The sequence below is a fragment of the Bartonella eidoli genome (genome assembly GCF_036576145.1).
In the GTDB taxonomy this organism is placed as follows: Bacteria; Pseudomonadota; Alphaproteobacteria; order Rhizobiales; family Rhizobiaceae; genus Bartonella.
Genome location: NZ_JBAFWX010000004.1, coordinates 57672 through 145575 on the forward strand (window position 1 = coordinate 57672; position 87904 = coordinate 145575).

Here is an 87904-nt window from a genome sequence, read left to right on the forward strand (position 1 = left end):
AGGTTTTTGTTGGCTTTTGTGAGGAGCCCAACCAGAGAGCCAGATAAAAGAAAAGTGTGCACGAATACGTCCATCAGGGTCACTAAATTGTTTTGCATAAATTTCAGCAGCTCGAAGGAAAAAGCGTTTAGATACAGGACGTCGGGAGCGATTGATAAGAGCGTTTTGCATCCCCATAGATTTAAGGTCGTGCATGAGGTCAAACATTGTATCATAGCGTATAGTGATATTCTCAATATCTACAACAGGTAGAGAAAAACCAACGCGTTGTAAAAGAGCACCTGCATCACGAATATCGGCAAAGGGATAAACTCTAGGACTAGCTCCATCATAGAGTTCCATTTCAGCTTGTAGCAAGCATTCACGTAATTCAATTAGTGTGCCAGTTCCTGCCATAACAGCAAGAAATAAGCCATCTGGTTTTAGAATGTTTTTTATTTGACTAAGAACACCAGGGGTATCATTTGTTAATTGTAGTGAAAGAAGAGAAACGATGAGATCACAATAATGTTGAGGAAAGTCAAGAAATTCTCTATGACGTAGGTGGAATTTTTTATTATGATTTTGATAAAGTGTATCAGTTTCTACTCGTTCTATACGACAGACCTTGCCAGATTTGATTAAAGCTTGTGTAGCAAGGTCTGTGTGGCTGTGTAGATCCAGTCCCAATGTGAATAGACGATTGACAGTCTTTAAACGTTTATAGAGGTCTTCTGCCATGTGGGACAGTAAGAAATCATACCCTTTATTTGCTTTTTGGAAAGCTCGCTTGCGGTATTTTTCAATAAGATCATAATCAAAAATTAAAGAATGTGGCACGTTGTTGAGTACTTTTCATCGTGTGATATAGTATGGTGAAGAAAATTCATGTTTGTTTATGTTCTGTCAAGTCTATGATGAGAAAAAAAACGAGTTTATAAAAGACAAGCACAATTAAATTTTCTAATACTAAACTCTTTTATGTATAAATTTATAAAGGTTTGTATCTGTGATGCTATGCCTAAAACATAATTTTAAATGGGAAGGATAATTGAAGAAGTTAATTAAGATATTGATAGAAATTTTGTATCCACCGATTTGTATTGGATGTCAGAAAATGGTTTCTGCTTATGGGACTGTTTGTTCTGAATGTTGGAAAGATCTACAATTTATCACCAAACCTTACTGCCCCATTATGGGCATTCCTTTTGCTTGCGATATGGGGGATGGCTTTCTTAGTGGTGAAGCTATTCAAAATTCATTACCTTTTTCACGTGTTCGTTCAGTCGTTGTTCATAAAGGTATAGCTCAAGCTTTGGTAGCACAGTTGAAATATGGTGATTATGTAGAGTTAGCATCTTTTATGGCAAATTGGATGATGAATGCAGGGCGTGAGATTATTGAAGATTGTGATGTCATTATTCCTGTTCCGTTGCATTTTTATCGTTTTATAAGACGGCGTTATAATCAATCTGCTGAGCTTGCTCGTTACATTGCAGTAAAAAAGAAAAAAACTTTCAAGCCGAGTTGGCTTGTACGTTGTCAACATACACGCCCACAGGTCAATTTGTCTGCTAGGGAAAGAAAGTTTAATGTCCTAAATGCTTTTAAGGTCCCCCGTAAATTTCAAAAACATCTAGTGGGCTGCTCTATTTTATTAATTGATGATGTTTTTACAACAGGAGCCACAGTCGCCGCAGCTACTACAGCACTAAAACATGCAGGTGTACGGAAGGTTGATGTTTTAACATTTTCACGTGCTTTAGAAGAGGGGCCTATTTCTCCTAACTCTTGAGATATGCTGAAAATTGATTATATGCAGAAGATATAAGAGGAGAATAATATATGGAAAAAGTAATAATTTATACACGCCCTCATTGTCCTTATTGCGAGAAAGCACGCGATTTGTTTGATAAAAAAGGTGTACAATATACAGATATTGATGCCTCAACTTCTCTTCGCCAAGAAATGGTACAACGAGCAAATGGACGTAATACGTTTCCACAAATCTTTATTGGCAATTATCACGTTGGAGGGTGTGATGATCTTTATTCTTTAGAAGTTGAAGGCAAATTGGATCCCTTGCTGAAAACCATAGAGAAGTTATGAGGTATGATCTTATTATTAAGGTCGTTTAGCGAGAAGTATGTAATTAACATCCATATGTTTTGAACGATTCCAGCTGTCCGTTAATGGATTATAGGTAATACCTATTTCATCAGTGACAGCGAGGTCGTTTTCTGATAAGAGTTTTTTAAGTTCGTAGGGTTTTAAGAATTTTTTATAATCGTGAGTTCCTTTTGGAAGCCAACGTAGTATGTATTCAGCGCCTACAATAGCTAATCCCCATGCTTTCCATGTACGGTTAATTGTTGAGACAAACATCAGCCCTTGTGGTTTGAGCATTTTTGCTGTAGATTCAATCAGGAGGTTAACATTAGAAACATGTTCAACAACCTCCATATTGAGGATTATATCAAATTTTTCTTCTTCATTGGCAAGCTCTTCTGCAGTAGTGGTACGGTAATCAATTGAAAGATCATTTTGGATAGCATGGAGTTTTGCTACTTCAATATTCGTGCGTGCAGCATCGGCTCCTACTACCGTAGCGCCAAGACGTGCCATGGGTTCGCATAATAAACCACCCCCACAACCGATATCAAGAATTCGCAAATTTTCGAATGGTGTAAGTGAAATAGAATCACGATTAAATGCTAGACAGATTTTTTCTTTAATATAAGAGAGGCGTGTTGGATTAAATTTGTGGAGCGGTTGAAATTTTCCTTGCGGATCCCACCATTCAGAAGCAATACGCGAAAAGTGGTCAATTTCACTTTGATCAATTGTGGTACATGCCTCATCTTTCATATTATTCTCCTTTTTTTAGTAATTAAGTCAAGAGAGTTTTATCAAAAGTCAAGGAAAATCTAACACAAATATATTAGACTTGCACATATGATAGATATTAGATATGTCAAAAAGTAGCTTGCTGACACGGAAGTAAGGCCTTATTCTCGCTGTCACTTGCAATACGAAATAATCAAGATGAGAGTGTTATTGATGGCACGTATTGTTATGAAGTTTGGCGGAACGTCTGTAGCAAATATTGAATGTATCCATAATGTTGCGCGGCATGTCAAAAGAGAGGTAGATGCAGGCAATGAAGTTGCAGTTGTAGTATCTGCAATGGCAGGAAAAACCAATGAACTTGTTCAGTGGACGCGTGATGCTTCACCAACATATAAAGACGTTTATGAATATGATGTTATTGTTGCTTCTGGTGAGCAAGTAACGGCAGGTTTATTGGCTCTTACCCTCCAAGCAATAGGGGTGAATGCTCGTTCGTGGCTTGGTTGGCAAATTCCTATTTATACTGATAGCACACATAGCAATGCACGTATTACAGATATTGATGGGTCTTTTTTAATACAGCGTTTTCAGGAAGGTCAGGTAGCGGTTATTGCAGGTTTTCAGGGTTTAGCTTCAGATAATAGAATTTCTACTTTGGGACGCGGTGGATCAGATACAAGCGCTGTTGCAGTAGCAGCAGCTATAAAAGCTGATCGCTGTGATATTTATACAGATGTAGATGGTGTTTATACAACTGATCCTCGTACAGAACCTAAAGCACGTCGTTTGGCAAAAGTATCTTTTGAAGAAATGCTTGAAATGGCTTCTCTTGGTGCAAAAGTTTTACAGGTTCGTTCTGTCGAATTGGCTATGGTTCATAAGGTTCGTACTTTTGTGCGCTCAAGTTTTGAGAATCCCGATGTTTTAAGCATAGGTGATTCAATGAATTCTTCTGGAACACTTATTTGCGATGAGGATGAAATTGTGGAACAACGGAATGTTACTGGTATTGCTTTTGCTAAGGATGAAGCACAAATTTCTTTACGTCGACTTGCGGATCGTCCTGGAATTTCTGCGGCAATTTTTGGTCCATTAGCCGAGGAACGAATTAATGTTGATATGATTGTACAAAATATTTCTGAAGATGGTTCAAAGACTGATATGACCTTTACTGTTCCATCCTCAGATGTAGATAAGGCTGTTGCACTCCTTGAGAAAAATCGTAAAGAGATTGGATTTGATGTTCTCCAATTTGAAAGTGATCTTGCGAAAGTATCTGTTATCGGTATTGGAATGCGCAGCCATGCAGGTGTTGCTGCTACAGCATTTAGGGCTTTAGCTGAAAAAGGCATTAATATTCAGGCAATTACTACTTCAGAAATTAAGATTTCCGTTTTGATTGATAGTGCTTACACTGAACTTGCTGTGAGAACATTACATACCGTATATGGGCTTGATAAGGAATAAGTATTCTTACTTTAAGAGCTTTTAAAGTAATCACAGGGAATTCATATATGTGTTATGTTTGCAAGAGTATAAGAAGCTCTATAGAAGCTATATCTGAAGGGAAAAATTATATCTATAAGTTTAGGTGTAAAGGCTATAATTGATTATTTTTATTGAAGATGTATTTTGTTGATCTCATTTTACTTTTTATCAGCTAAAACAAGTGTTTTAGGGTAAGAGAATGTAGAATGATTGTTAAAAGATACTCTTTCTTAGGGCCGTATATAAAGATTTTTTGTTTTCTTGATACATTATCAGGGAGAGGATATTTTCATTTTGAAGATTATAGTTTGCATGTTTATTTTTAATCAGTATTTTAATGAAGCTATTGGTCAAATTAATAAAATATTCAAAATATCACTAAATTTATTCTGCATGCCTATTAGTAAAAAATGAAGCATGCAAAGATATTTTTTAAGTTATTTTATTTATGAATACAGCGTAATCGTAATATACTGATCAATTTAAATTGATTTTTAAAAGATAGTATAACAGAATACATTAGAATTTTGTTTATTAAGAACTTTGTGGCACTTTTTTACGACGTTTGATGTAGAGAATCCCATACCCAAGACCGGTGAGAGCAGATAAACCAGATCCACAAAGTACACCAATTTTAGCAGAATCAAGCAGAACAATATCTTTAAAAGCCAGCATTGAAACAAATATAGACATCGTAAAACCAATTCCTGCTAGAAATCCAATTAACAATATGCCTGACCATGTTGTATTGGGAGGCAATCGACATAGCCCTGATTTCACAGCAAGATAACTTGCAGTGATAATACCTAAAGGTTTTCCTACAAATAAACCAATGATAATACCGAGCCCAATCAAGAGTGACTTGTTAGAAGAAAGATCAAAATTTGCAAAACTGACACCAGCATTTGCAAAGGCAAAAATTGGCATTATGCCATAAGCAACCCATGGATGTAATGTTTTTTGAACACGTAATACTGGTGCGATCATATCGCGTTGTCCTTTACGCATTTTTTTTAATGCAGTTGAAATATGATGTAAGTCTGTCTTTATATTTTTTTCTTGAAGGATTTTCATTGCGTTACTCAATATCGTAAGTGGTGCTATAAGAGTACGAGTAGGTAAAACAGGTGTCATCATACCTAGAATGACGCCAGCTAGTGATGGATGAACGCCTGTTATCATTAACCCCCACCAGATTATTGCGCCGGGTATAATATAAAGCCATGCAGATGCGAGTCCAATCCATTGAAAAAACAACACTAAAGCGATACCTGATGCGGCAAGGGCTAAACCATTAAGATTGAGATCAGTTGAATAGAAGAACGCAATGATAAGAACAGCAATGATATCATCAATAATTGCTAAAGACAGGAGAATGATATGGAGGTTAGAAGGAATTTTTTTTCCAAGAAGAGCAAGAATGCCAAGAGCAAAGGCAATATCCGTGGCAGTTGGTACAGCCCAACCATAAGCATATCCACCATTTAAATTAAAGATAGAATAAATAATTGCAGGAAGGCAAACGCCACCTACAGCAGCAACAATTGGCAAAATTGCTTGTTTAATATCTGCGAGGGCACCTTCATGAATCTCACGTCGAATTTCCATTCCCGCTACGAGGAAGAAAATTGTCATGAGAACATCATTGACCCAGAAATGTAAGTCCCATGAGAGAGTAAAATGGCCAAAATGCAAACCAAAAGGAGTATGCCAAAAAGCTTCATAAACAGAAGAATATTGAGAATTAGCAAAAATAAGTGCTGCTGCTGCCGCTAATAAAAGAAAAACACCACTGAGTGCTTCTATATGAAGAAAACGCTCAATAGCAGAAAGCGCTTGATTTGTGACACGAGAAGCGCGGTTTGGTAAACGATTTGAAGGTAAATCAGACATAAAAAACTCCAAGTATCAACAATTTTTCTAATATATACCTTTTGACGTAAACTGTATGTATGAATTTTATTGTAATGTATAAAAATATAAATAAAACTTTTCATTTATGAATAAAATCGTCACTTTTAAAATTGAATGCACTTTTTAAGATGATGCTTCATTTGTGACCATTAAATTCACTTTATCCAGAGTGGTTGATAGATTACTCTGCAAGATATTTTTAAAATCAGCCATTGTAATTCCTTTATTATCTTTCGCTACTATCTTAATTATCAATGTATGAAAGTTTCTAGTTTGTAGGTTTTTAACAAAGTCACCCAAAGATTTTGAGATATTTTCAGCTTTTTCATGGTTTTTTAGCAAAACTTTAGGGCTTTGCGTCATGATTAAATAGAAATCATTGTAAAGTTCTTCTTTGAGGTTATGTTGATTATCGTTCAGATTTTTTGCAAGATAAGAAAAAAGCTTATCAATGAAACCAGTATCTGTGTAACGTACCCCAATTTCAGTAATGCCAAAGTCTTGAAAAGCAGCGATTATTTCATCTTTTTGACCAGAGAAGAGTCTTTTATCAATATCAATAATTTTAGCTGATACTTCTCCAGAGCCAATATTTCCTACATCAAGAGACATTGTGTTGAGGAAGAGAGCGCGCTTTTTTTCATCGTAAGAGACGTCAAGTTTTCCTGACAAATCAAAGCGTTCAAAATTCATCTCTTTAAGAAAATTAAAGTCTTGTTCTTTGATTTCTTTAGGTATGATTGAAAGGTTGCTAAGAGAAAGAAAAAGTTTTTTTGGTATAGATTGCTCCCATTGGTTTGGTTTAAATTGAAATGATTCAAGTGTGGCTTTTAGCTGCGGGACGTCAATAGAAACTTTATCAAGTTGAGCATCAATTGAAGTAATGGCTTGAAAAGTTTCAAGGAGTATAGCATCTCGTGCTGTTTTTTCGGTGGTCTGATGATTATTTTTTCTTGCATTGAGATAGGCTTTAATTAATTTTTCAGGTGCTTGTTCAAGCGGTTTCATTCTTAGCCCAGATGTCTTAAACTTTCCAATAGAAAAAGAGGCAGTTTTTTCTGCTCCTTCATAAACATCAATTATCATATCATCTAAAGAAATGGGGCCCGTAACAACTTTCCCTTCATTGATGCTGTTTGGGGCAGTTTTTTTTCCAAAAATAACAGAATAAGCGTAACGGATGTCAATATTATGCGCTGTTATTGCGTTACTTTTAGCGATTAGGTGCCTCAGCTTCGTACCACTGACAGTTGTTGTTGCAAGATTCATTTTCTGAAAGCTAACAGAATGAATATGGCTGTTTTTAAAATTGTAGAGATGAAAGTTTTGTATCTCAATCTTTTCAGTTAGTTCATTTTTATTTTTAAAGGAAAGCAGTATATTAGGTGCGGAAATTGATGAGAGCTCAATACGCGTAAGTGATTGTAAAAGGTGAGAAGTAAACGTGGCATCTTTTTCTTTTAAGGCTACGCTATTCAGAGAAATCTTAGGAATTTGTACATGAAGATTGTTATACTTTAAATCAACATTATAAAGTGTAAAAGTGCCTGGAATAAAAGAAATAGGGGGACGAGCGGAAATTGCACCAATTTTAAGAGATATACCAGTAGGAACCGGGACAGTCACATGTGTTAAATTTACTTTACCTAAAATACTGACTTCTGATGTTTCTGCCTTTATATATCTGCGGCTTATTTCTTTTTTCACAAAACTATCAAGGTGAGGTTTTACCATATAAAAACCACCGATAACGATGATTGAAAAAATAATGATAAATCCTATAGCACATACTAGCCAGAGTTTTAAGTTTCTTCTGTATTTGTCATTGAAATTGACCATCATTTTTTCTTTCACTTTTATCACTATATGTAAGTGTTAAGACAGTTTTTTAAAAGCAACGACAAAGGTTCAGATATGGCGTTCACTAATTTAAAAGTTATCTTATTTATATTCGCTTTGCATGTAGAGTAATTTAAACTTTTTTTTCAACATGCTTTTATTAACTGTCACCAATTTTCTTTTGTTTCAATACTTTATAATATGTGCAATCATTTTTGAAGTGTACCTGTACCTTTTTTATCTTGTTGCCTTTTATAAGAACAGTTTAAAAAAAAATAAAAGATGTGATATTTTGCATTGTAACCTAATGGGGAGAGGATGGGTATTATGACAGAAGATCAAATAATGGCTTTTTTAATTGTTGGTCTCATGATGGTTGTATTTATTTGGGATCGATTTCGTTATGATATTGTTGCCGTTTGTACATTATTGATTTCTTGTATTGTTGGTCTTGTCAACCCTAAGGAAGCATTTAGCGGTTTTAGTAATGATATTGTTGTTATTGTGGGCAGTGTGTTTGCTGTCAGCACCGCTGTATCACGTTCCGGTATAATGGAGTTTATCATTCAACGGATATGGCCAGATGTAAAATCAGTGCGTGTTCAATTGGCTGTTTTGGTTCTCTCTGTGGTATTTTTATCAATGTTTGTTAAAAACATTGGTGCTTTAGCTATTATGCTTCCGATTGCTTTTCAATTTGCTCGTCGTTCTCAGGTTTCACCTTCTGTTTTTTTGATGCCCATGGCATTTGGCTCTTTGTTAGGCGGTCTTATGACACAGATAGGGACTTCACCAAATGTTGTTATTTCAGCTATGCAAGAGCGTTTATCTGGCGTTCCTTTTACTATGTTTGATTTTACGCCTGTTGGTGTAGTAGTTGCTGCTGTTGGTGTCTTATATTTGATTTTTTTTTATTGGCTTTTACCTGTTCGCGTGCATTCAGGATCATCATTTGATGATGCCATTGATATTCGCAATTATATTTCAGAAGTGTGTATTCCAGCAAATTCACCGATTATCGGCAAAACAACTATTGATCTGGTAAAACCATCAGGCGGTGAAGTTATGGTGGTACAGATTATTAGAAATAAGGTGTCTATTTCGCCATTACCAGATTTTATTTTTTCTGAAAATGACATTATTTTGCTAGAAGGTTCGCATACAGGATTGGATAGGGTGATTAATTCTGCTCGTTTAGAATTTTCTATTGGTCGAACTATTCCAACGGGTGATAAAGACAGCCACATTGATATTATTGAAGCTGTTATTACACATAATTCTCCTCTTATTGGCGTTAATGCAAAAGAGTCTTCTTTGTTTGATCTTTATGATGTAAATTTGCTTGCGTTAAGTCGGCAACATGAAAGAGTTCGAAAACGAATTAGTGATATTGATTTTCACCTTGGGGATGTCATTATTTTGCAAGGACAGGACGTGGTTATTCCAAATTTATTACGGGAATTAAAATGTCTTCCTTTAGCAAAGCGCGATATCAGTTTTGGTAATTTACGGCATGGTCTTATATCTTTGGGTATTTTATTTATAGCTATTATTTTTACAGCTTTTCAGATTATTCCAGTCGCATTATCTTTTTTTGCAGCAGCAGCTGCGATGGTTATTTTTCGCGTTTTACCAGCACGTGATTTATACAAGGCATTGGATGGACAAATATTAATACTATTAGCAGCTCTCATTCCAGTAAGTGAAGCGTTAGAGAAGACAGGGTGCACAGACTTAATCGGTTATTGGTTTAGCCAATTAGCTACATTTATGCCGCCATCTGGTGCATTAGCACTTATGCTGATTACAGCAATGTTGGTGACTCCATTTTTGAATAATGCAGCAACAGTAATGATGGTAGCGCCAATTGCATCAAGTTTTGCTCATTCCCTTCATTACAAGCCAGAAGCTTTTTTGATGGCAGTTGCGATTGGTGCTGGATGTGAATTTCTTACGCCTATTGGACATCAGTGTAATATGCTTGTAATGGCGCCAGGGGGGTATCGTTTTAGTGACTATCCACGCTTAGGAGCTCCGTTAGCAGTATTGGTAGTTATTGTTGCGGTTCCAATGCTGATGTGGATTTGGCCGCTACAGTAGAATGATTTTGTAATTTTAAAATTATAAATTGCAGTAAAATTTCTAATCAAATAAAGGTAAATTTAAGAAGATATAGTTTTTCTAGGAGCTTGATTTTCTATTAAGCTCTTAGAATTTTTCAGTAGTTTTCTATCTTTCAAAGAGTTTGTTTATTTAGTTTTATGTTTTTCAAACTATCAAATGAGACTATATTTTTATCTTTTATTGATTTTTTTAGTATTAACTTTTTTTTAGTATTAACTATTGAATTTTATATCGATAGCTTTAATGTGCGGTACATATCGTTCTAAGATTCTAAAAAAGATTGTACTGATAATATATATTTTATGCTTTTAATGCTATTGAGACGTTAAATTTCATATTGAAACTTAACAGAGTAGCAATTTTTATTTTTTACAAATTAAAATATTATCATGTGAATAAAGAATCTGTTACGTTGTAACGGGTTCGGTTGCAAGAGTTTTAGGGCGTTAGATGTATATTGCTTTCTACGCTAATGAACTGACTATTAGAAGGTTTTAAGTTAATTGGGACTATCATCTTTGTTTATTTATGCGTAAAGTGCAGAAGTTGAATTTTTTCCAAGGTATAATACATGTCGTATGATAGTTTTATTGCTGAAGTTAATGCTGAGTTTCGTCAAGAAAAGGCTCTCGCTTTTTGGAGACGTTATGGTTTTTCGATAATTGTTGCAGTCATTGTTTTGGTATTAAGTGTTGCTGCTTATCAAATTTATCACCATGAGCAAATGAAAAGAGCTGAACATATTGGTGAAACATTTATAAAAGCGCTCGATTTTGCGGATGCGCATCATTTTGTTGAAGCAATGAAACAATTAGAGGATGTTAAAGAAACTCATTTTGGAGGGTATCCTTCTCTTGCTCGCTTGCGTGAAGCTTCTTTGCTTATGGAACAAGGTGATCCTACCAGATCTGTGGAGGTTTTTGATTCTGTTGCTGTTAATAATAAAACGCCACAAATTTTGCAAAAGGTTGCAAAAATCCGAGCGGCATATATTTTGATTGATACAGGGACATTGGATGATGTCAAAAAGCGTGTTGAAGATATGGCGAATGACATTGATCCTATGCGTATGTCAGCAAGAGAGGCCTTAGGTTTGGCGGCCTATAAGGCTGGTAATATGAATGATGCGGTTTATTATTTCCAAAAAATTATTGAAGAAGATGCGTTAGGATCAAAAATAGTAGATCGAGCACATATGATGCTTGAACTCATTCAATCCGAAGGTAAAGTAAATAAGGAATGAATTTATGAGCCTTACCATTGCTATAGTTGGTCGGCCTAATGTTGGGAAATCAACATTATTTAATCGTTTGGTTGGGCAAAAATTGGCTTTGGTTGATAATAAGCCAGGTGTAACACGTGATAGGCGTATTCATGAAGCAAAACTTCAGGATTTATGCTTTGATGTAATTGATACAGCTGGGCTGGAAGAGGCGGGTGATAACACCCTGGAAGGTCGCATGCGTTTTCATACAAAAGCTGCGATTGATGAAGCAGATATTATTTTTTTTATGTTTGATGCTAGGATTGGAATAACTCCGAGTGATTTGAATTTTTCTTCACTAGTGAGGAAGTCTGGAAAGCCGATTGTGCTTGTTGCTAATAAATCTGAGTCAAAAGCAGCTGTAGGGGGGGGATATGATGCTTGGTCGTTAGGTTTGGGGGCTCCCTGTCTGATATCTGCTGAACATGGTTTGGGTCTTACAGATATTCGTGATGCGATTATGGACATTATTAGTAAGGATAGAATTCTTAGAAGCAAAAGTGAAGAAAAACATGTGATTATGAAGTCTACATGTGTCGGTAATGATGTGGATGAGTATGAAGAAGATGAGGCTAGTTATGATGCAAATAAGCCCATTCGGATTGCGATTGCTGGTCGTCCTAATACAGGAAAATCAACTCTCATCAATAGTATGCTGAGACAAGACCGTTTATTAACAGGCCCTGAGGCAGGGCTTACACGTGATTCTATTGCGGTGGATTGGGAGTGGCGTGGTCGCCGTATTAAGCTTTTTGATACTGCGGGTTTGCGTCGAAAGTCAAAAGTTCAAGAAAAACTAGAAAAACTATCTGTTGCCGATACTCTACGTGCGATTCGTTTTGCTGAGGTCGTGGTGATTGTTTTTGATGCAGCTACACCTTTTGAAAAGCAGGATTTACAAATTGTTGATCTTGTGATTCGGGAAGGAAGGGTTCCTATTATTGCTTTCAATAAATGGGATATCGTGGAGAATCCTCAAACAAGATTGGTTGATTTGCATGAAAAGTGTGCTCGTCTTCTTCCTCAGGTTCGCGGTTTAAGAGCGGTTCCTTTATCGGGGCAATATGGCCAGGGGATTGATAAACTCATGGAAAATACCATAATGATGCACCGGGTTTGGAATCGTCGCATCTCTACAGGTAAATTGAATCGGTGGCTTGAGGTTGTTGTTGCACATCATCCAGCGCCTACAGTCTCTGGGCGTCGACTTAAAGTAAAATATATAACGCAGATTAAAACACGTCCTCCTGGGTTTGTGATTTCTTGTTCACGACCACAAGTTATGCCTCAATCATATCTAAGGTATCTTTCTAATGGATTGCGCGATACATTTGATATGCCGGGTATACCAATTCGTATATCGTTACGGGCTTCTGATAATCCTTTTTTAGTAAATTGCCAAAAAGGATAATTTTTTATCCTTCTTTTATAAATTATTGATTTAAAGATCAGAGCTTAACTTAGGGCGCAGATGAAGTGTTTCGTTAATAAAATAGAAAGAAGTCATTTCTTCATTACACATTTAAAAAGTAGTCTATGTTTTTTCTAAAAGTGCAGAGGAAAATGAAAGGATTGATTAGCAGCAGCATAATAGGTAGTTGTTGGTGTTAAAAATTCTTCCTATTTATACAGGAGCCATGTATGGAAGGATGAATGAGTCTAATTTGGATTGATTTTTTTTTATTTTAGTAGATTTATTTGTAAGTTGGTAAATTTATTATCTAAAATAGGTTAGAGCTTTGTCTAAAGTGGAGCGATAATTATTATCTTTTCAGTTACGGTATTTGGCTTAAGCACGTTGATGGTTATGGTTAGAAAATTAAATATGCGTTTTGATGAGATAAATTGTGATAGTTTCTTTTGCCGACTTGACGAATAAATTCAGTGACAATATGTTGTGTACGATTTCATAAGATACGTTTTGATTTTACTTTGGTATTAAGGAGCTAGCGATGGCAAAAAGTGGCAAATCAGTAATGCCACAAAAGGAAGCCGAAGAAAAAAGGAAAACAGGGTGTTTTAGTTCAGAGGACTTAGAATGTCGTAGTCAAAGTTTAGATTTAGCTTTAATGCGTAGGAAGGCGTTAGGAAAGCTGGAGTTTAAGCGCGAGAGAGGGATGCCACAAGGAAAAGTGGCGTGCGCAATTAAGCTTTCCAGTGAGTTTTTGGCAAGTATCATTGTGGGTATTGTATTGGGATTGGGGTTTGATAAACTAGCAGGTTCATTGCCGTGGGGATTGGTATTTTTTCTTTTTTTAGGATTTGCTGCTGGTGTATTAAATGTTCTCCGGTCTGTAGGCTACACTACCTCCAATCAATTAGAAAAAAAAGAAAGTGGTGCGTGGCGCCAAAATAAAGATGGGGCCAATAAGAGGTCCGATAAGTGAGGTTGAGATGACATCGCACGCTCCAGATCCTGTTCATCAGTTTGAAATATCGCGATTAGTTAATATTTCCGTAGGGAATATGGATTTGTCTTTTACAAATGTATCTTTTTTTATAGTAATGACGGTCGTTGTTACTTCAGTTTTTTTGTTTATTTCTTCGTCGGGTCGTGGGCTTGTTCCAACACGGATGCAGTCCATTTCAGAAATGGCGTATGAATTTGTAGCATCAACTTTAAGGGAATCATCAGGGGCGCAGGGGATGCAGTTTTTCCCTTTAGTTTTTTCATTGTTTACTTTCATTTTGGTAGCCAATTTTATTGGTCTTTTCCCTTATTTTTACACGATTACCTCTCAAATTATGATCACTTTTTCATTAGCGATGTTGGTAATTTTGACAGTGATTGGTTATGGTTTTTATAAGCATGGAATTAGTTTCTTAAAACTATTCGTTCCTAGAGGAGTTCCTGTCATCATTTTGCCTTTGGTTACAATGATTGAGGTTATTTCTTTTTTATCTCGTCCTATTAGTCTTTCGCTCCGTCTTTTCGCTAATATGCTTGCTGGCCATATCACCCTCAAGGTTTTTTCTGGTTTTGTTGTTTCTATGATGGGGATAGGAATTATAGGAATTGGCGGTTCAGTTTTGCCGCTTATCATGACCGTAGCGATTACTGCTCTTGAATTTTTGGTTGCATTTCTTCAAGCTTATGTCTTTACGGTTCTAACTTGTATGTATCTTAATGACGCGGTTCATCCGGGACATTAATCGCGATTTTCCATCAAGTAGTATAATTTTTAAAAAGGAGAATAATATGGAATTGGTGCTTGCAGCAAAATACATTGGTGCTGGTCTTGCTTGCTTTGGTATGGCTGGGACGGCGTTAGGCCTTGGCAATATTTTTGGTAATTATCTTTCTGGTGCATTAAGGAATCCATCGGCGGCAGATAGTCAGTTTGGTCGTTTGGTTTTTGGTTTTGCTGTAACAGAAGCTTTGGGTATCTTTTCATTACTTGTTGCTTTATTGCTTCTTTTTGCAGTTTAATTATTTTTAAAAGGGTGTGTCTGTTTTCTTCATGTAAAGCTGGTGTTCCCTTTATTTTTAAGAAAAAATATTAATAAGTTGTTTGAAGGATAAAGTAGGGTGTTTATTTCCAGCGCTTATGCACAGACTCCCGAGACACCGCTAGAACGTATCAGAGATGCGGCAGAGCATGCGGATCGTGTATTTCCACCTTTTGATTTGGCGCATTTTAGTTCGCATATTTTTTGGTTAGCGATTTCTTTTGGATTTTTTTATTTTTTCGTTTCTCGTGTAATTGTGCCGCGTATTGGTGGTGTTATTGAAATGCGGCGGGATCGAATTGCGTCTGATTTAGATCAGGCAGTGCGCATAAAGCAGGAAGCAGATTCGGTAGTTGAGGATTATGAAAGAAAATTAGCAGAGGCTCGTGTCAAAGCTCATGCCATAGCACATAAAGCTGGCGAAGAAATAAGAAAACAGGCTGAAATTGAGCAAAAAGAAGTTGAAGAAAATTTAGAAAAAAAGCTAACAGACGCAGAAAAACAAATAGAGAAAATTCGAAATGAAGCCATGAAAAATGTTGGCTCAATTGCAGAAGAAATGGCTTCTGAAATTGTTAAGAAGTTGATTGATGTTGATGTCAGTAAAGAAACTGTAACCTCAGCTGTTAGAAGTGCGGATTATCGAGGATTATAAAGAATGACAGATACCTTTTGGGCTTTTATTGGGTTGGTTCTTTTTTTAGCTGTTTTGATCTATTTCAAAGTTCCTGAAATGATTGTACATTATCTTGATGCAAGGGCGAAGCGTATCAAAGATGAGCTTGATGAGGCTCTTCGGCTTCGTGAGGAAGCGCAAGAAGTGTTGGCTGAGTATCAGCGTAAACATGCTGAGGCTGAGAAGGATGCGCAAGAAATTGTAGCTGCAGCCAAGCATGAAGTTGAAACTGTAATTGCTGAGGCTCGTAAAAAAGCGGAAGAATATGTGAAGAATCGCAATAAATTAGCAGAGCAAAAAATTGCTCAAGCAGAAGCTGATGCAATACGTGTAGTTTCTTCATCTGCTGTAGATTTGGCAATTTCTGCTGCACGCACCCTTATTGCAAAGGAGTTAAACTCTGATAAAGCTGATAAATTTATCAAGGAGTCTCTTACACAAGAGTCTTTAACTAAAATGAAAACATACCTTGATTCATAAGAAATTTTTTGTAAGGTTGCAGTAATAGGTATTTTTTCAAAAAATGTAATGATTTAATAGAGCTGATAGAAGTTTGGGAATATTTTTTATTTTAGTCGTTGTCTCTGATATATTTCAGTTTTAAAATTGATTATTGGAAGACATCATTTAGATTATAAATCCATAACTTATTTATGAGAAGAATGGAATTTATGCTCGTTCTTTTTTTCGAAAAAATGTTATATATTTTAGATTGTGAGTTTTGAAAAATCTGCAACTTCTTGTGTAAGAATATAAATACGCTTTAGAAGAGCAAGACGATTGGCGCGAATATTACAGTTTTTATCATTTACCAATATTTTTTCAAAAAATGTATCTATAAATTCCCCAAGAGGTACTAGAGAATCGAGTGCAAGCGAAAAGCTTTTTGCATTAAGGTGATCATAGAATCTTTTTTCAACCTCAATAGTTGCTTGATAAAGCTGTTTCTCCTCTACCTCGATAAAAAGGTCAGGATTAATTTCATTTGTTATTGTAGAATTTTTTTTGAATTCATTCTCAAGGATATTTGCAGTACGCTTTATTGCTGCCAAAAGACTGTTTCCATCATTTTTCTCGATAAAGATGACAAAAGATTTGATACGATTCATAATCAATAAAAAATCATCAGAATCCTTGTTTAAGATTGCTTCAATAATATCATAGCGAATTCCTTCTTCTTTTAAATAAACTTTCAGACGTTCATGAAAAAAGAGCAACATATCCGATAAAATATATGTTTCTTTTTCTAAAAGTGCATTCTGCGATTTTTCAGCTTTGATAAGAGATGCATCATAATCGCTTTTCTGTTGTGAAAAAAGATTTGCTGCTAAATTAAAGAGTGGCATAAGATTGATATTCCAGTTATGCCAAAGTATGAGCTTAATTATTCCTAATGCTGCTCGCCTTAATGCGTATGGATCTTTTGAACCAGTTGGTTTTTCATTAATAAGCCAAAAGCCGACGAGTGTATCAATTTTATCTGCTAATGCTATTGTTACAGCAATAGGTTCTTGAGGAATCTGATCTTTCGGCCCTTGAGGCTTATAGTGATCTTCTATTGCTTCAGCTACACGGGGATCTTCTCCTTGAAGGAGAGCATATTTTTTCCCCATTATTCCTTGTAGCTCAGGGAATTCTTTAACAACTTCTGTTTGTAAATCAGCTTTTGCAAGGGTTGCTGCACGTTTGACTAAAAGAGTATCTGCTTGTACTAAAGGTGCAATTTTTTGTGCTAAAGTAATAATTCGTTTTACTCTCGCACCTTGTGTTCCTAATTTGGCATGAAAAGTTACATTTAAATGATCAAGTTGTGCCATTCTTTGATCTAGAGGTTTATTCAAATTAAGGTCAAATTTTTGGGCAGAATCTTTTAAGTATTTGATATTAGGCAAATTATGCTGGTCTGTTTTCCAAAAGTAGAGTGCATCAGAAAGACGAGCACGTACAACTTTGCTATTTCCTTTAGAAATTTCTTTTCCTGTATCGTTTGCTAAAATATTAGAGACAAGAATAAAATGATTAAAAAGTTTTTTCTTTTCGCCTTGTTGGCGAGTTACAAAACATTTTTGATTGGTTTTAATAGTTAGACGAATAATTTCTTGAGGAATATTGAGGAAAGATTTATCAAAGTTTCCCATAAGTACAACGGGCCATTCAACCAATCCTGCAACTTCTTCTAGAAGAGAACTATCCTGAACGAGTTCCAAACCTCTGGCAAAACAAAGGTTTTGAGCATCTGCTAAAATAATATTTTTTCGTCTTTCTGCATCTAAAATAACTTTATGTTTTTCAAGTTGATTAATATAATCATCAAAACGACGGATATAAATGGGCTTCCCATCACTTAAAAAGCGATGACCATAAGTTATATTATTACTTTTTAGGGAGCCGATTGTAAAAGGAATGACGTGCGTTTCACCAATTTCTGGTCCGAATATGCAAAGAATATTCTGTAAGGGTCGAATCCATTTTAATGTACCGCTTTTTTCTGAATCTTTTCCCCAACGCATAGATTTTGGCCATGGAAAATTACGAATAATGTCTGGCATAATATCAGCAATAATCTCTTCTGCATTTCGGCCTCTTTTAGTGATTCTTGCAATATAAAAATCGCCATTTTTGCGATTGTGACCGATATTTGCTTCAGAAATATCATTCAGTCCTGTTGCACGCAAGAAACCGTTAATGACATGTTGTGGTGATTTTGTACTGGGTCCTTTGCGTTCTTCATGAACATCTTTTGAGCGTATAGGAATACCACGTATATCTAATGTTAGTCGACGGGGTGTCCAATATTCATGGGCGGCCTTATAGATTAGGCCTGCATTGACAAGTTTATCCGTAACATGTTTTTTGAGATCGGCAGCAGCTTTTTTCTGCATACGAGCAGGGATCTCTTCACTGAAAAGTTCAAGAAGAAGGTCAGACATTATGCTTTTCCATCAGTGTATATTTGTCCAGCTTCAGTAAGCAAAAAGGCTTCTCCACAACGGCGTGCAAGATCACGAACACGAAGAATATAACTCTGCCGCTCAGTAACGGAAATAACGCCGCGCGCTTGCAAAAGATTAAAAATATGACTTGCTTTAATACATTGATCATAAGCTGGGAAAACACACACATGTAAATTATTTTCACTATTTAGTTTTCCTGCATCAAGCAATGCAATGCATTCACCTTCAGCATCGATAAAGTGTCTATGTAGGGTTTGTGTATTAGCAAATTCGAAATTATAGTATGAATATTCTCGTTCTGCTTGTAAAAAAACATCTCCATAAGTTATTTTATTTTTTCCCTCTAATCCATTAAAGTTAAGATCATAGACGTTATCAACGCCTTGAATATACATTGCTAAACGTTCAAGTCCGTAGGTAAGTTCTCCTGAAACTGGAGCGCATTCAATACCACAAGCTTGTTGAAAGTAGGTAAACTGAGAGATTTCCATTCCATCACACCAGCACTCCCACCCAAGTCCCCAAGCTCCAAGTGTTGGGCTTTCCCAATCGTCTTCAACAAATCGAATATCGTGAATCTTTGTATCAAGACCTATGGTTTGCAGCGACTTTATATACAGGTCTTGTAAATTCAAAGGTGAAGGCTTGAGAAGAACTTGGAATTGATAATAGTGCTGTAAACGATTTGGATTTTTACCATATCGCCCATCTGTTGGGCGTCTTGAAGGTTGTACATAAGCCACTCTCCAAGGGCGTGGTCCTAATGATCGTAAGATTGTAGCTGGATGAAAAGTGCCTGCTCCTACTTCCATATCGTAAGGTTGTAAAATTGCGCATCCATAATGAGCCCAATAATTTTGCAAAGTTAAAATAAGCCCTTGAAAAGAACGCATGGGATTTAAATGTTCGGGCAGATTCACTTCTTATACTCTTTAATATTCAATCAATAAATGGCGGCTCAAGAAATCATATATTTCATTTCTGTTTATCGTTTTGTATGATTACGGTCAAGAACGGTTTCTTATTGTAAACCAAACTTCAATTTTTCTTTAATTTTTTCGACATTTTCTGGTTCTCCCTCAATTGCATGATTCCATTGAAATATTGCTTCACGTTTACGTCCAACTTGCCAATAAGCATCGCCTAAATGATCATTTAATGTTGGATCTTCAGGTTGTAGTTTAACTGCGGTCTCTAATATTTGAACAGCTTTATTATATCTTTTAAGTTTGTAATAAGCCCATCCTAAAGAATCTAAAACATGACTATCTTGAGATCGTAATGTGGAAGCTTTTTGCAGCATATGAAGCGATTCTTCAAGTTTCTGATCACGATCAACAAGTGAGTAGCCTAAATAGTTAAGCACTTGTGGCTGATCAGGAAAAAGTTCAAGCGCTTTTCGCAAGTCATTTTCGGCTTTGGTCCATTTTTGTAAACGCTCAAGAGCAATCCCGCGTTGATAAAAGAGCTTCCAATCTTCTTGTTGAAAGTTTTTTATTCGCACAATAGCACGATTCATAGTTTTCTCTGCGTCAGAAAATTTATTTTCTTGCATATATATAGCGGCTAACATTATTAAAATATGACGATCATTTGGAATTTTTTTATTTAATGATGTAAGTAACTTAATTGATTCATTGTAATTTTTTTGATTTGCAAGAATTAAAGCAAGTCGCAATTGTCCATCTTTATAATAAGGAGAGTTGGGTGATAAAGAACGGTAAAACTTGATTGCTTGATTAAGATCGTTCAACCTTACAGAGATGTTTGCTAATTGAAATAGTGTTGCATCATTTTGAGGAGATAAAACTAAAGATAGTTGCTGAAAAATACGTGCAACTTTTCCGGGGCTTTTGTGGTTAAGTGCTGTTCCAAAATTATATAATACTTCACCTGCTCCTTGTTGAGGTGTTTTTATCAATCTTGCTAAGGAAGCACCTTGTTCGATTTTTTTTCGGATGTTTGTAAGTATTTCTTGGCCGGCCAATATTTTTTCGCCATGCTTAAGGGTTTGAATAGCTTGGTTACGCATTTTATGACGCAATTGGAAAGAGGCATAGGCTATAATAATACGCTCATAGGTATTGGGAGCTATGCGAGCGCCCTGTTGGTTATTGATTGCTTGAATGAAATACTTTTTTGCATCCTGTTTGTGTCCAGCCAAATCGTTCATAAGCGCAAGATGATAGCACACAAAAAGTTTGTACCAATCAGGTCCTTGGATATTTTCAAGATCAGAAATTGCTTGAGATTTGTAACCATATCCAAATGTCGCCCAGGCACCAATCAATTCAGGAATCGGGTTATTAACAGTAGAAGGTACTTTTAATTTTAGAATATGTTTTACATTTTGATAGTCTTTTTTAAAAAGGTTGTTTACTGATAACGTTAAAGAAACAAAGGGAGTTATAACATTTTGTTTTTGCAGCTTTTGAGCTTGTTTCACAGCCTCTTGAAAGTGACCTACAGATAGCATTGCTTCAAGAATTTCTGTTTGTGTTTCAATGTTGTTAGGCTGATAAGCGAGGGCTTGTTTAAAATAATTTATAGCAAGGTATGCCTTATTTTCATGATTTGCGACTCTGCCAGCTAGATAAGCACCTGTAAATGAGTTTGTATTGATAGTAACATCGGTTTTGCTGTAGGTTGAGGATGGCATCAGCATAATACCCGCGATAAATAAAGCACAAAAGCGGCATATCACTATTACACTGTGCATACAGTCAGTCCTCCTTAAGATAATGGATCAATGATATGATCTATAAATCATATCCTGTTTTTTGTTAAAAAAAAATTATGATTTAAGCAAAAAATTAGTTTACGCGGCTAATACAAAATTTGACAGTTTCAATTAAAGCATTGCAAGCAGAGTTTGTATTTATGGGGGTCAGGACATTGATTGCGCGTTCTCCGTAGGTGCGAGCCTGTTCTATTGTATCTGTGAGACTATCATATTTTTCTATCAAATGTTGTGCATGCGCAAAGGATTCATCATCATTATTACCATTTTCAAGAGCTTGTTTCCAGAATGCTTTTTCCTCGGTATTTCCTCGTTCGTACGCAAGGATAACAGGCATTGTAATTTTACCTTCTCGGAAGTCATCACCTATATTTTTTCCTAAATGTTTAGCAGTTCCACCGTAGTCAAGTGCATCATCAATTAATTGGAAAGCCAATCCTAACAATGTCCCATATTCGCGCAATGTAAAACGCTCTTCATGTGAAAATCCAGCAATAATTGGCCCAACTTCAGCGGCAGCTGAAAAAAGTGCAGCTGTTTTCGCGTTGATGATTTTGAGATACTCTGAAGTACTTGTTTCTGTGTTTTGGGCGGCAGAAAGTTGCATAACCTCTCCTTCAGCAATAATTGCTGCGGCGTTTGCTAAAACAGAGAGCGCTTCTATAGAACCAACATTAACCATCATTTTAAATGCTTGGCCTAATAAAAAGTCACCAACAAGTATACTTGCTTGATTTCCCCAAATCATTCGTGCAGTAGATTTTCCTCGTCGTAGATTACTCTCATCGATCACGTCATCATGCAGCAAGGTTGCTGTATGCATAAATTCAACCGCCGTTGCGAGTTTTATATGCCCATCATTCTGATAACCAAACATGCGAGCTGAAGCTAACGTAATCATTGGACGTAATCTTTTTCCACCTGATAAAATGAGATGGTTAGAAATTTCAGGAATCATCTCAATATCTGATTTTGCCATAGAAAGGATGAATTGGTTTACACGTTCCATATCGCTCTTGGTAAGATCGATGAGGGGTTGAAGAGAGGTTGGGTTATTTTTTATTTGGTTTGATTGTGTGGCAGCACTCAATATGTTTACTCCTAGAGTATTGCATAGACATATACGAATTTTATCTTATCTTTATAACATAAAGGGGGTTTTGCTTTGACTCAAGCTTTGATAACACGTTTAAGTACAAGTCTTAGTATTTATGAGAAATTGTTTTTTATATTCTGATAATATTTTATTATAAAATGACTTGAAGATTTTGAAGTAACTTTGTTGGGACAGTGGTGAATAGGTATAAGTCCAGATTATGAGGACAAATATTGGGCTTTAAAGTGAATAAAATAACGAATCATAGTGATGAAACAGTTGATGGATTTCATCGGGGAAGATTTTATTTAATTCAGCCACGTTTATGTGGACATCGTTCTGGTGTGGATGCAATGTTATTAGCTGGTTTGGTTCCCAGTAATTTAAAGGGAGAGGTTGTTGATTTGGGCGCTGGCGCTGGTGCTGCAGGATTAGCGGTTGCTTCGCGTTGTTTAGGAGTTCGGGTTACATTGGTTGAACGGTCAGCTTTTATGGTATCTTATGCTCAAAAAACACTAATGTTAAAACAAAATGAAAGATTTGCAGGCCGCGTTTGCTTATTAAAAGCGGATATTACGTTTAGGGGTAAAGCCCGTTTGGAAGCAGGTTTGATGAATAATAGTTTTGATTTCGCAATTATGAATCCTCCTTTCAATAGTCCTGTAGATCGCAAAACACCTGATGAGCAAAAATTAGAAGCACATGTTATGCCTGAAGCAATGTTTGAAAGTTGGTTGCGAAGCGCAGCAGCAATTATTAAGCCAGGTGGATATTTGGGATTAATTGCACGTCCACAATCTCTGAATGATATATTACATGCTTTGGAGGGGCGCTTTGGGGATATCCGTATAATCCCTGTTCATGCGCGTGCTGCAGCAGCTGCAATTCGTGTTTTGTTTTATGCAAAGCGAGGAAGTAGAGCGGCTCTTTCGATATTGCCACCATTGATTTTGCATGAGGGAAATGATCAGGCTTTTTCACCGCGGGTTGATGCAATTAACAATGGGTGTATAAGCTTGTGGGAACTTTTCAAATGATACCTTGTGCTTTTCGGTTTATTGTTTAAATTTGAATCAAATCTTATAGTTTTGAAAAGGAGATTTAATTTTGGGTGAATTCAGACTTGATTGTTTGATTTGGACTTGTGTTGGCGCCTTTACGTGCAATTATATTATACCCATCGGCACTTTTATGTGTAATTATGTCATACCTTTTTGTTTTTCTTGTTTGTTTTGTAATTACTAATGTATAAGGAAGTCTCGTTTTGATTAAAGCTATCAAAAATTTTATTCCACGCCAGTTTTGTCCCAGGAAATTAGAAATTCCTGTTGTGCGCCTTCATGGGGCAATTATGGATTCAACTTCATTATTATCACGTACGCTTTCGTTAAGCAGATGTGCGAATCTTTTAGATAAAGCTTTTACGTATAAAAAAGCGCCGGCTATTGCTATTATTATTAATTCTCCTGGTGGTTCACCTGTGCAGTCACGTTTTATTTTTAAGCGTATTCGTGATTTGGCAGAGGAAAATAACAAACAGGTTCTTGTATTTATTGAAGATGTAGCAGCATCTGGTGGTTATATGATTGCTTGTGCTGGGGATGAAATTTTTGCTGATCCTTCTTCAATTGTGGGTTCTATTGGAGTTGTGTCAGCTTCTTTTGGTTTTCCTGAGCTGTTAAAAAAAGTTGGTGTGGAACGCCGCGTCTATACAGCAGGAAAAAACAAGATTGTATTAGATCCATTTCAGCCAGAAAAGAAGACGGGCATTGAGCATTTAAAGTCTCTACAACTTGAAGTTCATCAAACTTTTATTGATTTGGTGCAGGAGCGACGTGCAGCGAAACTATCAAATGATCCGGATATTTTTACAGGGATGTTTTGGAGTGGGAAGAAAAGTGTTGAGCTTGGCCTGATTGATGGGTTAAATGATTTGCGTTCTGTTATTAAAGAGCGATTTGGCCATGAGACCAAACTTCGATTAATTACTCATCCTAAGCATTTTTTTGGTTCTAAAATTCCTTCAGGAATTTCTGCTGATGCAGTTTGTACAGCAGTTGATAGTGCTGTGATGATAATGGAAGAACGGGCGCTTTGGCAGCGTTACGGTTTATGATTAGAATAGTGATTATGTTGGATTTTAGTTGATAATTTCTCTTTTAAATGGCTGTTATAAGGAATCAGATTTACCAATGAGAATAATTGTACTGAATTTGATTTGTATGGCTTTCTATACTTGTTACACCTTGAGAAAACAATTAAGGAATGCTCAGGGGGGCATGTTTATTATGCAAAAGATAAGCTCAATGTAGGTGTAATAGGTAAATTGGTGAAGAATTTTTGCACTGGCAAATATTACGTCAGATGATATCAGATGTATGCATCATTTAAAGAGAGTGCTTATATATCAACCCCGGTTAAGTTAAATTTAGCTTTGCATGTTGTGGGTCAATGTTCCGATGGTTATCATTTAATAGAAAGTCTGGTCTATTTTAGTCTCAGTGGTGATTATTTAAGTTATATGCCTTCTGAGAGCGATTGCTTTGTTTTAGAGGGCCCTTTTTCCAACGGACTTGTTTCGGATGCAAGCAATTTAGTTGTTCGTGCACATAATTTAATGTGCCGGACATTTCCTCAATATGCTAGACCTGCTTTTTTTAAGCTTGTGAAAACATTACCGGTTGCTTCAGGGATTGGTGGTGGTTCTGGTGATGCTGCTGGTGTTTTGAGTATGTTGAATAAGCAATGGAACCTTAATTGCTCGTGTGAAAAACTAGCAGAAATCGGTTTAGAGCTTGGGGCTGATGTACCAATGTGTCTTTTTGCGTTGGAATATCGGCAGCCGCTTTTTGTTAAGGGGATTGGACAAGAAATAGTACGGCTAAAAGAGGCTTGTTCTCTTGCAGTGGTATTGGTTAACCATGGTCAGCATATTGCAACGAAAAATGTTTTTCAGGATTTAGAAAAATGTAATCATTCTCCTTTAGTAATTGATCAAGCGGCTTTAAGAACGGTTTATTCATTGGTGGAAGCCTTACAAGATACGCGAAACGATCTTTTGATTCCTGCCTTAAAAATCGCGCCTCAATTATCTGAAGTTTTAGATGTTTTAGATGAAAGTGGCTCTCTTTTTTCTCGCATGTCTGGTACTGGCGCTACTTGTTTTGGTATCTTTAAAGATAAAAAAACAGCGCAACAAGCGGCTGTTTTTATCAAATCGATGCATCCAGATTGGTTTGTAAAGTCTATTGTCACATTATGAAAACTCTCTAAGTGAATGAATGATACAAAGGTAGTGAATTAAAGAAAGTCAATCTTAGGCTGTATTTAGAGATTGAGTAATTTAAAAGTTTTTGTTTTTTAGATTTTTATGATGACATTTAAGATGGTGTGAATAGTATTTAAGAAGATTAGCTGCTTATATCTTATGTATTTAATATTTTTATATTATTATAAGGGGGTAGAGGAAATATTTTTGGTGCAGAGCTACTTGCGAAAAGCGCGTGGTGATGCAAAAATAGATGCATGTCTTATTACGTCAATCATGCATTAAATATATCTGATCTACCTATCAAGCCAAATTTTTTATGCGAATTGAGTTTGCAGAAACAGGGGTTTATCCATGTAGCAGGTGTTGATGAAGTTGGGCGTGGTCCTCTTGCTGGACCTGTAGTAACTGCGGCAGTTATTTTGGATAAAGATCATGTTATAGATGGGTTGAATGATTCAAAAAAACTTTCGACTAAGCGGCGTAATGAACTTTATTATGAAATTTTAAAAAGTGCGTTAGCAGTTTCCATTGCAAGTATTTGCTCTCGTACTATTGATAAGTTTAATATTAGACAAGCAACTTTGGAAGCAATGCGTCGTTGTATTGCGGGACTAGCTGTGCCAGCCCATTATGCATTAATTGATGGATGCGATATTCCATTTCAATTGCCATGTCCAGCAGCTGCTTTGATCAAAGGTGATCAGCGGTCAGTTTCAATTGCGGCGGCATCTATTATTGCCAAAGTAACGCGTGATCGAATGATGGAATGTGTTGGGAAAGTTTATAAAGAATACGGTTTAGATAAACACGTAGGTTATGCAACATTAAAGCATCGTGCGGCTCTTGATAAATATGGACCAGTTTTGGGATTGCACCGTTATAGTTTCGCACCACTTAAAGAGCGTTACAGGAATAATAAGTCATGACAATTCTTCCTTTAAATAGTGACTCTATAAAAGAAGCAGTTACGCTTCTTGGGCAGGGGAGATTAGTAGCATTACCGACAGAAACCGTTTATGGATTGGCTGGTGATGCAACTAATGGAAAAGCAGTATCATCTATTTTTTTCACAAAGAAACGACCTAAATTTAATCCGCTTATTGTTCATGTTAGCAGCATCGTTATGGCAGAATGCTATGTTGAAATTGATTCCATTTCGCGTAGATTAATGGAAGCATTTTGGCCTGGGCCATTAACATTAGTTTTACCTTTAAAGTCACATCATAATATCCATCCTTTAACCACTGCTGGTCTGAATACATTGGCTATTCGTTTTCCAGATAGTAGTTTTGCAGACATTGTGCAATGTTTTGGTCGGCCTTTAGCTGCTCCTAGCGCAAATGAATCAGGACGCCTTAGCCCTACTTCAGCTGAAGCTGTTTTTGCATCTTTAGGGGAAACTGTTCCTTTAATTATTGATGGAGGCTCTTCAAAAATAGGGATTGAATCAACGATTATTAAGGTTTGTAATAAAAACATTTATCTTTTGCGTCCTGGGGGGCTTGCTGCTGAAGAAATTGAAACAGTTGCGGAAAAGTCGCTGAAACGATTGGATCAATGCGAGGTGATTGAGGCACCAGGAATGTTGAAGTCACATTATGCACCTAATGCTACAGTTCGTTTAAATGCGCAAAAAGTAGAGTGTGGTGAAGCGCTTTTAGCATTTGGGCCTAAACGCATTATGGGGGTTGAAAATGCCGTTTCTGTTTTAAATCTTAGCAAAAATGGGAAGTTAGAAGAAGCGGCAGCTCATTTGTTTCAATACATGAGAAAATTGGATTCACTTAAAGTAAAGTCTATAGCTGTAGAGCCTATTCCGTCGATCGGGCTTGGTGAGGCTATTAATGATCGTTTAATACGTGCTGCAGCTCCAAAGGAGAAATGGAAATGGAGCGGGATTTAATTGAAAGATTTAAAAAAATTGTTGGCACTGCACATGCTGTTACAGACCAGGCGTTAATTGCACCGTATCTGCTTGAAGAGCGTAGGCTTTTTCATGGAAAAACACCATTGCTTTTACGGCCATCTTCTACGATGGAGGTATCGTCAATTATGCAATTAGCTAGTCAAACTTGTACACCTATTGTGCCGCAGGGTGGAAATACAGGTCTCGTAGGGGGGCAACAGCCTGATGAAAATGGACGTAGCATAGTTTTGTCTATGGAACGATTGAACAAAATCAGGTGTATTAATATTGAAGGTAATTTTGCTGTGGTAGAGGCTGGTGTTATTTTACATAATTTTCAGAAAAAAGTGAGTGAATCTGGCCGTTTTTTCCCTCTTTCTTTGGCGTCAGAAGGTTCTTGCCAAATAGGGGGAAATCTTTCCTCTAATGCAGGAGGGACGAATGTTTTAGCTTATGGCAATATGCGTGAACTGTGTTTTGGTTTAGAAGTTGTTTTGCCAGATGGTCGTATTTTGAATGATTTTCGTTTTGTAAAAAAAGACAATAGCGGTTATGACTTGAAAAATCTTTTTATTGGCGCAGAGGGCACTTTGGGAGTTATAACTGCGGCAGTTTTAAAGATTTTTCCACAAATAAAAGGAAAAGCAGTTGCTTTTGTGGGATTAAACAGTCCAGCCAAGGCGCTTGAGTTTTTATCTCTTGCTCAATGCCATGGAGGACAGATGTTGACGAGCTTTGAACTCATGAGCAAACTTAGCTTGCAAATGGCTTTGAGCTATAATATGGGCAAGATGTCTCCTTTAAAATATGAGCATGAATGGTATGTGTTGATTAATATTTCATCATTGCAGAGTGATGGTGAAGCGTTGTCAATGTTAAATACTATTTTGGAAGAATCTTTAACGAAGATGCTGATAGAAGATGCGGTTATTGCACAATCATTAAAGCAGCAGGATTTTTTTTGGCAATTACGTGAAAGTATTTCATATGCACAAAAATTAGCGGGAGGATCTATTAAGCATGATATTGCTGTGCCTGTTGTCTTTATTCCTGATTTTATCAATGAAGCAGCTCTTATTGTTCAAGATATTTCGCCAGGTGCTCGGGTGGTTTGCTTTGGTCATATGGGTGATGGAAATTTGCATTATAATATTACACAGCCTGTTGAAGTTGATACTGAAGAATTCTTAAAATTGTGGCCACAAATGAATCGCTGTATTCATGATTTAACGATGCGCTATCAGGGAACGTTTTCTGCAGAGCATGGAATTGGTCAGCTTAAGCGCGAAGAATTGCGTGCTTTCAAATCATCTATTGCGTTAGATATTATGCAAAAAATTAAGGAAGTATTCGATCCTTTAGGGATTATGAATCCGGGAAAAATATTATAATTCAAGAACAATAAATTTTTTTTGTTTGGATTTTGATAACCAAAAAATAAACCAGTTGTTTTTTATTTAATCTTTTAATAATCCAGTGAGAAAGAGCTGTTATAGAGTATACATTATTAAGATAAATTGGGACACTGTTATGGCTAATCAATGCTTTAATCAGGCAAAAGCGGGGTTTGAATTTCGGTTGGATCCGTGCCATTTGCCACAAGCGACAACATATTTTTCATCAAAAACGGGCAATAAAATTATCTGTTCATTAAATGAGCGTGGCGTTTTTTTTAAAACGGATTCCTCTTCAGATTTATCGTATTTAGTGCCGGCTTATCATTTTAAAGGTGTTGCAGCACGTACAGTGAAAACTTTTGCAGGAGGAAAAGCTGTTGCATTAGAGTTGCTTCACCCTCAGGCAGAAGTTTGTATTCCTCTTTTAGTCTCTAGAGATTTAAATAATGTGCTTTTGGATTGGAGATTATGGGCAGATACTTATGATCTTCCTATGCTTATGATTAATGAAGATAATAGTATCATGATTGTGAAAGATCGTTCTAATTTACGCCACTTTTTTTACGCGACACCGACCTTGCGTTACAAACAAAAGCGTTTTTTACTTCGTTGTAGTGATTCGTTAGGTTTGCGCTTAATCGTTGATAATCGGGTTGAGATACAGTAATATTAATAACGTATCAATTTTAGCTTATTTACAAAAGTGGATATCTTAACTTTGGCTATGAAAAGTGTTTTTTGATAATTTACAATTTTCTACATATTCAAGCAATCACAATGGATGGGTGTTTGTCTCTAAGGTAGAAAAGAAGCAAAAAGTTGTCTGTGGACAATGGTTAAGAGAGTAAAACCAAAATAAGATTAATGGCAACAGATAGTCCGTATAGTAGCGATTTATAGTTTTATGTTTCAATGAATTATTTGTTGTTTGTTATGTGTCAGAGGAAGTTTATGTATCACTTTAGCATGTAAAACTATGCAAAGAGAAGTTAAAGAGTTTTAATTTTCTTGCGCAATAGCTCGCCATCCAATATCGCGTCGAACAAACCCTTCCGGCCAATCTATACAATCAACAGCTTCATAGGCACGTTTTTGCGCTTGTGTAACAGTGTTACCTGTTGCGGTTATATTTAAAACGCGTCCACCATTAGCAACGAGTGCTCCATTATGCAATGTTGTACCAGCTTGAAAAATTTCTACATCAGAAAAAGTATTTGCTTTATCAACATTGCGGATCACGGTGCCTTTTTGGGGAGAATCAGGATACCCTGTAGCAGCCATTACAACAGTTAGAGCAGCTTTTTCAGACCATTTAAAAGATTTTTTTTCAAGATTTCCTTTCGCGGCTGCAAGGAGAATAGGTAAAATATCCTCCTGTAGGCGCATCATTAAAACCTGACATTCAGGATCGCCGAATCGTACATTAAACTCAATTAATGCTGGTCCTTTTTGCGTTATCATTAATCCGGCGAAAAGAATACCTTTAAAAGGAGATCCCATTTCATTCATACTGTGTAAAGCTGGTTTAATAATTTCTTGGAGAGTACGGTTAATCATTTCCTCTGTCATGATAGGAGCTGGTGAATAAGCCCCCATCCCCCCAGTGTTAACCCCAGTGTCACCATCACCAACACGTTTATGATCTTGTGCGGATCCAAAGGGAATAGCGGTTTTGCCATCACAAAGACAAAAGAAACTTACTTCTTCACCTTCTAGAAAAGATTCTATAACAATTTTCCCCTCTATATCACTAGAGCTTATAGGAAGGTAAGTGTCGACAGCCTTATATGCTTCTTCGATTGTCGTAGCAACGACTACGCCTTTACCAGCAGCCAAACCATCTGCTTTAATGACAATAGGAACGCCTTGTTGATGAATGTAGGCTTTAGCTTTTAAAGCATTGTTAAAGCACCTGTAAGTTCCTGTAGGAATGTTATTTTTATGGCATAAATCTTTTGTAAAAGACTTTGATCCTTCTAACTGAGCAGCTTTTTTTGTAGGTCCAAATACACAGATACCTGCATCGTTTAGGGAGTCTGTTATACCAGCAACTAACGGTGCTTCTGGCCCAACAATTACGAGATCAATAGAATGTGTTTTACAAAAATCGATAACAAGGAGATGATCATCAGTGTTCAAATTAATATTTTCACCTAATTCCATTGTTGCAGGATTTCCAGGAGCACAATATAATTTCGTTAGCAGTGGTGATGCTGCTATTTTCCATGCTAAAGCATGTTCCCGTCCACCTGAACCAATAAGAAGAATGTTCATTATTTTTTCCTACCCTAAAAGAAGATAATAAACTAGTTTTCTTCTTATAAAAATAAAGTTTCTTTATTGCAAAACAAAAGGTAAAACCATTTTATGAAAAAAAGTAAAAATATTTCACATATTCAATCCTGTGAAAGTCCAGGGCGGGTTATGGATGCCTCTTCTAAACAGTGGGTCTACTATTTTTTACCGTGTTCCTTATGGTTTTATGCCCAATTGGCACGTTGGGATCGGCCTATTGGTTGGCTTTTGTTGATGTGGCCTTGCTTTTGGTCGCTCACTATGGCTTTCCTTTCTCATGAAATGCTTCAGTTCTCTTTTTTAGAAGCATTAGTACATTGGTTTTGGTATCTCTTTCTTTTTTTTATTGGATCTGTAGCTATGCGGGGTGCAGGATGTACTTGGAATGATCTTGTTGATCAGCAAATTGATTCTCAGGTAGAACGAACACGTTCTCGCCCGTTACCTACAGGTCATGTAAGTCGGTTTCAGGCAAAAGTCTTTATATTAGTACAGTGCTTAATTGGTTTAGGTGTTTTGTCACAATTTAATATGTTTAGTTTTCTTCTAGGGATATCGTCATTAGTGGCAGTTGCAATTTATCCTTTTATGAAACGTGTGACATATTGGCCGCAATTTTTTTTAGGTGTTGCATTTAATTGGGGAGCATTAATGGGGTGGGCGGTTGTATATGGAAGTTTGAGTTGGGCGCCTATCTTACTTTATGTGGGATCGATTTTGTGGACGATAGGATATGATACAATTTATGCGCATCAAGATAAGGAAGATGATGCTGCTGTTGGTGTAGGTTCTACAGCACTTCTTTTTGGGAAAAGAACTAAATGTGCACTGATGATTTTATATAGTGGTTTTATCTTGCTAGTCGGTTTAGCATTTTATTTAGCGCAAGTTCCCGCTTTAAGCTTTTTAGGACTTCTTGCTGCAAGTATTCACATGGTTATTCAGATCAAAGCTCTTGATATAGATAATAGTTCGCAATGTTTAAAGCTCTTTAAATCTAATTCGTTTGTTGGTTTTTTGATTTTTGCTGGTCTGATATGTAGTGGTATATGGACAAAACTTTATTCTGCATTCTTGTAATGATAATAAACCATGTATTACATTGTGCTGAAATAGAAGGGATTGGTCTTCTTTGATGGTTGAGTTTTTTATCAACTCCTTTAGTTTTAATCAAAAAAAGAGTAGTTTTTTATTTTAATAGGGCACAAAGTGTGCAGAACAGATATTACTTTTATATTCCGTTTTTCGAGTTTTTACTGAATATGAATATAATGTATATTCAGTAGAATATTTTGTAGTTTAAATTTATATAAAGGAAGGTAGTTGTTTTTAAAATTTTATTTCGCAACCATCTGTTAAATTATTATGGAGGGAAAATTTTATTTAAAGCGCAGATGCTAGGGGTAGAGTTTTTGTTTTTTCCAATCAGTACATTTGATCGAATTGCGTGTAAAAATTATGCGATCGTGTAAACGAAATGGGCGGTCGCTCCAAAATTCAATAGAAAGAGGCTTTACACGGAAACCGGACCAATAAGGTGGGCGTGGAACATTTCCTAATGCATAATATGCAGTATATTTAGCAATTTCTTTTTCAAGAGAAAAATGGTTTTCTAATGGTTGAGATTGTTTAGATGCCCATGCACCGATTTGGCTGCCACGTGGTCGCGATTGGAAGTATGCATCTGCTTCTTTGGAACTGACTTTTTCAACAATTCCTCTAATTCTAACTTGACGGCGAAGTGATTTCCAATGAAAAACCAAAGATGCCTTCATTGATTTTAGAATTTCTTGTCCTTTACAGCTTTCATAATTCGTATAGAAGGTGAACCCCTGAGAGCTGAAATCTTTGAGAAGAACCATACGAACATTAGGTAAGCCTGTTTCATCAACTGTTGCTAATGCCATAGCATTAGGATCATTTATTTCACTCATCGTAGCATCTTTGAGCCAATTAGAAAAAAGTGTAAAAGGCTCTTGCATTTGCACACAGTTATCTTCTGTTTGTACTTTATCGTGCATAATATCTCCAAAGATCAGAGAACAGAAATAAGGTGTTTAGAATTTATTTTAATTTACTTTATTTCAAAGAAGTAAGATCCTTATAATCCTTAACTTCAAAAAAGTAGTGTTGTCATGTTATTTTTACGATGTTTTAATAATTTTTGTCTTTAGTCTATTTATTTTATAATGCAATAAACTATAAATTATATACTTTATCTTGTATTGTAGTTCTTTCATAGACATATAAAAAAGAAAAAATATTATATGGAATTATTGATAAAACTGTGAGGGATATTAAACAACTTATCAGTTGATGTTTTTAAAATGAAAAAACTGAAAAGAGGACAATATGCGTGATCCCTATACAGTTCTGGGTGTAGAGCGTACTGCAAAACCGCAAGAAATTAAGTCTGCCTTCAGAAGGTTGGCCAAAAAGTATCATCCAGATCATAATATGGATGATATAAAAGCTAAAGAGAGGTTTTCTGAAATTAATCAAGCTTATGAAATTATAGGTGATAAAGAAAAAAAAGCGCAATTTGATCGCGGCGAAATTGATATGGAAGGAAAACCGATTCATCGTGCCTACGGCACTGGTGAAAATTTTAATAACAGACATAATCCTTTTGCAGGAGCAGGGGGGGGTGATTTTGGTTCTTCGGCCGGTACAAATTTTGATGCGAGTGATATTTTTAGAGATCTATTTGGAAGGGGAAGTAACTTTTCGAATTCTGCACAATATCATCAGCCGCCGCAACAAGGAGCCCATGTTCGCACTACTCTTTCAGTCACATTGGAGCAGATGGTTGGTGTAGAAAGGGTAGAAGCTATTTTCCCTAATGGAAAAAGGTTAAAGATTAAGCTTCCAGACTATGTTGAAGATGGGCAAACTATTCGTTTGAAAGGTCAAGGAGAAGAGGGAGATTATGGTAGGGCAGGGGATGCATTGGTGACCATTCGCATTCAGAAACATCCTCGTTTGCGCGTTGAAGGAAGAGCTCTCCATCTTGATTTACCAATTTCGCTTAAACATGCTGTTTTAGGAGCAAAAGAAGAAGTTGAAACTTTAGAAGGGCGTGTTGTTTTAACTATTCCTGCATGGTCAAGTTCTGATCGAATTTTAAGGTTGAAAGGAAAGGGACTGCGTTTAAAAAATGGAATAAGAGATGATCTTTATGTGCATGTTCGTATTATGTTACCGGAAAGTAGAGATACTGCCTTAGAACAATTCTTACAAACGCAAAAGGTTGATTAAAAATTATGCAAGAATGTAGTTTTTGTTTGATTTTAAACCAATTGCTTGAAGAAAAAGTCTACCTATGTCATAGGCAGGTAAATAACATTGATTTAAAGTATCAACGGGGCAGTGCTAATGGCTAATGATAATGGTTTATTATGCGGAAAGCGTGGTCTAATTTTAGGGCTTGCTAATAATCGTTCTATCGCTTGGGGAATAGCTAAGGCGGTTAGTGCAGCAGGGGGAGAGCTTGCTTTTACTTATCAAGGTGAAGCGATGAAAAAGCGTGTTGAACCTTTAGCTGAAGAAGTAAATGGGATTATTTGTGGTCATTGTGATGTTTCTGATAGTGCATCTATTGACGCAGTTTTTAAGGAGATAGAAAAAAAATGGGGGAGATTAGACTTTTTAATTCACGCAATTGGTTTTTCAAATAAAGATGAGTTGAGTGGTCGTTATGTTGATGTTAGCGAATCAAATTTTATGATGACAATGAATATTTCTGTTTATTCTTTAACGGCTCTTACTCAGCGAGCAGAAAAATTAATGTTAAATGGTGGTTCAATTTTAACACTGAGTTATTATGGTGCAGAAAAAGTTGTTCCAAATTATAATGTGATGGGAGTTGCTAAAGCGGCTCTTGAGGCAAGTGTGAAGTATCTAGCAGTGGATTTAGGGCCTAAGAATATTCGTGTTAACGCGATATCTTCTGGGCCTATTAAAACGTTGGCTGCTTCTGGCATTGGTGATTTTCGCTATATTTTAAAATGGAACGAATATAATGCTCCCTTGCGTCGTACGGTGACAATTGAAGAAGTAGGTGATTCTGCTCTTTATTTTCTTTCTGATTTATCTCGTTCTGTTACTGGTGAGGTGCACCACGTCGATTCAGGTTATAATATTATAGGTATGAAAGCTGTTGATGCACCGGATATTTCTGTCGTTAAAGAGTAAGGGTTGGTCTATAAAATTTCATTTTAGTGATAAGTTGATCGAACTTTAAGAGCAGTCAGCGGTATTAAGAATTAGAGACTATATCATGCGCAGTATACATTCTGATTGTATATATTCGGCAGAGGAATGGGTCATTCTTTATGTCGCATAATACATTTGGCCATCTGTTTCGCGTAACAACATGGGGTGAAAGTCATGGTCCTGCCATTGGTTGTATCATTGATGGGTGCCCGCCAAGAATTGTTTTTACGCTTGCAGATGTTCAACATTATCTTGATAAGCGTAGACCGGGACAGTCCAAATATACAACGCAGCGCCGAGAGTTGGATCAAGTAGAGATACTGTCAGGTGTTATTGTCCAGGATGATGCGGTGACGTTTGTAACGACTGGTGCGCCAATTTGCATGTTGATTCGAAATAGGGATCATCGTTCTAAGGATTATAGTTCAATTGTTCATCAATATCGTCCAAGCCACGCAGATTATACTTATGATGCTAAATATGGTATTCGTGATTTTCAGGGTGGAGGGCGTTCTTCTGCACGTGAAACAGCAGCACGTGTAGCAGCAGGTGCTATTGCACGTAAAATTGTGCCTGGCTTAATTGTAAGGGGAGCTGTGATAGCTATTGGTCCCCATAATATTAACCGCGATCGTTGGGATTGGTTGGAGGTAGATAACAATCCCTTTTTTACGCCTGATGCAGAGATGGTGCAGTTTTTTAGTGATTACATTAGCAAATTACGTAAAGATGGTTCATCCGTTGGCGCTATTGTTGAAGTTGTTGCAGAAAATGTTCCAGCAGGATTAGGGGCGCCTATTTATGCAAAACTTGATCAGGATATCGCTTCATTATTAATGTCTATTAATGCAGTTAAGGGAGTTGAAATTGGCGATGGATTTGCAGCGGCGCGCTTGAGGGGAGAGGAAAATGCTGATGAAATGCGTATGGGAAGTGATGGAAAGCCACTTTTTTTATCTAATCACGCTGGTGGTATTTTAGGAGGAATATCAAGTGGACAGCCAATTGTTGCGCGTTTTGCTGTTAAGCCTACTTCATCAATTTTGATTCCTCGTCGTTCGATTGACGTTGATGGTAATGATGTGGACGTTATAACAAAAGGGCGTCATGATCCATGTGTTGGAATTCGTGCTGTTCCTGTTGGTGAAGCGATGGTCGCTTGTGCTATTGCTGATCATTATTTAAGGCATCGTGGTCAAGTTGGTGATTTTAAAGGTGAATAATGACGTATGACCAAAAAAAGGTTGTTTCTGCTATTCAAGCATTTGAACGCGGTGAAATTGTCGTAGTGACAGATGATGATGACCGTGAGAATGAAGGTGATCTGATTGTTGCTGCCGCCCATTGTACAGAAGAAAAGATGGCATTTATCATTCGTTATACAACGGGTATTGTTTGTGCACCTATGCCAAAAGAAGAGGCGCAACGGCTTCAGCTTGCCCCCATGGTATCAAATAATAATTCAGTGCACCATACACAATTTACTGTTACTGTTGACTCTCAGCATGGAATAACGACGGGTATTTCAGCGCATGATCGTAATGTAACGGTTCGTAATCTTGCTAATGCAAATGCTGGTGCAAGCGACTTTATCCGTCCTGGACATATTTTTCCTTTAATTGCGCATGAAGGGGGTGTTCTCATGCGTTCAGGCCATACTGAGGCAGCAGTTGATTTATGTAAATTAGCTGGTTTACCGCCAGTTGGTGTTATCGGTGAGTTAGTTAATGATGATGGTACTGTTAAACATGGGGATGAAGTAACAAAGTTTGCACAAGATAATAGTTTACATATGATAACTGTTGCAGATCTGATTGCTTATCGTCAGCGCAAAGAAATGTTGGTCAAACATGTAGGGGAAGTATGTATTGAAACATCAGTTGGCCCAGCTGTTGTTCAAAGTTATCAGCTTCCTTGGGAGGAGGTTCAGCATATTGCAATAGTTTTGGGCGACATTCGTGATGGTGAAAATATCCCTGTACGTTTGCATCGCGAAAATATCATAAGTGATGTTTTTTGTCAGTCATCAAATATTGCAGCTATTATGCAGCATATGATGCAAAAAGAAAAACGTGGTGTATTTGTTTATTTGAGAGAAGGGTCTGCTGGTGTTGGTTTTCAGCCAGCTTTTGACAATCAAAAAATGGCAGTCAAAATTTCAGAAAATCATGTTCAAGCGATTGAGCGTAACAAAGAGTGGCGTCAAATTGGTTTAGGATCTCAAATTTTAAAACATTTAGGAATTAGCTCTGTTATTGTTTATGCTTCTAAAGAGCGTCATTATGTGGGGTTAGAAGGATTTGGAATTCGTATATCCAGAACAGATATCTTATGAGGATTACATGGCACAAGAAATAAAACAGCATGATGTAGAAGCATTAAGTTTTGAAGAAGCGCTTAAACAGCTTGAGTTAATTGTTGAAAATTTAGAACGTGGGGATGTTCTTTTAGAGAAGTCAATTGATCTTTATGAGCGTGGTGAAGCTCTTAAGAGGCATTGCGATAAACTTTTAAAAGCAGCTGAAATTAAAATTGAGAAAATCAAGATTTCAGAGAACGGTTCTCCAGAAGATTTAGAACCATTTGATTTTTAATAATAATAAATAATTTTAGATGTTTATTGCAAAATGAAAGGCAAAATATTTTGTTTAAATGCGTTGGTCTTTGTGGGTGTTTTTCATAAGATAAATTTAAAATGAGAAAATTGGTAGATAATCTTACAGAGATAAAGTATGACAATAGAAATGCACCACACTATGAACAAAAAAGTAAAAAGCATCTATATGCCTTTTGCTCTATTTTAAAGGGATAGTAAAGGAGCTTTTTTTGTCTCACACATTAACGCCACTACTTGACCGTATTTGTTTTCCTCAAGATTTGCGGATATTATCAGAAGCTGATTTAGTAAAGCTAGCTTATGAATTACGAGCTGAAACAATTGATGCAGTTTCTGTGACAGGCGGACATCTCGGTGCAGGGCTTGGTGTTATTGAATTAACAATTGCGCTGCATTATGTTTTCAATACGCCTGAAGATAGAATTATCTGGGATGTAGGGCATCAAGCTTATCCGCATAAAATTTTAACAGGTCGTAGAGATAGAATTCGTACATTGCGCCAAGAGGGCGGTTTATCAGGTTTCACAAAGCGTTCAGAAAGTGTGTATGATCCATTTGGAGCAGGGCACTCTTCCACTTCTATTTCCGCGGGTCTTGGTATGGCTGTGGTTAGTGCTTTGAAGGAAGAAAAAAAGCGAAACATCATTTCTGTCATTGGGGATGGTGCAATGTCTGCTGGTATGGCATATGAAGCGATGAATAATGCTGGTGCTTTGGACGCACGTTTGATAGTTATCCTTAATGACAATGACATGTCTATTGCACCTCCTACGGGTGCGATGAGCGCGCATTTGGCTCGATTGGTCTCCCATCCCTCTTATCGTAGTTTGCGTGAACGGGTAAAAATATTTAGCAAAAAGTTGCCAAAGTTTTTTTTAGATCAAGCGCATCGTTCAGAAGAGTTTGCAAGACTTTTTTTAATGGGAGGAACCTTGTTTGAAGAGCTTGGTTTTTACTATGTTGGACCTATAGATGGTCATAATTTAAATCATTTGCTGCCTGTTTTGAAGAATGTTCGTGAATACTCTAGCGGTCCTGTTTTAGTACATGTTGTCACCCATAAAGGGAAAGGATATGCACCTGCAGAAGAATCATCTGATAAATATCATGGTGTTAATTGTTTTGATGTTGTTACAGGAAAACAGGTTAAAGTAAAAAGTACAGTGCTTCCTTATACTAAAGTATTTTCTAACGCTTTAATAGAAGAGGCTAAGCTTGATGATAAAATTGTTGGTATAACTGCTGCAATGCCGACTGGGACAGGTCTGGATGCTTTTTCTAAACAATTTCCAAATAGGATGTTTGATGTTGGTATTGCTGAACAGCATGCTGTGACTTTTGCAGCAGGTATTGCCTGTGAAGGATATAAGCCTTTTGTTGCAATTTATTCTACTTTTTTGCAGCGTGCTTATGATCAGATTGTTCATGATGTATCGATTCAAAAATTACCGGTGCGTTTTGCGATTGATCGTGCAGGTTTTGTGGGTGCGGATGGTGCAACGCATGCTGGAAGCTTTGATATTGCTTTTTTGACAATTCTTCCTGATTTTGTGATTATGGCTCCTTCTGATGAGGTTGAGCTGATGCATATGGTGCGCACTGCAGCAGCTTATGATCAGGGCCCTATTTCTTTTCGTTATCCACGTGGTGAAGGTATCGGTATGGATTTACCACAGCGAGGTGAGTTGCTCGAAATTGGAAAAGGACGCATTTTGTGTGAGGGGAATAGGGTGGCTCTTGTTTGTTTTGGAACGCAATTATCTGAGGCGCTAATAGCAGCGAATAAATTGGAAGCAGAGGGAATATCTACAACTGTTGCTGATGCGCGGTTTGCAAAACCTTTAGACAAAGATTTAATGCGTCGTTTAGCGCGTGAGCATGAGTTACTAGTAACAATTGAAGAAGGATCAATGGGTGGGTTTGGAGCATATTTATTACAATTTTTGGCGCAAGAAGGACTTTTGGATCACGGTTTAAAAATCCGTACCTTAAAATTGCCTGATGAATATTTAACTCACGGTTCACCAAAGAAAGTTCTTTCGCGTATTGGGCTTGATAATATTGGTATTTTCAATATTGTTTTTACTGCTTTAGGATGTAAAGTACGGACAATACGTAAAGTTCGAGTATAAAGATGGTGGTTAAAAAAAGGCTTGATGTTTTTTTAGTCGAAAAAAAGTTTTTTACTACCCGTTCACGTGCACGTGATGCCATTATGCGTCAGACTGTAAAGGTTGATGGAGAAGTTATTTTAAAAGCTGGGCAAATTATTTCTGATAATGTAGAGATTGTCGTTTGTGATCCGGCACAAAGTTATGTTTCACGTGCAGCATTAAAGTTGATTAGTGCGTTGGATGCGTTTCCAGTTGTGACAAATAAAGTAACTGCTATTGATATTGGCGCATCGACGGGTGGTTTTACGCAAGTTCTCCTAGAACGTGGAGCTGCTCATGTTATCGCTGTTGATGTTGGTCATAATCAATTTGATACACATTTATCTTGTAACACTGCTATAACTTTATTAGAAGGTTTAAATGCTAGAGACTTAAAACAGGAACATTTAGGTGGTCGAGAAGTTGATCTTATAGTATCGGATGTTAGTTTTATCTCTCTTAAACTTGCATTGCCATCCTCTTTGGCTTTATCTAAAAAAGGAGCACAAGCTGTTTTATTGGTAAAGCCACAATTTGAGATTGGTCGAGAAGGTCTTGGTAAGGGGGGGGTCATAAGAAATTTATCAACAACACAAAAAATAGCTGAAGAACTGTTCGATTGGTTGAATACTCAAGTAGGCTGGGTTTCAAAAGGTTTGATTCCTTCACCTATTGTAGGAAGAGATGGCAATTTTGAATATTTATTATTCGGAGAAAAAGAAGGGTGAATAACAGGGTAATAATTGATCATATTGGAATAAATGGTTATGGTATTTCCACTGTATCGCAGTCCTTTGTTTATGTCCCTTTTACTTTACCAGAAGAAGTTGCTACAATCACACTTCATGGGAAATATGGGAAGCTTATTGCTTTAGAAAAGAGTTCACCAGAACGCATTAGTGCTGTTTGTCAGCATTTTGAGAGCTGTGGAGGATGTCTTCTTCAACATTGGCATGCTGATTCATACCGTTCTTGGAAACGGCAGTTAGTTGTTGATGCACTTAAAAATTGTGGAATTGATATTTTAGTTTCACCTTTGATTGAATGTGGATATCATAGTCGTCGACGTATCACTTTAACAGTGGATATAACTAAGAAAGGCCATGTCATTGGTTTTAATCGTTATCTATCTCATGATGTTATAGCGCTTAAGGAGTGTCCGGTTACGCGTTTAGAAATTATATCTAGACTTAATGATATTAGGGTACTTTGTTCTTTTATAAGCAATAATGCTAAGCGGTTTCGTGTGACGATAACATCTGTCGAAAATGGTTTAGATGTTGCTTTTAATGGGTGTACTGTGCAGGACGAATATATTCGTCAGAAGATGATTGATACAGCTCTTCAATGTAAAATTACGCGCTTGTCCATTGGAGGTGAAGTTTTAGTCGAACAGGAAAAGCCGTTGATTTATTTTGGGGATGTTTGTGTTGAATTTCCTACAGGTGGATTTCTTCAGGCAACCTCTGAAGCAGAAAATATTATGGGCAATATTATTTTGACTCATTTAAAAGGAGCAAAGAACGCTGTTGATTTGTTTTCAGGAGTGGGGACATTCGTGTTACGTATGGCAAAACAGGTGAATGTTCATGCAGTAGAAAATAATACAACAGCATTAGAAAACTTGAGTCGGGCAGCACGTTTTTCTACAGGTTTAAAAACAGTTACATGGGAAAAACGTGATCTCTTTCGTTGTCCACTTTCTGCAAAGGAGTTAGAATTTTTTGATATTGTTGTTTTTGATCCTCCACGTGCTGGTGCAAAAGAACAAATGGGTGAATTAGCGAAGGCGAAAATTCCACGTGTGATAGCTATTTCTTGCAATCCTGTTACATTTTCTCGTGATTTGTCTATTCTTATTGCAGGTGGTTATATACTAGAGAAAGTTATACCAATTGATCAATTTTTATGGTCTCCGCACGTTGAAATTATTGCTATTTTAAGCAAGAAAAAAGTGAAGACAGGTTGGAGGCTTTAGTTTATAGGAAATGACATAAATCATTTATAATAAAATAAGTCCAATTATTTTTATGACAATGCTGTTCCACCAATTGTCATACTATTAATTCGCAAGTGAGGTTGTCCAACTCCAACGGGGACATTTTGTCCAGCTTTTCCGCATGTCCCTACACCGTTATCAAGTTTGCTATCATTTCCGATCATTGTAATACGTTTCATTGCTTCTGGCCCGTTTCCAATGAGAGTTGCACCTTTAATTGGTGCTACAACTTTTCCATTTTCAATTCGGTATGCTTCAGTACATTCAAATACAAATTTTCCTGAAGTGATATCAACTTGACCTCCACCAAATGAAACAGCATAGATACCGCTTTTTAATGATGAAATAATTTCCTCAGGCGTTTTATCTCCCCCCAACATTATTGTGTTGGTCATTCGCGGCATTGGTGCATGCGCATAAGATTCCCGACGTCCATTCCCCGTTGGATTTACGCCCATAAGTCGAGCATTTAGTCTATCTTGCATAAAACCAACAAGTTTTCCATTTTCAATAAGGACATTACATTTTGATGGAGTACCTTCATCATCGATGGTGAGTGAGCCACGGGATTGAGGAATTGTGCCATCATCAATGACTGTAACACCTTGCGCGGCAATTTGTGTACCTAAAAGTCCAGAGAAAGCAGATGTTTTTTTGCGGTTAAAGTCACCCTCTAAGCCGTGACCTACGGCTTCATGCAGCATAACGCCTGGCCATCCATTGGCTAAAACAACATCAAATGTTCCTGCTGGTGCTGCTTCTGCTTCCAAATTTATTAAAGCCATACGCAGAGCCTCATCGGCGGCTTTTTTCCAGTTTTCTTCGTTAATGAATTGGCTAAATGTTTGCCGTCCACCACATCCATAAAAGCCATTTTCACGTCGATCACCTTTGGCAACAACCACAGACAGAGCAAGTTTTACAAGAGGACGAATATCGCGAGCAAAGTGTCCATCAGCACGTAAAATTTCAACATGTTGTAATGAACCAGAGAGTGAAATCGTAACTTGATGTAATTTGTCGCTTTTATTTCGTAAATAAGTATCAATTTTTTGTAAAAGTATACTCTTTTCTTCGAATGACGGACTAATAAGGGGATTATGAGATTGATAAAGCGCTTTGTTTGTTTTAGGAGGCGCTGCACTATAAGATCCTACGTGATTATTATATGCAATAGTTTTAGCTGCTTCGCTGGAGCGTTGAAGTGCAGCAATTGATAATTCACTAGAGTGCGCATATCCTGTTGCTTCTCCAGAAACAACACGTAAACCAAATCCCATATCTTGTTGAAATGAACCATTTTTAAGTTGTCCATTATCAAATAAAAGCGTTTCGCTTTCTGTATACTCAAGATAAAGCTCACCATCATCAGCGTGATGGAGCGATTCTTGTACAAGTGATTGCACTTTAAATGGGGCAATATCAAAATGATCAATTAGGGATTTCATAGTAGCTATCCTATTTCATTGGGGATCTGAGAAATTTCTATTGTCTTGTTTGAGAGTTTGTAAACAATCTATAAGATTTTTTGATCGGTTGAGTTATTTAAATTTTACCACGTCGGTAAGGTTGCATAGGCATCTTTAAGGCCATTGAGATCAACGAGGCCTCCAATACCTTGTTCAGGGGTTGTAAAAATAAAATAGGTTGCTGCTTTACCTTCTAAAAAGAGTCGTAATGTATCTCCTTTAAGAAGGGATTCTGCAACACAAGTATCACCAAGACAACGGCGATATTCTATTTTTCCTATATCCTTATCGTCGATTTTAATACCAACACCTGATCTTAATTCAACTCGAATCGGAGCGAAAACACGCATTAAGGCTCCCTGATTTTTGGGAAGTTTATAAAACGTAACGCGGAGAACAATATCATGATGATTTTTTGTGTGCACATTTTGTACAACTTCACATTGTATATTAGGTGTACCAGGTGGGAGAGAACAGACTTTTGTCCATGCACCATAGGATTGTGGGGCAGGGATATTTTGTTCATTGGGTGTTTGTGCAAAAGCATAAACAATGAAGATGTTATAAAATATGTGAATAGAAAGACCAACAAGGAAAGTTTTTTTTAGAAATTTATAAAGTACCACAGAAAAGTCCCTATCCGAATCAATACTGTATTTTTGATAGATTTGCATAAAGAAAAAGTTTTAGAATGAAACTGTAGCATAAAATCATTATCTACCCAAATATATTAATTCATATGCGACAATAAATTGAAAGAAATAATATTTTGTAGGAGATAAAGCTTTTAGCGTTATTATTGTGATGATGCATTTAAAATGATGGTGTGTAAAACAGGTAATCAATATGCATTAAAAGTTTTTAAAATTGGTAGGTACTTTTGTTGTTTCCATATGCTAGATAATATTTTAGATTGAGAGAGATACAAAAGGTTTTAGAGCGGAATGTCTAATTCAGAAAAACTATCATCTGCAAGTGGTAAATCAATTCTGCCCAAATCGGGAGTTTATGATTATATTACGTTGTTGAAGCCACGGGTTATGTCACTGGTTGTATTTACAGCTTTGGTTGGGCTTGTTGTGTCACCTCATTCTATGAGCCCATTATACAGTTTTTTAGCAATCTTATGTATTGCCGTAGGTGGTGGTGGTGCTGGAGCACTCAATATGTGGTATGATGCTGATATTGATGCAGTCATGGAGCGTACTAAAAACCGTCCTATTCCTACCGGTAAAATTAGCTCTAAGAAGGCGTTTGTTTTTGGTATGGTTCTTTCTATGCTTTCTGTATTGATTATGGGAAGTTTTATTAATTGGTTTGCAGCATTTCTCCTTGCCTTCACAATTTTCTTTTATATTGTTATTTATACAATTTGGCTAAAGCGTATGACGCCGCAAAATATTGTTATTGGTGGTGCTGCTGGAGCTTTTCCGCCTATGGTTGGTTGTGCTGCTGCTACAGGTACAGTTAGTATAGATAGTTTTTTATTATTTCTCATTATTTTTATGTGGACTCCCCCGCATTTTTGGGCGCTTTCCCTATTTTCATCTCTTGATTATGAGGTAGCAGGCATTCCTATGATGCCTAATGTAAGAGGTGAGCGCTCAACAAAAAAACAAATTTTAATTTACTCTATTATTATGGCGATCTGTGCTTTTGGACCTTGTATTACGGGTTTTGCTGGGATTTTCTATGGTATTTTTTCAACAATTTTAAGCACTATCTTTGTTTATTTTTCTTATTGTTTATGGAAAACAGATACACGAGACTCTACCATTTTTATGGCAAAGAAAACGTTTTTCTTTTCACTATGTTATTTAGCTTCTATATTTGGAATCTTGTTAATTGAATCCCTTTTTTAGTATTTTGTGTAAGATATTGGAAATTAATAATAAATTTTTAATAATTGGCTTACAAAAAATACTATACGATGAAGTTATTTAGTATAAAATTCTATGAAAGAGGAAAATGTTACTTGTATGTTTTCTCTTTATCTTCCGTTGTATTGTAGTTGTTTAAATATGTTGTCAAATAGATATTAAGGATGGTTTATATATGTCTATACTACCCTCTTTGACAATACGTCTTTGTGGCCCGCGTGGATTTTGTGCAGGAGTTGATCGTGCTATTCAGATTGTTCTTCTTGCATTAAAAAAATATGGTGCTCCAGTGTATGTGCGTCATGAAATTGTGCATAATCGTTATGTGGTTGAAGGGTTGCGACAACGGGGAGCTGTTTTTGTAGAAGAGCTTGATGAAATTCCAGAAGAACATCGAAGTCAGCCTGTTGTATTTTCTGCTCACGGCGTGCCAAAATCTGTGTCAGAAAAGGCAAAATCCTATAATATGTTTTATCTTGATGCAACATGTCCTTTAGTTTCTAAAGTTCATAAGCAAGCTATACGACACCAGCGTCATGGTCGTCATGTTATTTTGATTGGTCATGCTGGCCATCCTGAGGTAATAGGTACAATGGGGCAACTCGCAAAAGGAGCTGTTACGTTAATTGAAACTGTAGAAGATGCTTGGCATTATCAGCCAGGTACTCCAAATCAATTGGGGTTTGTAACGCAAACAACACTTTCTGTTGAAGATACAGCAGGGATTCTTGATGTTTTACAAAAACGCTTTCCTGCGTTGCAAGCACCGGCAGCAGAATCAATTTGTTATGCCACTACAAATCGCCAAAATGCTGTTAAAGCAGCGGCACGGGGGAGTGATTTATTTTTAATTGTTGGTGCACCAAACTCCTCTAATTCACAACGTTTAGTAGAGGTTGCTGAAAGATTTGGTGCGCGGCAGCCTATTCTAGTTCAACGCGCTGATGAAATTGATTTTGATCGTTTGGGTCCCCTTTCTGTCGTAGGCCTTTCAGCAGGGGCTTCTGCTCCTGAAGTTATTGTTGAAGAAATTATCTCGGCTTTTCGTGAGCGTTACGATGTTACAATAGAATTGGCTGAAACAGTTTTAGAAATGGAAACATTTTTAGTCAATCGTGAATTACGTGATGTTGTTTTAACTCCTCAAGATATGGCTTTTGTTAATGGTTTATCTGAGACAAAAAAAGACTAAAACTAGGATATATGGTTGCCTACAACGAAAGAAAAATAATGGCAGTTTATACAGATATTCATCCGAATGATTTGAAGAAATTTTTGACACGTTATTCAATTGGTTCACTTTTATCTTATCAAGGTATAGAGGACGGTATAGAAAATTCTAATTTTATTCTGCATACAACAAAGGGAAAGTTCATTTTAACGCTTTATGAAAAGCGTATTTCAAAAGATGACTTGCCTTTTTTTTGTAGTCTTATGCAGTATTTGAATCAGCGTGAAATTCCATGTCCTCAACCAGTAATTCAAAATGATGGAGCGATGATCGGTGAATTGGCAGGGCGTCCTGCTGCTATTATTACCTTTTTGGAAGGGGTTTGGATGCGTCAACCCAATGTGTATCATTGTTGCGAAGTAGGGAGTAATTTAGCGAGATTGCATTTAGCAGGGCAGAATTTTCCACTTAGCCGTAGAAATACTCTTTCTCTCGTAGATTGGAAACTATTGTGGAAACGTTGCCAAATGGTGGAAGATAAATTGCTTGAAAAGTTTAGAAAAAAAATTAATGCAGAGTTAGATTTTTTAGAAAAAAATTGGCCATCAAATTTACCAACAGGTATCATTCACGCTGATTTATTTAATGATAATGTATTTTTTTTAAACCATCGTCTTTCTGGGATGATAGATTTTTACTTTGCTTGTAATGATTTTTTTGCTTATGATTTAGCGATCTGTTTGAATGCGTGGTGCTTTGAGCATGATCATTCTTATAATCTTACAAAAGCACGTAAATTGTTAGAAAATTATCAAAGAATAAGACCATTGGCGCTTCTAGAATTGGATTCAATGATTCTATTGGCGCGTGGCGCTGCTTTGCGCTTTTTACTGACACGCCTTTATGATTGGTTCAATACACCATCTGATAGCTTTGTGGTTAAGAAAGATCCGTGGGAATATTGGCACAAGCTTTATTTTTTTAGTAATATAAGTCTGCTGAATGAAATAGGTTTTTGAATTATATGTTTAAGCAACAGAAAGTTGTTGAAGTTTATACAGATGGTGCTTGCTCAGGTAATCCTGGAGTTGGAGGGTGGGGAGCAATTTTGCGCTGGAATGGTCATGAACGTGAACTTTATGGTGGAAAAGCGTATACGACTAATAATCAAATGGAACTGATGGCAGCAATTTTTGCATTGAAGGCACTTAAAGAATCTTGTTCGGTTGATCTTTATACGGATTCAGTTTATGTGCGCAACGGTATATCTGTGTGGCTCGAAGGTTGGAAAAAAAATAATTGGCGCACTGCATCAAAAAAACCTGTTAAAAATATGGAAGTATGGCAAGACCTTGAAAAGGCTTGTTCTTGTCACACTATCAGATGGCACTGGGTAAAAGGGCATGCTGGCCATCCTGATAATGAACGTGCAGATGCACTTGCACGCAAAGCAATTGCTGAATACCGTGAAAATGGATACTTTTCAGCATAGTTTTTTCTTAAAAATTTTTCTTGTTTATCATGGGCTGGTAGTTTTTTGGTTATTGATGAAGGACGAATGTTCCATTGAAAGCATTATCTTTAAAAGTAACAGTATAAAAAATAATTTTCTTTTTTTCATCTGGTATGAAATAGATGGGAGCGTTAAAAAGTGTATATTCTACATTCTCATTTATTTTTTTCGCGGGCCCAATTTGCATTTCTCCTCCATCTAAAAAAAGAGATGTAGGAATAGCTTTATTATTTTTTATTTTTATAAAAAGCATGTTGGCATCTTTTTTAGCACTTATCTGAAATTCATAATTTGTAGTATGGGGGAGAGAAGCTTGAGCGTTTTTTAATAAGGATATTGGAAGATGCTTATTTTGAAGAGCCGGTGGTGAAAAATCGAAGTTAACCGAAAATGGAATACAAATTTTATTACATAATCCAATGGTTAAGGAGCCACTTAAATTTTTTCTTGAATCGAAGAGAGTAAAAGGTAGCACTACTTTGTTTTTATACCCTAATGTCCAGTCATTTTCTGTTTCATAAAGCTGTGGTACGGGATAAAAGATTTCATAAGAAATTTGCTGATTGAATTCAAAAAAAGGTGCCATACCTGAACTTCCTGGATTTCGCCAATAGGTTTTCCATTCTGGTTTAAGTACAACTTCAATAATACCATCTCTTACTTCAGAAAAAGATGGGTTGGTGATAGCTAATCTGATACGACCTCCGTCTGATTCATACCAAGGTGTTGCGACAAGGTATGATTTTGGATTTGCTTGAGAACTCATTGAGAAATTAAGCAATCCTAAAAATACAAATGTTATACTTAAGGGGGCTGAAATTTTTTTATAAAAAAAATTTGAAATCCTTTGTGAATTTATAAAGATTTGAGTTTTTTTCATTTGAGCTTTATTTTCTTTTTGTACTAATTGAATTTGTAATATGTAAATTGTGGAGAAGAACAGAGTAATGAATCAGTGTGACGGCTTTTTAGGTGGACAATTACTCATAGCAATGCCTGGAATAAATGATAAGTGTTTTAGCCGTTCTGTTATTTATGTTTGTGCACATTCTGATGCTGGTGCTATGGGCATTATCCTCAATAGATTGCATCATATTGATTTTCCAGAACTTTTGCTTCATATTGGGGTCATAAATAGTAGCAAAAAGAAATTTCTTTCTGAGCCAATAAAAAAGTTTCCTGTACGCTATGGTGGCCCTGTTGAACCTGCACGTGGTTTTGTTCTCCATTCAGACGACTACACCTGCGAAGAAACTATTTCTATCGCAGATAAGATTTGCTTCACTGCAACTATTGATATATTAAAAGCAATCAGTTGTAAACAAGGTCCTCAACATGCATTGATAGCACTCGGTTATGCTGGATGGAAAGCAGGACAGCTTGAAGCTGAAATATCTGCCAACAGCTGGTTGATTAGTCACACATCGTCTAATTTTCTCTTTGAAAGCAATTTAGATCGTAAATACGAAGAAAGCCTCATGCGTATGGGGATTAATCCAGCTTATCTTGTTTCGGAAATGGGACATGCATGAGATATTGTCTTTCAAATCTTTTCTGCAATTATTTTATTTTCATCTTTAACGTTTTAAACTTTATAAGGAAAGTGATTTTGAATGAGAGTAATTAATTCTTCAATAGCAATTGGTTTAGTAACAAGAGTACTTTGAACGTATTTGCAACCTTCTTGGCGTAGAAAGATAGCTGCTTTTTCATTTTCAACCCCTTCTGCAATGATTTGCAAGTTAATATCTGTTGCCATATTAATAATTGATTTGAGAACCAATTTTTTCTTAGATGAATCAATAGAGATAAGCGAACGATCCAGTTTAATCATATCGAATGGGTAACGAATCAAATAGGCAAGAGACGAATAATCTGTTCCAAAATTATCGAGCGCAAGATTTATTCCGAGTGCTTTTATTTGTTCAAAAAAATGTGCAGATTGTTCTGGGTTTTTTCTTAAAACAAATTCAGATATTTCTATCATCAAGCGCCCTTTGTTAAGTGGGTGGCGAAGCAGGGTAGAACGCAGCTGATTTATAAAGTTTGGATGAACCATCTCTGCACTTGGTAAATTGATTGATGCAAAGAAAGAGTGTTGAGAAAATTTTTTTTGTATATGTATAAGATCAATAACAGCGTTATCAATAATGAATTGCGCTAAATCCATAATGATTTGCTCATTTTCTGCGATTTTTATAAAATCAGAAACATTTAAATTTCCATAATTGGGATGATGCCATTCTATAATTGTTTCAAAACCAATAACCTGTCCATCTGATAAATTAAGAATAGGATGATAAAGGATTTTCATTTCATTACGTTTTATAGCATAATGAATGTCTTTTTCCATACTATTGTGTGCTAGACCAAAAGTGCGAAAGTTAGGTCTAAAAGGTTCAATATGATTACCGCCCATTTGTTTGGCGTGGATCATCGCTAATTCGCTATCATTAAAAATATCTTTGGCAGTTGATCTGCTTTCATTCCAAGTAACCAATCCGATTGATGTTGAGAGCGTTATTTTTTTTTCAGAAAGTGAAATAGGTGCTGAGATTGTTTTGTGCAGATGATCTGCGAATATTGCAATTTTTTGTGGCTCAGTTTCACTGAGTAAAATGATTGCAAAGCGATCTGCGGAAAGGCGTGATAAAGTATCTTGAAAATTAATAAGACGATTTAAACGGCGTGCAATTACAAGCAATACAGTATCACCAACCGCTATCCCCAATTTGCGATTAATTTGGCGAAAATTATCGAAATCAATCATAAAAACAGTTGGTTTAATTTGTATATTTGCTTTTGCCAAAGAAGTATAACTTTGTAATCTATCGAAAAAAATTTGTTTGTTAGGCAAACCAGTTAAGCTGTCGTGGACTGCATCATGCAATAAGCGTTCTTCAGCTTTTTTGTGGTTGGTAATGTTTACAATAGTTCCAATGATCCGTGTAATTTTTCCATCTTTTTGCATAGCAGGGCGTGCGCGAAGAGAGAACCAATGATAATAGCCACCACCAGAAGAAAGTCGAAAAATTTGATCAATACGTCCCTTCTTATTTTTCAGAATGATATCTAATACGGCTTGAAAGCGTTCGCGATCATCATAGTGCAAAGCTGAAATCCAGTTGCGCATATTCCCATTGAGTTTGTGGGGTTCAGCACCAAAGAGAGGCGCTATGTCTGGATGAACAATAATTTTGTCACGCTCTACATCCCAGTCCCAAATAATATTTCCTGCTCCTTTTGCTGCTAGAACTTGTTGTTCAAGATCGGAAAATATTCCTTCATGGAAAGCATCATTTGAAAAAGTCTGTTGCATGACAGTAAAACTAATGAGAAGAACGATTAATACCAGTCCTCCTGCCAAGGCGGGTTGGATAATATCGTTATTTAAATAGCCTGCTATGCAGGCGTATGCTCCAAGACTCCAGAAACTAATTAATAACCATGTTGGGATAAGCATGATTGCACGATCATAGCTTCGTATCGAAAAATAGCTAATGAGGAGTATACCTATTACAACAATAAGTCCAAATGATAGACGTGCGATTCCAGCTGCTCTAGTGGGATCATAAATAGCGAATGTTCCAAGGCTGCAAAGAGCTATGATCCATGCGATTGCACCATAGTTGAAATGATAGTTCCAGCGGTTAAGGCGTAGGTAGGTAAAAAGAAAAATGAAAAGTGTAGCTGAAAGAGCTACTTCTGTGCTTGCGCGCCAGATTGGTTGCGTCGTTAACGTAACTGCAAAGAATTTATTTAAAAAATTGAAATCGATACCAATATAAAACAGAACTGCCCAAGCAACAGCTGCTGTTGCAGGGAAGAGACCAGTTCCACGAACGACAAAAAGGACAGTTAACAAAAGTGCTAAGAGACCTGATATTCCAAGGAGGATCCCATGATAAAGTGTGTAAGAATTGATTGCATCCTTATAGGCTTCAGGTTTCCATAAATAGATTTGTGGTAGATTTTCTGAGTTAAGTTCAGCCACAAATGTAATAACAGCACCAGGATTAAGAGTAATACTAAAGATATCTGAATTTGCACTTGGTTGGCGATCGAGAGAAAAGCCTTCGCTTGGTGTGATGGATTGAATTCGTGCTGATCCGAGGTCTGGCCAAAGAAATCCTGAATGAGGCATACGATAATGAGGTGCAACAATGAGGCGGTCAATTTGTTCGTTTGTTGTATTTGCGAGAGAAAAGACCGCCCAATTGCCCAAAAAATTTTCATTTTTTGCTTTTACCTCGATACGCCATACAATACCATCTGGTCTTGGTGCTGTACTTGTTTGAAAAATAGAGTTGTTTGTGTGGTAAATTTTGATTGCTTTTGAAAGATCAAGAGCAGCATCTTGAGAAGAAATTTTAACTGGTTCAACTGCTTGTGCTGATGTAAGGTGGATAAGAAAAGTAACAGCTACAACAAGAATGATGTCAATTATTTTACGCAAACTCTTCACAATGACTACTTTCGGTATTTTTAGGATATTTTATTTTTACTTGATTTTCGAAGAAATACGCCCATTTTTGTAATTTATTTTATAGATAGGTGATATCATTCTCTTTTGAATAGATTATATAAATGTTATCTAAAGGTAGAGGAAATATCTATTTATCTCAATAAAGCTTAATAAAATCTTTATCTTTGGAAAGAGAAAAATAAAACCATTAGTTTCCAGTTTTTGCAAACCTATTTTCATTGACAAGTTATTTATCACATGAAGCGTAAGTTGGATAGTTTTGTATATCTTTTTTAAAAAAAATTTCCAAATTTATTTGATCGTGATGATTTATTATAAATCTATACATATCGTTATCTACTACTTTAAACGCATTTTTTGCATGCCAAATGTACACTAAAATATTTTTAAAAGCCATATTTAATCTTATTTTTTGTATGAAAGATTTGAAGTTAGATCATTAAAATTCATGAGAGGTCCAACAGGTCCAACAGCCGCTAATGTTGGAGTAGAGTTGATAAAAAGACGGTTAGCTAAATCAGTTAACCTTGACGGAGTAATGAGTTCTAAGCGTTCAATTGTTTCAGATATTGGAATTGGTCTGCCATAAAGAAGCATTTGGCGGGCAATGAGATGTGCTTTACTAGATGGGCTTTCTTGTGATATTATAAGATTAGCATAATATTGTGCTTGTGCTCGTTGAAGTTCTTTGACATGAATATTTTTGCTTAACTTAGAGAGTTCATCAAGAATCACGGGAAGCAGTTTTTTTAATCCCTCTTGCCCAGTGGCGGCATGGATGCCAAAGAGTCCGGTATCAGAAAGTCCCCAATGAAACGCATAAATAGAATAGCATAATCCACGTTTTTCTCTCACTTCTTGGAAAAGACGTGATGACATGCCTCCACCGAGAATGATTGAAAGAATTTGGGTCATATAAAAGTCGCGGGCATGATAAGCGCGTCCTTCAAAACCCAGAACAATTTGTGTATCCATTAAATCACGATATTCGCGAAAATCACCGCCAACATAATTGGCAAGATTGGTGAGGGGTTCTGTTGAATGAGGACGAAAAGTACTAAGACGGCTTTCAATTTCTTTTAGAAAATTTTCGTGTTGTACAGCCCCTGCTGCAACGACTATCATACGATCTGCACTATACTGTTTATTCATGAAATTTTTGAGATCAGTCGATGTAAATGATTGGATTGTTTCGGGTGTTCCTAAAATAGATCGGCCAAGAGATTGATGACGAAAAGCTGTTTCTGTAAAGTAATCAAAAACAATATCATCAGGAGTATCACGCGCAGCACCAATTTCTTGAAAAACAACTTGTTTTTCTCTTTCTAATTCACCTTCATCAAATTTTGAATGCATCAAAATATCGGCTAGGATATCAATGGCAAGGGGAAGGTCTTTTTTGAGTACGCGTACAAAATAAGCTGTTGTTTCAGCGCTAGTGGTGGCATTAATTTCGCCACCAACATTTTCAATATCAGCTGCGATCTGAAAAGCTGTTCGGTTTTCTGTTCCCTTAAAAGCCATGTGTTCAAGGAGATGTGCGATGCCATGTTGCGTTAAGGTTTCATTGCGTGAACCAACTTTAATCCATATTTCGAGCGCTACACTTTCAATTTGTTGCATTGTGTGTGTGGCAATAGTCAAACCATTACTAAGGCAACTAATATCTACACTCATGTATTTTAAACTCCAGAAAACGAGTAAAATGCCTTACTTATTGTATAAAGGCATTAAGAACATTTTTGATTTGCATTAACGTAACTATCTTTAATAAGATGCATTTAATTTCAAAGAAATATAATCTTTTACTATTTTTTCATCATTCGCAAGACTTATAAAATTTTCTTTACGTTCCATTAAATTGTTTAAACGAGATGGCCATGGAGCGGAAATATCGCAGGAATTTTTTATTGTATCAGAAAATTTTGCAGGATGGGCAGTGGAAAGGATGACCATAGGAATATATGGTTGTTTGTTTTCACGGGCTACTTTGATGGCAACAGCTGTATGGGGATCAGCAAGATAACCGCTTTCTGTATAAACATTGCTAATTGTTTGTATTGTTTCAGCTACATTACTTTTCCCAGCACAAAATAAGGAACGAATATTTTTCAGTTGTGTTTCACCAAGATTAAAACATCCTGTTTCTTTTAAATTTTTCATCGCATTGCGAACCCACATTGAATCACGATTGCTGCTTTCAAACAGTAAGCGTTCAAAATTAGAAGAAATTTGAATATCTATAGAAGGTGATATGGTATAATTTATAGGCCGTGTTTCGTAAATGCCGCTGGTTAATGTCCGCGCGAGAATATCATTATCGTTCGTTGCAATAACTAATTTTGAAATGGGTAATCCCATACGGAAGGCAACATAACCTGCAAAAATATCACCAAAATTTCCAGTAGGAACAGTAAATGAAACGGGTCGATCGGGTGCTCCTAAAGAAAGTGCGGATGAAAAATAATAAACAATTTGCGCCATGATACGCGCCCAGTTTATAGAATTAACTCCTGTAAGATATCGTTTTTGACAAAAATCATGGTCATTAAACATTGCCTTGACAAGGGCTTGGCAATCATCAAAATTTCCTTCAATGGCTATGGCATGAATATTCTGGCTCTGATTGGTCGTCATTTGTCGTTGCTGAACCGGTGATACGTGCCCTTTAGGAAATAAGATAAAAACGTTGGAGTGTGCTTTGTCAGCAAAAGCCTGTGCAGCAGCAGCACCTGTATCTCCAGATGTAGCTACAATAATTGTTGCACATCTATTTTTTTTGGTCAGTATATAATCCATCAGTTTGGAAAGAAATTGCATTGCAATATCTTTAAATGCTAAAGTGGGACCATGAAAAAGCTCAAGAATAAATTCATTGGAGCCGGTTTGCAGTAACGGGCAAGTCGCTGGATGATGGAAAGTTGCATAAGATTCATCAATAATATTTTCAAAAGATGTATATTCAATTTCTTTGTCTATAAAGGGCCAAAGAATAGTTTTGGCGACTGTTGTATAGGGTTGTCCGCGAAGCGCTCGTAACGCATCTGTCGATAATTGAGGAAACTCTGTGGGCAGATAGAGTCCTCCATCATTAGCTAACCCAGTCATGATAGTTTCAGTAAATCTTAAAATAGGTGCTTCACCTCTCGTACTAATATACCTCATGCTTTTTCCTTATTGCTATGTTTTGCAAATTGGTGAAGTTGTTTATTCCAGTCTTGAATGAATGGAGTTTTTTGATTATTCTTCTAATAATGATGATATTAAAACTTTCAAGTATTATTATAAGTTACGTAATGTTCATGAATATCTTAGTTTTAAAAGTTTATTTTTTCTGTTTCGGGTATGTTTTTTATACTGCTTAAATAAGTAATTATTTCACAGGGCCTTTCATGATAGGGTTCAAATTCTTGAAAATTCCAGTATTATCTATGTGGTAGAGGCTGCAAGCTTAGTATTTGCACTTCATATAATATGCTCAGAATTTTTGTTTATGAAAGAAATTGCAGAAAGCTATGTGCTTTCAGGCTAATGACTAGAGGTTTGTTTTTCACATTATTATGGTTAATGCCAATGCATTGAACTAAACACATTGGTAAAAAAGTGGTTATGAGTCAAAGAGCCTGTAAATACGTTTAAGTGTAAAAAGATTGCTCATGATATATCTTGCCAGACTGCCATTGCTTCTAAGACTTTTGGCAAGTGGGCATGTGTAGCAATGGATGTTTCTGCGCCAGCATCTACAAGTGCATTAGAGTGGTTAAGATAACTGTGTGATCCTCCAGTGAAACCAATGACACGCATACCTGCTGTTTTTGCAGCATGTACACCATGGGTAGAATCTTCTACGACAATGGTGTTTTCTGGATTTACACGTAATTTCTGCGCAGCAAAAAGAAAAACATCAGGAGCAGGTTTTGCTTTTTTTGTTCCCACTTCAGGTGCAGAAAATATCTTATTTTTAAAAACGTCGTAAAGCTCAACGATGGTGAGCATTTCTTGTATATCTGCACTTGCTGCATTGGAGCAAATACAATAAGGGTAACGAGATTGAATAACTTTTATAGCCTCTTTTATGCCATTGATGGCATGTAGCTCTGTTTTTATTTGTGCTCGAAAAATATCTGACATTTTATCTATGAGATGAGCAGAAATTGGCTTTTTTGTTTTCTTTTCAATTTCTTTTAAACTATCAAGGAAGGTTAATCCTGCATAATGCTCACTCAATTCTTCAGGAGATATTTCATATCCTGTTTGTTTTAGTAATTGAGATCCAATTTTTGCTGCGAGATATTCAGAATCTACCAAAACTCCATCACAATCAAAAATAACAAGATCTATTTTGGGCATTAAATATTCCTTTATACGTTGCTCGTATTTTAAAAGTCTCCGCAAACAAGATTATCAGAAAAACTTTATTCAAAAAATTCTATAGTTTGAAAATGATTCTTATAAATTAATAAAACAAAGGATATGTGAACAATCCGTTTAAGGAAAGAAAAATAACAATTTATGTGTGATAAATTGTTATTTTTCCTGAAGTGAAAAAACAAATATCAATTTTGAATAAGTTTAACGATCCATTTACTCTATTTTTGTAAATATAAATCAGCAATGCGGGCCTATATCATTTTGATTATAGGGCAGGTTTTATTTTGTCTCGTTGGGTATTTTATGACAGTTTCTCAGATTAAAAAAGATTCAGTTTGTGCTTCCACTTCCTCACAAACATCATGGCGCAATAAAATTTTAAAAGGGGACTGTGTTGCCGTATTGGAAAAGCTTCCAAAACATTCAGTTGATATGATTTTTGCTGATCCTCCTTATAATTTACAGTTGGATAGCGCTTTATATCGTCCAGATCATTCGCTTGTTGATGCAGTTAATGATGAATGGGATCAGTTTGAAAGTTTTTCTGCTTATGATGCTTTTACACGTGCGTGGTTGCTCGCTTGTCGCCGTGTATTAAAGCCTAACGGAACACTTTGGGTTATTGGATCTTACCATAATATTTTTCGCGTTGGTACAGCATTACAAGATTTAGGGTTTTGGGTGCTTAATGATATCATTTGGCGTAAAAATAATCCCATGCCTAATTTTCGTGGGCGCCGCTTTCAAAACGCTCATGAAACTTTGATTTGGGCTGTTAGAGATCAAAAGGATAAAAAGTACACATTTAATTATAATACCTTAAAAGCTGCGAATGAGGATGTACAAATGCGTTCAGATTGGCTTTTTCCTCTTTGCACTGGTGTTGAGCGTTTAAAAGATGAAGCAGGACGTAAATTGCATCCAACACAAAAACCACAAACGTTATTGGCACGTATTGTGATAGCTTCTAGCAAGCCAGGTGATGTTATTCTTGATCCATTTTTTGGTTCAGGAACAACAGGAGCTGTTGCTAAGCTTCTTGGAAGGGATTTTGTAGGTATTGAACGTGAGCAACACTACATTGATGCAGCTCATAAGAGGATTTCTGAGGTTAAATCTTTAGATGAGTCAGAATTAGCAATTTTTGATAGAAAAAAAGTAGAGCCGCGTGTAGCATTCAACAGTTTACTTGAAGCGGGTTTGCTTCGTTCTGGAGAAGTTCTTTATGACAAAAAAAAGCAAATCTCTGCTATTGTAAGAGCTGACGGTACTATCATGCATGGTGGTGAGGCTGGCTCTATTCATGCAATGGGACGAAAAGCGCAAGGTTCACAAAGCTGTAATGGTTGGACATTTTGGTATTACGAAGATAATAACCAGTTAAAATCCATAGATGAGTTAAGAACGATAATACGTTCACAAATGTTAAAAACTGGGGTTATGTGAAGAACGAATTATTCTTTTTTCAATTAACTATTCCATTGTCACAGAACAAAGGGTTATTTAAATTTAAAAGAATTGGGGATTGCTGTTGAGATAGCTTTTTTCATAACAGTGGGAAGAGCCTCTTCTGCAAGGTGATGGACGTCACACCACCAGCCATTTTTATTTTTCATTTCGTAAATACCATTGGTATAATAAATATCAAGTTTTAGAGAAAAGTGGGTAAAAATGTGTGTGATTTGTCCTTTGAACTGCCAATTAGCGGAGAAGGGTGCATTTTGGAGCCCGTTTTCATTGTCGATCCCAATATTGTTAGGTATTTGGGTCATTCCGCCGAGTAATTTGTTTCCTTGCCGTTTTTCCAAGTAAATTTGGTTATTTTCATTAAGAACAACAAAAGCAACACCTGTTTTGGAACGACGTTTTTTTTTGGGAGCTTTTACGGGGAAAGATTCTGTTGCTTGCATTTTTGCTGCTTGGCATAAATTATGAAGCGGGCAGAGTAAGCAAGATGGGTTTCTCGGTGTACAAATGGTTGCTCCCAGATCCATCATAGCTTGAGCAAAGTCGCCAGGGCGATTTAAAGAAGTAATTTTTTGCGTTTTTTCTTTAATTTCGGCCTTTGCTTTGGGTAATATTGAGGTGATAGCAAAAAGGCGGGTAACAACGCGTTCGACATTACCATCAACAACAGCTACAGGATGGTTAAAAGCAATTGCAGCAATGGCCGCAGCGGTATAGTCCCCGATCCCTGGGAGAGTACGCAATGCCTTAACAGACTGTGGGAATTGCCCTGCATAATCTTTGATCAGTTGCTGAGCGCAATTTTTAAGATTACGCGCACGTGTATAATAACCAAGGCCAGCCCACGCTTTCATAATATCATCTTGTGAGGCTTTTGCTAAAGAAGAGAGGTTGGGCCAAAGCGTTAAAAATTTTTGAAAATAAGGCTTTACGGCTTCGACAGTTGTTTGTTGAAGCATAATTTCAGATAACCAAACTTTATAGGGATCTGGATAGACTCCTTTCATTTGTTCCTTAGGTGTGATCCGCCACGGCAAGTGTCGGTGCTGTTGGTCGTACCAAGAAAGGAGACGTAATGAAATTTCATGCATGATTACCCTTCATTATAATGGAATATAAAGCACGAAAAAAGTCTTTATTTGAGGCGGAAGGGTTGTTTGTGATGTTTTATATTTAAATTTTTGATTAATGGACACTGATTGCGTCTGTATTTAATTAGCTTTGAGGCAAATATTCTTTTAAGTGAAATAACTTGATAAGTGTTTTGATAATGAGTTTAAAAATGATTAAATAATTTCAAAAATGCCATTTTTATTACGATTATATCTCAAGTTTTTGAGCAGATTTATTGTAAGTGAATGGGTTTTTATGTCGGTGCTTTAAACATTGGGCCACAGAGGGTACAGAGTGTGATATCGATGATTATACAGTATTGCTTAAAATTATTTTGAAGTGCTGCATAAATGGATCAAGTTAAGGTTTTAAACTGAAAGACTTGTTATGGCTTATAAGGGATATCTAGCATGAGAAAGAGATTTATGAAACAGGACGATCTTCTCATAGAATTAATATTTTATGAAGATAGGTATTTTCGGTTGTATTATGATTGAATACAAATGCAGTCTATTTCTCTAAGGTATCTTTTTTATAAGGAACTCTAAATGAAAAATATTTGATAAATTATTAAAGAAAATGTGTAGCAATAACTTTAAAAATTTGGTTATTGCATTTCTGCATAAAAAAATAATAAATAAGGCAACCCCTATAACGCTTTTCCGCATTGTATTTTAGAAATTGTTAAATTTTTGTCCATTTAATGAAAAAAGAAGTATTATTTTTATGATAAATTGTCGCCCTTTTGTATTTCTCACGATAATTCTTATTTTGATGATAACCTTACAAATTAATACAACAACTGTTTTAGCTAGTGAGCTTAAGCCTGTTGGAACTGTTGAAATAAGTAAGATTCTGCAGTTAGGCAAGAGTAAGGATAAGGTAGAAGGAGAGGATAATGCTCCTGTAACGATCGTTGAATATGCTTCGTTAACGTGTATCCATTGTGCGCATTTTTATAATGATATATTGCCCAAAATTCGTAAAAAATATATCAAAACAGGAAAAGTAAAATTCATTTTTAGAGATTTTGCTTTTGATCCTCGGGCAACGGCAGGTTTTATGTTAGCAAAATGTGTACCAGAAGATCGTTATTTCCCTTTAATAGGAGTTTTATTTCAAACACAGCAAGAGTGGGCATGGGGAAGAGATGCTCTTACACCATTAAAAAGAATTGCTTTAATGGCAGGTCTCTCTGAAGAAGGTTTTAATTCTTGTTTAAAAAATCAGTCAGTTTTAGATGAAGTTAATGCATCTTTTGAACGGGGGAAAGCGCTTGGTGTTACAGTTACACCTACTTTTTTTATTAATGGTGATAAGTATGAAGGTGCAATGTCGGTAGAATCCTTCTTTTCAATTATTGATAATTTTCTTTAAAAGTAATTTTTTTAGAAGATAAATATTGATGCTTTTGGTCATTACTTTTTCTTCAGGGGGAAATTGGGCTTGCGCATCATTACTTTTAATAGTTACTGCAGGTCAAATGGTGCTTTGATATGGGAGGAGTTTTATGGTGAGAAAATGGGTTTATAGTTTTGGTAATGGCCATGCAGAAGGAAGCGTGAATGAGCGTGATATTCTTGGTGGGAAAGGGGCCAATTTGGCAGAAATGAGTAATCTTGGATTGCCTGTACCACCTGGATTTACTCTTACAACAGAAGTTTGTAATTTTTATTATGAACATAATGGCGTATATCCAGAAGAATTACAGAATTCTGTTAAACAAGCGCTTAAGAAAATTGGGGAACAAACAGGACGTGAGTTTGGTAACAAAAAAAGGCCTCTATTGCTTTCTGTTCGTTCAGGAGCGCGGGTTTCTATGCCAGGAATGATGGATACAGTTCTTAATCTTGGTATGAATGATGAAACTGTGCAAGCAATTGCCTTGGAAACTAATAATGAGCGCTTTGCTTATGATAGTTATCGCCGTTTTATTCAAATGTACTCAAATGTTGTTTTAGGATTGGATCATTCATATTTTGAAGAGATTCTTGATGAAGTAAAAATACGGAGTGGTTATAACGTAGATACAGAAATGACAGCAGGTGATTGGAAAGGTGTTATTATTTCTTATAAAAGGTACGTTGAAGAAAAATTAGGTGTACCTTTCCCACAAGATACAGATAAACAATTGTGGGGGGCAATAGGTGCTGTTTTTTCAAGCTGGATGACAGCACGTGCAATTACTTACCGCCGTTTACATAATATTCCTGAAAATTGGGGAACAGCAGTCAATTTACAGGCTATGGTTTTTGGTAATATGGGTGAGGATTCAGCAACCGGTGTTGCATTTACGCGCAATCCATCGACAGGAGAAAGAGAGCTTTATGGTGAATTTTTAGTTAATGCACAAGGTGAAGATGTTGTAGCAGGTATTCGTACCCCTCAAAACATAACGGAAAATGCACGTATTGTCGCGGGTTCGACCAAACCGTCTTTGGAAAAAATTATGCCAGAGGCTTTTTTGAAGTTATGTAAAATTGCTCAGAAGCTTGAACAGCATTATCGGGATATGCAAGATATTGAGTTTACAATTGAAAAAGGTAAATTGTGGATGTTGCAGACTCGTTCTGGAAAGCGAACAGCACGTGCAGCTTTAAAGATGGCAGTTACAATGGTCGATGAAGGGTTGATAAGCCATGAAGAAGCGGTGATGCGAATTGATCCAAAGTCTCTTGATCAACTTTTACATCCAACACTTGATCCTAATGCGACGCGCGTTGTTGTGGCATGCGGTCTACCTGCTTCTCCTGGAGCAGCAACTGGTGAGGTTGTGTTTACTTCCGAAGAGGCTGAAGCTGCAGCAATGGAAGGACGAAAAGTTATTTTAGTGCGTGTAGAAACAAGCCCAGAAGATATTCATGGGATGCATGCTGCTGAAGGAATTTTAACGACACGTGGTGGTATGACAAGTCATGCTGCTGTTGTAGCACGTGGTATGGGAAAGCCATGTATTTCAGGTGCAGGAAATGTACGAGTTGATTATAATACAAACACAATGTTGGCTTCAGGGCGTAGCTTTAAAAAAGGAGATGTCATTACAATTGATGGTGGAAGTGGGGAGGTTTATGAAGGGAAAATTGCCATGGTGCAACCTGAGCTTTGCGGAGATTTCGCAAAGTTAATAGAATGGGCTGATGGAATGCGGCGTTTAAAGGTTCGGGTCAATGCAGAGACATCATCTGATGCATCTATGGGGCATTCTTTAGGAGCTGAAGGTATTGGGCTTTGCCGGACGGAGCACATGTTTTTTTCTGGTGAGCGTATTGTCGCTATGCGTGAAATGATCTTAAGTAATGATGAAGAGGGACGTCGTAAAGCTCTAGATAAACTTTTGCCAATGCAGCGTTCAGATTTTACTGAACTATTTAAAATTATGTGTGGTTTGCCTGTTACTATCCGATTCTTAGATCCGCCGTTACATGAGTTTTTACCAAAAACAAATTCAGAAATTTTTGATGTTGCGACAGCGATGGGAGTTTCTGCTGAAACTCTTATGGACCGCGCTCAGCAATTGCATGAGTTTAATCCTATGCTTGGATTGCGTGGATGTCGTTTAGCTATTACTTATCCTGAAATTGCAGAAATGCAAGCGCGGGCGATTTTTGAAGCAGCAGCAGAAGCTGCCCAGAAGTTTGGGTCTCCTGTTATGCTTGAAATTATGGTACCACTTGTTGCATTAAAGTCTGAGCTAGATTTTGTTAAAGAACATATTGATCAGGTTGCTGATAAAGTAATGAGGGAAAAGGGAACTGAAATTCAGTATATAGTTGGAACAATGATCGAGCTTCCAAGGGCGGCTCTTCGGGCAGGCGAAATTGCTGAAACTGCAGAGTTTTTTTCATTTGGAACCAATGATTTGACACAAACTACCTTTGGTATTTCACGTGATGATGCAGTTCCTTTTTTGACAACTTATTTTCAAAAGGGACTTTTAGATCAGGATCCTTTTGTATCCATTGATCGTGATGGGGTAGGAGAGCTTATTGCTATTGCCGCACAGCGTGGACGTTCTCAGCGTGCAAATATTAAGTTAGGAATTTGTGGTGAGCATGGAGGTGATCCCGATTCTATTGCTTTGTGTGAAGAAAATAATCTAGATTATGTTTCATGTTCTCCTTTTCGGGTACCGATTGCTCGTTTGGCTGCAGCGCAGTCAGCAATTGTAAAAAGGAGGAAAGAGTCCTGCGGTTAATGTTATGATGTAAAGATGTGGTTCATAACAAAATAAATTATTATTTATTTCATTTATCTCATTGAGAGAAACATGGAATATATCGTTAGGATTAGAGGTGTGCAGAAAAGAGGTAATATTATATATTTAATATATGTATAATATAGAAAGTAGAACGGTAAATTGTATAACTGGATTTGTCTTGCACAAAGCAAGGTAGTAGCGTCGCTTTAATTAAATAAACCAATTTCATGCATTTTTTTTAAAACTTCTTGATCAATCTTACCTGTTATAGGGAGATGAAATATTTTTTGAAATTGTTTTAAGGCAGCTGTGGTTTTTTGATCTTTTATACCTGTAGTAGTAACCTCCTGGTTTCCAAAGACACGCAAAGCTTTTTGTACCCGTAGGACATCTGCATTTTGAGACTTCGAAATGTCCGTTTTTGAGTGAAATAGATCTTTGCCCATTTCTATTTCACTGCGTTTAATTAGTGTTGCGATTTCATCTGTTTCGTGTTTTGGTAAAGTGGTATTTTTTTCCCCACTGGTAATTTTTTGTTTCCATGATTTTATAACAGAGTGTGTTTTTTGTTCATCTACTCTATATAAAGGGTCATTATAAAGTCTCAGTTTATCTAATTTTCTGCGCACTTCAAAAGCACTTTCTGACAGAGAATTTGAAGGAGAGTTTTTTAGTGAGTCATTTGAGGTAGAACTAGGAACAATACGATTATTTGTTTGGCTTTTTTTTTCTTTGGGAGATAATATAATGCTCTTCTCTTTATTTGAAGTTGTTTTATCTTTTGTTTGAGTAAACACATCTCGATTCGTTTCTATTTGTAAAAATAAAGCATTAAATGAAAAAAATATAAAACTAATAGTAGATGTAAGTATTCCAATAACAAGAAAAGCATTTTTTTGTGTATATAAATAAATTTTCTTTGTTGTCCAAAAAATAAAACGAAAGCTTATAAGAATAAGCATTATAACAATACTATTATGTCTACTACATTTTACAGATTTTGCTTTTCTTATATTCTGTTTTTTTTTCATTATTTTTATTCACAATATTGAAATAAAGAACAATTATTATGCTATCACATAATTTTATAAAGTAACGGTCACCTTTTAGTCATAAGTTTAATCTCACATTCTACATAAATTTTCAATATGCACAAAAATGTAAGGAAAGCCCCTAATGATGAAGAATAATTTTCTTTATTTTAAAGTGTATTATTGCATATATCAATTTTCATAATATTTGAATAACAACACGCGTATCATCTTATCATATTTTTGTTCTCATATAATTAATAATGCTCTCAATCTAATTGAGATACTCCATGTCTTTGATAAAATGATGATGATATATATTGGTAATAGACGTTTCATATGATATTTTACCTAGTGATATGGTTTATTCAATAGCTGCGTGAATATCTCATTATATGTTAATACAAATTCGTTCTTTGAACGTTTAATGAGGTTTGTAAATTGCAGATGAAGTTATTTTAAAACTGAGTCTATTCAATTTTGTTATATTTGAGCTTCGTTATAGTAAAAGAAAGTTTTAATTTTTTAAATATTTTTTTATATGTAAACACTAGCATTTATTATTTATGTTGGTGTATTCATTTTCTCTTATATCGTATTTTAATGATGGTATTTAAAGATTTTATATTTTTTCATACATAGTTATATCATGTAGAATACATTTATAGCTTTTTTTATCTTAAGGAGATAACGTATTCTGCTATTTTAATTGTAATAGACATACAGTTTTAACAGAATTATAATCTGTAAAATATCAATTTCACAGATTTTTTTAATAGGGAAAGTATAGGTTATTAATTTCATTTTATGCGCAACTGTGGTACATTGTTTTGCCATGATACGTTTCTTTATTAGATTATCATTTGTTTTATTTTTTATTTCTGTAGTTACCTCCTTCTCTGAAGGAAAGCTAGATGGTCATTATTTTTCTAACCTAATAGGTGGCAATACAATAACGAACGATATGATGATTGTTTTCCGAAAAATTACGACCAATCTATTGACATTCTGTGATCATAATACGGAAGTTTGCAAGATAGGAAAATCATCTTTAAGCTTACTCGGTGAATACTCATATCACGCCGCACAAATTGCTCATAGATACCTTGGATCACATATTAATTGACAAAAACATAACTCATTTCCAAAAAGCTCATCTCAAATAAATAAAAACTCTTACATTACTAGAATCATATCGTATTATGTAAAAAGTTTTGGACACTTTCGATCAGTTTTATGCTAAGAACAGAGTGATATAAAGTACAATGAGGTTGAAATTATGGCGGAAACGATTAATGATATTATGGAAAACTTTTCTGTTTTAGATAATTGGGAGGATCGTTATCGTTATGTAATTGAGCTTGGTCGTGAATTATCGCCTTTCCCAGAAAGCGCTCGAAATGATGCTCACAAAGTCCCTGGTTGTGTCAGCCAAGTGTGGCTTTTATCTTCGCGCGATAATTCAGAAAATCCAACATTAACATTTCAAGGTGATTCTGATGCCCATATTGTTCGAGGGCTTATTTATATCCTAATCACCTTTTATTCAGGGAAAAAAGCGTCTGAAATTCCTGATGCTGATGTAGAAGGATTTTTAAAGAGGCTTGGTTTAAGCGAAAACCTTACGCCACAACGATCGAATGGTCTTAAATCGATGATTGAAAAAATTCGCAATGAAAGCCGTTTATAAACATCAGTTTTTTATAGAAATGATTCTATAAAACGCAAACACACACGAAGCAGTCTTGTATACTTAATTCACGATTTCAAAAAATATAATTACTTGTTTTTTTTCTGTTGGCTTTTGCGTCCGAGTCCCATCTCTTTTGCTAAAGCAGAGCGTGCTTTTGCGTAATTCGGTGCAACCATGGGGTAAGAACTGTCTAATTGCCACTTTTCACGATACTCTTCAGGTAACATTCCATAATGGGTCATGAGATGCCGTTTTAAAGATTTAAATTTCTTACCATCTTCAAGGCAGATGAGATAATCAGGAAAAACCGAGCGTTTCGGATTAACAGCAGGTCTTTGTTTTTCAGTTTCAACTTCTGCTAATTCCATATTTCCTACTTTGAGAAAAGCAGCATGAACATCAGCAATTAAACTTGGCACTTCAGTCGGTCGAATCGAATTATTGCTCACATAAGCAGCAACAATATCAGCAACTAATGTAATAATTAAATTGCTTTCAGTCTCTAAGACTGGACGATGTTCCATTCTTATTTCCTTTAATTTAAAGTCGATACATCATTCGCATTCATACTCATGATACAGAGATCCCATGCACGTAGGTTTCATATTGTACAAAAATCTTTTTTGTCAATTCAATTATTCTATAAAATTGCTTAAACACAAAAAAATCAAATAAATTCCTCTTTTTTGTCATAATATATGATAAGAAAAACCGAACTATTTTCCTTGAAGTATAATTTTGTATTGCAGTATATTACACATAAAAATAGAATATATCGTATATCCAGTTATGTTATATCGAATTTTAAAATAAATTTATTCAATTTAAAGATATAATATATGAAATAAGTCTTAAATTTTATTTGTTAATAATGTTACAGTTTAATTATTTATTTTGTATGATTTTAATTTTGATATTATGAAATGATCTTTTTTGGGACATAAAAAATAGCTTAAATGATTTTTAAACTTGATGAAAATACGAAAAAAGAACAAAAAATTAAAATATAACCTGATAGATCCAGAAAATCATGAAAAATTAACAGTGGATAATATATAGTCACATATTAGAACAGAATTGAAGGATATTTTCCTTTTTAGCTGCTAGTATAGCTATCATCAATACATTTTATGATGTACACTCAGTAACCGATTCTACTCCTCAAGAAATTTCCTGCTATTGCTAAAGAAACTTTTTGTTAGAACAATGCTATATTTCATAAAATTTTCCGTGATAGGTGATATTAGATAAATAAGAGCATATCACATGATTAAGGATATATATCATTTATGCTTTTGCGAATGAACATAGCTTTATAAATTTATACTATTGTATAAAAATAACATGATTCTAAAGTATCAGCTAAACCATAAACATTTTTTACGTAGGACCGTGTATGATCCGCTCTTCTGTATCTCCTCCTAAAGCATGCAAAATTATTCATAAGGAAATGTATCATGGCATTTATCGTGAGGACCCTTATCATTGGCTGCGTGCGTCTAATTGGCAAGATGTTTTAAAAAATCCAAATTTTCTTGATAGAGATATTCGACATCATCTTGAAAAAGAAAACGCTTATCAGGCTTCTCAGATGGCTGGTACAGAAACATTACAAGATTGTCTTGTTGCAGAAATGAAAAGCCGTATCCAAGAAAATGATAGTTCTGTTCCTATAAAAAATGGGCCTTTTGCCTATGGGTTTTCTTATGCTACTGGAGGTCAACAGCCAAATTATTTTCGTACACCAAGAAATGGAGGAGAAAAGACATTTTATCTTAATGGTGATGAATTGGCTGAGGGTAAGGGATATTTCAACTTTGGTATGGTTCAAGAATCTCCTGATCATACACATATTGTATGGACTTACGATGATAAAGGATCAGAGTTTTATATAGCTAAAGTTCGTAACTTGGAAACATTGTCTGATTGCATGGATATAATTACTGATACATCTGGGCAGATTGTGTGGGATGCGAAGTCTGAAGGTTTTTTTTATATTAGAATGAATAAAAATCACCAGCCATCTGAGCTGTACTATCATCGATTAGGTACCGATCAGTTACAGGATAAGCTGATTTTTCGTGAAGATGATCCAGGTTTTTTCTTACATGTAAGCGGCTCTAAGCTTAATGATTTTATTTATATCAATATTCATGATCATGAAACTTCAGAAGTTTGGCTTATTCCTTCTAAATCACCTCTTAATCCTCCCCAATGTGTGCGGAAGAGGCAAAAAGGTATTGAATATTCACTTACAGAAGGCGGTGATGTCTTTTATATTCTTACTAATTTAGGTAGTGCTAAAGACTTTAAAATTATGGTAACACCGTGTGCATCTCCAAAGTCAGAAAATTGGTCTGATTTGGTATCGCATCAGCTTGGGCGTTTGATAATATCCCATGATGCTTACCAAGATTTTCTAGTCTGGTTTGAATGTTTTGAGGGTTTACCTCGTATACAAATAATGGAGCGTACCACCAAACAAATTCATTCTATCGCTTTTACTGAAGAAGCATATTCTTTAGATTTACAAGGAGCTATAGAATATGATAGCCGAACCATTCGTTTTTCCTATTCATCGATGACGACACCTGATCAAATTTTTGAGTATGATATGAAAAGCCGTAAACGAATGCTTTTAAAAACGCAAAAAATCCCTTCTGGTCATAATGAAAATGATTATATAACGCGACGTATTACAGCAATTGCTGACGATGGTGAGGAAGTCTTTATTTCCCTCTTTTATCATAAAACAACCCTTCTTGATGGTAGTGCGCCTTGTTTACTTTATGGTTATGGTGCCTATGGAGTTTCCATTTCTGCTAGCTTCAGTAGCAATGCACTTTCTTTAGTGAATAGAGGTTTTATTTATGCCATTGCGCATATTCGTGGGGGAAAAGAAAAAGGGGTTGAGTGGTATGAGAAAGGAAAACACTTTTTTAAACACAATACATTTACAGATTTTATTGCTTGTGGTCGCTGTCTTGTAAACAAGAAGTTTACTTCTCATGATAGGATTGTCGCTTATGGCGGTTCAGCAGGCGGGATGTTGATAGGTGCTGTTGCAAATATAGCACCGCAGGACTTCGTTGGGATGGTGGCTAATGTGCCTTTTGTTGATGTTTTAACAACAATGTTGGATTCTTCATTGCCGTTAACGCCTCCAGAATGGCCTGAATGGGGAAACCCGCTTGAATCGCGAGAAGATTATGATCTTATCTCATCTTATTCACCTTATGATAATGTTAAAATTCAACGATATCCATCTATTCTGGTTATAGCCGGATTGACTGATCCTCGTGTAACTTACTGGGAGCCTGTGAAGTGGGTAGCAAAGTTGCGCGAATTAAAAACGGACAATAATCATATTTTATTGCGTATTAATATGGATTCAGGTCATATGGGCGCATCCGGACGTTTTTCAAAGCTTGAAGAAACCGCATACATATATGCATATATTTTAAAAACAGTAAAAAAAGATTTCTGTTAACTTGAATAACGCTTTGATATAGCTCCATAATTTTATGATTATGGAGCTTAATTAATGCAGAAAAATGATGTAGATAGTTTAGAATCCACAATCTTCATAAAGTTTTAAAACATAGTCCCAATTAATTAAATTATCTACGAAAGCTTCGATATATTTCAGGCGTGCATTACGATAATCAATGTAATAGGAATGTTCCCATACATCTACACCAAGAATAGGATGGGCATCATAGATCAAAGGGTTTTCACCATTAGATGTTTTCATAATTTCTAGCTTACCATTTTTAACGGCAACCCATGCCCATCCAGAACCAAATTGAGTGCTAGCAGCATTAATGAAACTTGCACGAAACTTGTCATAACCACCTAAATCAGATGCAATAGCTTTTTCTAGTTTGTCGGGCAGTTGTCGACCACCACCATCTTTTTTCATCCAAAGCCAAAAGTGGTGATGATTATAATATTGGGCTGAGTTATTAAACAAACCAATATTTTTCCCAAAGCTTTGTTTTATAATATTTTCGATACTTTCATTTTCTAAGTTTAGTTCTTTTACTAAATCGTTGGTATTTAGAAGATAAGCAAGGTGATGCTTATCATGGTGATATTCAAGTGTTTCGCGTGACATATAAGGCGAAAGGGCGTCGTAATCATAAGGCAATTCGGCCAACTTAAAAGCCATTTAAAATCTCCTCGATTCTGATTGTTAAGCTTATTCTATAGGTTTAATTTGCCACTTAAGACATTCAAAAGCAAATGTTGAATATTTATCTGCATCAATTAATTTTAATGATCGGTTATTTATTGAATCGATTGTTGAGTATATACTCATAAAATACTCTTACTCATTTAATTAAGATTCTTCTATTCTATTATTTATTTTTAGTGAGTACGTTGTCTTTTTATTATTTTTCTTGAACAAAAAAGGGCTCTTTTTTTAAGAAGTAACTATTTTGTGCAAATTTTTGCAAAATCTTATAAGTAGATTTGTGGTTAATAGTTTGTAAATATGGAACTAGTACATTGTTGTGTACTGGGGGTATCTAAAATAAAGCTTAATATCAAAAAAGGTGTGATCATACAAAGTTGTCTAAAGTTATTTTTTTTCTTTTAAGCAAGTATTAATATTAACAGTTAAATCTGTTATAGGAAGCTTACGGTTATAAGAGAAATACAAAACTTGTATTTTATATCATTAATGAAATAGATAACCAAAATAGCAAAATAGCTAAAGTAAGTTTTAGATAATAGACATTTTTTATTTTAGGGTATAACTGTATATAATTTGTAAGCTTTATAAAACTTTTAAGTTTTTGTAATGAATTTATAATAAAAAAGCGATAGCTTTGGTTTTCAGATATTGCTTACAATTATAGGAATCGCTATAAGGTGGGAACAAAGGAGTGGTTTTGTTGTTTTTTGGGGTATAGCCAAGCGGTAAGGCACCGGTTTTTGGTACCGGCATTCCCTGGTTCGAATCCAGGTACCCCAGCCAAACGCTCTAGTAAAAAATCTGTCCGCTAGATTTATAAGAGCCGATTAGTGAGCTTTATAGCTTTGATAAGTGATAATCACTTTCTTTACTTTAGCTTGTATCAAATATTTTAAATGAGCTATCATTCTAACTTATCTATTATAGATTCTCTTTATCATCTCGAGAAAGGGGAATGGAAGCTATTTCCGTGTCAAGTGCGTTCATAAAATCAATAATAAATGTAGCATTTGCGCCAAAATCTTTTGGCATATAACGCGAAGAAGAGCGCATATCAACAAATGTTGTATTCTCTTCATTAGTTAAGCGGATCATAATATCTGAAATGAAGCCGAGATAAGGGGTTTTCGCTTTTGTTGCAATATAAAGATCATTTTTAAATTCTCGCTGAGCTACAACAGGCCAACCGTAGTTATCTAGAACGTTGAGAATTGACTTGCGGATATTATCGGGTGAGCCATCATAGCGGCGTCCCGACATTTCAGGCCATTTTGATGTTTGCAATGTAGTTTGTTCAATTAAGATAGTTTTAATCGGTAAGGCTCCACCAGGACGTATATGATGAAAAAAAGCTGGAGGTTTTTGAGTATCTGTAGAAACATCATAAATAGATGGAAAAGTAAACCAAAGTCCCCAAAATAATACCAATGGCGTGGTAGTGATTAAGGAGTAAACTATACCTTTAAAAGCCTGCATTCCTCCTTTAGCACCGTATGTCCATAAACTATAAAGCGCTTTTACAGACAGAAAAAGAGAAATAATAACAAAGAAAGAAGAAATTGTTATTAAAACTATAAAGTCGGTTACATAAATTATAGAAAAGCGTTGTAAAAGCACTGAAAACAACAAAAGAAAAAACGCAAGCACACCAAAACGAGGTGACCATATTGCTGCTCTTGAAACTAAACGAACATATTGCTTTCTCATTGAACTCCCTTTTTCTCAATAGCGGATTATAAGAAATAATCCTCTCTAGTTTATATCTTATAGAAGGTTTCTAGTTATATAATAAAAGCAAAAAAATATTTTCGAGATCAAGGGTAATCTGTATTTCTATTAATTATTAGCCAGATATGTATATTGGGTAATTTTAATATCATTTTTCGATTTTTTATGTAACAAATAAAGAAATAGTTTTAAACAGAATAGATGAGTCTAGGGAGCTGGCTTTTTATTAAATCTATATGAATGTTCTTATCAAAAGTTTGAATTTTTTATCTCTATTTTTTTGCATTTCAATAAAAATAAATATTTTTCAAATGTGATATGATTTTGATAAAAATATATTTTATATAATTATGATTTAACTCGCATATTAAAAGAGATTTTATGCTTTTAAGATGATCATTTTGGATGTTATTTAGATAACTTTTTCCAAGAAATCTTATGTTTCTAAATGCTTAAATGGGGAGTTTTATATTTAGTTTCGATACTCAAACGATTGAGGCTAAACATTATCATTTTGCTCTTGTTTAAATAAAAAAGTTTTAAAGTTATAGGCTTGTACAATTTTTATCCATTGAATATATCACAGGTCGCAGTTGAAAAGAAGATTTCACTTTCTTTCTTTGCAAGTGAAGAAGGGGCGAAGATGCGTAGGATAGCAAAACCTTCATTTAAATTTTTAGCCACTAAAACTGGACCAATGTTATTTTTAAGCTTTGACTTTTTAAGTTCTATCATTTGTATGGGTTTTCCAATAATAAGGTTGAGTTCAGAGTTAGGAGATGTTCGGTCATTAAGGCTATAAAAAATAATTCCATCACGTGTATAAGCTGCTAATGACCAAAATTGTGTTGTTTTAAAGGTTTTTAAATGAACAGGACCATCTTTAAGATTAAATCTACAGACTTTAAGAAGAAAGAGCGGGTCAGCAAACTGATAAATAGGATTATTACGATTCAAAGAAACAAATTGATAAGGAGCTGCTGATTTTTTGAGATGTGTCCATATGTTATTTTCTTCTAAATAAGGAATTGAAAATAAAAGACAAATATGAACAATAACTGTGCCAGTGATTGTGAGGAATACCGCATGAATAAATTTAGTCACAGTTTTTTTGTCCTGATGGAATCTGCTCTATGGATGGCATAGTGAGTCTTTGTAATGGTGTTGCAGAGATGATTGCGGTGTCATATAAAGTAAGGATAAGCCCGAATTCTTTTTGACTAACCGTTGCAAGCCAATTGCCTGTTTGCGGTCGTGGTGAGATATTGATGCGTAATGAGCCATCATTTTCATAGATAATATTATTAGTATGAAGTTCAAAAGGGATTGTTTTAGATGAGGTGTAGGGTTTAAGGGATTTATTGGCCGTATAAAGAGTAAAAAGACGAGTTATTGGAATATTGCCTTTAAGTAAGTAGTGGCAATGGGGATATAGCGGGCGTCCATGGTTATCTTTCCAAATTTGGAAAATAATACCTTCTGTACGTCCGAGTGAAATGTAATTTCGTTTTATAGCATATGCTCGGGTATAAGGATCGGTGTTTGCTGTTCCTAGTTTAGGGTAGGCGTTCCATTCCCCAATTGTGAACCGCCCAAAATGATTGAAAGAGCTGAGCATGTAATTGACACTAAGTGTCCCACATAAAATGGAAAAAGAAAAGATTAAAAAGAGTATATGAATATTGAGAAGCATCATTATTTTGGATTTTAAGATTTTGAAGCCGTCATGGCTTTCGTTTTAAGAGAAGTAACAGATATATGTGTTAGATCTTTATGAATCGATCGTATAACCTTTAATGTTTCAAGAGAGGGCGTGTAAGATATTGGAAAGCTAAGTTCAGAATTATTACAAAAGGGAAGTCTTTCTGGTTTATAAGGGAGAATAGAATCTTTAACGCCGTAAAGCTTTTTGGTCATTATATTTTGATGAGCATAGAGCATGATGCGGTGCCATATCATAGCAGGAACACCACCACCGAAAGCACGTTTCATTGATGAGAAGTCATCATTTCCCATCCATACAGCTCCGGTATAATTACCAGTAAAACCAACAAACCAAGCATCACGATAAGCTTGTGATGTTCCAGTTTTTCCAGCAACAAGGGTCATAGGCAACGCGGCACGTTTGCCAGATCCTCGTGTTGTGACACCAACCATCATTTGGTTCATATAGGCTGCTGATTGTCTGCTAATAACTCGGTGTAGCTTATGATGATTATGCTTCCAATCCCATACAATATGTCCATCTATTGTACTTATTTTTGTAAAACCATGGCGATTTCCAGCTAAGCCTCCATTTGCAAAAACATTGAAACCAGTTGCTTGATCCATTGGTGTCATATTAGATGTTCCAAGAACCATGGTTTTATGTGATGAAATATGAGCATTAATACCCATATTTTTGATTAAATCTTTTATTGGCTGGGTATCGCGATTAAGATATTGATGTGTAATGTAGACAGCTACTGTATTGATAGAAAAGGCTAAAGCAGTTGATAGATCGATTTTACCGAGATAACGGCCAGAATTATTTCTGGGTGCCCATTTTCCCCAGCGTATGGGTGCATCTAGAACTATTGTCGAAGGAGATAGGCCGCGCTCTATTGCAGCTGCATAAACATAAGGTTTAAATGAAGAGCCAGGTTGTCGACCGCCTTGTGTTGCTCTATTAAATTGGCTTTTATTATAATCCAATCCCCCGACAATCGCACGAACAGCTCCATTATTATCTATAATAACGGCAGCTGCTTGTGTAGCACGGTATTGTTGACCATATTTATGTAAATGATATGTAATTGATTCTTCTGCTGCTTTTTGGATATTTGGATCAAGGGTTGTTTGAACAATCAAATTACGATTGGGAAGTTGATCTTGCATTTTTTTTATTTCATCAAATGCCCAATCAAGAAAATAATGAGGCTGGTTATTTTGTATTTTTGTAATAGTTCTGGCAGGGTGACGGTGAGCATTAATAATTTGGCTATCTGTCATGAGTTTACTATTAACAAGATTTAAAAGCACTACATTGGCACGTTTTTGGGAAGCAAGAAGGTTACTATGAGGAGCATATTTAGTTGGGGCTTTGAATAGTCCTGCGAGCATAGCTGATTCATTAAGGGATACATTGCGTATATCTTTACCAAAATAAAATTTTGCAGCTGCTGCAATACCGAAATTATTTCCCCCCATATATGCACGATCAAGATAAAGTTGCAAAATTTGTTTTTTGCTGAAATTGGCTTCTAGCCAAAGAGCAAGATAGGCTTCTTTAATTTTGCGTGTTATAGTTCTTTCATTTGTTAAGAATAAATTTTTAGCCAATTGTTGTGTAATAGTTGAACCACCTTGAATAACGTTTTTGGCTTGCATATTTTGTAAAATTGCTCGAGTAAGGCCGTATGGATCTATCCCCCAATGATCAAAAAAGCGACGATCTTCTGTTGCGAGAACTGCCTTAATAAGATGCTCAGGCATTTCTTCAATAGGGACGGGAGCAACTGATCGTACACCACGGTAGCCGATAGGATTCCCATATCGATCTAAGAAGAGAATGGAAAAATTTTTAGGCGAATTCCAATCTTTTAAAGTTGATTTAAAAACAGAAATGCCGCCTATGGTGAAAAGAGTAAAACCAATCAATCCCAACGTTAGTGTTTCATCAAGAATTTCAACTACAAATTTTTTCCATCCTCGTATATGAAGATATTGTGAGATAATTTTTGCTTCATGCCAGAAAAAATTGTTGGCAGAACGGATACGATAAAGTGCGGTATCTAATTGTGCATCTAGTTCAATAAGCTTTGGACTGCGAAATTGCTTATCGTTTTGTTTTTTCTTGTTTTTAAAAAAATCAAACATATAAATAGAAGAAGCCTACGACAAAGTGATGCAATTAACTAATGTAAATTAGTTATATGGAGTAAAAGTATTTTTTTACTATAGGTTTGATGAAGAAATACATTATTATAGGAGTAGAGATTTATAGATTTTTTATTTATATGTTGTAATTATAAAATTGTATTCTTTTAATTTTACGTAATATTTGCAATTTTTTAGTTTGAGATTATATCAAAGTATAAAAATTTTATCTTCGTGTATGAGATATTCTGTTATTTCTCACATTGGTAATAAATTATTCCATATGTATAATTTTTAATAAACAGAAAATGCTATTCATTTTATGTTCATTTTGGATAGCTTATAAAATAGCTATGATGAAAAAAGCTTTATTTTTTATGATTATGGTAATTCTGATAGGGAACAATTCTGTTTTGGCTTCTGGGTGTGCTGAAATTGGTAGAAAGGTTGCTGCTCAGCGAGGTGGTGTATTAGTGCGCTCAACATCTGTTATTCAGGATGGAAGAAATATGTGTATGGTTGTTGTTGTCGTGCCTGCTCGTGATGATAAAAAGTTGCGTCGTATGGAGGTTCTTGTTCCTGCTTATTAATTGGGTTTGACAGGTATTGTAATGCGTATTTTAATTGTTGAAGATGATAAAAATCTTAATCATCAATTAGTTGAAGCTATAAGAAGTGCAGGATATGTTTCGGATAGTGCTTTTGATGGTGAAGAGGCATATTTTTTAGGGAGCACAGAACCTTATGATGCTGTTATCCTCGATATTGGTTTGCCGCATTTAGATGGAATTTCTATTGTTGAAAGGTGGCGTCGAGAAGGGTATCTTATGCCTGTTTTAATGTTAACAGCACGAGATCGCTGGTCTGATAAGGTACTTGGTATTGATGCAGGTGCTGATGATTATGTGGCTAAGCCATTTCATTTGGAGGAAGTGGTAGCACGGTTGCGAGCGTTAATTCGTCGAAATACAGGCCATGCAGCGAGTACGTTATATTGTGGTAATGTTGTTTTAGATACTAAAACATTACGCGTTTTTGTTGATAATCAGTTGATTAAGTTAACATCCCATGAGTTTAGGCTTTTATCGTATCTGATGCACCATTGTAATCGAGTGGTTTCAAGGACAGAGCTTATCGAGCATCTTTATGATCAGGATTTTGATAAAGATTCTAATACTATTGAAGTTTTTATTAGACGTTTACGTAAAAAGCTTGGAGTAGATGTAATTGAGACTTGTCGTGGAATGGGATATCGAGCGAGAGCACCAGGGGATTAATGATGGTTCAGAAGAACGATAACTGGTTGATAAAGAGATTTTTTCTGGTTGGTAGGTCTCTTAGCTTACGGGTTATGATTTTATCAACATTATGGGTTGTTATTTCTCTCACATCAATTTCTACAGTCAGTATTTTATTTTATCGTCGCTCAAGTGAACAAAGTTTGAAACGTATCCTTTCGGCTCAACTTTATAGTCTCATTGCAACAGTTACTGTATCACTTGATGGAAATTTAAAAGGGGGGGGATTTGGGGTTAATGACATTCGTTATTCAGATCCAACATCGGGTTGGTATTGGGAAGTCTCTGCCATATCGCCCAATCTACATGGGCGGTTGGTATCTCCATCATTGGAAGGTGGAAAAATACTTTCATCAAATGATGTAAATATATCTGATTTATCTTTTGATAACGAATTCTTTCGATTTTATCAGATAAAGGGCAATAATAATCAGAATTTACAAGTGATTGAGAGTGATGTTGTTCTTGATGATCAGAATCACATTGCACGTTTTCATCTTGTAGGAAATATCGATGAAGTGCATGCGCAAGTACAAGAATTTAATCGAATTTTGCAAATTTTTCTTTGGAGCTTTGGTATAGGTAGCGTTTTTATCAATATTGCTATTATCTTTTTTAGTTTTCAACCATTAAAACTTATTCGCCAGGCGTTGAATGATATTCGTGAGGGCAGAGTTAATTATGTCAATACAGATTTGGTAAGTGAAGTTATGCCGTTGGTACAGGAGATGAATGCCCTTATTAATAATAACCAGCGTATTATTGAACGATTTCGAACACAGGTTGGTAACCTTGCTCATTCATTAAAGACACCTTTATCGGTTATTATGAATGAGGCTGATCAGATGTGTGGGGAACAAGCTTCTTTATTAAGAGAGCAAACTAAAATGATGCAGGATCAAATAAACCATTATTTGCAACGTGCTAGAATTGCAGCGCAATGCGATAGTGTCATTTATCATGCGTCCGTTCGCGGAGTGGTTGATCGTTTAATACGTGTTATGGAAAAACTTCACCCTGAGAAACAATTTCAATTTACTATGGATGTTGATGATATTACTTTTTCTGGTGAAAGAGAAGATTTAGAGGAAGTGGTGGGTAATTTGATTGAAAATGCTGCGCGGTGGTCTCATACTAAGGTATCGATATCCTGTAATTTACAAGATAGTAGTGAAGAAGAAAAATTTTTTAATATCATCGTAGAAGATGATGGTTCTGGTTTAACAGAAGAGCAAATGGATGAAGCTTTTAAAAGAGGGCGCCGGTTTGATGAGAGTAAACCAGGAGCAGGTTTAGGGTTAGCAATTGTTTCCGATATGGCCAATGAATATGGAGGAAGTTTTTTCTTGGAGCTCTCTAAATTGGGAGGATTGTCTGCAAAAGTTGTCTTGCCAAGACAGTAAATACTTTCCTTTTATCAATTTTATATATGAAATTGGTGAGAATAGAGCTATGTTGATGGGTATAGTACATAAAAAATTATTTTATGGGTAGGATGCAATATAAAGCAGAGAGAGTTTTTTGTTTCTTCATGTTGATTAAAAAATTAATGATATATTACTATACGATGTTATGCATGAAGAAAGCTTTTTATTATTCACATCATATTGTGGAAGATGAGTTGTTGAGATGATTAGGTATACTTTTTGATTTTAGTGCCAGGATCAAAGTGATATGCTGTTGTTAGTTTTATTTACAACTTCCCTTTTATTGTTTGTTATCATTTTTATTTACTCGCTGCATTTGAATTGGATACCTAAAAAAGATAAGTTGGGTTCATCTATCGGTATTTTTAAGAATTATATGCATCGTAAAAATAACCATGTTCTTAAAATTTTTAGTGTTTTGTTTGTTATTCTTATGACATGTAACATTTATAGTGTGACAGGTAGTCCGGAAACTAAAAGTTATTTTTTTAATGAATTGATGAACAAAGATCCACAGGTCCTTAATAAACGTGAAAGGCTTGCTCGTTTGCAAGTATTGTTTTTTCGCACACCTAGCGATGGCAAGCTAGCAGATGCATTGGCAGTCGGGTATCTTGAGGAAGGCTACTTTCAGGATGCCGTGAATATTTATTTGGATGCACTTCGCTTGAATGGAGAAACGGCTCCTAGACTTGTGGGATATGGTTTAGCTCTGGTGGGCTATGAAGGTGGAACGATTACGCAAGAAGCACAAAATGCCTTTCAAAAGGCTGCAGATTTATCACCTAGTGATTTTTATTCTCGTTTATTATTAGCTGATGCACTTCGTCAATCAGGAAAATCTGCACAGGCAATACAGTTTTTACAAAATTTTCTTAATAAAATGCCTGAAGATTTTGATGGGCGATCGCGTGTTGAAACAATGATAATCCAGTTGTATGATTCATTTAATTAAAAACATTTCTACTCGTCTATGGTTATTAAGTTCAAGGGGGATTCCTGGATAATAAGTTGCGTCTGTATGAAAGATATGCGAAACTCCCCCCCCCAAGTATAGAAGTAATAAGTTTATATTTACACAACATATTTACAAAATGGTTTTCGTAGATAGTTTATGAACAGTCAGCCTTTAAAGAATATTTTTTCATTAGAAATGCTTTTAAAGCAGCGAAAAAGAAAGCGATTGTTGATAATATTATCATACTTTTTCGTTACGTTAATTGCAATAAGTCTTATCATGTATGCGATGCGTCATACAGTAAATTTTTTTCGAATGCCATCCGAAATTACGAACGAAGATATTTTAATGGGTCGTCCTTTACGTTTAGGCGGTTTTGTTGAAAAAGGGACGGTTCAATATATTGAAAAGATGAAAGTTACTTTTTTTGTAACTGATAATGTGAAACATCAAAAAGTTATTTTCGACGGTATACTACCAGATCTTTTTCGTGAAGGGCAAGGTGTTATAGTGGAAGGATATTTTGATAAACAGAAGATTTTTATTGGCACACGCGTTTTAGCAAAGCATGATGAAACTTATATGCCTCAAAAAATGGCTGACTGCTTAAAAAAGCGCTATGATACGGGAGGGCAATTAGATTGTGCTCGTTGAGTTAGGCCACATCTTTTTAGCTGCAGCGTTTGCAATTAGTTTGCTACAGGTAGTTTTATCCACTTTTGGTATTGTGTGGGAAGAGCGTGCGTTAATGCAGACAGGGATATTGCTGACGTACATGACCTTTATATTAGTGTTATTGTCCTTTTTAATTCTTATTTTCTCTTATGTAGTTTCCGATTTTTCTGTTTTAAATGTTGTTAAAAATAGTCATTCTGAAAAGCCAATGCTTTATAAAATTACAGGTGTTTGGGGTAATCACGAAGGCTCCATGTTACTATGGGTTTTAATTTTGACTTTTTTCAGTACACTGATAGCGCTGTCTAATTATTTGCCTGGACAGGTTAAAGGATTAATTTTGATGTGTCAGAGTTTGATGACTGGCACTTTTCTTTTATTTATTCTTTTCGCATCTAATCCATTTTTACGTGTTACTCCACCAGCACTACAAGGAAACGATCTTAATCCTCTTTTACAAGATATCGCTTTAGCAATTCATCCACCACTTCTTTATTTAGGCTATGTTGGTTTCTCTATTTGTTTTTCTTTTGCAGTGGCTGCATTAATTTTAGGGCATGTCGATGGGGTTTGGGCGCGTTGGGTTCGCCCGTGGATTCTGCTTTCTTGGTGTTTTTTGACATTAGGAATTATGGTTGGATCTTATTGGGCTTATTATGAGCTAGGGTGGGGAGGTTATTGGTTTTGGGATCCTGTTGAAAATGTATCATTTATGCCTTGGCTTTCAGGAACTGCGCTTTTGCATTCTATTCTCATTCTTGAAAAGCGTGAAGCATTAAAGAATTGGTCTCTGTTTTTAGCAATTCTTACTTTTTCTCTTTCTCTTATGGGAACTTTTCTTGTTCGTTCAGGTTTGTTAGTGTCTGTCCATAGTTTTGCCTTTGATCCGGCACGGGGGATAGCAATTCTTGCTATTTTATTCTTTTTTACAGGAGGAGCTCTGCTCCTCTTTTCTTTGCGAGTACCTATTTTAAAGACATATAGATTTTTTCATCCAATTTCGCGTGAAGGCTTTATTATTTTAAATAATTTATTGCTAACTGTAATAACAGCAACAATATTGATTGGTACGCTTTATCCTTATTGTCTTGAGGTATTGACTGGGCAAAAAATTTTTGTAGGTGCGGCCTTTTTTAATCTTACCTGCGGACCTTTAATGGTGTTATTATTATTGTTGGTTCCGTTTGGATCAATAATGGCGTGGAAGAAGGGTGATTTTCTTGCAGTTTTTGAACGATTGTGGTTTGTGTTTGCATTGGTCTTTATCGTTTGTCTTATAGCATTTTATTCAGCATCTTTACGTGATGTTTTTGCAGTTTTAGGAATGGGTCTTTCAGCTTTTGTTGTTTTTGGAAGTTTGGTTGATCTTTTTGAAAAAAGTGGACATAAAAAGACATCTTTGATGATACGAATTAAGAGATTTGTTGGATTGCCATGGTCAACTTTTGGTGCAGCAATAGCGCATATGGGATTAGGCGTTACATTGTTCGGTATTGTCAACGTGACGACTTTTACGCAAGAACGTATTCTAACGATGCATGTAGGAGATATAATTACAATAGCAGATAAAACCATTCGTTTTGAAAAAGTAAATGAAGGTTTTGGTCCGAATTATTCTAAAGTAGAGTTTAGTTTTGGAATATATGAAAATGAAAATACCATGCGCAATGTAATAGCATCAAAGCGATTTTATTTAAGTCAGAATACATTAACAACGGAAGTTGGTATTCAAAGCTATGGTTTATCTCAAATGTATATTGTGCCAGGGCGTATGAATGATCGAGGGCTTGCGGTGCATATATGGTGGAAGCCTTATGTAATTTGTGTTTGGTTAGGTGCATTAATGATGGCTATGGGCGGGTGTTTATCTCTTTTAGGCGCTCTATCTCGTGTAAGATTGCATCAGCAGAAAGCTTTTCCTTTTAAATTTTCTATAAAAAAGCACTGAAATGAAAAAGATATTATGTTGGATGCCGCCTTTTTTAATTATTATTTTTTCTCTATCCTTGGCAGTAGCGGTAGAACCAGATGAGATTCTAAAAGATAAAGTTCTTGAATCACGTGCTCGTGATATTTCGTCGAATTTGCGTTGTCCAGTTTGCCAAAATCAAACAATTGATGATTCAGATTCTCCATTGGCACGTGATTTGCGGATTTTGATTCGTGAGCGGTTGCAAATGGGCGATAGCAATCAGCAAATTATTGATTTTCTTATTGAGCGATATGGTGAATTTATTTTATTGAAGCCTCCCTTTAATAAAATGACATGTTTTTTATGGTTGTCGCCCTTAGTTATTATGATCTTCGGTATAAGTATTGTGTTTTTTAGAGGAGGAATGGTGCGAGCAAACTGAGGGATTGATAAGAAAAATAGTTTAAATACCGTTGAGTTGAAATACATGAAGAAAAATTTGATACATTTAAAGCAATAGTTTAACTCCATTTATAATTATGTGTGTTGCTTATCTAACCTTACAAAACTTTAACAATTTAGACAGAAAATGGTAAGGTTTGTTATTTTACTATTCAACACAATCAAGATAAAATTATTACAAAATAGGAGCGCATAGAAGATGGTAAAAAAAACTTTCTCTAAAACGTTGGTTGCAGCAAGTGTTTTTGCAGCTTTAGAGACTGCACTATTGTTTAGCGGAAGTGTATTAGGTTTTGCAACAACAGAAGTTCATGCAAATTCTATATTTACTTCGGTAGCACAACAACAAGGATTTGCAAATATTGTTGCTCAAGTAAAACCGGCGGTTGTTTCAGTGCAAGTAAAAGGGGCTCAAAAGAAAGAAAAGCGTTTTTTTAGTGATTTTTTTAAAAGTCCAGGGCTTGAGCTATTACCTGACCAGCACCCTTTAAAGAGGTTTTTGGAAGATTTTTATGATTATGGCAATTCTAATAACAAGTCTTCAAAGCGCTCAGCTAAACTTCGTCCTATAGCTTTTGGGTCAGGATTTTTTATCTCGTCTGATGGTTATGTTGTGACGAATAATCATGTAATTGCTGACGGTACTAGTTATTCTGTTATTCTTGATGATGGTACAGAATTAAATGCAAAGCTTATTGGGACAGATCCACGGACTGATCTTGCGGTATTGAAAGTAGATGATAAAAGAAAATTTTCATATGTTGATTTTGGTGATGATTCAAAGTTACGTGTAGGGGATTGGGTTGTTGCTATCGGTAATCCTTTTGATTTTGGTGGAACGGTAACAGCAGGTATTGTATCGGCACGTGGACGTGATATTGGCACTGGTGTTTATGATGATTTTATTCAGATCGATGCGGCTGTGAATAGAGGAAATTCTGGTGGTCCAACTTTTGATCTTAACGGGAAGGTTGTTGGAGTTAATACAGCGATTTTTTCTCCTTCTGGAGGGAATATTGGTATTGCTTTTGCTATTCCAGCAGAAACAGCAAAGCAGGTTGTACAGCAGCTTATTGAAACAGGTTCAGTTCAGCGTGGTTGGCTTGGAGTGCAGATTCAGTCAGTAACAAAAGAAATTTCTGACTCGATTGGTTTAAAAGAAGCTAAAGGTGTTTTAGTTACTGATCCATTAAATGGGCCAGCAAAAAAAGCAGGAATTAAGGCAGGTGATGTGATTATTTCGATAAACAGTGAAGTAATTGCTGATGTTCGTGATTTAGCGCGTCGCGTTGCAAATATTAAACCAGGGGAAACTGTAGCTTTAAGTATTTTTAGATCTGGAAAAGAGGAGGTTATAAAAGTAAAGCTTGATTCAATGCCTGGAGATGAAGATACAAAAAAAGATTTAAAATTTTCAAAAGGTCGCGGTAATCTCGATGAGACATTAGAAGATTATGGTTTAATTGTTTCTCCTTCTGATGATGGTGTAGGGTTAGTTGTAACGGATGTAGATTCAGATTCAGATGCTGCAGATAAAGGAATACGTCCTGGTGATGTAATTGTGACAGTGAATAATAAGTCTGTTAAAAAAGCATCTGATATTACCGATATTATTAAAAATGCACAAAAATTGGGACGATCTGGTATACTTTTACAAGTGCGAACGAATGATCAAAATCGTTTTGTAGCTCTTCCAATTTCCTCTAAATAAAAGGTATTAAATGGTAGGGTAGAAGCTGCGTAAGTTTCTGCCCTATAGTTCCATTCAATAAAATGACGGAGACACGTTTTATGAAGATACTTGTTATCGAAGATGATCGTGAGACTGGGCGTTATTTGGAAAAAGCTTTTTTTGAGGCAGGGCATTTAGCTGATGTTGCGTATGATGGGGATACAGGATACGCTTTAGCTGAAACCGAAAACTATGATGTGATGGTTGTTGATAGGATGCTTTTGCGTCGTGATGGTCTTTCTATTATTGCTGAATTGCGGGCTAAAGGTAATAAAACGCCGGTTCTTATCCTTTCTGCTTTAGGACAAGTTAATGATCGTGTGACAGGTTTGCGTGCAGGAGGTGATGATTACTTGACAAAACCCTACGCATTTTCCGAGCTTCTTGCTCGTGTTGAGGTGTTACAGCGACGGAGAAGTTCTGAAAAAGCAGAGGCTATTTATCGTGTAGGAAATCTTGAGCTTAATCGGTTAGCACATACAGTAAAGCGCGGTAATAAAAATATCACATTGCAGCCACGGGAATTTCGTTTACTCGAATATTTGATGCAGTATGCCGGCCAGGTTGTAACACGCACTATGCTTTTAGAAAATGTGTGGGACTATCATTTTGATCCGCAAACAAATGTGATTGATGTCCATATATCTCGGTTAAGAGCAAAAATTGAGAAAGATTTTGATATCCCACTTCTCCATACTGTGCGGGGGGCTGGGTATATGTTGAAAGTACCAGATAATATACATGAATCGTTTGATTAATATAATGCGCACGACTGCGCTAAGACTTTCTGCACTTTATATTTTATTATTTGGGTTAGTTGCAACAGGACTTTCTATTTATATGACGGCATTTTCTGCCTCATTGTTAACAAAACAAACCGAACAAGCTTTGAGTGAAGAATTAATACGTATCAAAAATGCTTATACTTATGGTGGGTTACCTTTATTAATGCGTACTATTGATTATCGTTCACGTCAGCCCGGAGCTTTCCTTTATCTTGTTACTGATCCTATGGGACGTATTTTAGCAGGGAATGTCGCACACATTGAAGTTGGACTTTTGAATCATAACGGTTTTCTGTCGAGTTCTTTTTTATATTCACGTTTGGGAGAACATGAAAAAGCAAGTGGACATCGTGCTTTAGCAATTATTGTTGATTTGCCTAATGCTATGAAGATTCTTATAGGGCGTGATTTAGACGAGCCAGAACGTTTTGCAGAAGTCATGCGTAAAGCAGTCATGATTGCTCTTGCGGCAATGGTTGGAGGAGCTCTATTAATATGGTTCTTCGTAGGGAGAAGAGCTTTACAGAGGATTGATCATGTAACAGCTGCCTCCCAACGTTTGATGGAGGGTGATTTTAGCGGACGTTTACCTGTTTCCGGGGTAGGCGATGAGTTCGATCGATTGTCGGTTAACCTTAACATTATGTTAGACCGCATTGAAGAATTAAATATTGGTTTACGCCAAGTATCGGATAATATTGCGCATGATCTCAAGACACCATTGACGCGCCTTAGAAATCGGGCTGAAGAAGCGCTTTCTGGGAAAAAAACAGAGGTTGAATACAGGCAGGCACTTGACGGTGTTATTGTAGAATCAGATCAGCTCATTCGTACTTTTAATGCTATTCTAATGATTTCTCGTATTGAAGCTAGTAGTGCAATTGAACATCTTGAAGTTATGAATGTGAAGCTGATTCTTGAAGATGCTGTTGAACTTTATGAACCTTTTGCTGAAGAATCAGGAGTTTTGCTGCGATTAGGAGAAACCTTTGATAAGGAGCTTAAGCTGAATCGCGAGCTCATTGCACAATCAATTTTTAATCTTATTGATAATGCTATTAAATATGCGTCTAAAGATAACAAAGAAGCGGAGGTTTGTTTATCTATGGAATGGCGTGGTGAGAATTTATTGGTGGTTGTGCGTGATAATGGTCCAGGAATTGCAGAAGATAAATATGAAAAAGTAACAGAGCGGTTTGTTCGCCTTGAAGAAAGCCGTACACAACCCGGTTTTGGTATTGGCTTAAGTATCGCAAAAGCTGTTATGAAGCTTCATGGAGGTGAACTTTTACTTGAAAATGCAAATCCAGGACTCAGGGCTGTTTTATTATTCCCTTAAACGAGTTATTTTTGCTTCGTTTTTTTATTTTCGCAAGTGATGATTATTTAAAAAAAAGTAAGAGAAGTTGTGATGCTTCTTGGAGGCTATATAAAGGATATATAAATAAAAAGTTCTTTTTAAATAAAGCACTTCCTTTTATAGCTTCTTATCAAGATTTTTTTCTTTTAATTTTTTAGGAATTTTCAGTCAGTATTACGTTGTCTTCTATTTGGAGGGAGCAACTAAAATTGGAGAGAGTAGTTATGAGGAAGGCATTCCCATGGTTGGTGATAAAAGCTTACCTTAAACTAAACTTATAAAAAACTTTCCTTTTTGCGGGAACCGGAAAAAATTTATATTGGCGTTATTCGCTTTTTTGTTGATATTTATTTGATTAAAAGAAAAAGCAAAATAGATTTAAAATCATACACTATATCCTTTATTTCCATAAAGAAGTTTGGGGGCATGATTTATACGGTCTATTATGATGCAAAGTAAAACTTCCTTCTAAAAATATTTCGGGATTTTCACCATAGTTTTATGGAAAGTTATAATGGGTTGTTCAAAATATTAGTGATGCGCAAAGAGAGTTGGTATGCACTTAGCCATTTTAAAATGCATTTGAAATGATAAATTGAAGTAAAAAAGAACATATAGAAACTTATAAAATACGGAATAATAATCATATAAAAGCAAAAATGAAGGTAATAATTTTTTTTTCAGATTATTTATATGATTATTTTATAAGTAATGATTTTTATGAGTATCTTATTTTAATCTTTAATGATTTATACTTTTTCTTAAAAGGAACCTTTAAAGGAAAGTGAAAAAGATTTATTGATTTTTATTATAAATAACAGCGTTATGAAAAAATGTTAACATAAATAATTATATTAAAGTAATAAATATATTTTATTAATTTTAATTG

General features: G+C 35.8%; 72 protein-coding genes, 1 tRNA gene and 1 pseudogene (1 of these 74 running past the window's edge). 49 read left to right on the forward strand and 25 right to left on the reverse strand.

The window, feature by feature from the left end; translation table 11 throughout:
* Positions 1-819 carry the 5' portion of a methyltransferase domain-containing protein gene (locus V5N68_RS03865; RefSeq protein ID WP_332065870.1) on the reverse strand. The gene continues 66 nt to the left of window position 1, outside the view, so the window shows 819 of its 885 coding nt (coding positions 1-819); it begins with the start codon at positions 817-819; its stop codon lies off the left edge, out of view.
* 211 nt (positions 820-1030) lie between these two features.
* On the opposite strand from V5N68_RS03865, the gene V5N68_RS03870 reads away from it, so the two are divergent.
* Positions 1031-1774, forward strand: coding sequence for a ComF family protein (locus V5N68_RS03870; protein WP_332065871.1), 744 nt, complete (start codon positions 1031-1033; stop codon positions 1772-1774).
* Positions 1775-1824: 50 nt separating this feature from the next.
* Positions 1825-2088: a glutaredoxin 3 gene (gene grxC / locus V5N68_RS03875; protein WP_332065872.1), complete on the forward strand. Its 264-nt coding sequence runs from the start codon at positions 1825-1827 to the stop codon at positions 2086-2088.
* A 15-nt stretch (positions 2089-2103) separates the two neighbouring features.
* Here grxC and ubiG read toward each other — a convergent pair whose 3' ends face one another.
* Positions 2104-2847: a bifunctional 2-polyprenyl-6-hydroxyphenol methylase/3-demethylubiquinol 3-O-methyltransferase UbiG gene (gene ubiG / locus V5N68_RS03880; protein WP_332065873.1), complete on the reverse strand. Its 744-nt coding sequence runs from the start codon at positions 2845-2847 to the stop codon at positions 2104-2106.
* Between the two features lie 192 nt (positions 2848-3039).
* Here ubiG and V5N68_RS03885 point away from each other — a divergent pair, with 192 nt between their 5' ends.
* On the forward strand, positions 3040-4296 hold the full coding sequence (locus tag V5N68_RS03885; protein ID WP_332065874.1) for an aspartate kinase: 1257 nt from the start codon (positions 3040-3042) through the stop codon (positions 4294-4296).
* A gap of 555 nt (positions 4297-4851) precedes the next feature.
* Here the strand turns inward: V5N68_RS03885 and nhaA are convergent.
* On the reverse strand, positions 4852-6210 hold the full coding sequence (nhaA, locus tag V5N68_RS03890; protein WP_332065875.1) for a Na+/H+ antiporter NhaA: 1359 nt from the start codon (positions 6208-6210) through the stop codon (positions 4852-4854).
* 144 nt (positions 6211-6354) lie between these two features.
* A complete protein-coding gene (locus tag V5N68_RS03895; protein ID WP_332065939.1) occupies positions 6355-8070 on the reverse strand; it encodes an aq_1923 C-terminal domain in 1716 nt (571 codons plus the stop codon).
* Between the two features lie 327 nt (positions 8071-8397).
* Here V5N68_RS03895 and V5N68_RS03900 point away from each other — a divergent pair, with 327 nt between their 5' ends.
* The 8 genes from V5N68_RS03900 to V5N68_RS03935 all read left to right on the forward strand — a co-directional run bounded on the left by V5N68_RS03900 (position 8398) and on the right by V5N68_RS03935 (position 16064).
* On the forward strand, positions 8398-10170 hold the full coding sequence (locus tag V5N68_RS03900) for an SLC13 family permease (protein ID WP_332065876.1): 1773 nt from the start codon (positions 8398-8400) through the stop codon (positions 10168-10170).
* A gap of 595 nt (positions 10171-10765) precedes the next feature.
* The gene (locus tag V5N68_RS03905) at positions 10766-11437 is read left to right on the forward strand and encodes a tetratricopeptide repeat protein (protein WP_332065877.1); all 672 of its coding nucleotides are present in this window, start codon (positions 10766-10768) and stop codon (positions 11435-11437) included.
* Between the two features lie 4 nt (positions 11438-11441).
* Entirely contained in the window at positions 11442-12869 is a 1428-nt protein-coding gene (der, locus tag V5N68_RS03910) for a ribosome biogenesis GTPase Der (protein ID WP_332065878.1), read from the forward strand.
* Positions 12870-13410: 541 nt separating this feature from the next.
* Positions 13411-13845: an AtpZ/AtpI family protein gene (locus tag V5N68_RS03915; protein WP_332065879.1), complete on the forward strand. Its 435-nt coding sequence runs from the start codon at positions 13411-13413 to the stop codon at positions 13843-13845.
* Between the two features lie 7 nt (positions 13846-13852).
* Positions 13853-14611 carry a F0F1 ATP synthase subunit A gene (locus V5N68_RS03920; protein ID WP_332065940.1) on the forward strand — a complete coding sequence of 253 codons (759 nt, stop codon included), beginning with the start codon at positions 13853-13855 and terminating at the stop codon, positions 14609-14611.
* Between the two features lie 46 nt (positions 14612-14657).
* Positions 14658-14888 (forward strand): F0F1 ATP synthase subunit C, encoded by a 231-nt coding sequence (locus V5N68_RS03925; RefSeq protein ID WP_332065880.1) that lies wholly within the window; start codon positions 14658-14660, stop codon positions 14886-14888.
* A 99-nt stretch (positions 14889-14987) separates the two neighbouring features.
* Complete coding sequence (locus tag V5N68_RS03930) at positions 14988-15563, forward strand: F0F1 ATP synthase subunit B (RefSeq protein ID WP_332065881.1); 576 nt, start codon at positions 14988-14990, stop codon at positions 15561-15563.
* 3 nt (positions 15564-15566) lie between these two features.
* The gene (locus V5N68_RS03935; protein WP_332065882.1) at positions 15567-16064 is read left to right on the forward strand and encodes a F0F1 ATP synthase subunit B; all 498 of its coding nucleotides are present in this window, start codon (positions 15567-15569) and stop codon (positions 16062-16064) included.
* A gap of 227 nt (positions 16065-16291) precedes the next feature.
* Here V5N68_RS03935 and glyS read toward each other — a convergent pair whose 3' ends face one another.
* From glyS to V5N68_RS03955, 4 genes are all read right to left on the reverse strand, one after another.
* Positions 16292-18514: a glycine--tRNA ligase subunit beta gene (glyS, locus tag V5N68_RS03940; protein WP_332065883.1), complete on the reverse strand. Its 2223-nt coding sequence runs from the start codon at positions 18512-18514 to the stop codon at positions 16292-16294.
* Entirely contained in the window at positions 18514-19458 is a 945-nt protein-coding gene (locus tag V5N68_RS03945) for a glycine--tRNA ligase subunit alpha (protein WP_332065884.1), read from the reverse strand. Before V5N68_RS03945 ends, glyS begins: the two co-directional genes overlap by 1 nt.
* 101 nt (positions 19459-19559) lie before the next feature.
* A complete protein-coding gene (locus V5N68_RS03950; protein ID WP_332065885.1) occupies positions 19560-21257 on the reverse strand; it encodes a tetratricopeptide repeat protein in 1698 nt (565 codons plus the stop codon).
* 94 nt (positions 21258-21351) lie between these two features.
* The gene (locus V5N68_RS03955; RefSeq protein ID WP_332065886.1) at positions 21352-22368 is read right to left on the reverse strand and encodes a polyprenyl synthetase family protein; all 1017 of its coding nucleotides are present in this window, start codon (positions 22366-22368) and stop codon (positions 21352-21354) included.
* A gap of 251 nt (positions 22369-22619) precedes the next feature.
* Here V5N68_RS03955 and V5N68_RS03960 point away from each other — a divergent pair, with 251 nt between their 5' ends.
* The 7 genes and pseudogenes from V5N68_RS03960 (at position 22620) to V5N68_RS03990 (ending at position 29615) form a co-directional block, all read left to right on the forward strand.
* On the forward strand, positions 22620-23411 hold the full coding sequence (locus V5N68_RS03960; protein WP_332065887.1) for a tRNA1(Val) (adenine(37)-N6)-methyltransferase: 792 nt from the start codon (positions 22620-22622) through the stop codon (positions 23409-23411).
* Positions 23412-23638: 227 nt separating this feature from the next.
* Complete coding sequence (locus V5N68_RS03965) at positions 23639-24490, forward strand: S49 family peptidase (RefSeq protein WP_332065888.1); 852 nt, start codon at positions 23639-23641, stop codon at positions 24488-24490.
* Between the two features lie 248 nt (positions 24491-24738).
* Positions 24739-25636, forward strand: a pseudogene (locus V5N68_RS03970) (4-(cytidine 5'-diphospho)-2-C-methyl-D-erythritol kinase).
* 263 nt (positions 25637-25899) lie between these two features.
* Positions 25900-26571, forward strand: a complete 672-nt coding sequence (rnhB, locus tag V5N68_RS03975) for a ribonuclease HII (protein ID WP_332065890.1) — start codon at positions 25900-25902, stop codon at positions 26569-26571.
* Positions 26568-27548, forward strand: coding sequence for an L-threonylcarbamoyladenylate synthase (locus V5N68_RS03980; RefSeq protein WP_332065891.1), 981 nt, complete (start codon positions 26568-26570; stop codon positions 27546-27548). The genes rnhB and V5N68_RS03980 overlap by 4 nt, the downstream gene beginning before the upstream one ends.
* Positions 27533-28942, forward strand: coding sequence for an FAD-binding oxidoreductase (locus V5N68_RS03985; RefSeq protein WP_332065941.1), 1410 nt, complete (start codon positions 27533-27535; stop codon positions 28940-28942). The genes V5N68_RS03980 and V5N68_RS03985 overlap by 16 nt, the downstream gene beginning before the upstream one ends.
* A 139-nt stretch (positions 28943-29081) precedes the next feature.
* Positions 29082-29615 carry a DUF6101 family protein gene (locus V5N68_RS03990; RefSeq protein ID WP_332065892.1) on the forward strand — a complete coding sequence of 178 codons (534 nt, stop codon included), beginning with the start codon at positions 29082-29084 and terminating at the stop codon, positions 29613-29615.
* Between the two features lie 332 nt (positions 29616-29947).
* Here V5N68_RS03990 and purD read toward each other — a convergent pair whose 3' ends face one another.
* The gene (gene purD, locus V5N68_RS03995) at positions 29948-31222 is read right to left on the reverse strand and encodes a phosphoribosylamine--glycine ligase (protein ID WP_332065893.1); all 1275 of its coding nucleotides are present in this window, start codon (positions 31220-31222) and stop codon (positions 29948-29950) included.
* 93 nt (positions 31223-31315) lie between these two features.
* On the opposite strand from purD, the gene ubiA reads away from it, so the two are divergent.
* Entirely contained in the window at positions 31316-32323 is a 1008-nt protein-coding gene (gene ubiA, locus V5N68_RS04000) for a 4-hydroxybenzoate octaprenyltransferase (protein ID WP_332065894.1), read from the forward strand.
* A 317-nt stretch (positions 32324-32640) separates the two neighbouring features.
* On the opposite strand, the gene pdxH is transcribed toward ubiA, so the two are convergent.
* Entirely contained in the window at positions 32641-33264 is a 624-nt protein-coding gene (pdxH, locus tag V5N68_RS04005) for a pyridoxamine 5'-phosphate oxidase (protein WP_332065895.1), read from the reverse strand.
* Positions 33265-33595: 331 nt separating this feature from the next.
* On the opposite strand from pdxH, the gene V5N68_RS04010 reads away from it, so the two are divergent.
* The 8 genes from V5N68_RS04010 (at position 33596) to V5N68_RS04045 (ending at position 42206) form a co-directional block, all read left to right on the forward strand.
* Entirely contained in the window at positions 33596-34501 is a 906-nt protein-coding gene (locus tag V5N68_RS04010; RefSeq protein ID WP_332065896.1) for a DnaJ C-terminal domain-containing protein, read from the forward strand.
* A 117-nt stretch (positions 34502-34618) separates the two neighbouring features.
* Complete coding sequence (gene fabI, locus V5N68_RS04015; RefSeq protein ID WP_332065897.1) at positions 34619-35437, forward strand: enoyl-ACP reductase FabI; 819 nt, start codon at positions 34619-34621, stop codon at positions 35435-35437.
* A 140-nt stretch (positions 35438-35577) separates the two neighbouring features.
* Entirely contained in the window at positions 35578-36681 is a 1104-nt protein-coding gene (aroC, locus tag V5N68_RS04020) for a chorismate synthase (protein ID WP_332065898.1), read from the forward strand.
* Positions 36681-37793, forward strand: coding sequence for a 3,4-dihydroxy-2-butanone-4-phosphate synthase (gene ribB, locus V5N68_RS04025; RefSeq protein WP_332065899.1), 1113 nt, complete (start codon positions 36681-36683; stop codon positions 37791-37793). Before aroC ends, ribB begins: the two co-directional genes overlap by 1 nt.
* Before the next feature lie 7 nt (positions 37794-37800).
* Entirely contained in the window at positions 37801-38052 is a 252-nt protein-coding gene (locus V5N68_RS04030) for an exodeoxyribonuclease VII small subunit (RefSeq protein WP_332065900.1), read from the forward strand.
* 232 nt (positions 38053-38284) lie between these two features.
* Positions 38285-40207 (forward strand): 1-deoxy-D-xylulose-5-phosphate synthase, encoded by a 1923-nt coding sequence (dxs, locus tag V5N68_RS04035; protein ID WP_332065901.1) that lies wholly within the window; start codon positions 38285-38287, stop codon positions 40205-40207.
* 2 nt (positions 40208-40209) lie between these two features.
* The gene (locus V5N68_RS04040; protein WP_332065902.1) at positions 40210-40956 is read left to right on the forward strand and encodes a TlyA family RNA methyltransferase; all 747 of its coding nucleotides are present in this window, start codon (positions 40210-40212) and stop codon (positions 40954-40956) included.
* Positions 40953-42206 carry a class I SAM-dependent RNA methyltransferase gene (locus tag V5N68_RS04045; protein ID WP_332065903.1) on the forward strand — a complete coding sequence of 418 codons (1254 nt, stop codon included), beginning with the start codon at positions 40953-40955 and terminating at the stop codon, positions 42204-42206. Before V5N68_RS04040 ends, V5N68_RS04045 begins: the two co-directional genes overlap by 4 nt.
* Positions 42207-42256: 50 nt before the next feature.
* Here the strand turns inward: V5N68_RS04045 and tldD are convergent, their stop codons facing one another.
* Both tldD and V5N68_RS04055 read right to left on the reverse strand, forming a co-directional pair.
* Positions 42257-43675, reverse strand: a complete 1419-nt coding sequence (gene tldD, locus V5N68_RS04050; protein WP_332065904.1) for a metalloprotease TldD — start codon at positions 43673-43675, stop codon at positions 42257-42259.
* Positions 43676-43779: 104 nt separating this feature from the next.
* A complete protein-coding gene (locus tag V5N68_RS04055; protein WP_442879688.1) occupies positions 43780-44370 on the reverse strand; it encodes an invasion associated locus B family protein in 591 nt (196 codons plus the stop codon).
* A gap of 270 nt (positions 44371-44640) precedes the next feature.
* On the opposite strand from V5N68_RS04055, the gene cyoE reads away from it, so the two are divergent.
* The 4 genes from cyoE (at position 44641) to rnhA (ending at position 48239) form a co-directional block, all read left to right on the forward strand.
* Positions 44641-45558 carry a heme o synthase gene (gene cyoE / locus V5N68_RS04060; protein ID WP_332065906.1) on the forward strand — a complete coding sequence of 306 codons (918 nt, stop codon included), beginning with the start codon at positions 44641-44643 and terminating at the stop codon, positions 45556-45558.
* Positions 45559-45751: 193 nt separating this feature from the next.
* A complete protein-coding gene (ispH, locus tag V5N68_RS04065) occupies positions 45752-46768 on the forward strand; it encodes a 4-hydroxy-3-methylbut-2-enyl diphosphate reductase (protein WP_332065907.1) in 1017 nt (338 codons plus the stop codon).
* Between the two features lie 38 nt (positions 46769-46806).
* Positions 46807-47766, forward strand: a complete 960-nt coding sequence (locus tag V5N68_RS04070) for a homoserine kinase (RefSeq protein ID WP_332065908.1) — start codon at positions 46807-46809, stop codon at positions 47764-47766.
* Positions 47767-47771: 5 nt separating this feature from the next.
* Positions 47772-48239 (forward strand): ribonuclease HI, encoded by a 468-nt coding sequence (gene rnhA / locus V5N68_RS04075; RefSeq protein WP_332065909.1) that lies wholly within the window; start codon positions 47772-47774, stop codon positions 48237-48239.
* Positions 48240-48288: 49 nt separating this feature from the next.
* Here rnhA and V5N68_RS04080 read toward each other — a convergent pair whose 3' ends face one another.
* On the reverse strand, positions 48289-49140 hold the full coding sequence (locus V5N68_RS04080; RefSeq protein WP_332065910.1) for a protein-disulfide reductase DsbD domain-containing protein: 852 nt from the start codon (positions 49138-49140) through the stop codon (positions 48289-48291).
* 67 nt (positions 49141-49207) lie between these two features.
* Between V5N68_RS04080 and V5N68_RS04085 the strand changes: the two genes are divergently transcribed.
* Complete coding sequence (locus tag V5N68_RS04085; RefSeq protein ID WP_332065911.1) at positions 49208-49792, forward strand: YqgE/AlgH family protein; 585 nt, start codon at positions 49208-49210, stop codon at positions 49790-49792.
* Positions 49793-49845: 53 nt separating this feature from the next.
* Here the strand turns inward: V5N68_RS04085 and V5N68_RS04090 are convergent, their stop codons facing one another.
* The 4 genes from V5N68_RS04090 to V5N68_RS04105 all read right to left on the reverse strand — a co-directional run bounded on the left by V5N68_RS04090 (position 49846) and on the right by V5N68_RS04105 (position 57096).
* The gene (locus tag V5N68_RS04090) at positions 49846-52725 is read right to left on the reverse strand and encodes a putative bifunctional diguanylate cyclase/phosphodiesterase (RefSeq protein WP_332065912.1); all 2880 of its coding nucleotides are present in this window, start codon (positions 52723-52725) and stop codon (positions 49846-49848) included.
* 426 nt (positions 52726-53151) lie between these two features.
* The gene (locus V5N68_RS04095) at positions 53152-54423 is read right to left on the reverse strand and encodes a M16 family metallopeptidase (protein WP_332065913.1); all 1272 of its coding nucleotides are present in this window, start codon (positions 54421-54423) and stop codon (positions 53152-53154) included.
* A 90-nt stretch (positions 54424-54513) separates the two neighbouring features.
* A complete protein-coding gene (thrC, locus tag V5N68_RS04100; RefSeq protein ID WP_332065914.1) occupies positions 54514-55911 on the reverse strand; it encodes a threonine synthase in 1398 nt (465 codons plus the stop codon).
* Between the two features lie 489 nt (positions 55912-56400).
* Complete coding sequence (locus V5N68_RS04105; RefSeq protein ID WP_332065915.1) at positions 56401-57096, reverse strand: HAD family hydrolase; 696 nt, start codon at positions 57094-57096, stop codon at positions 56401-56403.
* Between the two features lie 324 nt (positions 57097-57420).
* On the opposite strand from V5N68_RS04105, the gene V5N68_RS04110 reads away from it, so the two are divergent.
* The gene (locus tag V5N68_RS04110; protein ID WP_332065916.1) at positions 57421-58563 is read left to right on the forward strand and encodes a site-specific DNA-methyltransferase; all 1143 of its coding nucleotides are present in this window, start codon (positions 57421-57423) and stop codon (positions 58561-58563) included.
* A gap of 53 nt (positions 58564-58616) precedes the next feature.
* On the opposite strand, the gene mutY is transcribed toward V5N68_RS04110, so the two are convergent.
* Positions 58617-59675: an A/G-specific adenine glycosylase gene (gene mutY, locus V5N68_RS04115; RefSeq protein WP_332065917.1), complete on the reverse strand. Its 1059-nt coding sequence runs from the start codon at positions 59673-59675 to the stop codon at positions 58617-58619.
* A 748-nt stretch (positions 59676-60423) separates the two neighbouring features.
* On the opposite strand from mutY, the gene V5N68_RS04120 reads away from it, so the two are divergent.
* Both V5N68_RS04120 and ppdK read left to right on the forward strand, forming a co-directional pair.
* On the forward strand, positions 60424-61074 hold the full coding sequence (locus V5N68_RS04120; RefSeq protein WP_332065918.1) for a DsbA family protein: 651 nt from the start codon (positions 60424-60426) through the stop codon (positions 61072-61074).
* Positions 61075-61210: 136 nt separating this feature from the next.
* The gene (gene ppdK, locus V5N68_RS04125; RefSeq protein ID WP_332065942.1) at positions 61211-63892 is read left to right on the forward strand and encodes a pyruvate, phosphate dikinase; all 2682 of its coding nucleotides are present in this window, start codon (positions 61211-61213) and stop codon (positions 63890-63892) included.
* Between the two features lie 209 nt (positions 63893-64101).
* On the opposite strand, the gene V5N68_RS04130 is transcribed toward ppdK, so the two are convergent.
* A complete protein-coding gene (locus V5N68_RS04130; RefSeq protein ID WP_332065919.1) occupies positions 64102-64926 on the reverse strand; it encodes a peptidoglycan-binding protein in 825 nt (274 codons plus the stop codon).
* Positions 64927-65893: 967 nt separating this feature from the next.
* Between V5N68_RS04130 and V5N68_RS06135 the strand changes: the two genes are divergently transcribed.
* Both V5N68_RS06135 and V5N68_RS04135 read left to right on the forward strand, forming a co-directional pair.
* Entirely contained in the window at positions 65894-66052 is a 159-nt protein-coding gene (locus V5N68_RS06135) for a DUF5330 domain-containing protein (protein WP_442879691.1), read from the forward strand.
* A gap of 153 nt (positions 66053-66205) precedes the next feature.
* Entirely contained in the window at positions 66206-66616 is a 411-nt protein-coding gene (locus V5N68_RS04135) for a SufE family protein (protein ID WP_332065920.1), read from the forward strand.
* Positions 66617-66705: 89 nt separating this feature from the next.
* Here the strand turns inward: V5N68_RS04135 and V5N68_RS04140 are convergent, their stop codons facing one another.
* On the reverse strand, positions 66706-67143 hold the full coding sequence (locus tag V5N68_RS04140) for a Ros/MucR family transcriptional regulator (protein ID WP_332065921.1): 438 nt from the start codon (positions 67141-67143) through the stop codon (positions 66706-66708).
* A gap of 872 nt (positions 67144-68015) precedes the next feature.
* Here V5N68_RS04140 and V5N68_RS04145 point away from each other — a divergent pair.
* The gene (locus tag V5N68_RS04145) at positions 68016-70109 is read left to right on the forward strand and encodes a S9 family peptidase (protein ID WP_332065922.1); all 2094 of its coding nucleotides are present in this window, start codon (positions 68016-68018) and stop codon (positions 70107-70109) included.
* A gap of 78 nt (positions 70110-70187) precedes the next feature.
* Here the strand turns inward: V5N68_RS04145 and V5N68_RS04150 are convergent, their stop codons facing one another.
* The gene (locus tag V5N68_RS04150; RefSeq protein ID WP_332065923.1) at positions 70188-70790 is read right to left on the reverse strand and encodes a superoxide dismutase; all 603 of its coding nucleotides are present in this window, start codon (positions 70788-70790) and stop codon (positions 70188-70190) included.
* Positions 70791-71528: 738 nt separating this feature from the next.
* Here V5N68_RS04150 and V5N68_RS04155 point away from each other — a divergent pair.
* Positions 71529-71603: transfer RNA gene (locus V5N68_RS04155), tRNA-Gln, on the forward strand.
* A 138-nt stretch (positions 71604-71741) separates the two neighbouring features.
* On the opposite strand, the gene V5N68_RS04160 is transcribed toward V5N68_RS04155, so the two are convergent.
* The 4 genes from V5N68_RS04160 to V5N68_RS04175 form a co-directional block, all read right to left on the reverse strand.
* On the reverse strand, positions 71742-72527 hold the full coding sequence (locus V5N68_RS04160) for a DUF1499 domain-containing protein (RefSeq protein ID WP_332065924.1): 786 nt from the start codon (positions 72525-72527) through the stop codon (positions 71742-71744).
* Positions 72528-73112: 585 nt separating this feature from the next.
* Positions 73113-73652, reverse strand: coding sequence for a DUF1254 domain-containing protein (locus V5N68_RS04165; protein WP_332065925.1), 540 nt, complete (start codon positions 73650-73652; stop codon positions 73113-73115).
* Positions 73645-74241: a DUF1214 domain-containing protein gene (locus V5N68_RS04170; protein WP_332065943.1), complete on the reverse strand. Its 597-nt coding sequence runs from the start codon at positions 74239-74241 to the stop codon at positions 73645-73647. Before V5N68_RS04170 ends, V5N68_RS04165 begins: the two co-directional genes overlap by 8 nt.
* A 14-nt stretch (positions 74242-74255) precedes the next feature.
* Complete coding sequence (locus tag V5N68_RS04175) at positions 74256-76406, reverse strand: transglycosylase domain-containing protein (protein WP_332065926.1); 2151 nt, start codon at positions 76404-76406, stop codon at positions 74256-74258.
* 377 nt (positions 76407-76783) lie between these two features.
* Here V5N68_RS04175 and V5N68_RS04180 point away from each other — a divergent pair, with 377 nt between their 5' ends.
* From V5N68_RS04180 to V5N68_RS04225, 10 genes are all read left to right on the forward strand, one after another.
* Positions 76784-76996: a hypothetical protein gene (locus V5N68_RS04180; protein WP_442879689.1), complete on the forward strand. Its 213-nt coding sequence runs from the start codon at positions 76784-76786 to the stop codon at positions 76994-76996.
* A gap of 21 nt (positions 76997-77017) precedes the next feature.
* The gene (locus V5N68_RS04185; RefSeq protein ID WP_332065928.1) at positions 77018-77683 is read left to right on the forward strand and encodes a response regulator transcription factor; all 666 of its coding nucleotides are present in this window, start codon (positions 77018-77020) and stop codon (positions 77681-77683) included.
* Positions 77683-79107, forward strand: coding sequence for an ATP-binding protein (locus tag V5N68_RS04190; protein ID WP_332065929.1), 1425 nt, complete (start codon positions 77683-77685; stop codon positions 79105-79107). Before V5N68_RS04185 ends, V5N68_RS04190 begins: the two co-directional genes overlap by 1 nt.
* Before the next feature lie 271 nt (positions 79108-79378).
* Entirely contained in the window at positions 79379-80086 is a 708-nt protein-coding gene (locus V5N68_RS04195; protein WP_332065930.1) for a tetratricopeptide repeat protein, read from the forward strand.
* 159 nt (positions 80087-80245) lie between these two features.
* Positions 80246-80743: a cytochrome c maturation protein CcmE gene (gene ccmE / locus V5N68_RS04200; RefSeq protein WP_332065931.1), complete on the forward strand. Its 498-nt coding sequence runs from the start codon at positions 80246-80248 to the stop codon at positions 80741-80743.
* Complete coding sequence (locus tag V5N68_RS04205; RefSeq protein WP_332065932.1) at positions 80733-82712, forward strand: heme lyase CcmF/NrfE family subunit; 1980 nt, start codon at positions 80733-80735, stop codon at positions 82710-82712. The genes ccmE and V5N68_RS04205 overlap by 11 nt, the downstream gene beginning before the upstream one ends.
* Position 82713: 1 nt before the next feature.
* A complete protein-coding gene (locus tag V5N68_RS04210; protein ID WP_332065933.1) occupies positions 82714-83118 on the forward strand; it encodes a cytochrome c-type biogenesis protein in 405 nt (134 codons plus the stop codon).
* 219 nt (positions 83119-83337) lie between these two features.
* The gene (locus V5N68_RS04215; protein ID WP_332065934.1) at positions 83338-84849 is read left to right on the forward strand and encodes a Do family serine endopeptidase; all 1512 of its coding nucleotides are present in this window, start codon (positions 83338-83340) and stop codon (positions 84847-84849) included.
* Between the two features lie 80 nt (positions 84850-84929).
* A complete protein-coding gene (locus V5N68_RS04220; protein ID WP_332065935.1) occupies positions 84930-85628 on the forward strand; it encodes a winged helix-turn-helix domain-containing protein in 699 nt (232 codons plus the stop codon).
* The gene (locus V5N68_RS04225; protein ID WP_332065936.1) at positions 85612-86994 is read left to right on the forward strand and encodes a sensor histidine kinase; all 1383 of its coding nucleotides are present in this window, start codon (positions 85612-85614) and stop codon (positions 86992-86994) included. The genes V5N68_RS04220 and V5N68_RS04225 overlap by 17 nt, the downstream gene beginning before the upstream one ends.
* The last annotated feature ends 910 nt before the right edge of the window (positions 86995-87904 follow it).

Excerpts from the sequence above, each read along its gene's own strand:
- ubiG (WP_332065873.1), bottom strand. The coding sequence starts at position 2,847 with ATGAAAGATGAGGCATGTACCACAATTGATCAAAGTGAAATTGACCAC.
- V5N68_RS04120 (WP_332065918.1), top strand. The coding sequence starts at position 60,424 with ATGATAAATTGTCGCCCTTTTGTATTTCTCACGATAATTCTTATTTTG.
- V5N68_RS04110 (WP_332065916.1), top strand. The coding sequence starts at position 57,421 with ATGACAGTTTCTCAGATTAAAAAAGATTCAGTTTGTGCTTCCACTTCC.
- V5N68_RS04055 (WP_442879688.1), bottom strand. The coding sequence starts at position 44,370 with ATGCAAATCTATCAAAAATACAGTATTGATTCGGATAGGGACTTTTCT.
- pdxH (WP_332065895.1), bottom strand. The coding sequence starts at position 33,264 with ATGCACGATAAAGTACAAACAGAAGATAACTGTGTGCAAATGCAAGAG.
- thrC (WP_332065914.1), bottom strand. The coding sequence starts at position 55,911 with ATGAGGTATATTAGTACGAGAGGTGAAGCACCTATTTTAAGATTTACT.
- purD (WP_332065893.1), bottom strand. The coding sequence starts at position 31,222 with ATGAACATTCTTCTTATTGGTTCAGGTGGACGGGAACATGCTTTAGCA.
- V5N68_RS03905 (WP_332065877.1), top strand. The coding sequence starts at position 10,766 with ATGTCGTATGATAGTTTTATTGCTGAAGTTAATGCTGAGTTTCGTCAA.
- V5N68_RS03895 (WP_332065939.1), bottom strand. The coding sequence starts at position 8,070 with ATGGTCAATTTCAATGACAAATACAGAAGAAACTTAAAACTCTGGCTA.
- V5N68_RS03990 (WP_332065892.1), top strand. The coding sequence starts at position 29,082 with ATGGCTAATCAATGCTTTAATCAGGCAAAAGCGGGGTTTGAATTTCGG.
- V5N68_RS03980 (WP_332065891.1), top strand. The coding sequence starts at position 26,568 with ATGACAATTCTTCCTTTAAATAGTGACTCTATAAAAGAAGCAGTTACG.
- V5N68_RS03900 (WP_332065876.1), top strand. The coding sequence starts at position 8,398 with ATGACAGAAGATCAAATAATGGCTTTTTTAATTGTTGGTCTCATGATG.
- V5N68_RS04040 (WP_332065902.1), top strand. The coding sequence starts at position 40,210 with ATGGTGGTTAAAAAAAGGCTTGATGTTTTTTTAGTCGAAAAAAAGTTT.
- V5N68_RS04175 (WP_332065926.1), bottom strand. The coding sequence starts at position 76,406 with ATGTTTGATTTTTTTAAAAACAAGAAAAAACAAAACGATAAGCAATTT.
- V5N68_RS04210 (WP_332065933.1), top strand. The coding sequence starts at position 82,714 with ATGAAAAAGATATTATGTTGGATGCCGCCTTTTTTAATTATTATTTTT.
- V5N68_RS04190 (WP_332065929.1), top strand. The coding sequence starts at position 77,683 with ATGATGGTTCAGAAGAACGATAACTGGTTGATAAAGAGATTTTTTCTG.
- ribB (WP_332065899.1), top strand. The coding sequence starts at position 36,681 with ATGACGTATGACCAAAAAAAGGTTGTTTCTGCTATTCAAGCATTTGAA.
- V5N68_RS03935 (WP_332065882.1), top strand. The coding sequence starts at position 15,567 with ATGACAGATACCTTTTGGGCTTTTATTGGGTTGGTTCTTTTTTTAGCT.
- der (WP_332065878.1), top strand. The coding sequence starts at position 11,442 with ATGAGCCTTACCATTGCTATAGTTGGTCGGCCTAATGTTGGGAAATCA.
- V5N68_RS04170 (WP_332065943.1), bottom strand. The coding sequence starts at position 74,241 with ATGCTTCTCAATATTCATATACTCTTTTTAATCTTTTCTTTTTCCATT.
- V5N68_RS04135 (WP_332065920.1), top strand. The coding sequence starts at position 66,206 with ATGGCGGAAACGATTAATGATATTATGGAAAACTTTTCTGTTTTAGAT.
- V5N68_RS03985 (WP_332065941.1), top strand. The coding sequence starts at position 27,533 with ATGGAGCGGGATTTAATTGAAAGATTTAAAAAAATTGTTGGCACTGCA.
- V5N68_RS03885 (WP_332065874.1), top strand. The coding sequence starts at position 3,040 with ATGGCACGTATTGTTATGAAGTTTGGCGGAACGTCTGTAGCAAATATT.
- V5N68_RS06135 (WP_442879691.1), top strand. The coding sequence starts at position 65,894 with ATGATTGTTTTCCGAAAAATTACGACCAATCTATTGACATTCTGTGAT.
- V5N68_RS04145 (WP_332065922.1), top strand. The coding sequence starts at position 68,016 with ATGATCCGCTCTTCTGTATCTCCTCCTAAAGCATGCAAAATTATTCAT.
- cyoE (WP_332065906.1), top strand. The coding sequence starts at position 44,641 with ATGTCTAATTCAGAAAAACTATCATCTGCAAGTGGTAAATCAATTCTG.
- mutY (WP_332065917.1), bottom strand. The coding sequence starts at position 59,675 with ATGCATGAAATTTCATTACGTCTCCTTTCTTGGTACGACCAACAGCAC.
- V5N68_RS04130 (WP_332065919.1), bottom strand. The coding sequence starts at position 64,926 with ATGAAAAAAAAACAGAATATAAGAAAAGCAAAATCTGTAAAATGTAGT.
- V5N68_RS04085 (WP_332065911.1), top strand. The coding sequence starts at position 49,208 with ATGAATCAGTGTGACGGCTTTTTAGGTGGACAATTACTCATAGCAATG.
- V5N68_RS04010 (WP_332065896.1), top strand. The coding sequence starts at position 33,596 with ATGCGTGATCCCTATACAGTTCTGGGTGTAGAGCGTACTGCAAAACCG.
- V5N68_RS03915 (WP_332065879.1), top strand. The coding sequence starts at position 13,411 with ATGGCAAAAAGTGGCAAATCAGTAATGCCACAAAAGGAAGCCGAAGAA.
- V5N68_RS04215 (WP_332065934.1), top strand. The coding sequence starts at position 83,338 with ATGGTAAAAAAAACTTTCTCTAAAACGTTGGTTGCAGCAAGTGTTTTT.
- tldD (WP_332065904.1), bottom strand. The coding sequence starts at position 43,675 with ATGAAATCCCTAATTGATCATTTTGATATTGCCCCATTTAAAGTGCAA.
- V5N68_RS04070 (WP_332065908.1), top strand. The coding sequence starts at position 46,807 with ATGGCAGTTTATACAGATATTCATCCGAATGATTTGAAGAAATTTTTG.
- ispH (WP_332065907.1), top strand. The coding sequence starts at position 45,752 with ATGTCTATACTACCCTCTTTGACAATACGTCTTTGTGGCCCGCGTGGA.
- V5N68_RS03925 (WP_332065880.1), top strand. The coding sequence starts at position 14,658 with ATGGAATTGGTGCTTGCAGCAAAATACATTGGTGCTGGTCTTGCTTGC.
- grxC (WP_332065872.1), top strand. The coding sequence starts at position 1,825 with ATGGAAAAAGTAATAATTTATACACGCCCTCATTGTCCTTATTGCGAG.
- ccmE (WP_332065931.1), top strand. The coding sequence starts at position 80,246 with ATGAACAGTCAGCCTTTAAAGAATATTTTTTCATTAGAAATGCTTTTA.
- V5N68_RS04185 (WP_332065928.1), top strand. The coding sequence starts at position 77,018 with ATGCGTATTTTAATTGTTGAAGATGATAAAAATCTTAATCATCAATTA.
- V5N68_RS04225 (WP_332065936.1), top strand. The coding sequence starts at position 85,612 with ATGAATCGTTTGATTAATATAATGCGCACGACTGCGCTAAGACTTTCT.
- rnhA (WP_332065909.1), top strand. The coding sequence starts at position 47,772 with ATGTTTAAGCAACAGAAAGTTGTTGAAGTTTATACAGATGGTGCTTGC.
- V5N68_RS04150 (WP_332065923.1), bottom strand. The coding sequence starts at position 70,790 with ATGGCTTTTAAGTTGGCCGAATTGCCTTATGATTACGACGCCCTTTCG.
- V5N68_RS04140 (WP_332065921.1), bottom strand. The coding sequence starts at position 67,143 with ATGGAACATCGTCCAGTCTTAGAGACTGAAAGCAATTTAATTATTACA.
- V5N68_RS04030 (WP_332065900.1), top strand. The coding sequence starts at position 37,801 with ATGGCACAAGAAATAAAACAGCATGATGTAGAAGCATTAAGTTTTGAA.
- V5N68_RS04160 (WP_332065924.1), bottom strand. The coding sequence starts at position 72,527 with ATGAGAAAGCAATATGTTCGTTTAGTTTCAAGAGCAGCAATATGGTCA.
- V5N68_RS04220 (WP_332065935.1), top strand. The coding sequence starts at position 84,930 with ATGAAGATACTTGTTATCGAAGATGATCGTGAGACTGGGCGTTATTTG.
- fabI (WP_332065897.1), top strand. The coding sequence starts at position 34,619 with ATGGCTAATGATAATGGTTTATTATGCGGAAAGCGTGGTCTAATTTTA.
- nhaA (WP_332065875.1), bottom strand. The coding sequence starts at position 6,210 with ATGTCTGATTTACCTTCAAATCGTTTACCAAACCGCGCTTCTCGTGTC.
- glyS (WP_332065883.1), bottom strand. The coding sequence starts at position 18,514 with ATGTCTGACCTTCTTCTTGAACTTTTCAGTGAAGAGATCCCTGCTCGT.
- V5N68_RS04105 (WP_332065915.1), bottom strand. The coding sequence starts at position 57,096 with ATGCCCAAAATAGATCTTGTTATTTTTGATTGTGATGGAGTTTTGGTA.
- V5N68_RS04095 (WP_332065913.1), bottom strand. The coding sequence starts at position 54,423 with ATGAGTGTAGATATTAGTTGCCTTAGTAATGGTTTGACTATTGCCACA.
- ubiA (WP_332065894.1), top strand. The coding sequence starts at position 31,316 with ATGAAAAAAAGTAAAAATATTTCACATATTCAATCCTGTGAAAGTCCA.
- V5N68_RS04080 (WP_332065910.1), bottom strand. The coding sequence starts at position 49,140 with ATGAAAAAAACTCAAATCTTTATAAATTCACAAAGGATTTCAAATTTT.
- V5N68_RS04195 (WP_332065930.1), top strand. The coding sequence starts at position 79,379 with ATGCTGTTGTTAGTTTTATTTACAACTTCCCTTTTATTGTTTGTTATC.
- rnhB (WP_332065890.1), top strand. The coding sequence starts at position 25,900 with ATGTCTTATTACGTCAATCATGCATTAAATATATCTGATCTACCTATC.
- V5N68_RS04180 (WP_442879689.1), top strand. The coding sequence starts at position 76,784 with ATGATTATGGTAATTCTGATAGGGAACAATTCTGTTTTGGCTTCTGGG.
- V5N68_RS03950 (WP_332065885.1), bottom strand. The coding sequence starts at position 21,257 with ATGCACAGTGTAATAGTGATATGCCGCTTTTGTGCTTTATTTATCGCG.
- V5N68_RS03920 (WP_332065940.1), top strand. The coding sequence starts at position 13,853 with ATGACATCGCACGCTCCAGATCCTGTTCATCAGTTTGAAATATCGCGA.
- aroC (WP_332065898.1), top strand. The coding sequence starts at position 35,578 with ATGTCGCATAATACATTTGGCCATCTGTTTCGCGTAACAACATGGGGT.